The organism is Vreelandella sp. 2A-K22 (assembly GCF_054065485.1).
Map to the genome: position 1 here is coordinate 1 of NZ_JBSUGC010000016.1, position 115,343 is coordinate 115,343.

General features: G+C 54.9%; 98 protein-coding genes, 4 tRNA genes and 1 rRNA gene. 63 read left to right on the forward strand and 40 right to left on the reverse strand.

Features of this window, described 5'->3' with window-relative positions:
- Nucleotides 1-4 precede the first annotated feature (4 nt).
- A 5S ribosomal RNA gene (gene rrf, locus ACW17M_RS19750) occupies nt 5-120 on the forward strand.
- 61 nt (nt 121-181) lie between these two features.
- On the opposite strand, the gene ACW17M_RS19755 is transcribed toward rrf, so the two are convergent.
- The 4 genes from ACW17M_RS19755 to flgA all read right to left on the reverse strand — a co-directional run bounded on the left by ACW17M_RS19755 (nt 182) and on the right by flgA (nt 2,538).
- A complete protein-coding gene (locus ACW17M_RS19755) occupies nt 182-922 on the reverse strand; it encodes an SDR family NAD(P)-dependent oxidoreductase (RefSeq protein ID WP_159175882.1) in 741 nt (246 codons plus the stop codon).
- A 73-nt stretch (nt 923-995) separates the two neighbouring features.
- Complete coding sequence (locus ACW17M_RS19760) at nt 996-1,445, reverse strand: flagella synthesis protein FlgN (RefSeq protein WP_141440185.1); 450 nt, start codon at nt 1,443-1,445, stop codon at nt 996-998.
- Nucleotides 1,446-1,458: 13 nt separating this feature from the next.
- Nucleotides 1,459-1,725 (reverse strand): flagellar biosynthesis anti-sigma factor FlgM, encoded by a 267-nt coding sequence (gene flgM / locus ACW17M_RS19765; protein WP_039860564.1) that lies wholly within the window; start codon nt 1,723-1,725, stop codon nt 1,459-1,461.
- A gap of 96 nt (nt 1,726-1,821) precedes the next feature.
- Nucleotides 1,822-2,538: a flagellar basal body P-ring formation chaperone FlgA gene (flgA, locus tag ACW17M_RS19770; RefSeq protein ID WP_009288414.1), complete on the reverse strand. Its 717-nt coding sequence runs from the start codon at nt 2,536-2,538 to the stop codon at nt 1,822-1,824.
- A gap of 203 nt (nt 2,539-2,741) precedes the next feature.
- On the opposite strand from flgA, the gene flgB reads away from it, so the two are divergent.
- From flgB to flgL, 11 genes are all read left to right on the forward strand, one after another.
- The gene (flgB, locus tag ACW17M_RS19775; protein WP_027958738.1) at nt 2,742-3,176 is read left to right on the forward strand and encodes a flagellar basal body rod protein FlgB; all 435 of its coding nucleotides are present in this window, start codon (nt 2,742-2,744) and stop codon (nt 3,174-3,176) included.
- 32 nt (nt 3,177-3,208) lie between these two features.
- Entirely contained in the window at nt 3,209-3,619 is a 411-nt protein-coding gene (gene flgC / locus ACW17M_RS19780; RefSeq protein WP_009288416.1) for a flagellar basal body rod protein FlgC, read from the forward strand.
- 3 nt (nt 3,620-3,622) lie between these two features.
- Nucleotides 3,623-4,312 (forward strand): flagellar hook assembly protein FlgD, encoded by a 690-nt coding sequence (locus ACW17M_RS19785; protein ID WP_233975303.1) that lies wholly within the window; start codon nt 3,623-3,625, stop codon nt 4,310-4,312.
- A gap of 65 nt (nt 4,313-4,377) precedes the next feature.
- Nucleotides 4,378-5,595 (forward strand): flagellar hook protein FlgE, encoded by a 1,218-nt coding sequence (flgE, locus tag ACW17M_RS19790; RefSeq protein WP_233975304.1) that lies wholly within the window; start codon nt 4,378-4,380, stop codon nt 5,593-5,595.
- Nucleotides 5,596-5,626: 31 nt separating this feature from the next.
- Nucleotides 5,627-6,385 carry a flagellar basal-body rod protein FlgF gene (gene flgF / locus ACW17M_RS19795; protein WP_233975305.1) on the forward strand — a complete coding sequence of 253 codons (759 nt, stop codon included), beginning with the start codon at nt 5,627-5,629 and terminating at the stop codon, nt 6,383-6,385.
- 50 nt (nt 6,386-6,435) lie between these two features.
- Nucleotides 6,436-7,218 carry a flagellar basal-body rod protein FlgG gene (flgG, locus tag ACW17M_RS19800; protein WP_233975306.1) on the forward strand — a complete coding sequence of 261 codons (783 nt, stop codon included), beginning with the start codon at nt 6,436-6,438 and terminating at the stop codon, nt 7,216-7,218.
- 37 nt (nt 7,219-7,255) lie between these two features.
- Nucleotides 7,256-7,945, forward strand: coding sequence for a flagellar basal body L-ring protein FlgH (locus ACW17M_RS19805; RefSeq protein WP_159175889.1), 690 nt, complete (start codon nt 7,256-7,258; stop codon nt 7,943-7,945).
- A gap of 168 nt (nt 7,946-8,113) precedes the next feature.
- A complete protein-coding gene (locus ACW17M_RS19810) occupies nt 8,114-9,181 on the forward strand; it encodes a flagellar basal body P-ring protein FlgI (protein WP_233975323.1) in 1,068 nt (355 codons plus the stop codon).
- Nucleotides 9,181-10,212, forward strand: coding sequence for a flagellar assembly peptidoglycan hydrolase FlgJ (gene flgJ / locus ACW17M_RS19815; RefSeq protein WP_427770499.1), 1,032 nt, complete (start codon nt 9,181-9,183; stop codon nt 10,210-10,212). The genes ACW17M_RS19810 and flgJ overlap by 1 nt, the downstream gene beginning before the upstream one ends.
- A 73-nt stretch (nt 10,213-10,285) precedes the next feature.
- Entirely contained in the window at nt 10,286-12,235 is a 1,950-nt protein-coding gene (flgK, locus tag ACW17M_RS19820; RefSeq protein ID WP_427770501.1) for a flagellar hook-associated protein FlgK, read from the forward strand.
- Between the two features lie 16 nt (nt 12,236-12,251).
- Nucleotides 12,252-13,535 carry a flagellar hook-associated protein FlgL gene (flgL, locus tag ACW17M_RS19825; RefSeq protein ID WP_427770503.1) on the forward strand — a complete coding sequence of 428 codons (1,284 nt, stop codon included), beginning with the start codon at nt 12,252-12,254 and terminating at the stop codon, nt 13,533-13,535.
- A 98-nt stretch (nt 13,536-13,633) separates the two neighbouring features.
- Here flgL and fliR read toward each other — a convergent pair whose 3' ends face one another.
- The 13 genes from fliR to fliF all read right to left on the reverse strand — a co-directional run bounded on the left by fliR (nt 13,634) and on the right by fliF (nt 25,218).
- Nucleotides 13,634-14,425 carry a flagellar biosynthetic protein FliR gene (gene fliR / locus ACW17M_RS19830; RefSeq protein ID WP_159175893.1) on the reverse strand — a complete coding sequence of 264 codons (792 nt, stop codon included), beginning with the start codon at nt 14,423-14,425 and terminating at the stop codon, nt 13,634-13,636.
- Nucleotides 14,426-14,429: 4 nt separating this feature from the next.
- Complete coding sequence (fliQ, locus tag ACW17M_RS19835) at nt 14,430-14,699, reverse strand: flagellar biosynthesis protein FliQ (protein WP_027958744.1); 270 nt, start codon at nt 14,697-14,699, stop codon at nt 14,430-14,432.
- A gap of 45 nt (nt 14,700-14,744) precedes the next feature.
- Entirely contained in the window at nt 14,745-15,479 is a 735-nt protein-coding gene (fliP, locus tag ACW17M_RS19840) for a flagellar type III secretion system pore protein FliP (protein WP_051052194.1), read from the reverse strand.
- 89 nt (nt 15,480-15,568) lie between these two features.
- Nucleotides 15,569-16,009: a flagellar biosynthetic protein FliO gene (fliO, locus tag ACW17M_RS19845; RefSeq protein ID WP_027958746.1), complete on the reverse strand. Its 441-nt coding sequence runs from the start codon at nt 16,007-16,009 to the stop codon at nt 15,569-15,571.
- Complete coding sequence (gene fliN, locus ACW17M_RS19850) at nt 16,006-16,533, reverse strand: flagellar motor switch protein FliN (RefSeq protein ID WP_027958747.1); 528 nt, start codon at nt 16,531-16,533, stop codon at nt 16,006-16,008. Before fliN ends, fliO begins: the two co-directional genes overlap by 4 nt.
- Entirely contained in the window at nt 16,530-17,585 is a 1,056-nt protein-coding gene (gene fliM, locus ACW17M_RS19855) for a flagellar motor switch protein FliM (RefSeq protein ID WP_009288427.1), read from the reverse strand. Before fliM ends, fliN begins: the two co-directional genes overlap by 4 nt.
- 21 nt (nt 17,586-17,606) lie before the next feature.
- Entirely contained in the window at nt 17,607-18,083 is a 477-nt protein-coding gene (gene fliL / locus ACW17M_RS19860) for a flagellar basal body-associated protein FliL (protein ID WP_138801290.1), read from the reverse strand.
- 180 nt (nt 18,084-18,263) lie between these two features.
- Nucleotides 18,264-19,787: a flagellar hook-length control protein FliK gene (locus tag ACW17M_RS19865; RefSeq protein ID WP_457547996.1), complete on the reverse strand. Its 1,524-nt coding sequence runs from the start codon at nt 19,785-19,787 to the stop codon at nt 18,264-18,266.
- Nucleotides 19,788-19,806: 19 nt separating this feature from the next.
- Nucleotides 19,807-20,259 (reverse strand): flagellar export protein FliJ, encoded by a 453-nt coding sequence (gene fliJ, locus ACW17M_RS19870; RefSeq protein ID WP_233975312.1) that lies wholly within the window; start codon nt 20,257-20,259, stop codon nt 19,807-19,809.
- Nucleotides 20,256-21,650 (reverse strand): flagellar protein export ATPase FliI, encoded by a 1,395-nt coding sequence (gene fliI, locus ACW17M_RS19875; RefSeq protein ID WP_233975313.1) that lies wholly within the window; start codon nt 21,648-21,650, stop codon nt 20,256-20,258. The genes fliJ and fliI overlap by 4 nt, the downstream gene beginning before the upstream one ends.
- An 11-nt stretch (nt 21,651-21,661) precedes the next feature.
- Nucleotides 21,662-22,435: a flagellar assembly protein FliH gene (locus ACW17M_RS19880; RefSeq protein ID WP_457547997.1), complete on the reverse strand. Its 774-nt coding sequence runs from the start codon at nt 22,433-22,435 to the stop codon at nt 21,662-21,664.
- A complete protein-coding gene (gene fliG, locus ACW17M_RS19885) occupies nt 22,428-23,435 on the reverse strand; it encodes a flagellar motor switch protein FliG (RefSeq protein WP_027958752.1) in 1,008 nt (335 codons plus the stop codon). Before fliG ends, ACW17M_RS19880 begins: the two co-directional genes overlap by 8 nt.
- Entirely contained in the window at nt 23,428-25,218 is a 1,791-nt protein-coding gene (gene fliF / locus ACW17M_RS19890; protein WP_027958753.1) for a flagellar basal-body MS-ring/collar protein FliF, read from the reverse strand. The genes fliG and fliF overlap by 8 nt, the downstream gene beginning before the upstream one ends.
- Before the next feature lie 255 nt (nt 25,219-25,473).
- Between fliF and fliE the strand changes: the two genes are divergently transcribed.
- The gene (gene fliE, locus ACW17M_RS19895) at nt 25,474-25,806 is read left to right on the forward strand and encodes a flagellar hook-basal body complex protein FliE (protein WP_039860567.1); all 333 of its coding nucleotides are present in this window, start codon (nt 25,474-25,476) and stop codon (nt 25,804-25,806) included.
- An 18-nt stretch (nt 25,807-25,824) separates the two neighbouring features.
- Here the strand turns inward: fliE and ACW17M_RS19900 are convergent, their stop codons facing one another.
- Nucleotides 25,825-26,208, reverse strand: coding sequence for a flagellar protein FlaG (locus tag ACW17M_RS19900; RefSeq protein ID WP_233975314.1), 384 nt, complete (start codon nt 26,206-26,208; stop codon nt 25,825-25,827).
- 331 nt (nt 26,209-26,539) lie between these two features.
- On the opposite strand from ACW17M_RS19900, the gene ACW17M_RS19905 reads away from it, so the two are divergent.
- From ACW17M_RS19905 to ACW17M_RS20035, 27 genes are all read left to right on the forward strand, one after another.
- Nucleotides 26,540-28,228, forward strand: a complete 1,689-nt coding sequence (locus ACW17M_RS19905; RefSeq protein WP_457547998.1) for an HD domain-containing phosphohydrolase — start codon at nt 26,540-26,542, stop codon at nt 28,226-28,228.
- Between the two features lie 192 nt (nt 28,229-28,420).
- Complete coding sequence (fliS, locus tag ACW17M_RS19910) at nt 28,421-28,837, forward strand: flagellar export chaperone FliS (RefSeq protein ID WP_022520935.1); 417 nt, start codon at nt 28,421-28,423, stop codon at nt 28,835-28,837.
- 7 nt (nt 28,838-28,844) lie between these two features.
- The gene (gene fliT, locus ACW17M_RS19915; protein WP_022520934.1) at nt 28,845-29,255 is read left to right on the forward strand and encodes a flagellar protein FliT; all 411 of its coding nucleotides are present in this window, start codon (nt 28,845-28,847) and stop codon (nt 29,253-29,255) included.
- Nucleotides 29,252-30,667 (forward strand): flagellar hook-length control protein FliK, encoded by a 1,416-nt coding sequence (locus ACW17M_RS19920; RefSeq protein WP_457547999.1) that lies wholly within the window; start codon nt 29,252-29,254, stop codon nt 30,665-30,667. Before fliT ends, ACW17M_RS19920 begins: the two co-directional genes overlap by 4 nt.
- Nucleotides 30,651-30,944, forward strand: a complete 294-nt coding sequence (locus tag ACW17M_RS19925) for an EscU/YscU/HrcU family type III secretion system export apparatus switch protein (RefSeq protein ID WP_022520932.1) — start codon at nt 30,651-30,653, stop codon at nt 30,942-30,944. Before ACW17M_RS19920 ends, ACW17M_RS19925 begins: the two co-directional genes overlap by 17 nt.
- A 106-nt stretch (nt 30,945-31,050) precedes the next feature.
- Entirely contained in the window at nt 31,051-31,383 is a 333-nt protein-coding gene (gene flhD / locus ACW17M_RS19930) for a flagellar transcriptional regulator FlhD (RefSeq protein ID WP_022520931.1), read from the forward strand.
- Nucleotides 31,380-31,922, forward strand: coding sequence for a flagellar transcriptional regulator FlhC (flhC, locus tag ACW17M_RS19935; RefSeq protein WP_009288432.1), 543 nt, complete (start codon nt 31,380-31,382; stop codon nt 31,920-31,922). The genes flhD and flhC overlap by 4 nt, the downstream gene beginning before the upstream one ends.
- A gap of 246 nt (nt 31,923-32,168) precedes the next feature.
- Complete coding sequence (motA, locus tag ACW17M_RS19940; RefSeq protein ID WP_027958761.1) at nt 32,169-33,038, forward strand: flagellar motor stator protein MotA; 870 nt, start codon at nt 32,169-32,171, stop codon at nt 33,036-33,038.
- Nucleotides 33,035-33,982: a flagellar motor protein MotB gene (gene motB, locus ACW17M_RS19945; protein ID WP_022520929.1), complete on the forward strand. Its 948-nt coding sequence runs from the start codon at nt 33,035-33,037 to the stop codon at nt 33,980-33,982. Before motA ends, motB begins: the two co-directional genes overlap by 4 nt.
- 42 nt (nt 33,983-34,024) lie before the next feature.
- Nucleotides 34,025-36,121 carry a chemotaxis protein CheA gene (cheA, locus tag ACW17M_RS19950; protein WP_022520928.1) on the forward strand — a complete coding sequence of 699 codons (2,097 nt, stop codon included), beginning with the start codon at nt 34,025-34,027 and terminating at the stop codon, nt 36,119-36,121.
- Nucleotides 36,118-36,615, forward strand: coding sequence for a chemotaxis protein CheW (cheW, locus tag ACW17M_RS19955; RefSeq protein WP_009288435.1), 498 nt, complete (start codon nt 36,118-36,120; stop codon nt 36,613-36,615). Before cheA ends, cheW begins: the two co-directional genes overlap by 4 nt.
- 132 nt (nt 36,616-36,747) lie before the next feature.
- A complete protein-coding gene (locus tag ACW17M_RS19960; RefSeq protein WP_035538269.1) occupies nt 36,748-38,010 on the forward strand; it encodes a methyl-accepting chemotaxis protein in 1,263 nt (420 codons plus the stop codon).
- Nucleotides 38,011-38,070: 60 nt separating this feature from the next.
- Nucleotides 38,071-40,218, forward strand: coding sequence for a methyl-accepting chemotaxis protein (locus ACW17M_RS19965; RefSeq protein WP_176316402.1), 2,148 nt, complete (start codon nt 38,071-38,073; stop codon nt 40,216-40,218).
- Nucleotides 40,215-41,087: a CheR family methyltransferase gene (locus ACW17M_RS19970; protein WP_022520925.1), complete on the forward strand. Its 873-nt coding sequence runs from the start codon at nt 40,215-40,217 to the stop codon at nt 41,085-41,087. Before ACW17M_RS19965 ends, ACW17M_RS19970 begins: the two co-directional genes overlap by 4 nt.
- 91 nt (nt 41,088-41,178) lie before the next feature.
- On the forward strand, nt 41,179-42,240 hold the full coding sequence (locus ACW17M_RS19975) for a protein-glutamate methylesterase/protein-glutamine glutaminase (protein ID WP_009288439.1): 1,062 nt from the start codon (nt 41,179-41,181) through the stop codon (nt 42,238-42,240).
- Between the two features lie 59 nt (nt 42,241-42,299).
- The gene (locus ACW17M_RS19980; protein ID WP_457548000.1) at nt 42,300-44,003 is read left to right on the forward strand and encodes a methyl-accepting chemotaxis protein; all 1,704 of its coding nucleotides are present in this window, start codon (nt 42,300-42,302) and stop codon (nt 44,001-44,003) included.
- Between the two features lie 102 nt (nt 44,004-44,105).
- Complete coding sequence (gene cheY / locus ACW17M_RS19985; protein ID WP_022520923.1) at nt 44,106-44,495, forward strand: chemotaxis response regulator CheY; 390 nt, start codon at nt 44,106-44,108, stop codon at nt 44,493-44,495.
- 41 nt (nt 44,496-44,536) lie between these two features.
- A complete protein-coding gene (cheZ, locus tag ACW17M_RS19990; RefSeq protein ID WP_009288441.1) occupies nt 44,537-45,232 on the forward strand; it encodes a protein phosphatase CheZ in 696 nt (231 codons plus the stop codon).
- Nucleotides 45,233-45,336: 104 nt separating this feature from the next.
- Complete coding sequence (gene flhB, locus ACW17M_RS19995) at nt 45,337-46,503, forward strand: flagellar biosynthesis protein FlhB (RefSeq protein ID WP_190374167.1); 1,167 nt, start codon at nt 45,337-45,339, stop codon at nt 46,501-46,503.
- Nucleotides 46,500-48,587 carry a flagellar biosynthesis protein FlhA gene (flhA, locus tag ACW17M_RS20000; protein WP_233975319.1) on the forward strand — a complete coding sequence of 696 codons (2,088 nt, stop codon included), beginning with the start codon at nt 46,500-46,502 and terminating at the stop codon, nt 48,585-48,587. Before flhB ends, flhA begins: the two co-directional genes overlap by 4 nt.
- Before the next feature lie 58 nt (nt 48,588-48,645).
- Complete coding sequence (gene flhF / locus ACW17M_RS20005; RefSeq protein ID WP_443603612.1) at nt 48,646-50,829, forward strand: flagellar biosynthesis protein FlhF; 2,184 nt, start codon at nt 48,646-48,648, stop codon at nt 50,827-50,829.
- Nucleotides 50,826-51,398 (forward strand): C15 family peptidase, encoded by a 573-nt coding sequence (locus ACW17M_RS20010; RefSeq protein ID WP_233975321.1) that lies wholly within the window; start codon nt 50,826-50,828, stop codon nt 51,396-51,398. Before flhF ends, ACW17M_RS20010 begins: the two co-directional genes overlap by 4 nt.
- A 25-nt stretch (nt 51,399-51,423) precedes the next feature.
- Nucleotides 51,424-51,855, forward strand: coding sequence for a flagellar protein FlhE (locus ACW17M_RS20015; protein WP_039860577.1), 432 nt, complete (start codon nt 51,424-51,426; stop codon nt 51,853-51,855).
- A gap of 26 nt (nt 51,856-51,881) precedes the next feature.
- Nucleotides 51,882-52,583, forward strand: coding sequence for an RNA polymerase sigma factor FliA (locus ACW17M_RS20020; protein ID WP_009288446.1), 702 nt, complete (start codon nt 51,882-51,884; stop codon nt 52,581-52,583).
- A 40-nt stretch (nt 52,584-52,623) separates the two neighbouring features.
- Nucleotides 52,624-53,445, forward strand: a complete 822-nt coding sequence (locus tag ACW17M_RS20025) for a motility protein A (RefSeq protein ID WP_022520917.1) — start codon at nt 52,624-52,626, stop codon at nt 53,443-53,445.
- A 5-nt stretch (nt 53,446-53,450) separates the two neighbouring features.
- Nucleotides 53,451-54,125 carry an OmpA/MotB family protein gene (locus ACW17M_RS20030; RefSeq protein ID WP_457548001.1) on the forward strand — a complete coding sequence of 225 codons (675 nt, stop codon included), beginning with the start codon at nt 53,451-53,453 and terminating at the stop codon, nt 54,123-54,125.
- Nucleotides 54,126-54,148: 23 nt separating this feature from the next.
- On the forward strand, nt 54,149-56,155 hold the full coding sequence (locus tag ACW17M_RS20035; protein ID WP_202606386.1) for a sensor domain-containing diguanylate cyclase: 2,007 nt from the start codon (nt 54,149-54,151) through the stop codon (nt 56,153-56,155).
- Between the two features lie 8 nt (nt 56,156-56,163).
- On the opposite strand, the gene ACW17M_RS20040 is transcribed toward ACW17M_RS20035, so the two are convergent.
- Nucleotides 56,164-56,766: a hypothetical protein gene (locus tag ACW17M_RS20040; RefSeq protein WP_457548002.1), complete on the reverse strand. Its 603-nt coding sequence runs from the start codon at nt 56,764-56,766 to the stop codon at nt 56,164-56,166.
- Nucleotides 56,767-56,963: 197 nt separating this feature from the next.
- Between ACW17M_RS20040 and ACW17M_RS20045 the strand changes: the two genes are divergently transcribed.
- On the forward strand, nt 56,964-59,075 hold the full coding sequence (locus tag ACW17M_RS20045; protein ID WP_457548003.1) for an adenosylcobalamin-dependent ribonucleoside-diphosphate reductase: 2,112 nt from the start codon (nt 56,964-56,966) through the stop codon (nt 59,073-59,075).
- Between the two features lie 57 nt (nt 59,076-59,132).
- Nucleotides 59,133-59,927, forward strand: a complete 795-nt coding sequence (locus ACW17M_RS20050; RefSeq protein WP_022520913.1) for a hypothetical protein — start codon at nt 59,133-59,135, stop codon at nt 59,925-59,927.
- A gap of 5 nt (nt 59,928-59,932) precedes the next feature.
- Here ACW17M_RS20050 and ACW17M_RS20055 read toward each other — a convergent pair whose 3' ends face one another.
- Entirely contained in the window at nt 59,933-60,676 is a 744-nt protein-coding gene (locus ACW17M_RS20055) for a Crp/Fnr family transcriptional regulator (protein ID WP_022520912.1), read from the reverse strand.
- A gap of 154 nt (nt 60,677-60,830) precedes the next feature.
- The gene (gene uvrA, locus ACW17M_RS20060; RefSeq protein ID WP_457548004.1) at nt 60,831-63,677 is read right to left on the reverse strand and encodes an excinuclease ABC subunit UvrA; all 2,847 of its coding nucleotides are present in this window, start codon (nt 63,675-63,677) and stop codon (nt 60,831-60,833) included.
- Nucleotides 63,678-63,870: 193 nt separating this feature from the next.
- Here uvrA and ACW17M_RS20065 point away from each other — a divergent pair, with 193 nt between their 5' ends.
- The gene (locus tag ACW17M_RS20065) at nt 63,871-65,250 is read left to right on the forward strand and encodes an MFS transporter (protein WP_457548005.1); all 1,380 of its coding nucleotides are present in this window, start codon (nt 63,871-63,873) and stop codon (nt 65,248-65,250) included.
- A gap of 72 nt (nt 65,251-65,322) precedes the next feature.
- Entirely contained in the window at nt 65,323-65,970 is a 648-nt protein-coding gene (locus ACW17M_RS20070; protein WP_022520910.1) for a single-stranded DNA-binding protein, read from the forward strand.
- An 89-nt stretch (nt 65,971-66,059) separates the two neighbouring features.
- On the opposite strand, the gene ACW17M_RS20075 is transcribed toward ACW17M_RS20070, so the two are convergent.
- On the reverse strand, nt 66,060-79,163 hold the full coding sequence (locus ACW17M_RS20075) for a carbohydrate-binding protein (protein WP_457548006.1): 13,104 nt from the start codon (nt 79,161-79,163) through the stop codon (nt 66,060-66,062).
- Between the two features lie 696 nt (nt 79,164-79,859).
- Between ACW17M_RS20075 and ACW17M_RS20080 the strand changes: the two genes are divergently transcribed.
- Nucleotides 79,860-80,750 carry a sugar nucleotide-binding protein gene (locus tag ACW17M_RS20080; RefSeq protein ID WP_022520898.1) on the forward strand — a complete coding sequence of 297 codons (891 nt, stop codon included), beginning with the start codon at nt 79,860-79,862 and terminating at the stop codon, nt 80,748-80,750.
- Entirely contained in the window at nt 80,747-81,481 is a 735-nt protein-coding gene (locus tag ACW17M_RS20085; RefSeq protein WP_022520897.1) for a lysophospholipid acyltransferase family protein, read from the forward strand. The genes ACW17M_RS20080 and ACW17M_RS20085 overlap by 4 nt, the downstream gene beginning before the upstream one ends.
- Nucleotides 81,482-81,586: 105 nt before the next feature.
- Here the strand turns inward: ACW17M_RS20085 and fabB are convergent, their stop codons facing one another.
- Both fabB and fabA read right to left on the reverse strand, forming a co-directional pair.
- Complete coding sequence (gene fabB / locus ACW17M_RS20090; RefSeq protein ID WP_022520896.1) at nt 81,587-82,804, reverse strand: beta-ketoacyl-ACP synthase I; 1,218 nt, start codon at nt 82,802-82,804, stop codon at nt 81,587-81,589.
- 13 nt (nt 82,805-82,817) lie between these two features.
- On the reverse strand, nt 82,818-83,333 hold the full coding sequence (gene fabA / locus ACW17M_RS20095) for a 3-hydroxyacyl-[acyl-carrier-protein] dehydratase FabA (RefSeq protein ID WP_022520895.1): 516 nt from the start codon (nt 83,331-83,333) through the stop codon (nt 82,818-82,820).
- Between the two features lie 281 nt (nt 83,334-83,614).
- Between fabA and ACW17M_RS20100 the strand changes: the two genes are divergently transcribed.
- Nucleotides 83,615-85,456 (forward strand): putative bifunctional diguanylate cyclase/phosphodiesterase, encoded by a 1,842-nt coding sequence (locus tag ACW17M_RS20100; RefSeq protein WP_022520894.1) that lies wholly within the window; start codon nt 83,615-83,617, stop codon nt 85,454-85,456.
- Here the strand turns inward: ACW17M_RS20100 and ACW17M_RS20105 are convergent.
- The 8 genes from ACW17M_RS20105 to ACW17M_RS20140 form a co-directional block, all read right to left on the reverse strand.
- Entirely contained in the window at nt 85,434-85,943 is a 510-nt protein-coding gene (locus tag ACW17M_RS20105; protein WP_022520893.1) for a DUF2878 domain-containing protein, read from the reverse strand. The genes ACW17M_RS20100 and ACW17M_RS20105 overlap by 23 nt on opposite strands.
- Entirely contained in the window at nt 85,944-87,212 is a 1,269-nt protein-coding gene (locus tag ACW17M_RS20110; protein WP_233974755.1) for an SAM-dependent methyltransferase, read from the reverse strand. It lies immediately after the preceding gene.
- On the reverse strand, nt 87,209-88,006 hold the full coding sequence (locus ACW17M_RS20115) for a DUF1365 domain-containing protein (RefSeq protein WP_457548007.1): 798 nt from the start codon (nt 88,004-88,006) through the stop codon (nt 87,209-87,211). Before ACW17M_RS20115 ends, ACW17M_RS20110 begins: the two co-directional genes overlap by 4 nt.
- On the reverse strand, nt 88,006-89,373 hold the full coding sequence (locus ACW17M_RS20120) for an NAD(P)/FAD-dependent oxidoreductase (protein ID WP_009288161.1): 1,368 nt from the start codon (nt 89,371-89,373) through the stop codon (nt 88,006-88,008). The genes ACW17M_RS20115 and ACW17M_RS20120 overlap by 1 nt, the downstream gene beginning before the upstream one ends.
- Complete coding sequence (locus ACW17M_RS20125) at nt 89,370-90,155, reverse strand: SDR family NAD(P)-dependent oxidoreductase (protein ID WP_022520890.1); 786 nt, start codon at nt 90,153-90,155, stop codon at nt 89,370-89,372. The genes ACW17M_RS20120 and ACW17M_RS20125 overlap by 4 nt, the downstream gene beginning before the upstream one ends.
- Nucleotides 90,156-90,191: 36 nt before the next feature.
- Complete coding sequence (locus tag ACW17M_RS20130; protein ID WP_022520889.1) at nt 90,192-90,623, reverse strand: nuclear transport factor 2 family protein; 432 nt, start codon at nt 90,621-90,623, stop codon at nt 90,192-90,194.
- 31 nt (nt 90,624-90,654) lie between these two features.
- Complete coding sequence (phrB, locus tag ACW17M_RS20135) at nt 90,655-92,067, reverse strand: deoxyribodipyrimidine photo-lyase (protein WP_101148326.1); 1,413 nt, start codon at nt 92,065-92,067, stop codon at nt 90,655-90,657.
- An 86-nt stretch (nt 92,068-92,153) separates the two neighbouring features.
- A complete protein-coding gene (locus tag ACW17M_RS20140; protein WP_027958781.1) occupies nt 92,154-93,074 on the reverse strand; it encodes a MerR family transcriptional regulator in 921 nt (306 codons plus the stop codon).
- 492 nt (nt 93,075-93,566) lie between these two features.
- On the opposite strand from ACW17M_RS20140, the gene ACW17M_RS20145 reads away from it, so the two are divergent.
- Entirely contained in the window at nt 93,567-94,469 is a 903-nt protein-coding gene (locus ACW17M_RS20145) for a TIGR01777 family oxidoreductase (RefSeq protein WP_457548008.1), read from the forward strand.
- Here ACW17M_RS20145 and rapA read toward each other — a convergent pair.
- Nucleotides 94,466-97,411, reverse strand: coding sequence for an RNA polymerase-associated protein RapA (gene rapA, locus ACW17M_RS20150; protein WP_027958784.1), 2,946 nt, complete (start codon nt 97,409-97,411; stop codon nt 94,466-94,468). The two genes, ACW17M_RS20145 and rapA, sit on opposite strands and share 4 nt — an antisense overlap.
- A 113-nt stretch (nt 97,412-97,524) precedes the next feature.
- Nucleotides 97,525-98,328, reverse strand: coding sequence for a TlpA disulfide reductase family protein (locus ACW17M_RS20155; protein ID WP_039860236.1), 804 nt, complete (start codon nt 98,326-98,328; stop codon nt 97,525-97,527).
- Nucleotides 98,329-98,444: 116 nt separating this feature from the next.
- Between ACW17M_RS20155 and ACW17M_RS20160 the strand changes: the two genes are divergently transcribed.
- From ACW17M_RS20160 to ACW17M_RS20170, 3 genes are all read left to right on the forward strand, one after another.
- Nucleotides 98,445-98,690 (forward strand): hypothetical protein, encoded by a 246-nt coding sequence (locus ACW17M_RS20160; protein ID WP_041158911.1) that lies wholly within the window; start codon nt 98,445-98,447, stop codon nt 98,688-98,690.
- A 119-nt stretch (nt 98,691-98,809) separates the two neighbouring features.
- The gene (locus ACW17M_RS20165; protein ID WP_022520883.1) at nt 98,810-100,018 is read left to right on the forward strand and encodes an ABC transporter substrate-binding protein; all 1,209 of its coding nucleotides are present in this window, start codon (nt 98,810-98,812) and stop codon (nt 100,016-100,018) included.
- Nucleotides 100,019-100,169: 151 nt separating this feature from the next.
- Nucleotides 100,170-101,150, forward strand: a complete 981-nt coding sequence (locus tag ACW17M_RS20170) for a Fic family protein (RefSeq protein ID WP_457548009.1) — start codon at nt 100,170-100,172, stop codon at nt 101,148-101,150.
- Between the two features lie 144 nt (nt 101,151-101,294).
- On the opposite strand, the gene ACW17M_RS20175 is transcribed toward ACW17M_RS20170, so the two are convergent.
- From ACW17M_RS20175 to typA, 6 genes are all read right to left on the reverse strand, one after another.
- The gene (locus ACW17M_RS20175) at nt 101,295-102,620 is read right to left on the reverse strand and encodes a branched-chain amino acid ABC transporter permease (RefSeq protein ID WP_457548010.1); all 1,326 of its coding nucleotides are present in this window, start codon (nt 102,618-102,620) and stop codon (nt 101,295-101,297) included.
- On the reverse strand, nt 102,620-103,624 hold the full coding sequence (locus tag ACW17M_RS20180; protein WP_027958790.1) for a branched-chain amino acid ABC transporter permease: 1,005 nt from the start codon (nt 103,622-103,624) through the stop codon (nt 102,620-102,622). The genes ACW17M_RS20175 and ACW17M_RS20180 overlap by 1 nt, the downstream gene beginning before the upstream one ends.
- Nucleotides 103,625-103,640: 16 nt before the next feature.
- Nucleotides 103,641-104,360, reverse strand: a complete 720-nt coding sequence (locus ACW17M_RS20185) for an ABC transporter ATP-binding protein (RefSeq protein WP_022520879.1) — start codon at nt 104,358-104,360, stop codon at nt 103,641-103,643.
- Nucleotides 104,361-104,435: 75 nt separating this feature from the next.
- Nucleotides 104,436-105,206, reverse strand: a complete 771-nt coding sequence (locus tag ACW17M_RS20190) for an ABC transporter ATP-binding protein (protein ID WP_022520878.1) — start codon at nt 105,204-105,206, stop codon at nt 104,436-104,438.
- Nucleotides 105,207-105,256: 50 nt separating this feature from the next.
- The gene (locus ACW17M_RS20195) at nt 105,257-106,702 is read right to left on the reverse strand and encodes a sodium-dependent transporter (protein ID WP_039860221.1); all 1,446 of its coding nucleotides are present in this window, start codon (nt 106,700-106,702) and stop codon (nt 105,257-105,259) included.
- 260 nt (nt 106,703-106,962) lie between these two features.
- Nucleotides 106,963-108,813: a translational GTPase TypA gene (gene typA / locus ACW17M_RS20200; RefSeq protein ID WP_027958794.1), complete on the reverse strand. Its 1,851-nt coding sequence runs from the start codon at nt 108,811-108,813 to the stop codon at nt 106,963-106,965.
- Between the two features lie 230 nt (nt 108,814-109,043).
- Between typA and ACW17M_RS20205 the strand changes: the two genes are divergently transcribed.
- From ACW17M_RS20205 to rplL, 12 genes are all read left to right on the forward strand, one after another.
- Nucleotides 109,044-110,039 carry a biotin--[acetyl-CoA-carboxylase] ligase gene (locus ACW17M_RS20205; protein WP_457548011.1) on the forward strand — a complete coding sequence of 332 codons (996 nt, stop codon included), beginning with the start codon at nt 109,044-109,046 and terminating at the stop codon, nt 110,037-110,039.
- The gene (locus ACW17M_RS20210) at nt 110,036-110,875 is read left to right on the forward strand and encodes a type III pantothenate kinase (protein WP_009288152.1); all 840 of its coding nucleotides are present in this window, start codon (nt 110,036-110,038) and stop codon (nt 110,873-110,875) included. The genes ACW17M_RS20205 and ACW17M_RS20210 overlap by 4 nt, the downstream gene beginning before the upstream one ends.
- 119 nt (nt 110,876-110,994) lie before the next feature.
- Nucleotides 110,995-111,078 (forward strand) — tRNA-Tyr (locus ACW17M_RS20215).
- A 106-nt stretch (nt 111,079-111,184) separates the two neighbouring features.
- A tRNA-Gly gene (locus ACW17M_RS20220) sits at nt 111,185-111,258 on the forward strand.
- 13 nt (nt 111,259-111,271) lie between these two features.
- Nucleotides 111,272-111,346 (forward strand) — tRNA-Thr (locus tag ACW17M_RS20225).
- A 232-nt stretch (nt 111,347-111,578) separates the two neighbouring features.
- A tRNA-Trp gene (locus ACW17M_RS20230) sits at nt 111,579-111,654 on the forward strand.
- Between the two features lie 73 nt (nt 111,655-111,727).
- Entirely contained in the window at nt 111,728-112,111 is a 384-nt protein-coding gene (secE, locus tag ACW17M_RS20235) for a preprotein translocase subunit SecE (protein WP_008959179.1), read from the forward strand.
- 8 nt (nt 112,112-112,119) lie between these two features.
- Nucleotides 112,120-112,653 carry a transcription termination/antitermination protein NusG gene (nusG, locus tag ACW17M_RS20240; protein ID WP_008959178.1) on the forward strand — a complete coding sequence of 178 codons (534 nt, stop codon included), beginning with the start codon at nt 112,120-112,122 and terminating at the stop codon, nt 112,651-112,653.
- Between the two features lie 119 nt (nt 112,654-112,772).
- The gene (gene rplK, locus ACW17M_RS20245) at nt 112,773-113,204 is read left to right on the forward strand and encodes a 50S ribosomal protein L11 (protein WP_027958795.1); all 432 of its coding nucleotides are present in this window, start codon (nt 112,773-112,775) and stop codon (nt 113,202-113,204) included.
- Nucleotides 113,205-113,206: 2 nt separating this feature from the next.
- The gene (gene rplA, locus ACW17M_RS20250) at nt 113,207-113,899 is read left to right on the forward strand and encodes a 50S ribosomal protein L1 (RefSeq protein ID WP_457548012.1); all 693 of its coding nucleotides are present in this window, start codon (nt 113,207-113,209) and stop codon (nt 113,897-113,899) included.
- Between the two features lie 319 nt (nt 113,900-114,218).
- The gene (rplJ, locus tag ACW17M_RS20255; protein ID WP_022520871.1) at nt 114,219-114,719 is read left to right on the forward strand and encodes a 50S ribosomal protein L10; all 501 of its coding nucleotides are present in this window, start codon (nt 114,219-114,221) and stop codon (nt 114,717-114,719) included.
- Nucleotides 114,720-114,831: 112 nt separating this feature from the next.
- A complete protein-coding gene (rplL, locus tag ACW17M_RS20260) occupies nt 114,832-115,200 on the forward strand; it encodes a 50S ribosomal protein L7/L12 (protein ID WP_022520870.1) in 369 nt (122 codons plus the stop codon).
- Nucleotides 115,201-115,343 lie beyond the last annotated feature (143 nt).

The window sequence follows — 115,343 nt, forward strand, 5'->3', positions numbered from 1 at the left end:
TACGCCTGACGACCATAGCACGCGTGAACCACCTGATCCCTTGCCGAACTCAGAAGTGAAACCGCTTAGCGCCGATGGTAGTGTGGGGTCTCCCCATGCGAGAGTAGGTCATCGTCAGGCACTTATTATGAAAAATCCCTCAGGGCTGATGCCTTGGGGGATTTTTTTTTTGCGTAACACCTCACCAGTCGATAGATTTGCCATCCCAGGCCCAGAAGGTTCCACTATCTTCGGGCGTTCGCTGAGAGATGACTGCCAGCAGCTTCTCTGCTACAAATGCGGGTGCAAATAGCTTTTCGCTAGGTACTCGGTTTTGAAAAGGTTTAGAGAGGGCTGTGTCGGTGGTGCCAGGATGAAGACAAAGCACTAGCGATTGCTTATTCAGCCGCTTGAGCTCAATGGATGCTGTCTTAAGCAGCATGTTATGCGCTGCTTTGCTGGCACGATAGCTGTACCAGCCTCCTAACTGATTATCTTCGATTGAGCCAACGCGAGCCGAAAGGCTGGCAATCACTGCAGGGTGTGACCCTTTGAAAGAGTCTTTCAGTGCCGCTAGCAATAAAATTGGCACATAGGCATTGATGTTCATTGTTTGTGCAAGGCTTTCGACATTAAGCTGGTCGAGGCACTTCTCGGGCAAGAGTCGTTGCGCGTCATCATGAAGGGTGCCGATGGCATTGAAAAAGAAGTGGATTGGCTGCGAGGCTAGTTCTGTTTTAAGCGCCTGCCGGCCCTGCTCTTGAGAAACATCGAGCATTAGGTGTGTAAGATGGGGGTTGTCAATTCGTGGTGGCTGCCGGCTTACCGCAATAACATGGCCGACCTGAGAGGAAGAGAGTAGCTGATTAATAATAGCAGCACCTATTCCCCCCGAGGCGCCTACAACCACCGCTGTATAATGATGAGGCAATAAATTGAACATGATCGTCTTTTGATTTGCCGCTGAGAGTGGGTTTTCATTGAAACGTCATGCTGATGGCTTGTCGAGGGAGGTATCAGGCGGAAGCGTTGATTCTGCCGGGTTGGGCGCTGTTGCGTCCATCAGGCTTATAGAGTGTTTTTTCAGCGATTTGACGAATATAATCAAGCATTGCCTGATTATGCTTCATTCGTACGGACAACATCTGGCCCGTTAGCTCATTCATACGCGCGGCTCGCTCGCTTTTTTCAAGCAAGCTTTCCCAAGCTGCCAGGCAGCCGGCATCATGAGCTGCCGCTCTGGCGCCGTTTGCGCCTTCGGCATAACCAAGACGTTTTTGCACATTGCGCCGCACAGTCTCAATGCGCTCGAGTTCGGCCAATAAAGACTGTTTGTCTAGTGCAACTTGCGATAATGCATCACCGTCAATATCACCTTGCGTCAATAAATTTTGCTCGCTGGACAACAACGAAATTAACGCCTCAAGGCGCTGTTGCTGGTCGGTAAGCAAGGATGCAAGGCTCATTTACAGCGTCCCTTTATAGATCTTTAAGATTGGCAATTAAGCCCTCGGCGATACGGTCGGCGCGCATTTCAAGGCGACCTTCACGTATAGCATCGCGAATTTCTTCAACTTTAGCAGTATCGACGTCCTGAGATTCATCGATACTTGATTGGCTCAGTTGAGTCGATTCGCGAGCTGCGCCGCCCGGTGCGACGGGTGATACGCTATCAGCCTTTTGCGTTTCATCACGCTGCTGGGCTTGGCTTGAGCGTAATAGCGAATTAATGTTATCAATTTTCACGTTGTCTGCCTCATCGTCAACGTCGATGCGCTTGGCGCTTAGTGTAGCTTGTATAACAGTATATCGGCAGCATTGGGCCTAACTTTAGGCTGCGAATTAAAAATCCACGACCAAAATACCACGCTCGGCGACACGAGCAGTCATGATTTCTCGTGGGCCAAAACGAACTCTAATTTGCTCACCAAGAGCACCATCTTCCAATGCTTCGCCTTCGCGTGAAACTCGGAAGGCAGAACCTTGAGCTATGACAGTAACGCGCTGTCCGCGTTCAACTAAATGAGGCGCTTGTAAGTAATGCGCTAAAAAGACACTACCACTACGAATAGGACGCTGAGCTATTTTACCCACGATATCCTCTTCAGCTGTCAAAGCCTGAGCTGAGAGATCGCCGAGATTGCCCCCGCGTTCGCTAAGCATGCTTGATGTAATCAGTGTACCTCGCTCAATATCCCTGGCTGCCACCACATAATCACCAATGACATCAATCTGCGCCTGCAAATAGCGAACTTGCCGGCCATCTTCACCGCAACGCACCCCAACGGAAACGCGGCCCAAGGGTGCTTGATTGGCGTTGGCCAAAAAAGGTTCTGGCTGAACGCACTCTGGCAAATGCGGAGAGGGTGGTCGTAGGTCAATGACCACTTCCTCGCCTAATGCCTGTGTCTCTTCGTACAAAAATTGATGCACTTGTTGGAGAAGATTGTCGTCATCAGCTTGAATCCTGGTGAAGGCAGTAACGCTTAGGATTGCCCAGAAGAAGGCTAATTGCCAAAAGCGAAGCGTGCTTGGCTTAGTAAAGCGCAGTCGGAGCATGGGGAGGCCGCTTACTTGGGAGCTGAAGAAGAAGGAACGTAACGAGGAGAATCCATCGTTCAGTGTAGCGAAAAGGTAGTAGCCGTATCACGCGAAATGCTGGTGGAAACGCCAGCTGTTCCATGCTTTAGGCTGACAGCTCCAGACGTATTCTTCATCATCAACAAAATCCATTTTATTTTTTGCCTCACGCGAGGGTCGGCATGATTGATCAACTGGAATCTGCCTTTAATTTTCATCAGCAAGCAGTAGGGTTACGTCAAGCGCGTCACGAGGTGTTAGCGGCTAATATCGCCAATGCCGATACGCCTAACTATAAGGCGCGTGACATTGACTTTGCTAGTGAGCTGAAAAAAGCAGTCGAAGGTACTCAGAGTGCTTCTAGCCATACCGGAGGTGGTCTGACTTTAGCGCGTACTTCTGGTAGCCATATTGCTGGAGAAGGCCCTGCATGGCGTGGAGCGGGCAACCCCGATTTGCTTTACCGCATTCCCGACCAGCCCAGTTTGGATGGAAATACGGTTGATATGGATCGTGAGCGCACGCAGTTTGCAGATAACGCTGTTCGTTATCAAGTCGGCCTCACGATGCTCAACAGCCGTATTCAGGGGCTGAAGAATGCCATGCAGCCCGAGTGATTCTGTCTAAATTAGTGAGGAGTTAATCCACGATGTCGATGTTCTCTGCGTTTGATATTGCCGGGTCGGCAATGAGTGCCCAATCCCAGCGCATGAATGTTACCGCTAGCAATATGGCCAATGCCGACAGCGTTGCCGGGCCCGATGGTGAAACCTACCGAGCCAAGCAGGTGATGTTTGAGACCCAGTCACAAGGTAACCGCTATGGCGTTGGCGGCGTGCGCGTCACCGAGGTAGTGGAAGATGACTCACCCCTGCGGATGGAGTACATGCCCAACCACCCGGCTGCAGATGAAGAGGGTTATGTGGCAAAGCCCAACGTTGAGCCGGTGCATGAAATGGTCAATATGATTTCTGCCTCGCGCTCCTATCAAGCCAACGTTGAAGTCTTTAATACCAGTAAGCAGATGCTGATGCAGACGCTGTCACTGGGTGAGGGGTAAACCATGAATGTCGATACGAGTGTATTGAATAACATAAATGGCGGTGGTGCTAATGGCCTCTCTGCCCGCCAGTCTGATGAGCTGCGCGAAAGCTTTATGACGCTGCTGATTACGCAATTGCAGAATCAGGATCCGCTTAAGCCGATGGAAAATTCGGAGATGACCTCGCAGTTAGCACAAATTAACACGGTTAGTGGTATTGAAGAGCTGAATAGCACGCTAGAAGGTATTACCAGCCAAATGGATGCCAATCAGGCTCTGCAGGCAAGCGGTCTAATTGGCAAAGGCGTCATGGTGCCCGGTAAGGATGTGTTGCTGGAGCAAGATAGCGACGGGAACACGTATACAACGCCCTTTGGAATAGAGTTGGCCGAACCGGCAGCGAACGTTAAAGCGACGATTGTGGGGGACGATGGCCAAGTCATTAGACATCTTGATCTAGAGTCGTTGGATGCTGGTGTCCACTCTTTCGATTGGAACGGTATAAATGATCAGAAAGAAGCGGCTGCCAGCGGCCGGTATACGGTGCAGCTAGAGGTAACTGACGCTGAAGGTGAAAAAATTGAATCTACTGCCTTACAGTACGCGGTAGTCAACCGGGTGACGCCGAATGACGGCAGTGGCAGCGTTCGACTGGATTTGGGCGCTATTTACGGTCAAGTCGATCTGAACGATGTTAAACAAATTCTTTAATTGCTGACTAAACACAGTCATAAACCACAGCATTTGATTAAACACAGCTTTATTAGGGGAACAGCATGAGTTTTTCACAAGCACTCAGTGGTCTAAGCGCACAGCAACAAAAATTAGGTGCGGTGGGTAATAATATTGCCAACTCGCAGACGGTTGGTTTTAAAAGTTCTAACGTCCAGTTCGCTGATGTGTATGCTGAGTCGCGTATTGGGCTTGGTGTTCGTACTTCTAGGGTACAACAGGATTTTAGTCAAAGTAACATTGAATCCACGAACCGAAATATGGATTTAGCGATTTCGGGGGAAGGTTTCTTCCGTTTTCAGCAGCCTAATGGGGAAGTGGGTTACTCGCGTAATGGTCAACTAACGATGACGGCCGATGGGCGCTTAGTGAATGCTCAGGGTGCTCAGATCATGGGGTACGCAGCCGATGCCGAAGGCAATGTCCAGGCAGGTGGCAATGTGCAGCCGATGCAGGTGCAGCCTGGTGATCTTCAGGCTAACGCCACAACTGAGCTAGATATATCTTTGAACCTGGATTCAGGGCAGCCTGTTATAACCGAAGCTTTTGATGCTACTGATGCCAATACATATAACTACTCCAGTCCTGCTACTGTATTTGACTCTCAGGGTAATGCGCGGAACCTCACGCTGTATTTCACCAAAACGGCAGCTAATGAGTGGGATGTTAATGGGCGTATGACGGGCGGTCCTGCTGGCGCTGACATCTATGATGTCGATTTAGGAAGCTTAACATTTAACCAAAACGGTACCTTGGCAACTGATAACTCGACTGATGCTGTGTTTAATAACTCAGAATTTGGTGCCGGTAACACGTTCGAAGAATTGAATATTGCAATGAGCTTTGAGGGGTCTAGTCAATTTGCCGATGACTCAGTGGTTAAAACTACTGAGCAAGATGGTTATTCCTCTGGTGCTTTAGTGGGCATTACTATCGAAAATGACGGCACTATCATGCGCAACTACTCTAACGAGCAGTCTCGTGCGGCAGGCCAAATAGCGCTGGCCAGTTTCCGTAATCCTGAGGGCTTAAAGCCAGAAGGTAATAACCTATGGACTACCACAGGTGCTTCCGGTGAGGAGTTGGTGGGCGCGCCGGGTGCTGGCTTGCTTGGCTTGATTGAGCCAAGTGCTGTTGAAACATCCAATGTTGATATGGCTCGCGAGCTAGTCGATATGATCGTTGCCCAACGGGCCTACCAGGCCAACTCACAAACTATCAGTACCCAGGACGAGCTCCTGCAGACCATTATTAACCTTTAATGATCGGTCATTTAGGTAAGGAGTCAGTACCGTGGATCGAATGATCTATACCGCCATGAGCGGTGCTAAGCACACCATGGATCAGCAGTCAGTGGTGAGTAATAACCTGTCGAATGTAACTACCACCGGTTTTCGCGGACAGCTACAGGCTGCTCGCTCGGTGCCTGTGCAAGGCGAGGCCTTACTGGCAACGCGTACCTCGGCGGTAACCACCACGCCGGGCAGTGACTTTTCTCAGGGGCCAGTTGAGTATACTGGCCGCACCCTTGATGTCGCGATGCAGGACGACGCGTGGATGGCGGTGCAAGCAGATGACGGTACTGAAACCTATACCCGCCGTGGCGATCTGCAGATAGACAGTGACGGTGTGCTGCTCAGCGTTGGGCGACCGGTAATGGGCGAAGGTGGCCCCATTGCTATCCCGCAAGGGGCGCAAGTATCGATTGGTGCCGATGGGACGATTAGCGCCATTCCCGAAGGTGTTGGGCCGGAAGCGCTGGTCGAGGTAGGCCGAATTAAGCTGGTGACGCCTGAAGAGGGAGCGTTAACGCGTGGTGAGGACGGGCTCTTCCGTGCACCTCCTAATGAAGAAGGTGAGCCAGGGGCCTTGCCTGCCGACGAAAATGCCAAGTTGGTGAGTGGTGCACTGGAAGGCAGTAATGTCAGCGCTGTCGATGCTATGGTCTCAATGATCGATGTGGCACGCCGCTATGATATGCAGATGAAAGTGCTGAGCACCGCTGACGAAAACGCTCAGCGCGCCAACGGGATTCTATCCATTCAAGGTTGATGTTGGCCACTCAGTGCTGATGTGAGTCAGTCGGTCAAGGGAGCATAATTATGATTAAGTCCTTATGGACAGCTAAAACGGGTTTGGAGTCTCAGCAAACCAAGTTAGACGTGATTTCGAACAACCTAGCTAACGTAAGCACCAATGGTTTCAAACGCTCACGTCCGGTGTTTGAAGATCTGCTATACCAAAATATGCGTCAACCCGGCGCTCAAAATAATATCCAAGATCGGCTGCCGTCCGGTATGCAGGTGGGCACCGGCGTACGTGCCGTGGCCACTGAGCGTTTGCATACCCAAGGTGGGCTAGAGCAGACTGAAAATTCGCGCGACCTCGCGATCAATGGCGAAGGTTTCTTTCAGGTGTTGATGTCAGATGGTACGACTGCCTATACACGTGACGGCAGTTTTCAGCTTAATGAGAATGGCCAAATGGTCACTGCCAATGGCTACCCTGTTGAGCCTGCCATTTTCTTACCGGCCAATGCGTTGTCGGTAAATGTTGGTGAAGATGGCACGGTGAGCGTACGCCAGCCAGGCGTTGCAGTTGATAATGAGGTGGGGCAAATCAGCGTCAGTACCTTTATTAATCCAGCCGGTCTACAAAGTATTGGTGGCAACCTCTATCTAGAGACGGGAGCCTCTGGAGCACCCAATGAGAATATACCGGGTATGAATGGTGCGGGGCGGCTGTTCCAAGGCTATGTGGAAACGTCTAATGTCAATGTCGTTGAAGAGATGGTCAATATGATTCAGACCCAGCGAGCCTATGAAATTAATAGCAAAGCGGTGTCCACTAGCGATGAAATGTTGGCACGCTTAAGCCAGCTGTAACGGTTGTTACTCACCGGGCTTACTTATAGGTTGCGTTATGCTGGAGTTGCACCACATGTCACGTCGTATTGCGCTAGCAGGACTGGTGCTTTTTTTATTGGTTGTAGCCGGCTGCGCTCAAGTTCCAAGAGCTTCAGTGGTGGGTGAGCAAGAGCAGATCAGCATTGTTGATCGCCCGCCACCCATCCCCAATGGCTCTATTTACCAGGCTAGGCAAGGTTATCAGCCACTTTTTGAAGATCGTCGGCCGCGCGCCATGGGCGACATCTTGACCATTGTGTTGGATGAGGAGGTCAGTGCGAGCAAAAATTCGCAATCCAATGCAGGGCGTAGCGGTAGCGCTAGCCTGGAGTTAACACAGTTGCCTGATGTCCTTGATACGCTTGCAGAGTATGGTTTTGATATTTCAGGTGAAAACGACTTTACCGGTAGTGGTGGGTCACAGGCCAATAACTCCTTTACCGGTACTATCACGGTTTCGGTGTTAGAAGTAATGAATAACGGCAATTTACGTGTGCGTGGCGAGAAGCAAATTGCCATTAATCAGGGAACTGAGTTTATTCGTTTTTCCGGCGTGGTTAACCCACGTACGATTACCGCTCAAAACACCGTTCCTTCCACTCAGGTAGCGGATGCGCGAATTGAGTATGTCGGTGACGGCTATATTAATGAAGCGCAGCACATGGGTTGGCTACAACGTTTCTTCTTAAACGTCTCGCCGTTCTAGCTCTATGGGGAGCCATCAATGACAGAGCTACGCCAGGCAGGCCCTTCAATGGCAGGTCGACCAATGAACGCGGGACAGCGGGTTATCGTGATGCGGTTAAGAAATGTGTGGATTAATTGTCGGCAAGCCATCAGCGCTTGGCTTATTCAACTGACCACCTTAGTGCTAATGTGCGCGCTGGCTTTGCCTGCTCAGGCGGAAAGCGTTCGTGAACTGGCGAGCTTTGCCGGCGTTCGAGATAACCAACTGGTCGGCTATGGCTTGGTCGTCGGCCTCGACAGTACCGGCGACCAAACGACCCAGGCGCCCTTTACCAGCCAAAGCCTGACTAATATGTTGTCCCAGCTTGGGGTGACCGTGCCTGCAGGCACGAACTTGCAACTGCGCAACGTAGCTGCAGTGATGGTGACCGCTGATCTTCCTCCGTTCTCAATGCCGGGCCAGCGTCTAGATATAGTCGTTTCGTCGATAGCCAACGCACGCAGCTTGCGCGGCGGCACGCTGTTGATGACACCTTTAAAGGGGGCCGATGGTGATACCTATGCCATTGCCCAGGGCAACATGCTCGTGGGCGGCGCTGGCGCCCAAGCGGGTGGCAGTAGTGTGCAAATCAATCAGCAGGCATCGGGGCGTATTCCCAATGGCGCACTGGTTGAGAAGGAAGTGCCGCTTAACCTAGGTGGCAATGGTGGCATGCTTGAATTACAGCTTAACGACTCTGATTTTGGCACCGTTCAGCGCATGGTAACGGCGATCAATAACGAGTTTGGCCAGTCGGTGGCATATGCACGTAATGGCCGAGTAATCGCCCTGGACGGTCCTACTGATGATAATGCGCGGGTCAACTTTATGGCGCGCATTGAAAACGTTCAGGTCACACCAACGGAGGCTCCGGCACGCGTTGTGCTGAACTCACGTACCGGTTCGGTAGTGATGAACAGTGCCGTCACACTGCGGGAAGCAGCCGTAGCTCACGGCAGTCTGTCGATCATGATTGATACTCAGTTTGGCGTTAGCCAGCCGAATCCGTTTGGCGAGGGTGAGACAGTTGTGGTGCCCGACGCAGATATTGATATTGAGCAGCAAGAGGCTTATCTGCAAATCGTAGAGGGTGCCCAGCTCAACGAAGTGGTCAATGCATTGAATGCGTTAGGCGCTACCCCTCAAGACTTGATGTCGATTCTGGAGGCGTTAAAAGCATCGGGATCGCTACGTGCAGAACTGGAGGTCATTTAATGAGCGCGAGTGATATGACCAGTCAGTTTGCCCTGGACATGAACGGCTTTCAGCGGCTTCAACACACTGCACGCGTCGACCCTGAGGCTGGCGTGGGTGGCGCAGCCCAGCAGTTTGAAGCGCTATTTATTCAGATGATGATGAAGAGTATGCGTGACGCGACACCCAGTTCAGGACTGATGAATAGTAGTGCGACGGATACCTATCAATCGATGCTGGATCAACAGTGGTCACAGGTGATGGCTTCGCGTGGAATGGGCCTTGCGGATGTGCTTGTTGAGCAACTGGAGCGCCAAGGAGCCATCTCGAAAGCGCGGCCAGATGCGGATCAAGAGTTGCAAGCATTGATAGCAGGCATTCCCCGTGGCACCCCGCGTGTGCTTGACGATTCATTTGCGGCTAATCCTGACACGATTGAAACCCAGCATGAGCAGAGCAGCGGTCGATTTTTAGCCGAGCTAGAAGCCATTCGCCAAGGCGTGGAGAAGGGTAATGCGGTAGATGAATCTGCGCTAAACCCGCGAGCGCAAACGACGGCCTCTGCTCACATAGACCAATTTATTCAAACGTTAGCGGCACCTGCCCAAGCGGCCAGTGCGTCCACCGGCGTTCCTGCTGAACTCATTTTGGCCCAGGCGGCGTTAGAAACAGGCTGGGGACGGCACGAAATCGCGACTCGCACGGGCAGCAATAGTCATAACCTGTTTGGTATCAAAGCCGGTAGCCATTGGCAGGGCGAAACCACCGATATTGTGACTCATGAATATATTAATGGGCGGCGAACACAGGTGGTTGACACCTTCCGTGTCTATGACTCGTTTGAACACGCTTTTACTGATTATGCCAGCCTAATCGGCAATAACCCTCGCTATGCTGGGGTTGTTCAAGCACCCAACGCTGAGCAGGCCGCGCGTGAGCTTCAGGCAGGCGGGTATGCTACTGATCCGCTCTACGCTGAAAAGTTAGTCGCAGTGATGAATACCATGGGGCCGCTTAACGCTGAGGGAAATTTCCTGGCTGACGCTCGCTAGCCCTTTCCTCAAGTTTTTCTGTGCAGCGCCGATAATTAAAGTAGTGATAGGTATCGGCCTAAGGAATTGAACCATGAGCATGTTTTCGATCGGCTTAAGCGGCCTCAATGCCGCGCAGAATGCCCTGAATACAAGCAGTAATAATATTAGTAATGTCTATACGCCCGGCTATAACCGAGAGTTGGCCCAGTTGGGTGAGGGGCGTGTAGGTGGCGGGGTTCGTGTCAATGATATCGAGCGCCAGTTCAATACGTACGTAGCTGACCAGTTAAATAGTGCAAAAACTCAGTCAAGTGCCTTAAACACTTACTATAGTCAGGTAACGCAAATCGATAACCTGCTGGCTGATCGCGCGGCAGGCTTAGCTCCTCTAATGCAGAATTTTTTCTCATCGCTAGAAGACCTGGCGGCCTCACCCTCTGACCCAGCGGCTCGCCAGGGCGTGCTTGGCCAAGCTAATACGCTGAGTTCTCAGTTCCGCTCCTTTGATGGCTACCTGCAAGATATGCAGGGTAATATTAATGGCCAGATCAAGGATGAAGTTACCCAGATTAATAACACCACCGAGCAGATCGCTGGTTTAAATAAAGAGATTGCTTTGGCTCGCGCTCGGAGTGGGGAGGCCCCCAATAGCCTGCTCAACCAGCGCGACCAATTGGTATCAGAGCTTAATGAGCGTATGGATTTGCGCCTGAATATTCAGGATGGCAAAACCTACAATATTAGCCTGCCCAATGGTCAGCCGCTGGTGACAGGAACCAATTCGTTCCAACTAGAAGCAGTTCAAGCGGATTATGACCCTCAGCGCACGGTGGTGGGGTATCGGGATGGTGGTGGTAACGTTGTTCAGTTAGATGAGTCGACGATAACAGGCGGGGCATTGGGAGGCTTGATGTCCTTCCGTTCAGAAACCTTAGATAAGACGCAGAACCAAATTGGTCAACTGGCTGTGTCGTTGGCGACTGCTTTCAATGAGCAGCATAAGCAAGGTGTAGATCTTAACGGTGACCAGGGCGAAGACTTCTTTGCAGTGCGCGCCCCGCAAACGTATGCCGATAAGAATAATAGCTTACCCGCCGTCAATATCACTAGCGCTGAATTTGACCCCGATCAAGTTGATGCCCTTAGGGCAACTGACTATACCGTCAGTTTTGAGGCTGGTGAGCCCGTGGTTACCCGTAAAGACAATGGGCAGGTTGTAGATTTCGATCAAGACGCCTGGGATGACGATGGCGAATTAAATTTTGGTGGTGTCAGCATTGAATTCAGCGGTGTGCCGCAAGATGGTGATCGTTTTGAAATCCAGCCGGTACGGCGCGCCGCCAATGGTATGGATACTAATATTGCTGACGTAGACAAGATTGCTGCAGGTGACGCAGGTTTTATTAATGTAGGAAATAACACGGGTAACTCGTTTGAACGTGAGGGCGATTTAAACGTTAGCGATTTAGGTATCACGTCTGACGCTTTTGCCGATAACAGAAAATATCAATTTGAAGTGGAGTCGGACGGTACTGGTACGGAGGGCACGCTAACGGTGAAGCCGTCGGCAACGATAACGGTTAACGGTAATCCCTTTGATGCGTCTAGTGACACGCTGTCTGTTGGAGATGAGATTGAAGTTGATGGTATCAGCTTCACGGTTGACGGCCTTCCTGATGCAGGTGAAACGTCTTCCTTAACGGTTAGCCAGACTATTTTTGCCAGTGGTGATAACCGTAACGCTCTGGCGCTGCAAAACCTGCAAGCCGAATCGATTGTTGGTGCTAACGCAACGGTCTCCGGTGCTTATGCATCCATTGTCAGCGATGTCGGTAACCGTACCAATATCACAGAAGTGAATTTGGATGCTCGTCAAGGCCTTACCGATCAATTGCGTGCCGTACAGCAATCAGAGTCTGGAGTTAATCTAGACGAAGAAGCTGCTAACTTGATCCGTTACCAACAGTACTATCAGGCCAATGCGCGTGTGATTGACACCGCAGGTACGCTGATGGACACCATCTTGAACCTGCGCGGTTAATTCGGGAGCTTAAGTGATGCGTATTAGTACCGTTACCATGTTTGAGCAAAGCACGGCGTCCATGAACCGCCAACAAAGTGACCTGATGAGGGTCAGTCAGCAGATTGCCACCGGCCGACGTGTGGTTAACCCATCCGACGATCCACAGGCCGCCTCGCGGGCGATTGGCGTTGATCAGGCAAAGGCGGTTACTGAACAATTTTCAGATTCTCGCGTATCTGCCCGTAATTCGCTGTCGCAGACTGAAAGCATTATCAATAGCGTTAGTGATGCAATAACAAGTGCCAAAGGATTGTTGATTCAGGCGTCTAGCGACACGCTAACTAGCGAAAACCGCGAGTCCATCGCCAGCGAGCTTAAAGGCGTTTATGAGACACTGATAGGCCAAGCGAATTCTACCGATGGTAACGGTCGTTATTTGTTTGGTGGTTATAAAGATAATACTCCACCCTTTGTGAAGTCTGCTGACGGTAGTGTGGAATATAGAGGCGATACGAATACACGCGAACAGCGTGTAGATTCTACGCGCTTGATACCGGTAGCTGATAATGGCGTGACTATCTTCCAAAGTGTACCCAGCGGTGCTGGATATGTAGCAGAAGCAAAGAAAGAAGATGGCACTCTGAATCAAGGTAATGTGACATTTCGCGGGCCCCAAACTCTTGACGTCAATGACGCTGATTACGGTAGTGATTACCGTGTCAGTTTTGATGGAACTGCTGCTGATCCAACATATCAGGTTCAACGATTTGATAATGAAACGGATACTTGGGTGGACAACGATACGGATGGGGCAGCATTAAGCTCTGGCAACTGGACAGATGATATTAGCGAAGAGGGTTCTCTCTCATTAGAATTCGGTGGCTTATCGATTAGCCTTGAAGGTACACCTGCGCCGGATGATGAAATACTGGTTGCTAAATCAGGGGGTGATGTTCGTGGTGCCGACCTGTTTCGCACTATGGAAGAAGCCATTCGCGTATTAGAAAACCCTGCTGATAATGCCACCAAAAAAGCCGATCAGCGTAATACTTTGAATACTGCTATGCGCGATCTGGACAATAGTTTGGATAATGTTCTAACCGTGCGCGCTTCCGCTGGGGCGCGTTTGAATGAGCTTGATGTTATCGATTCGGTAAGCAGTAATCGAATGCTGAACTACGATCAAACGCTATCGGATTTAGTCGATCTGGATTACACAGAGGCAATTTCTGAGTATAGTTTGCGACAAGTCGGTATGCAGGCAGCACAAAAAGCGTTTGTAGATATTAAAGGCTTATCGTTGTTTAACTATATGTAGTGTAGCTCAATTATTACGGCACCTTATCGCTTGCGTGTCGCGGAGTTCTGCTTATCCCCTTGTTTTTATGGCTAAAACGTCATGAAAACAGGGGGATTTTAGTTTAAGGGCGCCATCGTTTCGATTAACGTCTGCATAAACCCTAGGCCTTGCGTAAACAACCGCTGTAGAAAGCGGTTAATGTCGGTCATGAGCACCATCATTAATATTAGCCCCACGATAAGAGAGGTAGGAAAGCCGATATTGAAGACGGTGAGCTGGGGGGCAGAACGGTTCAGTATGCCCAGTGCCAGGTTGATGGTCAGCAGGGAGCCCACCAGCGGTAGCGCCAATAACATTCCCGACGCAAAAATCGTGCCCGCATAACGAGATAACAAAATAAACGCGTCTGGGTTGAATGTCCCAATGCCAATGGGCAACGTTTGGAAGCTCATAATCAAGGTTTCAAGCACCATTAGATGACCATTCATGGCCAAAAACATGAGCAGAGTGATCATGTAGAGAATGCGCGAGAGCACCATAATATTGGTACCACTCGATGCATCAAAAAAGCTCGCAAACGCTAGGCCCATCTGCAGACCGATAAAATCCCCTGCGGCTTGAACGACAGCGAACATGATATGCATGACGAGGCCCATCGCTAAGCCAATTAGGATCTGTTCGATCATGACCCCGATCCCCGCCCATGACATGATGGCAATATCTGGCATGGCCGGTAAAATCGGCGCAATAACAATGGCAATTAGGGCGGCCAGGCCCACTTTGGCTTGGTTGGGAACGCTGGAGTGTCCCCATAGAGGCGACGCTGCCATGAAAGCTGTAATGCGCGCAAACGGCCATAAAAAAGCCACTAACCACCCTTGCAGCTGTGCGAAAGTGACTTCCACCATAGCGCTACATCACCATACTGGGGATATTAGTAAATAGGCGGTGAGTAAAGTCGGTAATTAATCCAATCAGCCATGGACCTGCTAATACCAGCACCGCGAACACAGCCAGAATTTTAGGAATAAAGGTTAGTGTCATTTCATTTATCTGAGTCGCGGCTTGGAACAAGCTGATGATAAGGCCGGTGAATAGCGCCGCCAAAAGCATGGGGCCAGCAAGCAGAAGCGTTACTCGCATTCCTTGATAAGCAATGCTCATCACCATCTCGGGTGTCATAGCTGGGTTCCTGTGGGCTGTATAAACAATGTGCGGTATAAAGCGTTATATCATGTAAAAGCTTTCTGCCATTGAGCCAATAATAAGCTGCCAACCATCCACTAAAATGAACAGCATCAGTTTAAAAGGTAATGAGATAGTGATGGGCGGAACCATCATCATCCCCAATGCCATCAATGTGCTGGCCACCACGAGGTCAATGATCAAAAACGGAATGAAAATGGTAAAGCCGATTTGAAAGGCCGTTTTTAGTTCACTGGTGACAAAGGCGGGCAGCAAGACACGCATTGGCAGTTCTTCCGGGCCTTGCATGGGGCCCACATCGGCTAGGCGAACAAACAGTGCCAGATCCGGCTCTCGGGTTTGAGCGAGCATAAATTCCCGAAATGGATCCTGAGCCAGCAGTAAAAACTCTTCAAAATTTATCGTCTCATTAGTCAGCGGCACCCAGGCGTTGTCATATACCTGGGCCAATACGGGTGACATGATAAAAAAAGTTAAAAACAGCGCTATCCCTAACAGCACTTGGTTGGGCGGCGTTGCCTGGGTGCCCATCGCTGTCCGCAACAGGCTAAGCACAATGATGATACGAGTGAAGCTCGTCATCATCAGCAGCATGGAGGGCAAAAACGCTAGAGAACTTAGGAAAAGCAGGGTTTGCAGCGACAATGACCACTGCTGGCCCCCGTCATCAAGCGGCTGAGAAATAATGCCGGGAATCTGTTGTGCATGCACAGGGCTGGCTATAAAACACGCGACAGCAAACACAAGCCACATCATGAACGGTTTAGCCGTTTTGCTATTCAAAACATGGCTCTTCAAAAAAAGGTTCTTCAAAACACAGGGCCAAAAAAGGTGCATCCGGTACCTCATGGCGTCTGATGTGGATCGGTGGGCGCAGACGAGTCGCGACGGCCTGCGGCTAGCGCTTTGGATAAACGACGCGCAAAGCGTGAGGAAGGCGGAGCTGATGCGGTTGGCGGGCGCTCTTCAGGGGCCGGGCGCTCGTGGAGTTTAGTAATTCGGCCACCTCCCACTCCAACAACCAACCAGGTATCTTCTACTTCAACAATCACGATACGCTCACGATTTCCCACAGCCGTACTGCCCACAATGCGCAGGTGGGCGCCATGGCGAGTGGTATGGTTGCTCCAGCGCTTTAAAAGCGCTGTACAGATTAAAATGATCGCAATAACGAGAGCTAAAGCCGCGGCAGTCTTGCCCAAAACGGCCATCCCTACCAATGCCTCGCCACCGTTACCTAGTGCATCGAGCGAACCATTCTGCGCCGAAGAGGTTGCAACGCTCATCGGTTCAATTTATGAATACGTTCAGAAGGCGTGATGATTTCAGTAATCCGAATGCCGTACTTATCTTCGATCACAACAACTTCGCCTTGAGCAATCAAGTAGCCGTTAATCAAGATATCCATCGGCTCTCCGGCGAGTCCTTCAAGCTCAATAACAGACCCTTGTGCCAACTCCAGTAACTGCTTAATAGTTAGCTTTGTACGGCCGAGTTCCACGGTGAGCTTCACCGGGATATCCATGATCATCTCAAGCTCACGCGCCTGGGAAGAGCCGCTGTCTGGGCTCAACGGACGGAAGATATCCTCACTTGCCGCTTTCGCTGCAGGTGCTTTGGGCTCTTCTGGGGCAGCAGCTGTCTCTTCTTCGCTCTCTTCAGCAGCTTCTTGTTCCGCCATTGCGGCTGCCCAAGGATCTTCCTCTTCGCTGGCAGCATCGGCGCTGGAGGTGGGTTCTTCTTGCTCGGACATGGCATCCGCCCAATCGTCGTCAGAGACGTTCTGATCAGGCTTATTGGGATCAGTCATGCTTTGGATTCCTTGGCTTTCTGTCGCGTAGACCCTTTAATGAAGTCCTTGGACGATGCATTATTCATAGCGGCATGGTCAATCATATGTAACACACGCAGTGCATGCTGTTGACGTTGACTTCCGTACTCGCACTCCATGACGGGCACCCCGTCAACGCTTGCGGTGATTGAACTTGGAATGTCTAACGGCAGCACGTCGCCTTTTTTCAATCCCATCACATGGGCGATACGGCTGGGTATCTGAGCAAATTCAGCGACTAGCTCCACTTCCGACTGACGCAGCTCACTTGCCATTCGGCGTGACCAACTGCCGTCTTGGTCGTGATTGCTGTCATTAATTGGGTTAGCTAGTAAGTCGCGTAGCGGCTCAATCATGGCGTACGGCATGCATATCTGAAAATTGCTAGATAGGTTGCCCACTTCAATGTTGAACTTGGTGTTCACCACAATTTCATTGGGTGAGTTGGTAATGTTGGCAAACTTTGATTGCACTTCTGAGCGTAAAAAACTGACATCCAGCGGATAAACGACTTTCCAGGCCTCTTGGTATGCCTCAATAGCGAGATTGAGCAGGCGCTGGATAATACGCTGTTCAGTATTAGTGAACTCCCGGCCGTCCGATTTAGTGACAAAACGACCGTCACCACCGAAAAGGTTATCCACCACCATAAAAACGAGATTGGGGGGGAATACGACGAGCGCTGAACCCCGCAGTGGCTTCATCGACACAATGTTCAGGTTGGTAGGCACGGGAACATTACGTGAGAACTCGCTAAAGCTTTGATAGCGAACTGACTCGACGGTAATGTCCGCGCTACGCCGCAGTAGGTTAAACAGGCCAGTACGAAAGTAGCGAGCAAAGCGCTCGTTGATAAAATCAAGCGCATGCAAACGCTCACGAATAACGCGATGCTGGGTCGACGGATCGTAAGGGCGAACCCGGGCTTCATCTGACGCATGGGAAGATGAAGCCGATGGCTCATCGTCTCCACTAACGCCCTTTAGCAGGGCATCTATTTCTTCCTGGGACAGTAGATCGTCCTGTGACATGAACGGCTCCAGTTCCCGAGGTTATTGCACAATAAATTCGGTGAATAAAACTTCACGCAAATCAAGTGGCGGCTGATTCTCCGTCAGCGGGACGTTGAGTCGATCAACAATCGCTTGTGCAAGCTGCTGCTTACCTTCCGAGGAAGTAAGTTCATCAGCCTGCTTGCCGGATAGCAGCATCAGCAAACGGCTGCGTACTTGAGGCATATGCTCTTCTAGAATGGTTTTACTCTCTTCATTACCCACACGAAGAGTCACGCCTGTATAGAGCAAGCGTGAACCATAACTGTCATCGGCAAGATTGACGGTAAAGGGTTCAATACGCATAAAAATAGGCGGCTCGCGCTCCATCGCTTGCTGCATCTCAGCGTCTTCTGAACCGTCATCACGCTGATCCATTACCATATAAATAGCTGCCGCTGCGCCTGCTGACGACAGCAAGACCAGGATGATCATTATCCAGAGCAGTTTTTTTGACCCGCCGCTTTTTTCTGCCATTTGCGATTCCTGTGAACTCCATGCGTATCACTAGCAATGTATTATGCCTAAAGCGCATGCTGGTGATGAAATGAACAGGCTTATTTGGCAAGCCTATCTTTTGGTTTAGCTATTTCACGTACGTATTTATGAGCGTATTAATCGACGTAGTTCTAGAATGGTCATGCACTTTGTCAATGCTTAGGCGTATAGATCGACCCGCCCATCCAGTCTTAGCGGGCTGCGCTCGGTGCTTTGGGTAAGTGATTCATCCAAGCCTATATCGCCGTTGCCGCTCCCAGCCTCGGCACCCTGTTTGCCGCCTGATTGAGCAAAAGCCTGCTCGTTGGGGTCACGCTGTTCGCCAACCGATGTCTCGCCTAGCGAAATGCCTTGCTCAGCCAGCGCTTCCCTCAGCTGGGGAATCGCTTGTTCGAGCACTTGGCGTACCTGGGCATGGGCGGACAAAAAGTGCGCTTGCGCCCCCTGTTCACCAAACTTCAGGGAGATAGACAGCGGCCCTAATTCTGCAGGGTTTAATTGCATCTGAACGTGCTGTTCGCCACCACGCTGTGAAATCTGTACTAACTGCTGGCTCAACTGTTGTGGCCAGGCGGGGCTGTTGACAGGTGTCGCTAAAGTGGCCGCTGTCGGTGTGACATTGGGCGAAAAGCCTTGGGTAGGTTGCGATGTAGCTAACGGACTGCTGCCGGTATTTAACGATAATCCAGTAAGTAAGTGCTCACTGCTTGGGCTTGCTTTCGAAGCCCCGTCTCCTGTCAATAGAGCGGACATTAGGGCTTCGCTGCTGATCTGGGTGGCTGCAGTGGGGGAGTTACCTGTGTTGATTTGAGTAAAGAACGTATCAGACTGTGGCCTTAGGGCTGCCTGTAGCTCGGCGACAGGCGAGCGGGCATTGGTTAACTGAGCCGACTCTGCTGATTGGGGGGAGGCACTTTGTAGCTGACCAGCCAGCGCATTTAGCGCGGAGGCAAGCTGTGCTGCTTCCGTTTGACTAATATTTAACTGCTCAGCGACGACCTTCAGCTCTGCTGGGACGATAGGCTGTGCAGCATCCGTTTGATTAATATTTAACTGATCAGCAATGGCTTCCAGCGTGGCTGGGTCGATAGACTGCCCAGGTCCACTTTTATCCATACTTAGATACTGGGCAATTGTCTTGAGTCCCTTGGAATCGACCAGCTGTGCCGCTTCCGATTGACTAATATTTAACTGTTCAGCGATTGCTTCCAGCGTGGCTGGGGCAACGGGTGAAGCCAACTCAGGCCTGTTTTCCGTAAAAGATGCCATTAGCGCGAGACGGCCGGCAATTTCGTCAAGGGGAGTCGATGCTTCTCCAGCATCTAGACCTAGCGTTTCTAGGCTGACCTCTGAGCTTGGCTGTTGCAACTGGGCCAATAATTCAGACAAATTGCGCTCACTGACATCCAGACCCAGGGTTTGCAGGGCTTCACTCAAATTTTCTACATCGTCAGCTGATGCATCCGACAAAAGAGAGCTGAGTTCATTTAACTGAGCTTGCGATCGCGGCGTATGAGAAGCAGCAGCTTCACTGAAAGCAGACGCTGATAATCGCTGAGCGCCAGACGCTTGCAACAGCGTTTGATGAAATACGCCCTTAGCTGTGTCTTGTTGGCCGAAAGTGCCTTGAGACTGCGTCTGAGGCGAATTTTGGCTGACCGAAAGCAACTGGTGAATGTTCATGTTCAGTTCCCTGGCCCCGCTAATGCGGAGTGTCGTTATGCTGACGAGCCGCGCGGCTTGTCACCAAGTCATCGTTAGTTTTTTGTTCATGACGTTCACTGCGGCGGTGCTCTTCAAGTAGTCGACGCGACGCCAGTGTATCGTAGGAAGAGAGCTTTCGCTGCTCTTGTTGCCAGTTCTTTTTACTCTGTTCAACGCTTGCCTGTTGAGACGCTAACGCTTGTCGAGCGCGGCTTAGGGCCGCGTCCAAAGAGGCTAAGAACTGCTGATAGTTGTACATAGTGGCAGGGTCAATGCCGTCACGCATCGCTTTCTGCAAGCGATCAGCGTACTCCGCCCGATAGCTCAGTAGCGACTGTAACTGAGCGGTCGTTTGTTGCTCCGTTTGTCGCTCTTGTGCCAGTACTTTACCCGCTTGGTCGCGGGCACCTCTGGCTAAGTCGGTTAACATTTCGAGCTGGGAAGTACTCATGTGCGTCCTCCTACCAGTGCGTGCAGCGCTTGGCGAGCATCGGCAAGCGTTGCACACTCATCAATATTCTGTTGAAGGAAGTTTTCCAACGATGGAAAGCGTTTCACTGCTTCGTCGAGCTGGGGATCATGGCCAGGGCTGTAGGCCCCCACGCTGATAAGATCCCGGTTACGCTGGTAGCGCGAGAAGAGCTGTTTGAACACTCGTGCTTCCTGAAGCTGATCGGCTGAGGCGATGGAGGTCATTGCGCGGCTAATTGAAGCTTCAATATCGATGGCCGGATAATGACCTGCTTCCGCTAGCGTTCTCGACAGCACGATATGCCCGTCGAGAATGGCGCGAGCAGAATCGGCAATAGGATCTTGTTGATCATCGCCCTCGGTTAGCACGGTATAAAACGCCGTAATGGAACCACCACCACGCTCAGCATTACCTGCGCGCTCCACTAAGCCGGGCAGCTTTGCAAAAACCGACGGCGGATAACCTTTAGTAGCGGGTGGCTCACCAATGGCCAGGGCAATTTCCCGCTGTGCCATGGCGTACCGGGTTAACGAGTCCATGATCAGCAGGACATCGCGACCTTCGTCACGAAAACCTTCTGCCAGGCGAGTCGCATACGCGGCACCCTGTAAGCGCTGTAGCGGTGAGGTATCAGCGGGGGCGGCGACGACGACAGCACGCCGTCGACCCTCAGGGCCCAAAATGTTATCGATAAAGTCTTGTACTTCACGGCCCCGCTCACCAATCAAGCCCACCACAATGACGTCGGCCTTGGTGTAGCGTGCCATCATGCCTAGCAATACTGACTTGCCCACACCGGAGCCGGCAAATAGCCCCATACGCTGACCGCGACCTACGCAAAGCAGCGCATTAATAGCGCGAATGCCGACGTCAATTTGCGCATCAATTGGCGCGCGAGAAAGCGGATTAAGCGGCGGCGAGCTGAGTGTTGCTCGAGGTATCTCATCGATGCCCTCCCGATCATCAAGCGGATTGCCATTGCCATCCAGTACCCGGCCCAGCAGACTATCGCCCATCGGGAAGCGGCGGGCACTGTTGTTGCCGCTTTCATCAAGAGGCGCGACGCGAGCGCCAGGCATTAGCCCTATGACCTCTTCCAAGGGCATCAGGAATAGCTTATCACCAGAAAAGCCGACGACTTCCGCTTCGGCATGCCTATCGCTGTCGGACAAGCGGCCGTCGCTGCCCGGCAATTCAATCCGACAGGCGCTACCCACCGCCACACGTAGCCCAACCACTTCAATCACCATTCCCGTCGCACGAATGACGCGGCCGTTATTGCGGTAGCGAGGCAGATGGCTAACACGCTGCTGCGTGCGTCGCAATGCCTTATTCCAGCGATGTTGATGGGGACAGGTGGTATCTGCCATAGCGTATCCGCCTAGGATGAAGGAACGTTAGAGGAGGGTGGAGAATTGAGACCGCGTTTGCGCGATTGGGCTTGAATAGCGTGCCAACGGCTTTCAAAGGTTGCGTCAATTTCACCCTGGGCACTGGTGACCCGGCACCCGCCACGGGCCAGTTGGTCATCAGGCTGCAGCTTCCAATTGGCGGCCCTGAGCTCATTACCCAAGTGCTCTTCTACTAAAGCGTGATCATCGGGGTTGAGCCAAAGACGTTGCTGGCCTACCAAGGGAGGCTCGGTGTGCAGGAGTTCGCGGACAATGGCCAAAACTTGTTCAGGTGTGTCCTGTAGGGCATCGCTAGCAAGCTGTTTGCCGGTGGCCAGTGCTAACTCAACTAAGTCGTAGGCGATGGTGTCATCAAGGCGTTCAAGCGCATTCGAAAACTGTTTGCCCAGTGTTTCCAGCGGCGCAATGGTCTTGTGGATTTGTGCTTCTAGCTCTTTTTTGGCCTGTTCGGCAGCGTCTGCTAACCCCTTTTCCAATCCCTCTTTGCGCCCCTGCTCAAAGCCTGCGTCATAGCCCTCTTTTTCGGCTTGCTGACGAATACGCTCGTGCAGTGCCTGGCGCTCATCCTCTTCACGTTGGCGTGCCAGTTCAGCAGCTTTTTGTGCCGCCTGTACTTTGCGTTGATGGGCCGTGGGTACCTCGCCCTCTGAGGCATGGCTATTCTTCGTGGACGCCAGCTCTTCCATTTGCCAGCGGCGCCAATCGCCATGGCGATCAAATTTCGGCGAGTGAGTATTAGACATACTCGTCGTCTCCACCTGCCAAAACGATTTCACCAGAATCAGCTAAGCGCCTAACGACCTGCAAGATAGCCTTCTGCTCGGTTTCCACCTGAGAGACGCGGATCGGGCCGCGGGCTTCCATATCTTCACGAACTAAATCGGCAGCGCGCTGTGACATATTGCGCAGGAATTTGTCCACCAAGGCGTCCTGAGCCCCTTTAAGGGCCACCACCAGCGAGTTGGTATCGACTTCTTGGAGCACCATTTGAATAGCGCGGTTGTCGAGGTCGAGCAGATTCTCGAACAAGAACATTTCGTCGATAATTTTCTGAGCCAAATCCTCGCTGTGCGCACGCACGGTCTCGATGGCGGTCTCCTCTTGGGAGGAGTTCATCAAGTTGAGGATCTCGGCCGCGGTTCTTACGCCGCCCATTTTGCTGCGCTTGAGGTTCTGACCGTCCAGCATACTAGTGAGTACTTCGGTCAGCTCTTGCAGTGCAGCGGGCTGAACGCCGCTGAAAGTAGCGATACGAAGAACCACGTCATTGCGCAGTTTTTCCTCGAATAGCTCGAGGATGTCGGAGGCTTGATGACGATCCAGGTGAACTAGAATGGTTGCGATAATTTGCGGGTGCTCGTCGCGAATGAGTTCGGCCACCATGGAGGCTTCCATGAGGTTAAGCGCGTCAATGCCCGAATTATTGCCAGTGGTCTCTAGAATATCTTCAATCAGACTCGTCGCGCGTTCGCTGCCCAGTGCTTTGGTCAGCACTGAGCGAATGTGATCGCTGGAGTTAAGATTAAGCGCTACAAACTCTTCGGTCTCTTTATGGAATGCTTCGAGCACCGCCTTCATGTCGTCATGGGAGACCTGGTTCAGCCGGGCCATCTCCATACTGATTTCTTGCACTTCCGCAGCGCCGAGGTATTTAAAGACCTCAGCGGCACTGTCTTCATCGAGTGCAAGCAATAAGATGGCGCTCTTGCGAGCCCCGTTCATTTCAGCAATTGAACTACTCATTGGCATTCATCCAGCTACGAATGATCATCGCGACCATGCGGGGGTCTTCTTGAGCCATTTCACGCAGGTCATTGAGGTTATGCTCATAGAGTGAGGTTTTACGCCGACGCTTCGGCTTGGCGTAGGTCTCATCGCTCTCGCCTGATGGCTCTTCGCCTTCTTCGTCATCATCTTCACCGCCTACGCTGGCGGCCAGCGTGCCGCCGGGCGTTGCTGCCGCCATAACCGGTGTTTGGGTATAGCGTTTAATTAAGGGGCGCAAAATCAGCAGGTAGAGCAATAGAATCGCCAGGGCAACCAATAGGTAGCGACCTACCTTGCCAGCCAGTGACAGAACGCTGGGATCTTTCCACCATTCGACCTCCGCGGTTTCCTCGACACTGCGCGCGAAGGGAGAGTTGACGACCTCCACTTCATCGCCTCGCAGTTGCGAGAACCCCATTGCTTGACGAACTAGACGCTCAATCTGGGCAATTTCTTCATCGGTTAGCGCAACGTCGACCCACTCGCCTTCATCGTTCATTTCCGAACGGTAGTTTACGACCACCGCGGCGGATAGCCGCTCTATCTGACCAAGGCGATGCTGGACATGCTCAATGCTGCGATCAACTTCGTAGTTAATGACGTCATCCTGACGCAAGTTGCGCAACGCTTCGGGGGGCACATCCTCTTGCTGATTAGCATCCTCTTCCTCGCCCTCCGGTTGGTTGATGGGGGAGGGCAGTGTGCCTGGCGGCGTGTTGCTCAGCGCGCCTGGAATGCCGGTGGCCAATGGGTCTTCACCGTCAAATGTAAGGCTCAACTGGCGGCTACGTACGGCTGCTTCGTTGGGGGGCTGATTGGGCCCGTAGCGTTCAGAGGTCTGCTCGCGTCGAGAGAAGTCGATTTGCGCTGCAACCTGGGCGCGCACATTATCACGACCCAAGATGGGCGTTAGAATATGCTCAATACGCTGCTGGTAAGAGCGCTCAACCTCGACAATATATTCAAGCTGTGAACCATCCAGGTCATTACCGTTGCTTGTCTCGGCAGACAGCAGTCGGCCATCCTGATTAACCACCGTGACATCTTCAGCGGCTAGGTCAGGCACGCTGCCCGAAACCATATGAACGATCGCGCTGACCTGGCCTTCACCTAAAACCCGGCCCGGTAAAAGAGTCATCACAACGGATGCTTTAGCTGGCTCACGGTCGCGAATAAAGACTGATGGCTTGGCCATGGAGAGGTGCACTCTCACGCTTTCCACCGGCCCCAGCGATTCGATTGAGCGCGCAAGCTCACCTTCAAGACCTCGCTGGTAATTAATTTGCTCGGCAAACTGGCTAATCCCAAATGCCTGGCTGTCCATTAGTTCAAGACCAAGGTTGCCCCCGCGGGGTAGCCCCTGCTCAGCAAGCTGCAGGCGCAGTGTGTGGACTTGATCACTAGGCACCATTAATGCCTGGCCGCCTTCGCTGAACTGGTAAGGAATGCCGCGGGTATCGAGCTCATTGATGATGCTGCCACCATCAGCTTCGCTTAGGTTGCTATACAGCACGCGGTACTCGGGACTGCTGGCCCACATAAATAGAGCCGCCACAATAGCAATTGAGGCGGCGCCTGCGATAAGCAGTGCGACTAGCGGATTGCCACGCAGCTGTTTCAGCGTACGCTCAAAAGCTGAGCCGCTGGTGTCGCGTTCGGTGTTTCCACTACCGGTGCTTCCACTATTGATATTTCCACTGCGGGGAGCGGCTTGATTCGTACTGTTTTGACGGCCTGCCGTTGCACCGGTTTCGCTCATGCGACCCTCCAGAGGGGCAGGCAAAACTGGTGTCGGCCCAGGCGCATCACCAAAGAAGGCATAGGCTATATCCGTCGATCGCGGTTATCCGCCAAAAAGATGAGGCGGAATTGTGATGACAGTCATTATCCGGTGACTAGTCGAGCATAAAGGAACGATAAGCTTCGCTTTTTATGCGCATTTGTCCGTATGAGGAGGGGCGCTTTGGTGTTAGGCTTTTTGCATTAGATATTTTTTGCGAATTGAGGTGAGCGTATGAGTACTCCCGCAATACAGGCTGCGCTACAGCAGATGCAAGGCATGGCGACTCAAGCGGCATCCACGCAGCCCCTTAGTGGTGCGCAGGCGTCAGCGGCTGTCGGGCAGGGCGGTTTTGGCGGTGAGCTGCAGGCCTCGATTCAGCGCATTAACCGACTTCAGCAGACGGCTAACAGTCAGGCGATGGCTTTTCAGGCGGGTGATCCTGATTTGCAGCTCAATGACGTGATGGTTGACATGCAGAAGGCCAGCGTTGCGTTTCAAATGGGGCTTCAGGTCCGCAATCGTTTGGTATCTGCATATCGTGATGTTATGAACATGCAAGTGTAGGGTTGTCTACGTCACACATTAGGCTTCAATTGAGATTATTCGTCCCTGCATTTCTTCAAGTCGCTCGGCAATTTTGAGTACCTCTTCTGCTGGAATCTGGCGTATGACGTCGCCAGACTCCCTGTCTATGACTCGCGTGATCACGCGTGATGTTTCTTCGCTTAATTCGAATTCTAAGCCATGTGGGCGCATTATCTCGTTGATGCGTTGAATGGGCGCGACGAGTTCGTTGGCAGAAGTTTTCTGTTTGGCAGAAGTTTCCTGTTCGGTGGTATCTGCGCTTATAAGCTGAGTGTTGGTTGTCGCTAGCTGAGCCAGTGTGTTTTCTAGCCGCTGGCGGGGATTTAAGTGAGTTAGGGGCGATGACAGTGGTGTTATTGCTTCGGTGGGTAGTGAGCTCATGGGGCACGTTCCTTTTTAATGTCAGCTTTGGCAGCCAGTTAGTGGTGCGATAGCGTGAAACGGCAGCCATAGCTCGGTTTTTTGCTAGTTAGTAAGCGTTTCTACATTGGTATCGGCAGGATGCTGAAAAACTTTACGCTTACTGGCATGGCGTTGTGTTTGCTTGTTAGTAGCGCCGACACTACACGCCCTGTCTCTGCTTGCTTTTCTATAGCCCGCCTAATAAGCATGAGAAAGATGGCTTTTTGTGCATACGCCATGCTGTGGGCATCTGATATGCTCCTTGGGTTTGCGGTGAGCTAATTAACGCATAAGAGTAAGCGAGGCGAGAATGGTGGCGCAGCAGGATGAGTTTGAAACAATAGTAAGTACAACAGTGATCGAGTCTCTGCTGAATACCTTGATCGAAACCGGTGGCGTCTCACTCTGTCTTGCTGCGACGGGGGCTCGCCCAGAGCCCATTGTCTTGATGGAGCAGCACCAGGGCCAAGCACTGGTGATGGATCTTTCTTCTGTTGACTATTTACTTCACCATTTGCAGGGCGGTGCTGCGTTTTACTTGCGCGGGCAGGCGCAGGGGAAAGTGCTGCAAACGCCGCTGCTGCAACTGGCGGAGACTCGTCAGGCTGGGGGGCGCTTTTTGTGTTGCAGTGATTATCCTGCATCGTTGGAAGTGTTGCAGCGTCGTGAGTCCTTCCGTGCTGAGCTGCGCATGGGGATGGTGGTGTCGACAGGTTTGTGTGGTGGTGATGCCGAGATAGAGGGTGAGTTGCGGGATTTGTCCCGGGATGGCTGCCAGCTTGAATTGCCATTGGCCGCTAGCGGGCTGCTGGCGGGAGCCGCTAGCCCGCTAAAGTTGGCGTTTACCTTCCCCGACGGCACCTACTTTGAAGTGCTTGGAGAGGCTCGTCATCAAAAAACCGACGCTGAGCGTCATCTGCTGCGCGTCGGTTTTAACTTCGTTGAGTGTAGTGCGGAGCAAGAGCGGCAAATTTGGTATTTCGTGTGCGAAATAGAGCGCGAAGCGGCACGCTATAAAAAAGAAGAACAAAACGAGCGTCAGCCCTCTCCGCTGTTCGCGCTGCCAAGCAAGCGACCGGGTGCAGGAGAGTTGCTTGGGCGGCGTGATGTCAAGCGCTACGCGACACCTATGGCGCGTCGGCTTGTCAAGGTCGCTGCCTATCTGGATACACAGTTGCTGTCGTTACAACAAGGTAGCGATATCGATGGGCGTCAGCTCTCCCGCTATGCTGATCGCATATTGGGTCTTCATGAAGAGGATCGTGAGGCGCTGCTGTTCGCTTCACGTTGCTTATCTCCCGAGCCTTTAATAGTGCGCCACGGTATTGCTGTGGCTGTGCATTTGCTCGATTTTGTGGGTGCCAGCATGCCTCGCGAGTTGCGCAAGGCGATAGTGGCCAGCGGTCTTATTCACGATCTTGGCAAGGCGCTTGTGCCTCAGGTGCTGTTCAAGGCGCCGCACTTTGAAGCTAAGCATCGAGAGGCGATCAGTGAGCATGTCCAGCTGTTGCTAGACCGTTTACATAACTGCCAATGGCTGTCGGCGGGTATTGTCCAGGCGGTGATTGGGGGGGTTAACGAGCGTATGGATGGTAGTGGGTATCCAAGTGGATTGAGTGGGGCTGACCTCAGTGAGCTGGCTAAGGCGAGTGCCGTTGTCGACGTAGTAGAGGCTATGCGGCGTGATCGTGCAGATCGTCCGGCTAAAACAGCACAGCAAATTTACCGGCATTTATTGCAGCACCCACACCATTTTGATATGCGCTGGATTAAACGCTATATCGATCATTTCAAGGGATTGCCAATAGGTTCGCTGGCGCACTTCTCTAGCCAGCAGAAGGGGTGGATCTTACGTCTTGATGCTAAAGGCAACCCCACGGAGGTATTGCTTGCGCCACAGGTCGAGCCGCCAATGCGTGACAATGTGGGAGTGGTCGTGCGGAGCAATATCGCTGAGCGACTTGGGCGAACCGTCGGTGAGATCGCAGTGTCTACTTGAGTGGCAATGAAGTGAATGCGTGATGGCAGTTGGTCGATGTCATGGGCTGCGCTGAAAAAAGCGTTGTAAGCCGTTAAAGTCCCCCAGACTCACGCCGATAGTTACTAGTAGTGCCGTTTATTTTTACCTTTTAATAATCGTGGTCTCACCCAATCGAGGGTGAGCATAAAATCACGCACAGGAGTTCCGCTTATGACTTACTCTCGCGGTGGCGCCGCCTATGGGCGGGGAGCTAACGCTTATGCGCGTGTTGGCGTAGAAAGCGGAGTGATGTCGGCAGATCCTCATCAGCTTATTGTGATGTTGTTTGACGGCGCCCAGGCCGCTATTCGTGCTGCACGCATCCATATCCAGGCGGGTAATACAGCCGAAAAAGGCAAGTCGATAACGAAGGCGTTGGATATTGTGAATAATGGCCTCGCAGCGGCTCTTGATCAAGAGCAGGGCGGCGAGATTGCTGAGCGCTTAGCGTCGCTTTATGACTATATTTCGCGCCTACTGTTGGCGGCGAATCTGCGTAACGATGAAGAGAGCTTAAATCAGGCCGAACGCCTGCTCGAAGATATCGCCTCAGCCTGGCGTGATATTGGTCAACAGCAGAGCGCGTGAGGCAATAATGTCAGCTCCTATATCCGCTCGTGATAAAAATGCTCAACAGACGCTGCTCACTAGCTATGAAACGCTATTGAGCCGCGTTGAGCACATGCACGAACTGGCTAATGGCGAACAGTGGGCAGAGCTAATTGATCAGCGTACCAACTATGTAATGCTGGTGGATCAGTTGCGTGAGCTGGATACCACCGTTGTGCTTGATGCCGCTGCCCAGCAGCGTAAGGCAGAACTGCTGGAGCGCATCCTTGAGCACGATGTGGAAATACGGCGTCGTTTGGTGGCGCGCCGTGATGAGCTGGGTAAGCTCATAGGGGTATCTCAGCGTCAGCGGAATTTACATAGGGCCTACGCACCACAGCAAGGGGCTCCGGTAGCTTATGACGCCGATGATGCTGATTCCACGAGGTCATCGTGAGTGGTATTACCCCTCTGATTGATACGCTCTTGCACCAAGTGCTTGGGCGCCAAGGCGAGTTGTCGCTGCAGCGAGCATTGAGTCAGCCTGTGAAGCCCGTTTCACCCGGCGAGGGGCCGCGTGCCGTAATGGGTGATGCCAATCTGGATGGCCGTGCGTCGACATCACCGCTAGGCGACCTAAAGCGTTTACCGCACCCTCTTGATGGGGGGCGAACGTTACCCCGAGGTGAGGCGCAGCCTTCGACGACAGGTTCAACACAGACCCATTTTAGTCCTGCAGCGCGAACAATCGCCGACGTGCTGCTGCGCTTTCCAGCCCCTCCCTCGGTAATGCGGCCCGAAGCACCTCTTATCACCAGTCAGGAAGCGCCAGCAGCGAGTACAGTAGCAACACGCTTAGAGGCAAGTATTCGCGATAGTGGTTTGTTTTATGAGTCGCATCTAAAGCGCTGGTTTCAAGGTGAGGGAACCCGCCAGCAGCTAATGAACCAACCGCAAATGCAATCCGGCCCTCGCCCGCTTACTCCTCTTTTATCGACAGGCCCGAATGTGTCGCTCCCAGCTGCAGCGCCTTCGACGGCGTCTGCCTTGTCTACAGCTGTCTCAGTTGGGGTGCCACTGACCCCACAAATGCCTACGCAGTCAGCTGGAGTGCCCCTGACAGCACAGGCGCTTACGCAGGTGGGGGCGGGAGCGCCTTTGGCAGCTCCCCCGGTAGGGCAGGGAGGCATGGCTATTTTACCCAACGTGCCGCTAGTGCCTGTTACTCATGAGCAAGGCTTAGCGGTTCGGTTGGCGAGCGCGTCCCATTTTTTAGCAACTGGCTCGACGGCTGCTGCCCCCACTACCCCCGCTCAAGGGGCTGCTTCGCAGGTGTCGACTAATCCTGCCCAGCCGGCCCCTATGCCTGGCGAGGCGCGCGACAGCCATCAAGCAAGGGCGGAGTATAGCCAGGCTAGGGAGATGAGCGATCTGATGGCCAATCGACCGGCTCGCGAGGTCGTTCACGAAAGCCTGCAGAGCCTGGTGCGCCACCAGCTTGAAATGTTGGTGATGCCATCTATTCGCTGGGAAGGTGATGTCTGGGCAGGCATTTTTATGGCTTTAGTAATCAATTTGCCTACTCGTGAAGAGGGCCAGGAAGGAAAACAGCAGGGGGGAGAGCCAGACGGTGGATGGCGTTCTGATATGCAGCTCGATGTTCCCAGTTTAGGGGCATTCAGCGCGTCGCTATGGCTCTATCGAAACGTGTTAAGCATCGATTTCACCACCGAAAGTACGCACGTTTATCAGCGTATTGACGCTGGACTGCCCGCGTTAGAGAAGCGCCTTAGCGCCTTGGACTTACAAAAAGTGCAGCTTCGCGCGCGCCATATCGAAGCGGAGGCACCCCATGGCTACGCCGGGTGAGCGACGCCGTCAAGCTGTTGCTCTGGCTTACCAGGATAATGACCGTGCTCCACGGGTAGTGGCGAAAGGCTATGGTGATCTGGCCGAACGTATTATGGCTGAAGCTCAGCGTCAGGGTATTTATGTGCACGATGCGCCTGAGTTGGTAGCGCTTTTAATGCAGCTAGATCTGGATGCTGAAATTCCGGCAAGTCTCTATCAAATTGTCGCAGAACTGCTGGTGTGGGTGTTCGAACTATCAGAGGAAGGGCTAACTCATCGTGAAACGCCTGAGTAGCCATTTACAGACATTGTATGCAACCATGAGGGTAGGTAATAAAAAGTCATTAATGGCGCCAGTATAATGGTCACAACACCGCGCCTGAGTCGTTTAATGGGACATTATGAGTCAAACCAACTTTCTCGATGAAATTCAGGAAATTAATTTAGCTTATTTGCTTCTGGCGCAGCGCTTGCTTGATGAAGATCGTGAGGCTGCTATGTTTCGCTTAAAAATAGACAGCGATGTTGCCGAGCTGATTGTCTCGCTTAATGCTCGCCAGCTTACCAAGTTGGCGCGAACCAGCCAATTATTGTGCCGGTTTAGCCAAACGAGTGCCGAGCGGCTTCGACAGCTTACAGATAATCCCCGCGATCAGGGGTTGGCAGGGCTTCATGCATCACTGCTGTTGGCAAGCGATGCATTTGAGCCAATGCCATCGGGAGGCGAGAAGTGAGCCAGAAAAGCTTGGTCGATGAAATGCACCAAGTGCAGCTGGCAATCGAATTGATTGAGCTGGGTGCGCGCCTTCAGGTGCTGGAAACAGAAACGGAATTAAGCCGCACGCGTTTGATCAAGCTGTATAAGGAAGTGCGTGGCATGTCACCGCCTAAGGGCATGCTGCCTTTTTCCACCGACTGGTTTATTACTTGGCTTCCCAATGTGCATTCGTCGCTGTTTTACAACATTTATTTAAGCCTGAAGGAGGCGGCAGGCTGTGATCGCATCGATGCCTTTGTCAAAGCATATCGGCTCTATGACGAGCAAATGTCGCTGGAAAAGGTGGAGCCGGTTCTCGGGTTAACCCGTGCGTGGACGCTGATACGCTTTTTCGAGAGTGATTTGCTCCAGCTTAATCAGTGTACGCGTTGCACTGGGCAGTTTGTGGCGCACGCTCATAGTCCCGCTCAACACTATGTGTGCGGTATTTGTCAGCCCCCCTCAAGAGCGGGTAAAACGCGCAAAGCACAGCGGGAGAATAGTGAAAAAATGTAACAATCTCTGCGATTACATCACTGATGGTGTGAAGTAGGGTATAAGACAGTAATGAGTACTAACAAGAAATAAGTGTATTGGCTTAGATAGGCCTAAAAGCCAGTGGTGCTTTTTCATTAAACAGACGTCTGACCCTAGTATAATAGGGCTAAGACATGCTTGGAATGGAACATTGCTTAAACATCAGATCAGGTGGCTAAGTTTTGGTTCCCTAATTTAATACTGAATACCGCAAGGATCCTGCTTGTGCTGATACCTCTAGGTTATGTAATCGTATTGCTATCTGTGTTTGGTGGCTATGTGCTGGCAGGTGGCAGCTTAGGCCCCTTGTATCAACCTCTTGAGCTGCTGATTATTGGCGGAGCCGGGGTTGGTGCATTTATCGCAGCGAACAATGGCAAAGCGATTAAAGCGACCTTTAAAATTTTGCCCCGGCTCAAGCGCGCCAAAAAATATAACAAAGAACTTTATATGGAGCTGATGGCGCTGCAGTATAAATTACTCTCCAAAATTCGCCGTGAAGGCATGTTAGGCATTGAACGGGATATTGATAATCCCGAGGAGAGCCCGCTGTTTCAAGAGCATCCTACGGTATTGGCTGATCCTCATATCATGAATTTTCTAACGGACTATCTGCGCTTAATGGTAAGCGGTGGTATGGAACCCATGGAAATTGATGAGCTGATGCTGCACGAGATTGAGGTCTTTGAGCAGGAAGCTCATATTCCTGTCGATGCCATTGCCAAAGTCGGCGATGCCATGCCTGCCTTCGGCATCGTGGCGGCAGTAATGGGGGTCGTTAAAACACTCACCTACGCCGATGCTACGCCGACTCAGATGGGTGTGATGATCGGCCAAGCGCTAGTGGGCACCTTCTTGGGTATTTTGCTGGGCTATGGTTTTGTTAGTCCGCTGGCAAGTTACATCGAACGGCAGGCGAAAGAAGCCGAAAAAATGCTCCAGTGTATTCGCATTACGCTGCTCGCTAGCTTGCACGGTTATGCGCCGCAGTTGGCTGTTGAATTTGGTCGCAAGGCACTGTTTGCCGCCGAGCGCCCTAGTTTTACGGAGCTTGAAGAGTATGTAAGGGATGCAAAAAAGGCCGGTAACGCATGAGTAAGGGTGGTGACAAGCGTCCGATTGTCATTCGACGCAAAAAAGTCGTCCATGCCCATCACGGTGGTGCCTGGAAAATTGCCCTAGCGGATTTTATGACTGCTCTGATGGCCTTTTTTTTGGTGCTATGGCTTTTGAGCGTTTCCAGTGAAGAGACGCGCAAGGGGGTGGCAGAGTACTTTAGCACCCCCCTGGTGACGGCGATAACCGGTGGCGATCGTTCGGGCAGCACCAGCGCGATTCCCGGCGGCGGGCCCGATCCCACTCATAGCGATGGGGAGCGGGCGCGCATTGATAGCCTTCAGCGCACTCGTCCAAGCATGCAGGAACGAAACTTTTTCCGGGATTTACAAGAGCGTATTGAACGGGCCATTGAGCGAGATCCCGAGCTGCGCCAGTTGCGCAATCAAATGCGGTTTGACTTGACCCGCGAAGGGCTGCGCATACAGCTACTCGATACCGACCAGCGCCCCATGTTTGAGCTGGGTAGCGACCAAGTGGCGCCTTATATGCGCAGCTTGTTACGTACCATCGCACCGCTGCTAAATGAGCTTCCCAATGAGCTAAGTATCAGCGGGCATACCGATAGCGTTCCCTATGCGGGAGGCTATCGTGGTTACAGTAACTGGGAACTTTCCAATGATCGCGCTAATGCGTCGCGCCGCGAGCTTATTGCGGGTGGCTTTGATCCAGGTCAGTTACTTCGCGTGTCGGGCTTTGCAGATCGTGTGTTATTGCCCGAGACTGAGCCAACCGATCCTATCAATCGACGCATAGAGCTGGTGGTGTTGTTTCCGGAAATTGCTGATGCGATTCGCAATCCTACTGTAATGGAGTCGGGAGATGCATCGCCAGAAGCTTCAATCGAAGCACTAGAAGCTTCAGCCGAAGCGCAAATTGAATCAACACAACAAGACGAGCCTCAGGTTCAAGCGCAAGAGTGATCTGAGCCTGTCATAAAAGACGACGTTAAGGTGGAGCGGTGTATGGATATAGCGGATTTTTTTGACACCTTTTTTGAAGAGGCTGAAGAGCTGCTGTCGGATATGGAACAGCATTTACTGGAGCTGGATGTTGATGATCCAGACAGTGAGCAGCTCAATGCTATTTTCCGTGCCGCCCACTCGATCAAGGGGGGGGCGGGAACCTTTGGTTTTACCGTGCTACAGAAAACCACGCACATTTTGGAAAACCTCCTCGATTACGCACGTAAAGGCGAACTGACGCTGCGAGCCGACCTCGTGGATACCTTTTTAGAGGCTAAAGACATCATGCATGAGCAACTCGATGCCTACCGCAGCGAAGAGGAGCCTAATCAAGAGGCATTTGAACGCATTTGCCAAACGCTGCAGCAAATTGCCTTGGACGAAATTGGCCAACAGCTTGATGGGCCGACTATTCCTGCTGCTGAGCCCAAGGCTGCGCCGACGCCTGTGCCAAGTGAAAACGACGCGGAAGCAAACAGTAATAATGCAGAGGCGTCCTCGAACGGCCATCTGCTAGTGGCACTGCTCAACGTTGAAGATAAAGACCGCATTTTGCTGGTTGAAGAGTTAGAGCAGCTCGGTGAAGTGCAGTCCCAGTCAGGCGACGCAAAGCGTTACGAGGTAGTGCTCAAAAGCAGCGACAGTGCTGACGATATTGAAGCGGTCATGTGCTTTATTATCGAACCTGATCAGATTGAGATTACGGCTGTTGAGGGCGTCGCTACTGAGCCAGCCCCAGCCGAGCCAGAAGCCTCGACGCCTGCAGCCCCAGCGCCGCAAGCGCCGGCAGAAAGCACGGCCTCTAAGGCAAGCGCGCCAAAGCCTGCTGCCAAAGAGAAGCCCAAAAAAGCTGCCGCCGAGTCTTCGTCAATCCGCGTATCGGTAGATAAAGTCGACCAAATTATCAACTTGGTGGGAGAGCTGATTATCACCCAGTCGATGCTCGATCAAACGGTTAGCGATTTAGAAGATCAGTCGGTGGGCAATGCTTCACTGCAAAATGGCATGAGCCTACTGCAGCGCAACGCCCGTGATCTCCAAGAAGCGGTCATGTCTATTCGCATGATTCCCATGGAGTTTGTATTCAGTCGCTTCCCCCGCGTGGTGCGCGACACCGCCGGTAAGCTGGGTAAAGAGATCGAATTAATTACCGAAGGCAAGTCGACCGAGCTGGATAAGAGTTTGGTCGAACGGATCACTGATCCGTTAACGCACCTGGTGCGCAATAGCCTCGATCATGGCGTGGAAATGCCCGATGTGCGCGAAGCCATTGGCAAGCCGCGTGTTGGCAAATTAACCCTCTCCGCACGTCACCAGGGTGGCAATATCTTGATTGAAGTGCGCGATGATGGTGCCGGCATGGATCGTGAACGCCTGCTAGCCAAGGCGCGCGAAAACGGCCTCAATGTGTCGGACACCATGTCGGACGAAGAGGTCTTCCAGCTCATTTTTGCTCCCGGCTTCTCAACGGCGAATGAAGTGACCGACGTATCTGGGCGTGGCGTGGGCATGGATGTAGTGAAGCGCAACATTCAGAGCATGGGCGGTCGGGTTGAAATCCAGTCGAAGCTAGGTGAAGGCACCAACACCCGTATCGTGTTGCCGCTTACGTTGGCCATTCTGGACGGTATGTCGATCAAGGTCGGCGGCGAGACATTTATTCTTCCGCTCTCTACCGTACTTGAATCACTGCAGCCCGCCAAAGACGATATGTACGCCATGGCCGGTGACGACGTGGTGATCAAAGTCCGCGACGAATATCTGCCCGTGATTGCCATTCACGAAGTGCTTAACGTCGAGAATGCGATTACCGACCCGACCAAAAGCATCGCTGTCATTGTGCAGGGCGAAGGCCGTCGTTACGCCATGTTGGTTGATGAGTTGATCGGACAGCAGCAGGTCGTGGTCAAAAATCTGGAAGACAATTACCGCAAAGTACCAGGGATCTCGGCCGCGACCATCTTAGGTGACGGTAGTGTAGCGTTGATTCTGGATATTACTGGTTTACACCGCCTGAGCCGATATAAAAAAGAGGCAGGCAAAAAAGTAGTAAACAATCAAAACCTTTCATCTTTTAAGGAGGCTGAGCCGTCATGAGTCAAGCCAACAATGGTGCGGTACTAGCCGCAGAAGCCGAAAACCGCGAATTCCTAGTGTTCTCATTAGGCGATGAAGAGTACGCCATTGATATTTTGAAAGTGCAGGAAATTCGTGGCTACGAAAACGTAACCCGGATTGCCAATGCACCTGAATTTATCAAAGGGGTCACTAATCTGCGCGGCGTCATTGTGCCAATCGTAGATCTCCGCATTAAGTTTCACTTTGATAAAGTCGAATACGGTGGCCAAACAGTGGTGATCGTGGTCAATGTTGCAGACCGGGTGGTCGGCATCGTAGTGGACGGCGTTTCCGACGTGATGACACTGACCCCTGATCAGATTAAACCGGCGCCAGAATTTGGTGTCACGCTCTCGTCTGACTTCCTGAGCGGTTTGGGTAGTCTGGATGACCGCATGCTGGTACTCGTGGATATCGATAAGTTGCTCACCAGCGACGAGATGGCACTGGTGGAAAGCACCAGCAACCAGTAAGACTAAAAAACATGGCACAGGGAGCGTGCCAAATCAGTTCTACTCAATGATGCATTCTCGCGCTACGGAAAGTGCCAGCGAGTGCCGGTTGTGCGTGGAGAAAAGGGCGTGACACAGCGAATGCGGCAATTAATGAATAATATGACGGTGCGCTTGAGTTGGGGCTTAGTGCTAGCGACACTTTCGGTGCTTGTTTTAATTGCCAGTGGTATTGGTCTTTATGCCCTGCACCATGGTGCAGCAATCGTGCAGGCCTCTGACGATGTGCAGGCACAACAGGCCGCTTTCAGTGCTTTTGCCGCGACAATTCGCTGGGCACTACTCGGGATAGTCGTAATGACTATCGCCACGGTAATCGTGGTTATCTGGGGGGTGACGGCCAATGTGTTGCGCCCGCTAGATCGCTTGGTGGGCTATTTTGAGCGTATGGCCCAGGGGGATCTAAGCCAGGCCATTACCTCTCCGGGTAATAACGAAATAGGGCGGCTTTATAGCGCCATGGCCCATATGCAGAGCTCACTCTCGCAAACGGTAGGTACCGTGCGCACCAGCGGTACATCGATTTATGAGCGCTCTCAGCAAATAGCCAGCGGCAATAACGACCTTTCTTCGCGCACCGAGCAGCAGGCCACCTCGTTAGAGGAGACGGCTTCCAGCATGGAGCAGTTAGCCTCAACGGTGGGTCATAATGCTGAAAATGCCCGCCAAGCCAGCCAATTGGCCGGGAGCGCGACCCTGACAGCCCGCCGTAGTGGAGAAGAGGTTGGTGAGATCGTCAGCACCATGCAAGACATAAGCGCAAGTTCTCATCAAGTCGCTGATATTATTACCGTTATCGATAATATTGCGTTTCAGACCAATATTCTGGCGCTGAATGCTTCGGTGGAAGCGGCGCGTGCTGGCGAGCATGGCAGAGGGTTCGCCGTGGTGGCACAGGAAGTACGTAGCTTAGCCAGTCGCAGCGCCGCTGCCGCCAAAGAGATTCGCACGCTGATTGATGCATCGCTCAGCAAGGTAGATACCGGCACTCAGCGGGTCAATCAAGCTGGACAAACCATGCAAGATCTAGTGGGCGCTGTTCAGCGCGTCAGCGATATCATGGATGAAATCGCCGCCGCTTCTGAGCAGCAGAGTAGCGGCATTGGCCAAGTGAATCAGGCCGTGGCGCAAATGGATCAGGTTGTGCAACAAAATGCTCAACTGGTGCAGCAAGCCGCGCGCAGCGCCAATGAACTTGAAAGCGAAGCCGCACGCTTACGCGAGGCGGTTGAGCGCTTTCGTGTCACTGAATTATCAGCCCCGCGCGCTCCGGCTGTATTGCCAGCGGCAGTGTCAAAACCCGCAACAAGGCGTCCACAGCCAGTAGCAGAAACAGAAGAGTGGTCATCGTTTTAATTTGCTTGGTAGGGCAGGCGCACTCTTTTTGAAAAATAAAACATTAAAAAAAGGCACACCATGCGTAATAACCAACCAGTCTCTCAGCGTGAAATCGAACTAAAAGAAGACGACTTCCTAGTCTCGCGTACCGATACGAAGGGACGCATCACCTATGCCAACCCTGCGTTTATCGATATTAGCGGCTTTGAACACGCAGAGCTGATAGGTGCGCCGCATAACCTGATACGCCACCCGGATATGCCGCCGGCAGCCTTTGAAAACCTCTGGAAAACCGTCAAAACGGGGGAAACGTGGCGAGGGCTGGTCAAAAACCGCTGCAAAAATGGCGACCACTACTGGGTAAATGCCAGCGTCACGCCGATTATCGAAGATGGACAAGTCGTGGGCTACACCTCGGTGCGTGTACAGGCAAGCCGCGCAGCCATTGAGCAGGCCGAGCGGGCCTACGCTGAAATACGCGAAGGCCGCAACAAGCGGCTTTACTTAGATAAAGGCCGGTTACGCCAGAAAGGTGTGATTAAGCGTTTGGCCCGGGTACGCCTCGACACCATTCGTGCCAAATTGGTAGGCATGATTGTCGTTGCAGGGCTGCTGTTATTAATCAGCGGTGGGCTTGGTCTGTATGGTTTGAATGTCTCTGGCGAGCGCTTGGGGCAACTGAATAATGACGGTCTGCGTGATGTTATTCGCCTGCAGAAAATCGATCAAACCATTGCCCAAACGCGCCAAGCGATGATTGAGCCAGAGCGTATGGAACTGATCAATCAACGCTTCGAGATGGGTGAAAGCATTGAGGAGAGCGCCGCAGAGGTTGCTGAGGTGTGGCAGGAGTATTATTCCCGTGAGGTCAATGCGACTGAGCTTGCCACCGAGTTTGACCAGCAGCTACAGACCTTCCTGCAGAACGGCATGGGCCAGGCGGCCAGCGTGCTTCAGGCAGAAGAGACCTACCAAGCCTTTACTGGTCTCGATGCTGTGATTAGCGTCATGACCAGCGAGGGCCGCATCCTGTCAGGCATGGTTAATCAACTGATTTCCCAGAAACAGCAGGCAGCTGAGGCCATGGCCGTTGATGCTCAGCAAGGTCAAACCACGATGCTGGGCGCTCAAGCCATAGTACTTGGAATTGGTTTACTGCTACTTATTTTGATCGGCATGGTTACCCTGCGGGCGATTACCAGGCCGCTAAAAAGTGCTGCAGGTTTTACGCTGCAAATTGCTGGCGGTAATTTGGCCGCTAAAGTCCCCGCCCAGAGACGCGATGAAGTGGGCCAATTGATGGACTCGCTGAATACTATGCGCAAAAGCCTCAGCAGCATCATCGCCGATGTAAAAAGCGGTATTGATGTGGTCACTCCGGCTGCTCAGGACATTGCCAGCGGCAACGAAGAGCTGTCGTCGCGTACTGAACAGCAGGCGGCCTCTTTGCAACAAACCGCCTCCAGCATGGAAGAAATGACTGCCACTGTGCGGCAAAACAGTGAGAACGCTCAAGAAGCCCGCCGTCTAGCCGATAACAATGCTATCCAGGTAACGAATACTGGCGAGTTGATGACACAGTTAGTCGACAACATGCAGCGGATTACCCAAAGCTCCCAGCAGATGGCCGATATTATCAATGTTATCGATTCGATCGCGTTTCAGACCAATATTCTGGCGCTGAATGCATCGGTAGAAGCGGCTCGGGCCGGCGAGCATGGGCGTGGTTTTGCGGTGGTGGCCGAAGAAGTGCGTAACCTGGCTGGCCGTAGCGCTGGTGCCGCCCAAGAAATTCGCGGTTTGATTGATGGCTCTAACCGTGAGGTAAGTGCGGGTGCCAGTATGGTCACCAAAGCCGAAGCTGCGATTAGCGAAGTGGCGGAAGCCGCGCGCAGTGTGACGCAGATCATGCACGAAATTTCAGCCGCCTCCGAAGAGCAGAGCCATGGTATTGCCCAGGTTAACCAAGCAGTAGCAGAGATGGATCAAGGTACCCAGCGTAATGCGGTGCGGGTTCAGGAAACCGCACGCGCGGCGGTCTCGCTTGAGAAGCAGGCGGGGCTATTAGCGCTATCGGTGGAAGCGTTTCGATTAAACAGTCAGGGGGCGCTACGTCCGCCAGCAGTGACAGCGACTAAGCACACTGCTCAGTTGCCTAGCACATCGTCGCCGAATTCGCCCGTTAAACGGCAGGCAGCCTCAGCAGAGGAGTGGGAAGCGTTTTGACCGAACAACGTGAACGGGTGGTAGACGCAGGTCAGTGGACATCGAGCAGTCAGATTGAGCGCGATCTAGTACTGACGGATGCGGATTTTACACGGATTCGCGAGCTGATTTATCAGCGCGCCGGCATTGTGCTGGCTGAGCATAAACGTGAAATGGTCTATAGCCGCCTAGCAAAGCGGCTACGCCACCATGGCATGACGCGCTTTACTGACTACTTGGTGCGCTTGGAGCGTCAGCCAGAAGCCAAGGAGTGGGAGGCGTTTACCAATGCACTGACCACTAACCTCACGGCCTTTTTTCGTGAGGCGCACCATTTTCCGCTGTTGGCTGAGCATATAAAGAACAAACAAGACCCGGTCACTATTTGGTGTTCGGCCGCCTCCACCGGGGAGGAGCCTTACTCGCTGGCAATGACATTGTTAGAAACGTTGGGCGCTAAAGCGTCGCAGGCCAAAGTGATCGCCACCGATATCGATACGGATGCGTTGGCCAGGGCTCGCGCTGGCGTTTATCCCCTGGAACAGGTGCGCAAGATCGATGAGGCACGGGTAAAGCGGTTTTTTCAGAAAGGAACGGGTAACCATGCGGGCTTTGCAAGGATTCGCCCAGAAGTATCCGCACTGGTGGAGTTTTTGCCACTGAACCTGCTAGCGCCGCAATGGCCAATTAAAGGCCCTTTTGATGCCGTGTTCTGCCGAAACATCATGATTTATTTTGATAAAGATACTCAATCAAAAATTCTTAAACGCTTTGCACCACTGATGAAGCCCGATGGCTTGCTGTTTGCAGGCCACTCGGAAAACTTCTCGTATATCAGCGACGCATTCAAGCTGCGTGGTCAAACCGTTTATAACCTGGCCAAAAAATGAATAACTATCGTGTCTTTATAATCGCTTTAGGCGCTGTGGCTCCGGCGGTTGCAATAACACATCAGGCGTCTACAGCAAGAGGAGGCGTGCTTTGAGCGCAGCCAAGATCAAAGTGTTGTGTGTCGATGATTCGGCGCTAATTCGCGATTTGTTAACGGAAATTATTAATTCCCAGCCCGATATGGAAGTCGTTGCGGTAGCGCCTGACCCCATTGCCGCCAGGGATTTGATCAAGCAGCACAATCCTGATGTGCTCACCCTTGATGTGGAAATGCCACGCATGGATGGCTTGGATTTTCTTGAGCGTTTGATGCGCCTGCGTCCTATGCCGGTATTGATGGTGTCGTCGCTCACCCAAAGCGGTTCGGAGATTACCCTGCGTGCGCTAGAGCTTGGCGCGCTGGATTTTGTCGCCAAGCCGAGTCTGGGCATCCGCAATGGGATGATGGAGTACGCTGACGAGATTGCCGAAAAACTGCGCGCCGCTGCGCGCTCGCGGCCTCGTCAGGCGCGGCATAAAAACACTCCGCCACCGGAAGCCCTGAAAGCCCCGTTAGTGTCGAGTGAAAAGCTGATCATTATTGGCGCGTCTACGGGGGGCACCGAAGCGATTCGTGCGGTACTTGAGCCGCTGCCCGCCAACGCCCCGGCGATTTTGATTACCCAGCATATGCCTGGCGGTTTTACCCGTTCGTTTGCGGAGCGCTTAGACCGGCTGTGCCGGATTACGGTGAAAGAGGCCGCCGACGGCGAGCGGATTCTACCTGGGCACGCTTATATCGCCCCAGGGGATCAACACCTTAAGTTAGCGCGTAGCGGTGCCAACTACGTAGCGCGGTTAGATAGCGGCCCACCGGTCAATCGCCACCGCCCCTCGGTAGACGTGCTGTTCCATTCAGCGGCTCAGCATGCGGGCAAGAACTCCATCGGTGTCATTTTGACCGGTATGGGTAAGGACGGTGCGGCAGGGCTGCTAGAGATGCGTCAAGCGGGCGCACCCACCATTGCCCAGAATGAGCAGACCTGTGTGGTCTTCGGTATGCCCCGTGAAGCTATTGCTGTCGGGGGGGCTGTGGAAGTGGTGGCGTTAGATGACATTCCCTCGCGAATGATGGCGCTGATCGCCGCCTCCGGCCGCGCCCAGCGTGTGTAGTGCAATTCATAAAAAGTTAGTAATCATAAAAACTAAATAAGCTCGCAAGGGAAATCACAATGAACCGTTTACTGCGCAACTTGAGTATTCACGCCGCCGTGGTCACATCGCTTTGCTGCTTTGTCGTGCTGATTTTAATGGTTTCGGGCTTGAGTGTGGTGGCCGATCGCAATTCACAAAATAACTTAGCCACGCTAAGCGGTATCAGCGATGCGCAGTTAAATGAGATGAATCGCGCCGATTCGCTGCTTAACCAAGCCATGTTGGCTATGGAAACTGCCTCCAACTACCTGATGGTAGGGCAGACCCAGCAATCCAATGAGCAGGTTGCCGTTGCCGCTGATCGCATCGAGCGTTCTGAAAAGCGTTTCGAGCGCTTTGCGGCAAACTCATTTTCACCGCAAGGCGAGGCATTGGCGAACACCCTAATTGAAGATTTTAATACCGTAATGGGGCTAGTTAAACAACAGCACGATACCTTTGAATATATGGACTTAACCAGCTACAACAACCTGCGCGATGAGCTGGTAGAGCCGATAAATATCTTATCTGAAAGTATGACGGCGTTTGTGGCCTACGGCTTCCAGCGGGTAGATACCATTCGCGCTGACGCGGATGCCCAAGGCAATCTGTTTGCCATGATCAATGCTGGAGCGGTGATTTTTGCCTTACTGATGACCTTGATAATCTACCTAGGTTTACGCCGTACAGTGATTGCGCCGCTAAGAGGCGCAATCCAACGGCTTGATGCGATTGCTGAGGCTGATTTGACCAACCCGCTGCCGGAAGCAGGTAAAAATGAAATTGGCCGTTTGTTTGGTGCTATGGGCACCATGCAGCAAAACCTCACCAATATCGTTGGCCGGGTGCGTGAAGGCAGTAACGAAATTCACCACGGCACCCGTGAGATTGCCAGCGGCAACGCTGACCTCTCCTCACGCACGGAGCAGCAGGCGGCATCGATTCAACAAACCGCGGCCAGCATGGAAGAGATGACCGCGACGGTAAAACAGAACGCCGACAATGCTCGTCAAGCCAGCACCCTGGCAGCAGACGCCTCCACCACGGCTGAGCGCGGTGGACAAGTGGTGGAGCAAGTGGTGCAAACTATGCACGGTATCTCCACCAGCTCGAAAAAAGTCGCCGATATCACCAGCGTTATTGACTCAATTGCTTTTCAAACCAATATTCTGGCTCTCAACGCCTCGGTAGAGGCCGCCCGCGCCGGCGAGCAAGGTCGCGGATTTGCGGTGGTGGCGGGGGAAGTGCGTAATTTGGCCAGCCGCAGTGCGGATGCGGCCAAAGAGATTAAAACTCTGATTGATGCTTCGGTAACACAAATTCAGCAAGGCTCCACTCTGGTCGAGCAGGCCGGTACCACGATGTCGGATGTGGTTACTGCAGTGCGCCGTGTTACCGATATCATGGATGAAATCTCCGCTGCCTCCCAAGAGCAGAGTGACGGTATTGAGCAAGTCAGCCAAGCCGTGGGCCAGATGGATCAAGTCACCCAACAAAATGCCGCGCTGGTACAGCAAGCCTCTGCGGCGGCGGCCTCCCTTGAGGAACAGGCCAACCGGTTGGAGCAAGCCGTAGCCGTGTTTAAGCTGTTAGGTATGCAGGGGGCGTCCCATCAGGCGCTGCCTTCCTCATCGCCAGCAACGGACGTTATGCCTGCGCCTAGGGCCGACCAGCAAGCTCGTCGCCCAGCTCCAGCTCCAGCCTCGCAGCGCAGCGACCACGAAGAGTGGGAGGAATTCTGAAGAACCGTTTTGAAAGAGCCGTTTCAAAGTAGCCGTTTTAAACCCCTGACTGTACTTTTCAGTCGCCCTTGTGCCATATACTGATTGATTAGAGGATGACCCATGGCAGATAAGAATATGAGTTTCCTGGTTGTAGACGACTTTCCCACCATGCGTCGGATCGTACGTAGTCTGCTTAAGGAGTTGGGCTTCACCAACGTGGATGAAGCCGAAGATGGACAAGATGCGCTCAATAAGCTGCGTGCCGGCAAGTTTGAGTTCGTCGTTTCCGATTGGAACATGCCGAACCTTGATGGCCTGGAGATGCTCAAGGAGATCCGTCAGGATGACGCCTTGAAAGACCTTCCTGTGTTGATGGTGACCGCAGAAGCGAAGAAAGAGAACATTATAGCGGCTGCTCAGGCGGGCGCTAACGGCTATGTCGTCAAGCCGTTCACTGCCGCTACCCTCGAAGAAAAGCTCAATAAGATCTTCGACAAACTGGGTATGTGAGCAACTGGGCCTATGTGCTTGGTTAACGAGGAGACAACGTTATGAGCCAGAATGAGCAGTCCGATTCTGCCCAATCGTCCGAACAAGCCGCCGAAGACTTAATTCATCGCATCGGTAAGTTGACGCGCATGCTGCGCGAAAACATGCGTGAACTGGGGCTTGATAAAGAGATTGAGAAGGCGGCCGAAGCCATCCCCGATGCACGCGACCGCTTGCATTATGTCGCCACCATGACGGAGCAGGCAGCAGATCGAGCGCTCAATGCCGTTGACCGTGCGCAGCCGCTGCAGGATCAGTTGTCAGACCGGGCGGAAGCGTTGGATAAACGCTGGGCCGAGTGGTTTGAAGCACCGAAAGAGCTGGATGAGGCGAAAGCGCTCGTTGTCGAGACACGCACTTATCTTAGCGAAGTGCCCGATGTGGTTTCAGCGACTAACAAAGAACTGATGGAAATCATGATGGCTCAGGACTTTCAGGACCTGACCGGCCAAGTGATTAAGAAGATGATGGACGTGATCCATGAGATCGAACATCAGTTGGTGCAAGTGTTGATCGATAACGCGCCGGGCGCCCATGCACGAGAAACGCTGCAGCGCAAGGCCGAGGATCAGTGGAAAAGCGACAGTGCACGGCGTAACGAAGAGCTTTTGAATGGGCCGCAAGTGAAGGATAATGTCCCTGATACCGTCTCTGGGCAAGATCAAGTAGACGACTTATTGGACGAATTAGGCTTCTAAGATGCGTTATTAAACGCCCTCTGGGCACGCAAGTACGCCATTCAGCCGTCCCTATGGACGGCTGAATACGTGATAAGCTTTGCTTCACCTGGCCGGATACCCGTATGGCAGATAACGATAGCGACCAGGAAAAGACCGAAGAGGCCACGCCCAGGCGGAAAGAGAAAGCCCGTGAAGAGGGCCAAGTTGCCCGTTCCCGCGAGTTAAATACGTTTTTACTTTTGCTGGGTGGTGTGATTGGCCTCTATAGCATGGGCAACATGCTCTACGACCAGTTGGGTGCGGTGATGGAACAAGCTTTCTTGTTTGAGCGCCGCCAGGCAATGGAAAGTACGCCGATGCTGGTCAATGCGCTGGATCTTGGTCAGCGCACGCTATTTGCCATGATGCCGCTGTTTTTACTGTTAGCCATCATTGCGTTAGTAGCCCCTGGGCTGATGGGGGGCTGGCTGATATCGGGTAAATCGATGCAGCCCAAGTTTTCCAAGTTAGACCCTATTAAGGGCGTAAAGCGTATCTTCTCCACCCAGGCACTGATCGAATTGGCAAAAGCGATTGCCAAATCGTTTCTGGTGGGGGGCGTGGCTGCGACGTTTTTGTATTTCAACATCGGCAAATTTATGGCGCTAATGGATCAGCCTATCCAGCAAGCGCTGACCAATGCCCTAAGCATGGCGGCTCAGGCAGCTGGGCTAATGGTGTTGGTGTTGATCGTGGTCATTTTGATCGATGTCCCTTTCCAGCTCTGGGACAATGCTAAGAAGCTGCGCATGAGTCAGGAAGAGATTAAGCGTGAGCACAAAGAGTCCGAAGGCGACCCGCAAGTGAAAGCACGCATTCGCCAGCAGCAGCAGGCCATGGCGCGGGGCAGGATGATGAGCAAAGTACCCGAAGCGGATGTCATCATTACCAACCCTACGCACTACGCGATAGCACTGACTTATCAGGAAGGCAGTATGGGCGCCCCGCGGCTGGTGGCAAAAGGCGCCGACGCAGTGGCTGCGCGCATTCGCGAAATCGCTGAAGAGGCAGGCGTGCCTCGCTTGCAGGCAGCACCATTGGCGCGGGCCCTGTATCATCACGTCGATCTAGATGCAGAAGTACCTGCCGAACTGTATACCGCGGTGGCGGAAGTAATGGCCTGGGCCTACCGCCTCAAGCAAGTATCACAACAAGGAGGCGAGGTGCCCCCAACCCCCGATAACCTGCCGGTTCCGCCGGAGATGGAAAGCCCCGGGCATGGCGCCGGTGGTAATGAGGCGCAACCATGAAAGGCTTGAGTCAGCTAGTAGGTCGGCGCGACTGGATGGGTGATGTGCGCATGAAGCTGCTGGTCGGGCCGCTGCTCATCCTCATGATTTTGGGCATGATGATCGTGCCCTTGCCCCCCTTTGCCCTGGATTTACTCTTCACCTTCAATATCGCTCTGGCCATTATGGTGTTAATGGTCAGCATGTTTACGCAGAAGCCGCTGGACTTTGCGGCGTTTCCTGCCGTGTTGCTATTTACTACGCTGCTGCGCCTGTCGCTCAATGTGGCTTCTACCCGTGTGGTGCTGATGGAGGGCCACCAAGGCGGTGCCTCTGCGGGTAAGGTCATTGAAGCGTTCGGGGCGTTTCTGGTCGGCGGTAATTTCGCTGTTGGCCTAGTGGTCTTCCTGATTCTTGTCATCATCAACTTTATGGTTATCACCAAAGGTGCTGGCCGTATTGCCGAAGTGGGTGCGCGCTTTACCCTGGATGCAATGCCTGGTAAGCAGATGGCCATCGATGCCGATCTGAACGCCGGCTTGATCGGCGAAGAAGACGCCAAAAAGCGCCGCGCGGAGGTTTCTCAAGAGGCGGATTTCTTTGGTTCCATGGACGGCGCAAGTAAGTTTGTCCGTGGCGATGCCATTGCCGGTTTGGTGATTATGGTGGTCAATATCATCGGCGGGCTGATGATTGGCATGCTGCAGCACGATATGAGCTTTGGCGCTGCTGGTCAGACCTATATGTTGTTGGCGATTGGTGATGGCCTGGTGGCGCAAATCCCTGCTTTGGTGATCTCCACCGCCGCGGGTGTCACAGTATCCCGGGTCAGCATGGATACGAACGAAGATATTGGCCAGCAAATGCTTAGCCAATTGTTCGTTAATCCTCAGGTACTGATTTTGGCTGCCGTGGTGATGGGCATGCTGGGTATGGTACCTGGCATGCCCAATTTCGTATTTCTATTCTTTACCGCGTTGTTGGCTGGCCTGGCATGGCTGTTAACGCGCCAAAAAGAGAAGGCGTTGGTCAAGGAGGAGATTGCCGCGGCACCGGTGCCTTTACAGGAGACTCCCGAAGCGAGTTGGGAAGATGTGCAACTGGTCGATACGCTTGGCCTGGAAGTGGGCCATCGCTTAATCCCGCTGGTGGACTCGCGTCAAAAAGGCGAGCTGCTCGGGCGCATTAAGAGCGTACGTAAGAAGTTTGCCCAAGAAGTGGGTTTCCTGCCGCCGGTGGTGCATATCCGCGATAATTTGGAGCTGCCGCCGAACGCCTATGTACTCTCCATGAAAGGCGCCGAGATTGGCCGCGCCGAGGCACAGCCGGGCAAATGGCTAGCGATTAATCCGGGGCAGGTATCGGGCGAGCTGCAGGGCACCCATACTCAGGATCCCGCCTTTGGCTTGCCCGCTGTCTGGATTGATAGCAGCCAGCGTGAGCATGCCCAAGTGTATGGCTACACCGTTGTGGATGCCAGTACCGTCATAGCGACCCACTTGAACCACCTGTTACACCGTCATTCACCCGAAATGCTGGGCCGTCAGGAAGTACAGAAGTTGCTGGATAAAATGGGCGATGATCAAAAAGCGTTGGTCGAAGAGGTGATCCCCAAAGCTATTTCATTGACGGTACTGCAGCGTATCTTGCAAAACCTGCTCGACGAAGATGTCTCTATCCGCGACATGCGCACTATTCTCGATACCCTGGCCGAGTACGCCACACAGCAAAAAGATCCTAATGAGCTGACGGCGCTGGTGCGAGTCTCGCTGGGGCGCGCCATTGTCCAGCAGTGGTTTGCGGGGCAGGAGACACTCAATGTCATGGGGCTGGATGCTCAACTGGAACAAGTGCTGGTACAGGCCATGAATGGCAACGGCGCCATGGAGCCCGGGTTGGCAGAAACGCTGATGACCCAGGCCCAGCAGGCGCTGGAGCGTCACGAAAGTTCCGGCGAGCCGCCGGTGCTGGTCGTGCAACATTCGCTAAGGGCGGTGCTATCGCGCTTCTTACGCCGCCGGTTACGCCATATGTCGGTACTGTCCCAGGCTGAAATTCCCGACGATCGCACATTAAGAGTGACCACAGTGGTCGGCGGACGTTAAAGATGGCACGCCGTGATAGGCTAGCGTCGTCCATTTTCAGAACAGGCAAGGGTAAATCATGAGCGTTAGACGTTTCGTGGGAGCCAATAGTCGTGATGTGATGCGCCAAGTGCGTGAAACGCTCGGTGAAGACGCCTTGATTGTCGCAAATCGGCGTACCGAAGGGGGCGTTGAAATTTTAGCGATGGCGGATGAAGCCATTGACCACTTTGAACCCTCACCAGAACCTGCACCACCCGAAACGCCGACAGCACCTTCAGCGCAAGACCCCATGCAGGCGATGAGCGAGCGCTTACTGCGCGAAATGCAGGATATGCGAGCGCTGCTGGCAAACAGCCAGTCAACCCATGCGGCTTCACCATCGCCAGCAGAGCCCTCCGGAACGGCTGCGCGGCTGCGCCAACTGCTATGGAATGTGGGTTTTAGCAGCGAAATTGCCGATGAGCTGCTGGCAGGGTTGCCTGCATCGCTAACCAGGTTAGACGGCGATAGCGAAGCCCCACTGCAGTGGCTGCGACAGCAGTTAATGGATCGCCTTTGCGTACTCAACGATGAAGCAAGCTTTTTCGACCAAACCGGCATTGTTGCCCTGGTAGGGCCAACGGGGGTAGGCAAAACCACCACCACCGCCAAGCTGGCCGCTCGTTTTGTGATGCGCCACGGCACGCGCCCGGTAGCGCTGGTTACCACCGACAGCTTCCGGATCGGTGCCCATGAGCAGTTGCGCATTTATGCGCGCCTGCTGGATACCCCGATGTACGCCTTGGATGCCGAACAGCCCATCGACGATTTGCTGGGCCGCCTGCAGGGCAAGCAGTGGGTAATTATCGACACCGTAGGCATGAGTCAGCGTGACCAGCGGGTGATAGAGCAGATTGCCCACCTGCAAGGCGGACGCTCGCGAGTACGTTTGGTGCTGCTACTCAATGCTGCCAGCCAACCGGAAACCCTCGAAGAAGTGGTGCTGCGCTACCGTCAGGCCGCGCGGGCGGCGGGCGCAGAGTTAGATGACTGTATTATCACCAAACAGGATGAGGCGGGACGTCTGGCTCCAGTGTTAGATATTATTATGCGTCACGGGATGCGCGTCCTGTTTGGTTCTAATGGTCAGCAGGTGCCCGAAGATATGGCCCTTGCCGCCCCCGATGCGCTAGTGGATCAAGCGCTGAGTACCGCGACTCCTCAGCGTGAACGGGTGCAAAGTGCCGATGCGCCGATGGGAATGCCGCGCTGGTCGCGGGATGTCCTGGGCCAAGGGCGTCGTTTGTCGTCGCTATTGGCGAGGTTGCGCCAACGTGTCACGGGATTTGCGGAATTAGAAGAGATCTGGAACCTAGCTTCGCTGCCTAGTCGTTTGCAGGAAACGCATTTGGATGCATTACTTGCCGGTTATCCATCGGCAAAGACCACCTTAGGGATGGCGTGGTTTCCGCGGCGCAATGAGCGCGGCTGCGACTGGGCAATGCCGGACATTGGCCTGGACACGGATGGTGCCTGGCTGGCGCTACCCTGGCTGCAGCATCGCCACGCCGCAGGATGGCAGCCACGCTTAGCCGCGCTGTCGGCATCGAGCGGTGTAGCGGTGCACTTACTGCCGCGCTTCCCTGAACCGGATGCACTAGCGTGGCTGGAAGCCGAGCACTTGACCTGGGTCAGCCAAGTGGCCCCCAGTCATCGGTTACGCTTTCACCACGAACGTCAATCTATCCGCCAGCTATTTAGTGACAGTGTGCTAACGCACCATGTGGGCGTGCGTTTTCGTGGCCAATCGGTGCAACTGTGGACTGCCTACGCCGAAGTCGAGGACGCCAGCGGCACGGCTCTACTCGCCTGGTTCGGTGAAGTTCGCGATCCGGAAAGCGCCAAAGTAGTGGCGCGCCGCTACTGGCTTACCCCCGCTCGGCTAGGAGCAGAGGTGCTCTCACTGCTGTTAACCCAGCTGCAAAGCGAAGGCTTGGCCGCCTTGACGCGTCGCGCGTGGCAGCAGTTAAAAGAGGCCGATAGCGGGGATCTAAATGCTGAAGTTCGCCTATTGATGGCCAGCGGTGTGGCATCGGTCGCCGGGCATCTCGATGTTGCTGATGATGAGGAGGCGCAGACGCTGCGTGGCGATCTGCTCAACCTATTAGGCAACAGCCGTCGCCGCCGCGATACCGGCATGCTTGATGCACTGGTCTACGCCTTTATGGCACGAGATGCGATTCGTCAAATGGGCAGTGTTAGTCGAGAGGGCGTGGCGTGAGCGAACAGGATCAAGCATCGGGTCTACGCAAGTGGGCAAACCTGCAGCGCCAACAGCAGCAAGCTGAGGGTACAGTTGATGTTGCGGCGGCAGAACACGTGCCGGAATCTGAACAGCCTACCTCTTTGTTAACGCCGACAGCTGCAGCGGTGGAAGAGCCAGCAACGGTGGTAGCGCACCAGCCCAAAATTCCGCTTATTGTGGTCGGGCTACCGGGTAGTGGTGCAGCCCAGGTGAACAAGGTTAAAGCAAGATTAGGGCAGTGGTCGACGTTAGGTCGAAGCTGGGCCGGTGATCCTGAGGATTGGGATATTCATATCGTCATGGCCGAAACGGCCGACCTAGCCCAACTTTGCGATCAATACAGCCGTTGGGCACTGTGGATCAGTAGCGATGCCGATACCTTTGCTTCCATGTTCCGTACCTTGCGTCAATTACATGAGCGTGGCGGGCCGCGCCGTTTGCTGGCGCTCCACGAGCCGCATTTGCCGCGTCAAGGGTTGCTCAATAACTTGCGTGAGGCAGCTGATTACTACTTAAATATGGAGCTGTTGGTACTTGCACGATGAGCGCACTCTGCTGAGGAGACCAAGCATGCTAAGCTGGCTATTAAGAGGGAGACTGCTACTGAGCCCAGTACTGCTGACAGGGTGTCTACTAGCAGGGTTAACGGGAAACGCTCAGGCGACACCCGGTAGCTGGAGCAGCCAGATACCAGGTCTGATGGTAGCGATGAGTGATAGGGCAAGTGCTAGTCAAAACGCTACCCCACCCGCTGCTGCTAACAATGTGGAGTCAGCACAGCTCGGGCGTATTCATTGGCAGTTTCAATATCCCCCTGGTGCGTTATTAAACGCTTGGCTGTGCCATCCTGAGCAGTGCGTTGCGTTAGCTGGCATGCGGGGGACTACCACTGCCCTGGCGGGGTTTGCCGCGGATGCGCCGTTGCATTTTCGCTTCGCTTTACGTCCGGGGCAGCGGCCTGTTCGTGTCCAGGGGCTGCAAATGATTGTGAACTATCAGTGAAGGCTGGATAGCCGCGAGGCGAGAGGATGTACACAGCACAAGGCAGGATCAAACAGAGTGAGCTGTTGACGCAATACATGCCACTGGTACGACGTCAGGCCTTGACGCTTCAGGTCCGTTTGCCAGCCAGCATTGAGCTCGACGACCTTATTCAAGCCGGGATGGTAGGGCTGCTGGAAGCACTGGGGCGCTTCGATGCCACCCAGGGAGCAACGTTCGCGACGTTTGCCAGTCAGCGTATTCGCGGTGCAATGATGGATGAATTACGTACCCGCGACTGGTTGCCCCGCAGCGTGCGCCGCTCAGCGCGAGCGGTTGACAGTGCCGTTCGTCAATTAGAGCAACAGCTCGGACGGGCACCAGAAGAGAACGAAATCGCCCAACACCTTGAAATGCCGTTGAGTGAGTATCAGCAGCTCCTCAACGACACTAACAGTGGTCAACTGTTGCCGTTTGAAGAGCTGGTGGCCGACGGTGGCGAGCCTAGCAATAATGAATTGGCTAATTCACCGTTCGAGCAGTTGCTAGACGGCCAGCAACGACAAACGTTGATTGAGGCAATTGAAGCGCTGCCAGAGCGTGAAAAGCTGCTAATGGCGCTGTACTACCAAGAAGAACTCAACCTTAAGGAAGTAGGGGCTGTGTTGGGCGTCACGGAGTCACGCGTTTCACAACTGCACAGCCAAGCCGTCAGCCGCTTACGCGCGCGTTTACACGACTCGGCATAACACCTCTTTTTACTCACTTGTGACCGGCAAGGAGCCGTGGATGAACCCTTCGACGCTGATAGGCATATTTGCCAGCATACTACTGTTGGTGAGCGTGCTGTTTTTCACCGCAGAGTCCCCTGAAAGTTTTATCAATTTGCCGGGTTTGGCCATTGTGGTGACCGGTACCCTAGCGGCAACCTTTATCAGCTATCCGCTGAAAGAGGTGCTCCGCGTCGTACGGTTGGTGGGCTTGGTATTCCGGCGCGAAAATACCTATATGCGTGACGATATCCGCGAATTGGTGGATATGTCGCGACTCTGGTTTAAGGGCGATGTACGTGCTGTCGAGCGCGAGTTGGAGCATACCCGAAACCCGTTTTTGCGTACCGGGATCCAACTGGTCATTGCCAACACCAAAGAGGATGAAATTTTTGACATGCTGCGTTGGCGCATTGCCCGTCTTAAAGCGCGTGAGCATGCCGAGGCACAAATATTCCGTACCATGGCCACCTACGCACCCGCATTTGGCATGATCGGCACCCTGGTGGGGCTGGTCAATATGCTGGAAGTCATGGACGCAGGCGACCTGCAGGTGATCGGCCCGCGCATGGCGGTGGCCCTGCTCACCACCTTCTACGGCATTTTACTCGCCAACTTGGTGTTTAAGCCGATTGCGGTGAAACTCGAGCGCCGCACCGAAGAGCGGCTGATTACCATGAACATGGTGCTGGAAGGTATTTCGCTGATTACCAAGCGCCGCCTGCCGTCGTTTATTGAAGAGACCCTCAACTCGTTTGTAGCTAACTATCACGATGAGATCCGTGATAACAGCGTCAAACCAAGGCCTGATTCGTCGGTTAGTGCGGCGGCGAAGGGGTAGGCCAGATGCTTGACCGTGATACGCGCCACGCACTGGAAATGACGCCGTCGCCAGGCGATGGTGACGAGGGTTGGCTAACCAGCTATTTGGATGTGCTGACGCTGCTAATCACGCTCTTTGTGCTGCTGCTTTCACTGACACCGCCGGGAGGCGGTGAGGCGGCTGATACTGCTTTCATGCGCTCGGCTAGCGCTGTATCATCATTGCCGCTGGCGTCTCTAGCCACTGGTATTCAGCCCCGTCATTCAGGGGTTCAGCCGCAGTTTGATGGGCTCGCCATCCCCGGTGTCAGTGTTTCGCAAGGGAGTGAAGGGGTCACGTTACGTATTGATACCAGCCTTTTATTTCCCAGCGGTCAAGCTGTACTGACTTCCCGTGGGCAAGAGGTGGTAGAAAGCCTTATCGATGTGCTGACCCGTTTTGACGGTCAGATTTCGGTAGAAGGCCACACCGACAGCGTGCCTATTTCAACGGCCCGCTTCCCCTCTAATTGGGAGCTTTCATCAGCGCGGGCTATCGCTGTGGTGAGGCATTTAGAGCGCCAAGGATTCAATATCTCTCGTATGCGGGCCGTCGGTTATGCCGACACCCAACCCATGGAACCGAACGCAACGGCGGAGGGCCGAGCTGCCAACCGTCGCGTAGAGTTGTTGCTAAGGCAGCAGGTCGAGGGTGAATAGATTGCGAGGCCACGTTTGTGTCCATGTACCACCCGCGGTTGCAGTCGTTTGGAGCTCTGCTGGTTTTAGATGCCGATTGTCGCCGCATTCAAGCCAGTAGCACCAACTTAACCCGCTTGACCGGTATTGAGCGCCCTGAAAATGGGCCGCACACTCTTGCCTATGTGTTAGGAAAACGGCTAAGCCAGCGGGTGCGCCGCGAGTTGCAGGGGCAGCAGAAACTCTCCGGCCCGCTGGTGTTTATTCGTTCCAAGCATAGCTACATGCGTTTTCAGCTCTATGCTTACCGAGCAGGTGGGAAGGTCATCGTCGAGATTGAGCCACTCAACCCCCAAGGTAAGCGCCGCCTGCTTGGCACAGTCAATGAGCGGCTGATGCATTTAGCCGACGCAACCCACCAGGAAGAGCTGCTCGACTGCTTGGTTAACGCTATTCAACAGCTCACCGGCCATGATCGCGTCACCGTGTGCCATTTCGACAGTGATTGGCATGGTTTAATGGTTGCCGAAGCGCTGGGCAACCAGCTGCCTTCGCTGTTGGGTCAGCGCTTCCCCTCAAGCGACTTCCCTGTCGCCTTACGCAAAAGTTACCAACATTACCCCGTTCGGTTAATTGAAGACGTCGATGCGCCGCCTGAAACGCTGACTCCCGCCTACTCGGGAGTGAGCCTTAGCGGCAGCTTTTTACGCGCCCCTGCCCCTGAGCGGCAGCGGTATTTAAATCGCCTGGGGGTGCGTGGGTCATTCAGTTTGGCCATGCAGGGGGATACTGGCTTATGGGGTCTAGTGTTTTGCCATTCGCCAGCACCGCACTCGGTTGAACCCCCCGTGCGTGATGCCGTTCGCACCCTCGTGCAAATGGCCACCCAGCGCATGCTGTTGCTACGGGCGCGTCAAGAAGCCCGCTACCTACAACGGGTTCAGGATAGCCTCGTGCTCAGTGCGCGAACGCGCAGCGAGCCGCAAAGTCCCCAACAGTTACTTCATGAGCAGGCGGCTATCTGGATGAAGCTGTTTCGCGCCCATGGCGTGGTGCTGTGGGTGAATGGTGGCGCTTATCAAGCGGGTGTGACGCCGACTCCAGAAGCGATAAGCCAGTTTGTGCTGCGCCTGGAAAGAACTCATGTACATAGCGGCCCTTGGTGCACGCGCGAAATCGGCAAAGAGACGTTAACCGCTTCGCTAGCCATGCCCGAGCAGTGTGGGGCTCTAGCAGTGCCGCTGCCAATGAGTTCGACCCAGCGCGCCTGGCTGATTTTTTTTCGCCCCGAGCAGGTGGAAACGCTGTATTGGGCGATGCAGCCTACAACCAACCCTAAACCGGCCGTGATATTGGCTCCATCGGTTGCTTGGTCTGAAGAGGTAGTCGGCAGAAGTGAAGCGTGGCTGCGGGTAGAGCGCTTAGCGGCGGTAGACTTGGGGGAAGACCTGACGCTGGCGATTTCTGCCTATGAAATTAGCTCACTGAATATGCACCTGGAGCACGAACGCAAAGCCCTTGCCGAAGCCAACCAGCGTCTTGAGCAATTAGCCCATTTCGATCCTCTAACCAAGGTGTGGAACCGTTACCGCATCGAAGAAGCGATCAATGCAGAGCTGGTGGCTGCCAAGCGCTATGCGGCCGCTTTTGCCTTGCTACTGTTCGATGTGGATAACTTTAAGCAGATCAACGATGCTCACGGCCATAGCGTGGGTGACGATGTGCTGGTGGCCCTGGCGCGCTTAGTGGAAAGCTCGCTGCGTGGCTGCGACCACCTGGGCCGTTGGGGAGGCGAAGAGTTTATTGTGCTGGCGACTCATTCCGATGTTGATGCCGCCACTGGCCTGGCTGAGCGGCTGCGCTCGCTGGTAGAAGAGCTGCGTATAGAGGGCGTTGAGCAAACGGTTACAGTGAGTATCGGTGTCGCCGTTTGGCAGCCGGGTGACAGCTGTAAAACCCTTATCTCCCGGGCTGATGACGCCATGTACCGCGCTAAGCATGGCGGACGCAACCGCGTTGAAATGGCGCTTGAGCCTGTGGTGCTGATTTAAGCAAACCTTTAGGTGCCACTACCTTCACACTGGGTGAGCATCCGGTTGATCGCCGCATCGGCGCCTTTTAGGCTAAAGGTCATATACCACGGCTCGCGCTCGTCCTGGTCGAAGCCGAGAAATAGCTGCTCCCCCTGGCGCATGTCGGCCATCAGTGATGCCAAGTCACTTAAATAAAAGTGAGCATAAAACCCGTCATCGCCGCGCTCAGTGATAAATTCCGCCATGGTGTCGATAACGGGCCGCTCATCGATGCGCAGCCGAGTGGGCACCAGGTTTACTGTACGGCTCTCTCCCTGCTGCTGCTCAAGGGTGACGCGCATCTCCAGCCAGGGTAAATCGCAAACGCCCGAGGTGGCATTCAAGCTCAGCGTCGCATCCGAGTAGCTGTGGGTTTCTACCGCCCGATAGTGGCGTTCGCCCCCCAGTGAGAGCGCCATTGACTGCCAATGGTCGTGGGTGGCCACATCGTCGGTATTGAAGGTGGTCGCGTTAGCGACGGGCGTAGCGACCATCCACATGGTCGCTATCGCCACAACGGTAAACGTGAGCGTGCAAAGATACTGGGATGGAGAGCGCAGGAAGTGAGTTGCGGACATGATTAAAGCCATTTAACCCAAAACCCCAGTCTATATCGTGTTTGGGATTGGCAAAATAGTAACGCGCTGATTTTCCTATATATGGTAGAAAAAATTAAAAAAAGTGCCTCATATGGTGGGAGGTCACGTCTATACTTCACTTTGATGCTACGTATAATCGCCCTATTTGAGCGCTATAATTCACCCTCGCTGTGAAGGAGTTTTGCGACATGAGCACCGCTGCCAAGGCTATGAAGACCTCTAACGATGTCCCTATGCAGGCCCCCTCGCGGGAAATATGGGACGCCAAATACCGTCTCAAGGATCGTCATAGCCAACCCGTTGATCAGGACGTTGGTGCTACGTTTGAACGGGTTGCTCGTGCCCTGGCAGCGGTGGAGGGAGATAAAGCGGAAGAGTGGTTGCCCAAATTTCGCTGGGCGTTGGAAAACGGCGCCATTCCTGCCGGTCGTATTCTCTCCAACGCGGGGGCTGAGGCCTACAAGCCTGCGGTGAGCCTGATTAACTGCACTGTCTCCCGCACCATTCGTGACTCCATGCGCGATATCCTCGACTCAGTGGTCGATGCGGGTATGACGCTGAAATCCGGGGCGGGTATCGGCTACGACTTCTCGACGCTGCGTCATAAGGGCGCGTTCGTATTCGGCGCTGGCGCGGGCACCAACGGCCCACTGGCGTTTATGGATATCTACGACAAGATGTGCTTCACCGTCGCCTCTGCTGGTGGTCGGCGTGGTGCTCAGATGGGCACCTTTGACGTGGGGCATCCGGACGTACGTGAGTTTATTCAGGCCAAGCGCGAGGCGGGGCGCCTACGACAGTTTAACCTCAGTTTGCTGATCACCGATGAGTTTATGGAGGCAGTCAAGAACAATGCCGATTGGCCGCTGGCCTTTCCGCTGCACCCCGGTGAGAAAGAGGACGTTAAAGCGGAAGACTTGATCTACCGCGACTGGCCGGTGGTTGAAGAGGGCTACACGGTAGATGCCGAAGGCCGCGTCGCCTGCCGCATTGTTGAAGTGATTAAAGCGCGGGAGTTGTGGGACACCATCATGTCTTCCACCTACGACTACGCCGAGCCCGGCTTTATCCTGATCGACCAAGTTAATCGGATGAATAACAACTGGTTCTGCGAAGATATCCGTGCGACGAATCCCTGTGGCGAACAACCCTTGCCGCCAGAAGGCGCCTGCCTGCTGGGTTCTGTCAACCTAACCAAGTTTGTGATCGACCCCTTTGGCGCCGAGCCTCGCTTTGACTGGGAACGCTACCGCAAAGTGGTCGCGATCTTCACGCGTATGCTCGATAACGTGGTCGAGATTGCCGGTTTGCCGTTGCCCCAACAGCAGCGTGAAATAGAAGCCAAGCGCCGTCACGGCATGGGCTTTTTGGGCTTAGGCTCAACGCTCACCATGCTCAAAATCCCTTACGGTTCTAAGCAGTCGTTGGTGTTCACTGATGAGGTGAGCCGCCACTTAGCGATAGAGGGTTGGAAGCAGGCGCTGGAGCTTTCTCAAGAGAAGGGCATGGCGCCGGTGCTCGAACAGGAGCACACCATTACCCCCAAAATGCTGCGTGAGCGGCCACAGTTGGCTAAAGATGGCTACGAAGTGGGTGATCAAGTGCCAGGGCGTATCCTGCACGCCCGTTATAGTCAGTACATGGCCCAAGTGGCCGAACTTGAGCCGGAGCTTGTGTCACAGCTAGCCGAGCACGGCGCGCGCTTCACCCACCACAGCTCAATCGCGCCGACCGGCACGATTAGCCTGTCGATGGGTAACAACGCCTCCAATGGTATCGAACCCTCTTTCTCGCACCGCTATTTCCGCAATATTATTCAGTCGGGCAAGAAGACCAAAGAACAGGTCGAAGTCGTCTCCTTTGAGCTGGCCGCCTACCGTCACTTTATCGCATCTGATGCGGTGGACAGCGACCTGCCTGACTACTTCGTTACCGCCGATGCGATATCTCCCGAACAGCACGTTGCCGTTCAAGCCTCCGCCCAGCACTGGGTGGATTCAGCGATCTCGAAAACGGTCAATGTGCCTACCGAGTTCCCCTTTGAACAGTTCCAAAGCCTCTATTTGCAGGCTTATGAAAGCCGCTTAAAAGGCTGCACTACTTTCCGCTTTAATCCCGAAGCTTTCCAGGGCGTGCTCGTGCGGGAAGATGATCTTAAAAACACGACCTACGTATTCGAACTGGAAAACGGTGAAACCCTCGAACTAGCCGGGGATGAGAAGGTGATTTACGACGGTGAAGAGCATAACGCTGCCAACCTCTTTGATGGCTTAAAAGAAGGCACCTACGGCAAATGGTGATGCCGCGTTAAGCGCCATCTATTTAAAAACGCACACCTTTGCTAAGTGGAGAACACCATGGCTGTAGAAATTACCTCAAAAATTGTTGGTTACCGTATCAAGCAGCAGGAGCAGGCCGTTCCCGTTCCTGAGCTACAAGATGAAGATCCGCTAACGGTACGTATACCTTCCCGTCCGGAAGGCACTTTGGAAGCCGTGTCTGAAAAGATTTCATACGTAGGCGCGGAAGGGCGTAAAAAAGTCTATTTGCTGGTGTCGTTTATGCCAGTGGAAGGCGTGATTGGCAGTAAGCGCGTGGTGATTGAGCGCCCGGTGGAGTTCTTTTTTCCGTCAGGGCAGCTCTCCAGCGAGCACCAGTGGATCACCGCGACCATGCGCAGCCTTTCGCTGGCGGCCCGCGGTGGTTACGTCACCCAAGCGGTGGCGGATCTACGCAAAGTGGCCTGGGACAAAGGCTTGGTACGCTGTGGTATGAACCGTTGGAATAAGCCAATGTTCCACGATTCGGAAGTGGCGGCGATTGCCTGGTCGATTCAGCAGATTCTTTATCGCCGCGGTTTTCTAGATCGGGATGGCAACCAGGTGCCGGTTGAAAAGCTGGTAGAGCGTTATGCTCATCGTATGGCTCACGGCCACGCTTGGCAGCCCGGTGCTGAAGACGAAGCTAATGATGCACCCATTGAAACAGGCGCGGTGGAGTCGATTGGCGGTGATAAGGCAACGAAGGGAAAAAAGCCTGAAGGCAGTGGCCCAGCCATAGTGGGTAACTGCCCCGAGTGCCGCGGTGAGCTGATCATGATGGATGGCTGCCCGACCTGCTATGCTGGCTGCGGCTGGTCAAAGTGTGGTTAGTTTTCTCAGGCGGAATCGCCTAACAGTGGCCGGACATTGTCGGTGAGGTAGCAATCGTCAAATTCACCTTCGGTGCATAGCGCGGATAAGTCTGGAATGGTGACATGGTGGCGGTCGCGAAATACTAGGCCGTCTTCACTAAGCGCCGTAAAGGTGCGGCTAACGTGTACCGGGCTTAGCCCGAGCACATCGGCTAACTGCTCCTGTGAGAGCGGCAGGCGGAACTGGTTGCTAATATCCGGGTTGGTTTGGCGCAGCCTTAAATACATTTCATACAGAAAATGCGCCATTTTCTTACGTGCACTGCGTCTGGCCAGAGTGACGAGGCGCTCAGTGAGCAGCGCCTGCTGACGGCTGCCAATGGCAAACATCACCGAGGTGAGAGGCAGCGACTGGCGAAATATTTCCAGCATACGTTTATGCGGGAAATGACAAATCACGCCATCATCAATCATGCGCACATTTTCAAGCCGCTGCGAGAAGGCAAACTCGCGCAACCCGATGATATCGCCCGGCAAAAACACTTCGAGAATCTGTCGGTCACCATTCTCTAAGTGACGGTAGGAGTAGGCCCAACCACTTTTTAGCGTGCAAAACTCATTGGCCGCATCGCCCATCTCCCAGAGTAGCGTGCCCGACTTAATATTGGTTGGGCTCTCCTCTAGCGCCATGAGCAATCCCTTCTCATCATCGCTTAATGAGCAGTAGTGATTGAAGTGCTTAATAATACAGCTGTTTTCCTGACCCACGACGTATCCCTCCAGCACAGGATTGGATAATACTGCTAACGATTATCTGCCCGCCACTATAAACGATGTGGCCATCTACTGCGTCGCCCAAATAGGCTAACTAGCGTACCTATTTAGCCTGGGGTGAGCAGCGCTCACCCCTCGAAAACCAGCGTCAACGCTTCGTTGCACGCTTGCCTCGCGCGAGCAGCGGCGCTAAGAAGCGGCCGGTATGCGAAACGTCCTGCTTGGCGAGCTGTTCCGGCGTGCCCTCGGCGATGATCTGTCCGCCACCTGAACCCCCTTCGGGGCCAAGATCGACAATCCAGTCGGCGGTTTTGATCACATCCAGGTTGTGCTCAATCACCACGATGGTATTGCCGTGATCGCGCAGACGGTGAAGTACCGTCAGCAGTTGGCGAATATCCTCAAAGTGCAGGCCGGTGGTGGGCTCATCCAAGATATACAGCGTTTTGCCGGTATCACGCTTGGCCAATTCACGGGCGAGTTTAACCCGCTGCGCTTCGCCACCGGAAAGGGTGGTGGCGCTTTGCCCTAAGCGAATGTAGGAAAGGCCTACATCTAGCAAGGTTTGCAGGCGACGTGCAATGGCGGGCACTGGGCTAAAGAACTCCAGGGCGTCTTCCACCGTCATGGCCAGCACTTCGTGGATGGTTTTACCCTTGTAATGAATGTCCAGGGTTTCGCGGTTGTAGCGTTTGCCCTTACAGACATCGCAGGGCACGTAGATATCCGGCAGAAAGTGCATCTCTACCTTGATCATGCCTTCGCCCTGGCACGCCTCGCAGCGCCCACCCTTGACGTTAAAACTAAAACGACCGGGCTTATAGCCCCGGGAACGCGCTTCTTGGGTGCCCGCAAACAGCTCGCGAATCGGCGTAAAAATACCCGTATAGGTGGCCGGGTTGGAGCGTGGCGTGCGACCAATCGGGCTCTGGTCGATATCGATGACTTTATCAAGCTGGTCGAGCCCCTCGATCTTCTCATAGGGCGCGGCGGTCAATGTTGTCGCGCGATTTAATTCGCGCGCCGCAATCGGCATCAAGGTGCCGTTGATCAACGTCGATTTACCTGAGCCGGAAACGCCGGTGATGGCGATAAACAGCCCCAGCGGCAGGCTAAGGGTGACGTTCTGCAGGTTATTGCCGGTAGCGCCGCGCACAATCAGCTGCTTTTCTGGATTGCCGGGTATGCGGTAGGGCGGCACGGCAATTTCCCGGGAGCCAGATAAGTATTGGCCGGTCAGCGAGTTGGGGTTGTCCATCACGTCTTGCGGGGTGCCCTGGGCAACGATTTCACCGCCGTGCACACCCGCACCTGGGCCGATATCCAGCACGTGGTCGGCGGCGCGAATAGCGTCTTCATCGTGCTCTACCACAATCACGGTATTGCCTAAGTCACGCAGTCGCTCAAGGGTTTTCAGCAGTCGGTCGTTGTCGCGCTGATGCAAGCCAATCGACGGCTCATCGAGAATATACATGACCCCGACCAGGCCTGCGCCGATTTGGCTGGCTAAACGGATACGCTGGGCTTCACCGCCGGAAAGGGTATCGGCACTGCGCTCCAGGTTGAGATAGTCCAGCCCCACGTTGACCAGAAACTCTAGCCGGGCGTGAATCTCATGGACGATTTTATCGGCGATCTCACCTTTGCGTCCTGGCAGGCTTAGGTCGGCAAAGTAGCGCCACGCCTCACCAATCGGAAAGCGCACAATCTCGGCGATATTGTGATCATCCACGTAAACATGGCGTGACTCTTTACGCAGGCGCGAGCCATTACAGGTGGCGCAGGGCTGTACGGCGATGTATTTGACCAGGTCATCGCGCACCATATTGGATTCGGTTTCCCGATAGCGGCGCTGCATATTGGGCAGTACGCCTTCGAAAGCGTGTTCGCGGGTCACTTTACGGCCGCGATCACCCACGTACACAAACGGTATCTGTTCGTCGCCGCTGCCGTTTAAGATAACCTCCCGCTCGTGGCGGGCGAGCTCTTGCCAGGGCGTTTCCAGCTCAAAGCCGTAGTGCTTGGCCAGTGCCTGGAGCTGAGTGAAGTAGTAAATATTGCGCCGATCCCAGCCTTTGATCACGCCTTCGGCAAGTGATAGCTCCGGGTGGCTGATGAGCTTGTCCGGATCGAAGTACTGCTGTACGCCTAGCCCGTCACAGGTGGGGCAGGCGCCCGCCGGATTGTTGAACGAGAACATGCGCGGCTCAAGCTCCGCCAGCGAGTAGCCACACACCGGGCAGGCAAAGCGCGACGAGAAGGCAATATCGTCGCGCTCACCGTCCATAAAGTGAATCATGGCGGTGCCGTCGGCGAGGTTCAGTGCGGTTTCAAAGGACTCCGCCAAACGCTGGGCAAGGTTGTCGCGTACTTTGAAGCGGTCAACGACGACGCTGATATCGTGCTTTTTGCGCTTATCCAGTGGTGCGATGTCGTCCAGTTCCAGCACTTGGCCATCGACCAGGGCGCGTACGAAGCCCTGGGCGCGCAGCTCGGCTAATAACTGTAAATGTTCGCCTTTGCGGCCTTTGACTACCGGCGCCAGCAGCATCAGCTTGGTGCCTTCGGCGAGGTTCATGACTTGGTCGACCATCTGCGAGATGGTCTGGGCTTCCAAGTCTTCGCCATGTTCTGGACAGCGGGGCGTCCCGGCACGCGCAAACAGCAGACGCAGGTAGTCGTAAATTTCGGTGATGGTGCCCACGGTCGAGCGCGGGTTGTGGGAAGTGGACTTCTGCTCAATGGAGATCGCAGGTGACAGCCCTTCGATGTGATCCACATCGGGCTTTTCCATCATCGACAGGAACTGGCGCGCATAAGTGGAGAGCGATTCCACGTAGCGGCGCTGCCCCTCGGCGTAAAGGGTGTCGAATGCTAACGACGATTTACCCGAGCCGGAGAGGCCGGTAATCACAATCAGCTTGTTACGGGGCAGCTCCACATCGATCTGCTTGAGGTTGTGGGTGCGGGCACCCCTGACCAGAATGCTGTCCATCAACACCTCGAATCGCGCGGCAAAAGCGTGATTATACGTTTGTCGGCACCCTCCCGGCAAAACCGCTTTCATAACCCAAGATAACCTGCGGCAACTCGCGACGTTTCCAGCGCCAGCCCAAACCGCTAGAATAGAGGATTGTCACAATCCACTCTGACTCACCACATGCTTAACCACCATATAAAAGGGCATTATGCGCAAGGTTTCCGCACTATTGCTGGCCTCTGAACGACGTGCGATCAGTGGTTTGGCCGGGCTTTATGCATCGCGCATGCTGGGTCTGTTTATGGTGCTGCCGGTGTTGGCGCTGTATGCCGACATCCTTGAGGGTTCGACCCCGCTACTCGTGGGCGTGGCGCTGGGGATTTATGGTTTAACCCAGGCAACGCTGCAAATCCCGTTTGGCTTACTCTCTGACCGCATTGGTCGTAAGCGGGTGATTGCCATGGGGCTATTGATATTTGCACTCGGCAGCGTGGTCGCCGCTCTATCCGATACCATTATTGGTGTGATTGCCGGGCGAGCGCTGCAGGGTGGCGGTGCCGTTGCCGCGGCGATTATGGCGCTGCTGGCGGATCAAACCCGTGAAGAAGTGCGCACCGCCGCTATGGCCACCATTGGGCTTTCTATTGGCGTTTCGTTTGCGATTGCGATGGTGCTGGGGCCATGGCTTGCCGCCTGGGCTGGGCTGGCTGGGGTCTTCTGGTTTACCTCGCTACTAACGCTGGTGGGGCTGCTGGTGCTATGGCGCTGGGTGCCTGCCGCGCCGCGGCGGCGACGTCACCGCGATGTGGGCATGGATCGCCAGCAGTTTAAAAGTGTCATCACCCGCCCCGATTTATGGCGGCTGGATATGTCGATTTTTGCCCTGCATTTAGTGCTGATGGCGATATTTGTCGCGGTACCTTTTCGCCTGCTAGACGCCGGTGTAGCGATTGAGTATCACGGGCTGGCATATCTTGGCATTATGGCGCTATCGTTTGTGGCCATGGTGCCGCTGATAATTGTGGCCGAGAAGCAGCAGCGCATGCGTTTGATGTGCTTGGTTGCGATCGGCGCTATTGTGATTAGTTTGGCCGGGCTGGGGTTGCCACTCTCGCCAAGTTACTGGCTGTTTGTATGGCTGTTTGTGTTCTTCACCGGCTTTAACTTGCTGGAAGCGACGCTACCTTCCATGCTCAGTAAGTTAGCCCCGGCGGGCGCCAAAGGTACCGCGATGGGGGTCTACTCCACCAGCCAATTTTTAGGCGCTTTTTTAGGCGGTACGCTAGGCGGTTTACTGGCGCATTACGGTGGCCTCAACGCGGTTTTTATTGGCTGTGCTGGGCTTGCGCTATGCTGGTGGATCGCCATGTGGCGGATGCCCGCACCGCCCCCGCTCTCCAGCGAAGTGGTGGCGCTACACGAGACCCAGGCAGATGCGCTCGACCTGTTGATGGAACACTTAGCCGATGTGGTCGGCGTCGAAGACGTAATGGTGGTGCCAGAAGAGCGTTTGGTCTATTTAAAGGTGAACCGCCAGCAGCTCGATCAGGCGGCGTTGAACAAGCTCATGGCACCCCCCAAATCTTAATCCAGCCGTGCCGATGAAGTGTGGCGGCGGTTGGCAATAAACTCTACATGACAGCTATTAAAGGAGCGCCTTATGGCTCGCGGCATTAACAAAGTCATTCTGATTGGCAACCTCGGGCAGGATCCAGAGGTGCGTTTCACTCCCAGCGGCACCGCTGTGGCCAACCTAAACCTGGCCACCACTGATACCTGGATGGATCGCCAAAGCGGTCAACGCCAAGAGCGCACCGAATGGCACCGCGTGGTGATGTTCAATAAAACCGCTGAGATCGCCCAGCAGTACCTGAAAAAAGGCTCCAAAGTCTATATTGAAGGGCGCCTGCAAACCCGTAAGTGGCAGGATCAGAATGGGCAAGATCGCTACTCGACGGAAATCGTTGCCAACGATATGCAGATGCTTGATGGCCGTAGCGGTGATTACCAGGGCGGTGGCGCTCCGCAAAATAACTATTCCCAGAACGCTCCTCAGAACGCCCCCCAGAATGCGCCGGCTCAAAATAATCCTGCTGCTAATCACCAAGGCGGCTATCCCCCTCAGGGTGGTGCGCCTCAAGGCGGAAATAACTACCCTGGCGGGCAGAGCCCACAGCAGCCACCACGGCCCGCTCAGCCAGCACCGCACCAGGGCAACCAAGCTCCACCGCCCAACCAGCAGAACAGCAGCTACGGCGCTCCGGATCCGGGTAACTTCGACGACTTCGACGATGAGATCCCGTTCTAAAGACGTAAAACGCCTAAAACGATTAACGAGATCACAATATAGCCCGCTAAAAAGCGGGCTATATTGCGTACCAGGCTTGGTAACCGCGGTTAGAACAACAGCTCACTCGTTGATGGCTCTTGAACTCCCGTCACCCCCAGGGCATCTTCACCGCTATTAAGGCTTAGTGCTGAGGGCTGGTTCTCGCTTTGCTCAATGATGAGTGATTGAAGATCCATTGAGCCACCATTGAAGGTTAACCGTACTACTTGTTCCCCCTCCTGCAAGTTGAGCGTCACCTCCGGCCCTTGGACATAGTTTCCCCAGTCGCCGCTATTGGGAACGCTAAGCGGGGAGGCTTGTGCGTAGAACACGCCATCTTTCTCAGCGGCGACCGTTATGCTGCGGCCAGACCAAGGTGTCGCGGTAATAAACGAGAAGGTGTGTTCGCCAGCTTCAACGACATCGACGGTGTACTCTACCCATTCATTATTGGCGATCCAACCTATGGCCTCACCGTCGCCAACAATATCCACACCTTCGCCGCGAATGCTGGCGTTACCCAGTTGGGTTTCGCTGCTATCGTTGTAGGCTATGCCCGCGCCACCCTGGTCGTAGTTGATAGCGTCGAGAAACAGGCCGTCGTCGTCAATCAACCAGGGGGTGCCCTCCTCGTTAAAGGCTTGCTGTACGTTCTCACGTTCAAGGGTGAATGATTGGAAGTCCATCAAGTCGCTGCCCGCTGACCCGTTGAAGGTTAACCGCAGGGTCTGCTCCCCGGCCTGTAAATCGAGCAACATACCGTCACTGGCAACAGGGTTGCTCCAGGAGCCAGTGTTGGGCAGCGGCGGTGAGCTGGCTTCCAGATAGAACGCCCCATTTTTTTCGACGGCGGCAGTGATGGTGACATCGCTTGAGGGAGTCGAAGCGAGGAACGATAGGCTGTAAGTGCCGGATTGGGCCACGTCGATGGTGTACTCAACCCATTCTCCAACATCAACCCAGCCGATCGCTGTGCCATTACCGACGATATCAACGCCGCCTTCACGGAAATTGCTACCTTCTTGCTGAGGATCGCTATCGCTGTAAGAGATGCCTTCACCGCCGACATCAAATAGTGCGGCATCCAGCGTGAAGCTGTCGCCCACCTCCCAGGGGGTTCCACTGTCATTGAAGGGTATTTGGCTGCCGATAGTAGTGATCGGGGCGAGTGAGAACGAGGCCAGGTCTTGGGAGCCGCCGTTAAAGGTTAAGCGCAGCACCTGTTCACCGGCTTCCAGTTCTACCTGTACGCTGTCGGTGGGTACAAAGGTCGTCCAACTGCCGCTGTAGTTCACGCTGACCGGCGAGGCGGTGGTGTAAGGGCTATCTCCTTGGGCGAAGGACGCAGTAATGGAGCGTGCGGCACCACCGGTCGACCCCAGCGCCGAGAGGAAGGAGAGCTCGTAAGTGCCTGCCTGAGCCACATTGAGCGTGTACTCGACCCACTCATTGTTTTCGATCCAGCCGATGGCCGAACCGTCACCGACGATGTCCACGCCATCGCCCCGGAAGTTGCTACCTTCCTGATTCTCGCTGCTGTCGTTGTAGGCGACATCCTGACCGCCGCTATCGTAGTTGACGGCATCCAGCACGAGGCCTTCATCCTCTACCAGCCATGGCGTTTGGTTGGTGTTGAAGGGCTGTTGCTCCTCCTCTCCCAGGTCGATCGCCTCGAAGCTGAACGACTGCAGGTCAAGCTGGCCGCCGTTGAACGTCAGTCGCAACACTTGCTCGCCAGCATCAAGATCGAACTCCAGTGGGCCAACCGTCTGGAAGCTGGTGAAGCTGCCGGTATTGGGCAGGTTGATCGAGGCACTGCTCTGGAAGTTGCCATCCTGCTCAAAAGCGGCGGTGATGGATTTTCCATTTGATGTTGCCGAGGTGAGGAAGCTCAGTGCATAGGTGCCTGCCGTTTCAACATTGAGCGTGTACTCGACCCACTCGCCATCGGCGATATAGCCCAAGGCTTCGGTGCCGTTGGAGATATCCACCGCTTCGTCGGAGCGGAACGCTGCACCCTGATGGGCGGTGGTGGTGTCGTTGTAGGCCACGCCCTGGCCACCGTTATCGAACAGCTTGGCTTCCAGCGTCAATCCACCCGCCCCGAGTGTCCACGGCGTTTCGCCTGTGTTGTAAGCAGTTTGCTCTACAGGTGCCTGGTCATCCAGGAAGTTCGGAATGCCATCGCCGTCACTGTCGTCATAGAGATCGATGCGGCCGTTGCCATCGGCATCCTCCACCCCGGTGGGGTCATAGGTCTGAACATTCTCGACCAGGAAGATATTGTCGTTGTAGTCGTAGTTCACCCCCGCATAGTCCTGAATCACGATATAGGTATTGGGAATGACGTTGCCTGCTGCGTCTTTCGCTACGTAGACGCGAATCAGGTGGCCGTCGTTTTCGTCCCAGTTCAGGTTGGTGCCGGGGCTGCCGATAGCATCGATGGTGTCTTCGTAGAGGTTGGCATCGGGGTCAGACCAGGAGATGTAGCCTTGGCGACCGGTAATGTCCGCAAAGAAGCCAAAGGGCGCGTCCCGATCCAGAGTGGTGGTGGTCAGCAAGTCGCCACTATTGAGTGCCCGCGGCAGCAGCGTTTGCCCATCCTGCTCGTCGTGGGCCAGTATCTCGTTACGATCCCGGCTATCCACATCGTGGATAAACAGTCGCGCCACATCGCCTTGGGTATGATATGCCGCCAACTGGGTGATCTTGATCGGCGATTGACCGTCGGCACGCTGGAAGTAGGGCGAGAGAATCTCATCCCCGTTCGCTTCCACCAACCCGCCCTGATTCATCTGCCCCTCGGCCACATTGGTCGAGAAGCCGAAGGCATCGATGATCTCCTGTACCAGCGGCTCCTGGCCATTCTCTGACTGGCCCTGGGCAATCCCCGCCAGTTGGATCGTTTTGGTTCCCTCATCACCGTCGTTTGAGTTAATGATCAGCGTGGACTCATACAGCGTACCGTCATCGAAATCCTCGGCGATAAAGCGAACGGTGACATCCAGTGTGCCGCCGGCGGGAATGAGCAGGTTTTCGGTGGCTCCCACGATCTCAAATAGGCTCGGATCGGAAATTGCCAGGCTGCTGATCTCCAGGTCGGCGAAGCCATCGTTGGTGATGGTAAAGGTCGATTCGTCGTGGAACACCTGGCTGGCGTTGGCCGGGTTTTCTATTCGGCTCATCACCAGGCGATCATCCGAGGGTACCCCATCCAGGTTGGTGATGGAGATCTCGCCGCCGGAAACCGGTGAGATCCCTTCAATGACAAACATGTTGTCGTTGTAGTCATAGTTGATGCCGGTGTAATCCATCACGCCCAGGTAGGTGTTAGGGATTACGTTGCCATTGGCATCCAGTGCCTGGAATACCCGCACGGTATAGCCACGCTCAATGTCTTCCGCCCCTGGCGGTACCGTGCCGCCTCCAGTGGGATTGAGCGACGGGTCGGTTGAGAGATTGGCAACCTCGATACCAAAGATATCGTTACCGATCCAGCCGTCGGGGATTTGGTCGCGAGTGAACGTTGCCGTCGCGAATTGTCCATTGGCCTTGATAGGCAGTAGCGACTGGTTATTGTCGCCTGCATGATCGGAAAGGATAATATCCTGGTTTTTATTGCCGGGATTATGAATCCCCAGCGTTGCTCCCCCGTTGCCGTGGTAGGCCGCCAACTGGGTAATCGTGGCCGACTCAAAGCCATCGGCTATCTTCCAGTAACGTGACATCACCTCGTCATCATTGACCGGCCGGTAAAGGTCGAAGTCGTTGAGAACCGAGTTCTCGCCACCACCTACGGTGGTTAGCCCCTGGATGACGTTGCCAAAACCGAACACTTCCCAGACCTCGTTGACGTTGGGCTCCCAGCCGCCTTCGTCACGCGCCTGCCAGAAGCCTGCTAGGTGCACCTCGGCGACGGGGGTGTCGGCGTCGTTGGTGACCAGGCGCAGCGTTCCCTCAAAGACGCCGTCGCCTGCATCGTTAGTGGGTGGCGTATAGGCCGCGCGGTCAAACAGCACTTGCACGTCAATCGATTCTCCTGCAGCCAGTGTCAGGCCAGCGAAGATATCGGGATCGACGAGAGTGAAGGGGCCATCAAGATCGGCGTCAATAAAAACCAGCTCGTTGGTGCCGGTATTGCTGATAGTGACCGTGGCATCCTCTTTATAGTCACGGTTAGGGTTGGAGGCGCTGTCGTTCTCCAGGTAGCTGAAGTGCAAGCGGTCTGAGTAGTAGGCCGCATCGTTGCTCTGGATACCGATACCTGCATCGGGGTCGCCGGGGGCGGGCGAGATATCAAGGTAGTCGATTTCATCGACGCCATCCGCCGTGGAAACAACCCGCAGGTTGTAGGTGAGTCCCGCCTGAAGCTCGATATAGGCGGACTGCTCGCCGGCCTCGCCAACGCCTGGGAAACTCATCTCATCCACCGGCTGCCCGTTGAGCAGCAGCGTCAACGCACCACCATCCGGTGCGCCCGCATTGGCGGCCAGGTCAAGTTTGTAGGCGCCGTCCTCATTCACCGTGAAGTAGAAGTCGGCGGTACGGTCATTGACAGCCCGAGCACTATCGCCGCTTTCCAGCTCGATACGGCCACTGCCATCAATGTCTGCGTAAACGGGCTCGAAGGTATCCAATGGGGTATCCGCGATGCGCAGCAGGTCGACATTGGGGCCATTGGCCCCCGGGGCTGTGACGGTAATAGTATTGCTGCCTGTGCCCAGGGTTAACTCGGTTGACTGGAAGAACCAGTTATCCTCAGCTTCGTTACTCTGACCTGGGAAATTGAGCGTGCCAATATCGATACCGTTGACGGTGACTACCATTGGACGGTCAGCCTTGGAGGCTGCCAGGGCATAGCGGAAGCCAACGTCGTAGGTGCCAGCCTCATCGACCTCTACTGTCCAGGTAATACTCTGGTCGCTGGTGCCATTGAAATCGACGAACCCTTCACCCGAGGCGTTGCGGTCATCCTCACTGTTGGTGATAATCACCGGCCCATCGAGCTGAGCGTTTTCAGCTTCGTAGTCGGTGTAGCCGGGCGATGTGTCTTCGGGGGCCTGTAGGATCTCCAACTGGTCGATATTGGGGCCCGTATTATTGACGGCCTGGAAGCGTACCGTATTAAGCCCTGATACCAGCGACGCTGGGATATCCAGCGTTAGCCACTCGTTCCAGGCATCATCGCCAGTGACGCCAGCGGGTGGGCTGAAGCCGAAGGTACCTACGCTAACGTTATTGACGAATACTTCCAGCGGGCGATTAACCGTGTCGCCGTTACCGTAGCGAACTCGCAGCACTGAATCACCCGCATCGGCCCCTGATAGCTCGAAACTGAAGGTGATAAAGTCGCTATTCGTACTGCCAAAATCGGCATAGCCGCCTAATACGCCATCGGTATCATCATTGTTACCGTCCAAACCGAAGGCGCCAGGGCGGACACCGGTTGGCTGGTTGGCTTCGGGGTTATTCACCGTGCGGATTTGAATCTCAGCACCACCACCTTGAGCAATTGATACGCTGGTACCATCGTTGGGCGTATTGTCTTCTGCCTGAATAGTGAGTAGCGACACCAGCTCATCATCAGGCTCTTCTGGGTCAACGATGACACCTCCAGGAGCGGGGTCGAGGCGAATGATCTGGCTCTGACCGTTGTTGCGGTTCAGCGTCAGCAGGTAGAGCTGGCCGGTGGCCGGGTTTTCGATAATATCCAGCGGGTCTATGTAGGTGATAACGTTACCATTCACATCGCGGAGCACTTCGTCCCCAGTGATGTTGCCTGCGGCGTCGAAAGTAATGGAGCGTATATCGTCACCACCAGAATATTCGGTGAACAGCACGCTGCCTTGCAGGTTGCCGCCAAACACGCCGCTGGTGTACTCGGTGACGCCGTTGGGAGAACGGTTCTCGCCTAACGAATAGACTCCCTCGATGTCGTAGTTGGGGTCAGGGTCTTGGCCGGCAGGGTAGTTACCTACCTGGTTGGCATCGTTGCCTGCGGTTGGGTTACCGCCATTGAGGATAAACTCATCGCGCAGGGGGTTGGGATGTCCGTAATAGCCTCCTTCCTTAACCGTAAACAGGTAGTCGTCCTGTTTTTCGACGTTACTTACGTACTCATTTTGCGGTGTTGAGGGGTCATCCGGTACGTTGCCGCCGGCCGCCGAGCCGTTGGTCGGGACGTAGAGATTGCCATTGGAGTGCCACACTAGGTCATAGGCATTGCGTACGCCGGTGGCAAAAATCTTGACCACAGCGTCATCGGCGAAAGGATCATAATAACTCTCGATTAAGTTACCATCGGAATCCTCTACTGTTGCGGTACCGTTGGCCGCGAAGACCAGAAAACGGTCATCACCCATGGCAATCGGGTCTGCCTTGAAATCAACGCCGTCATCGTCGGTGAAACGGCGGTTGAAGCCATCCTCAGGCAAGGGCTCGGTGGTTACATCAAAGCCACCTGCTGGCGCTTCACGGGTCGGATCTATTTCCATGACAGCCGCACTGAGCAGTCGCTCAGGGCGGTTACCCCAAGCGCTATCGGGTGCCCCCATTGCCGAGTTCGATCCCTGAAGTAGATACAGCAAGTGGCTTGGTACGTCTGGGTTGGTGTTGGCATCGAATTCGGGGTTGGCGCGGAATTCGAGGCTATTGGTAACGTGGTCGCCGTTGGAGCGCGGCAGCCCGGTGATATAGGCTTCAGCAGTGGCGTTGAAAGCGTCACCTTCTTCCAGGGTAATCTTGGAAATGCGTCCACTGAAATCGGGGACGCCATTATCACGCCCTTCAAGTGGAATTGGATAGTTATCGCTTACCCACAAGACATTGGGGTCAGTAGGGTCGAAGGTTAGGCCGATAATGCCCCGCGGCCCTGCAGAGTCCCCCGCAAAGTAGTCGAGTGCCAACACTTGCTCATTGGAGAGCGCACCGGTTTGCGGGTTAACGTCGTAACGCTTGATCTCGCCCAGCATATTCGAGATGTACATCTTGCTGCCATCAGGTGATAGCTCCAGCGAGGTGAACTGGTAAGCGTTGTCGGCAGCGCCGTTGAGCTCAATGACATCGTTGAATGCTACTTCTCTTGGCACAATTTCAGAGGCTTCACCGGTGATGAAGGTGTTGGTGAATTTCTGGAACTCCCGAGTTGGAGCGTCAGGGTTGTCATTGGCGCCACGATCCTGAAAGCCTTCGATGACCAGGGTGTAGCTGGTGAACTCTTTGAGCATGCTGTTGGGAGAAATCGTCAACGAATCGAAGCCGCCGGTAGTGTTGACGTTGAGAGCTACCTCTTCGCCGCTGACAGTTTCGAAGAGCCGTACGGAGCCGTCACCTAAGCTTTCCAGCAGGGCACCGCCACGGCCATCGACGACCGAGATGCCCACGAAAATATCCGAATCGGGATCGACGCCGGTGGGGGGCGTGCCGTCTTCGGCGTCTAACTCGACCCGAATCTCGTTCTCGCCCACTCCGGCGATAGCACGCGGGTCGGTGAAGAAGGCGTAATCTTCCGGTGCCTCACGGTCATCCTCCGGTGTCAGGTCGGGAATCGACTGGATCTCGATATACTGGACCTCGGTATTATCACCAAGGCCAATCGAATCCAGGGTCAAGCGGCCATCGGTAACCTGTACCACGCGGGTGACCAACTCGGAGCGGAAGCCTTCGGTGTCGTTGCTGGGGCTATTGTCGGCTGGAAAATCATCGGGCCGGAACGGCGTAAAGGGGGTGCTGAATTGCTCACCTTCGGCGTTGATCAGATTGACGCTGTCGTAAGGCCCTGAGGTATCGCCGATAGAAATCGTGACCTCATAATAGCCGTCGTCCAGTTCCATTTCCCATCCGGCGCGTACATAGCCTTCCGCAGGCTGGTCGAAGTGAGCGTAGGTGCCCTGGCGGGGGTCAAGACCGACGATGTCGTCGGTACGATCGTTAACGGCGACACTGGAGAGGGTATTGATCGCCATCGGTATAGTGCCATTTTCGGTGCCATCGGCGATGGAGGCCTCGGTAACCCAGCCGTACTGGTAAACTTGGCCATCGATCTCGACGGATTGATCGCCAAACGCTAAGCCGGTATCGGCGATATAGCCTTCCGGAGTGGCAAAGCCATCGGGCTCGAAATTAATCTTGACGGCAAAGCGCTCACCTGGCTCGACAACCGGTGGCTCTTGAGTACCCTCTCGGCTGACGCTCAGGCTATCAATATTGGGGCCGGCATTACCGACGTTCTCCAGCCGGATGGTGTTGTTGCCCGCCATCAGTTCCAGCTCAATGGTGGCGTCTTGCCAATTCACCCAGCCGTCGTTGCCTGCGCCAGTGGTGGGGAAGGCCAGTTGGCCCTGGGGGGCGCCACCTACCAGGAGAGTCATCGGTCGGCTAGCCCCGGCGCCATCACCGTTGGCATAGCGCACATTCAGGGTATAAGTGCCCGCTTCTTCGACGGCTACCTCAAAGAAGGCCGCATCACCGGCTTCGTTGCCCATATCGAGGTAGCCGCTGCCGGTAAAACCATCCCATAGGCCGTCCGGGCCAGCGGCTGCATTGGTTTCGGGATTGCTAGCGTCGCGAACCACTGTATCAGGGGTAGGCTCATCATCGTCGATGGTGAGCGCTTCACCCTGAATCTCAAACAGGAAGGGCTCGGTGGGTGTTTCACCGCCGTCGTCCTGCTGGTAGTTGAAGATAATCTGATCGATATTGGGGCCGTTATTGACACCGCCATCGGCCACTGCCGGTATGGCAAATGAGACGCTGTTGGGGCCAGCTTGAAGCTCCATCTCCACTTCAAGCTCTAGCCAGCTATCCCATGGGTCGTTGACGCCATCATTGACTGCCGGCGGGAAAGCCGCTTGGGGAACAGGCGTTCCATTGATCATTAGGTCAAGGGGGCGGGGCCCTGCGCTACCGTTGGCGTAACGAATTACCGCGGTGTAGGTGCCAGCTACCTCGGTTTCAACGTTGAAGATAACTTCGTCGCCGGGGTTTGTGCCAAAGTCCATATAGGCACCACCGACGGCTCCTTCACGGTAATTAGTGAAGGCATCGGGATTATTAGGATCTACCACTCGCGTGAAATCGGCATTGGAGGGTAGGCCACTATCATTGACGGTGACCAGAGCAGCATCCTCTGCCTGGATAACGATGGGCGCGACAGTGTCTGGAACGGCATCATCCTCGCTTACGCTACCGCTGGCCGTCGCGGCGGCGCTGTCGATGGCGAAGCTGTCACCGGTGGCGCCGATAAGCGCGACCGTGACGTTTTCGCTACCGTTATCTTCGTCGTCGTTGGCGACATCAACCGCTAGGGTGGCGGCACCGTCGATAAAGGTGACCGTGCGGGTATCGGCAACGCCATCAATTTCCAGGGCAAGCTCCACGTCACCGCTAAAAGCGTTTGAGGCGCTCAATGCAAAGCTCAGCGTAGTGACGCCCTCATCGCCACTCTCTACCACCGGATCGGCATCGGCGATGCCCAGCAGGATAGTCGGCTCCGGCTCGCCGCTGTCCGTGGGCACAAACTCGATATAGTCGATGCGTGCGTACTCCAGCGCCGTCGAGCTGGCGCTGAGCGATAGGGTAGCGTCATCGCCCACGGTCACGTCGGCAAAGGTGGCAGTGCGAAAGTTTTGCGGCTGAACACCGTTGCCGCTGTCAGCGTCGTCATCGAATGTCCAGCTGCCGCTGAAGCTCTCGCCGTCGGCGTTACCGATACTTAGTTGGGCAGTGCTTTCACCGTCGCTCTCGTCGACATAGCCGACGATGACGGTATAGGTACCGGCGGCCACCTTGCCCTCCAGGGCGTAGCTGGCGGTACCTTCGCTGTTTCCGGGCAGACGAATAGCTTGGCCGCCATCGGCGGCGGCGATGTTTTCGATGGTGAAGGTGGTGGCAGTGTCGAACGCTTCGGCCTGTAGGCGAATTGATTCTACGGGGGGCTCTACTTCGTCATCTTCGCTTACGCTACCGCTGGCCGTCGCGGCGGCGCTGTCGATGGCGAAGGTGTCACCGGTGGCGCCGATAAGGGCAACCGTGACGGTTTCGCTACCGTTATCTTCGTCGTCGTTGGCGACATCAACGGCTAGGGTGGCGGCACCGTCGATAAAGCTGACCGTGCGGGTGTCGGCAATACCATCAATTTCCAGGGCTAGCTCCACGTCGCCGCTAAAAGCGTTTGAGGCGCTCAACGCAAAGCTCAGCGTGGTGACGCCTTCATCGCCACTCTCCACCACCGGATCGGCATCGGCGATGCCCAGCAGGATAGTCGGCTCCGGGTCTACACTGCCCGTGGGCACAAACTCGATATAGTCGATGCGCGCGTACTCCAACGCCGTCGAGCTGGCGCTGAGCGATAGGGTAGCGTCATCGCCCACGGTCACGTCGGCAAAGGTGGCAGTGCGAAAGTTTTGCGGCTGAACACCGTTGCCGCTGTCAGCGTCGTCATCGAAGATCCAATTGCCGCTGAAGCTCTCGCCGGTGGCGTTACCGATACTCAGCTGGGCACTACTTTCACCGTCGCTCTCGTCGACATAGCCGACGATGACGGTATAGGTACCGGCGGCCACCTTGCCCTCCAGGGCGTAGCTGGCGGTGCCTTCGCTGTTTCCGGGCAGGCGAATGGCCTGGCCGCCATCGGCGGCGGCGATGTTCTCGATGGTAAAGGTCGTGGCAGTGTCGAACGCTTCCGCCTGGAGGCGGATGGGATCGGCAGGCACTACCGCTTCGTCATCTTCACTGACGCTACCGCTGGCCGTCGCGGCGGTACTGTCGATGGCGACGCTGTCATCGGTGGCGCCGATAAGGGCGACCGTGACGGTTTCGCTACCGTTATCTTCGTCGTCGTTGGCGACATCAACCGCTAGGGTGGCGACCCCGTCAGTGAAGGTGACCGTGCGGGTGTCGGCAACGCCATTAATTTCCAGGGTAAGCTCCACGTCACCGCTAAAAGCGTTTGAGGCGCTCAACGCAAAGCTCAGCGTGGTGACGCCTTCATCGCCACTCTCCACCACCTGGTTGGCATCGGCGATGCCCAGCAGGATAGTCGGCTCCGGGTCTACACTGCCCGTGGGCACAAACTCGATATAGTCGATGCGCGCGTACTCCAACGCCGTCGAGCTGGCGCTGAGCGATAGGGTAGCGTCATCGCCCACGGTCACGTCGGCAAAGGTGGCAGTGCGAAAGTTTTGCGGCTGAACACCGTTGCCGCTGTCAGCGTCGTCATCGAAGATCCAATTGCCGCTGAAGCTCTCGCCGGTGGCGTTACCGATACTCAGCTGGGCACTACTTTCACCGTCGCTCTCGTCGACATAGCCGACGATGACGGTATAGGTACCGGCGGCCACCTTGCCCTCCAGGGCGTAGCTGGCGGTGCCTTCGCTGTTTCCGGGCAGGCGAATGGCCTGGCCGCCATCGGCGGCGGCGATGTTCTCGATGGTAAAGGTCGTGGCAGTGTCGAACGCTTCCGCCTGGAGGCGGATGGGATCGGCGGGCTCGGGAGGAGGTGTAACGCTATCTTCAACATCACCAACGGCAATGACGAATGTTTCGCTAACACTCGCACCCGCCGGGTCAGTGGCGGTTATCTCGACGCTGACCGAGGTTGTCGTTTCAAAATCAAGGCTTGTGCCGCTTTTCAAGCGCAATACGCCGCTGACATCTACCTCGAAGCGCTCGTCGCTGACAGTAAAACTATGGGTGTCGTCATCCTGGTCTTCCACAATGAGCTGACCAATAACGGCGCCTTCCTGGTTTTCCAGCACGCTGTTGTTATCTAGCAGCAGGGCGGTGGGTGCGGAAGGCTCTGCCGCCACCAACGCCATCTCAATTTTATCGATATTGGGGCCGTTGGCGCGGCCGCCCAGCCGCAGTAAGTTTTCGCCAGCGGCTAGCGTGAATTCGAGTGTTTCTGTCGTCCAACCTTCCCATTGCGTGGCAGCGGGCGTACTGGTAGTTACGCCGCTGGGCAGATCACCGAGATCATCGGGCATATAAAGGGCGGGCGTTGTTTCTGCAAATGCAAAGGTGCCAATACTCGTTAAGCCGCTGCCTTCGACCAGCGACAAATCAAGCGGCCTGCCGCTGGAGCTGGCATAGGTTACGGTCATGGAATAGGTGCCCGCGACGGGGGCTTGATAAACAAATTCCCCATAAGCATCTACATTGCCAAATGCCCAATCCAGGTAGCTAGCCTCTTCGGCACCTACTCGAAAGGTGTCGTTGAGGCTTACGATATTGGCGGTAGTCACCGGGCGATTGGTATCGATGCCATCTGGGGTTAGGTCGGGTTCTGGTGACAAAAAAAGCTCTTCGCCTTGGATCACCTGACTGCCTAGCGCGGGTTTGCGGATCTCGAGATAATCCACATTGGGGCCGCTGAGGCCATTTGACGTAAAGCTGACGCTGTTTTGCCCCTCTTGAAGCTGCACAATAATGGTGCGTTCAGCGAAGGTAGTGAAGTCACTTGCATTATTGTTGCCTTCGGGGCTGGTACTGCGTAGGTCAAACATGCGATCAACCAACTGATCATTCACTTCTAGACGCAGAGGGCGGTTACGTTCGCTGGCGACAGCATCGTTGTTTCGACTCAAGGCGTAGCTTACCGCCAGTTCATATTCACCCGCCTCCGGGACATCGATATTGAAGGTAAGAGTTTCACCACTCGGGCCGACAAAATCGGCATAGGCATTGCCATCAGCATTAACGGCATTGGGTTCACCGACGGCGGACGTGGTCACGCCACCTGTCATAACAGCATAGTTGCTGTCGCCATCTGTATTGTCGGTATCTTCTGCCTGAATACGGATGGGGATGAAAACAGGGGGCACGGGAAGGCTTTCGGTGACTTCAAAGGTGACCGCCTCACTGCCAGCTTCAATTAAGTTGCCTCCACTGTCGAGTGCGCTAATCAGCAGTTGAACGTCACCATTGGTAAGGTTAGGGAGGTTATCGAAGATAAAAGGTGGAGATGTTTTCGTGAGCGTTAGTGACTCACCCTCGCTATTAATGATGGTTAATTCGATTGATTCCGTAAGAGATAACGAATCAAGGGGGGTATTAATGATAGGAATGATACGGATTGCACTATTTTCTATTTCATCTACTGCCACTGTCTGCGCGCTGTTTAAGCCACGCTGGACTTCACCACTCGCTGCATCGACCCAAGAAATAGAGAACATAAGACACCCCTGTGATGTAATTAGCTAATTGCAGGCAACACCTGGCATATTAGGGTTGTTGATATTGAGAAGGTGCTGAGCATCAGATCCCCATGAGCCGTGTAGTGGCCACCTCGGCTCCATGCTCGTTACAATTTTCTACCTTAGTTAACCTCTCATATCTCACAAGGGTTAAATTTCTAATGTCGTTGTATTGTCTGGTTGGTTTATTAAATATTATTTTTAGAAAGTAGAGGGTTATAGCTCATGTAATATGAGTGTTTGGTAAGTTGTTTAGAAATATGGCTAAAAAAATGATTATCTTATGATGAGGCTTTAGTTTTTTGGAGTTGATGATTGATTACTATTTGAACTCTTTTTACTGCCTATATAGTCAAGAATGCTATTAGAGAGTTATTAGTTTTTTAAGCAATAGACTGTGGTTGATTCCATCTCGTCACCAGTGTTTAAGGCGCTTTACTCTGATAATATCCATTATGCAGCTATTTAAGATTGGTTTTTCACGCGGTTTATTCTGACCGTAATAGCGGCCAAATTCGTCGGTCACGGCGGTGAGGAGGCTTCCTACGGGGGGCGAGAACCAGTAAAGTGTACCGCTCCTGTCGCCGAGCGGCAGCCATGAGCCTTATCTTGTACGACAGTGCCTAGATCTTGGGTGGTTGGCACTAATGTTTGTAAATTGTGCAGAGGATGGTTGTGAAACTTTTGATATTGGATGCCGGCCACTGCTTAAACTTGGCACTGGCTCGGGAAGCAAGCCGTCGCGCCGATACGGAGTTAGTCATTGAACAGGGTACAATCATTACCGCCTCTCGTCTTGAGGCGATAGCCCCCGACGCCGTGATTATTCCACCGTTGGCCCATCCACTGAATATGGCGCCAGCGGATGTGACGGCGCATGCCGATGCGGTAGATATTTGTCTGGATGCCTGCCAGGCGCAAGACGTAGCGTTGATATGGTGTGTCTCCGATCAGCTCTATGAAGATGGTTTGGATGTCCCCATTGATGAGCATGTGGTGCCCGCGCCACGGGATGATAGCTTGCGCCGTCTGGTGCAGACCGGTGATCGCATCCGTGCGGAGTTTCGGCGTCATTTGATTGTGCGCTTAGGCCCGCTGTTTGCGCTGGAAGGAAGCCATGCGTGGCTAAATGACATCATTGGTGATTTGGTACTCGGGAAGGCAGTGCGCGCTGCGGAGGATGTGATTTTTTGCCCGACCTCCGCGGATGCCGTTGCCATGGCGCTGATTGGCATGCTACAGCAGCAGGTCAGCGGTGCTGAGGCTTGGGGGGCTTACCATCTTGCTGGCACCGAGCCGGTCAGCGCCTTTACCTTTACCTCCATGGTGCGTACTCAGCTGTTAACGCACCTTGAGGGGCGCGGTGAGCAGATTACCCTCGGCGAGGTTCAGCCGCTTAAACATCATCATGATGCAAAGCTACGGCGCGTTTTGAACTGCCGGCGTGTGCTGGATGTGTTTGGCGTTCATCAAAAACCGTGGCGGTTAGAGGCTGGGCGTATGTTGGATACGTGGTGTTTAACCCGTGAAAGTAACCGTGTCAGCAATACAGGAGCGTCGGCTTGATAAATGTGGTTCGCAGCTTGGTCTTTTATGCTGGCTACTTTTTGGCCATGCTGATGATCGGCATCCTGTTTCTGCCCATTGCGCCGTTTCTTCCACTGTCTGGCCGCTACCGATTGCTTAATTTGTATAATTACTTTTTGATGGTGTGGTTTCGTATTGCCTGCGGGGTGCGCTACGACATCCAAGGGCGGGAAAACCTGCCCAGTGGCCCGTGTGTGATTCAAGCCAACCACCAGTGTGAGTGGGAAACCGTGTTTCTACAGGTGATGAAGCCACCGGTATGTACCGTGTTAAAGCGCGAATTACTGCGCCTGCCGATCTTTGGCTGGGGGTTGCGTCTGCTTCGCCCGATTAGTCTGGACCGCTCGAAACCAGCACGGGCGATGAAGCAAGTGCTTACTCAAGGCGTCGAGCGTTTGGGAACGGGGCTTTCAGTACTGATTTTTCCTGAAGGGACACGGGTAGATCCAGGCATCCGCAAACGCTATAACAAAAGTGGCAGCGTGGTGGCGTGTCGGGCAGGGGTGCCGGTATTGCCGGTGGCTCATAATGCGGGTGAACGCTGGCCAGGCCGCCACTGGGTTAAGCGGCCAGGCGTCCTGCGTGTGCGCATTGGTAAGCCGATTGAAACAGCCGGGCGTATGCCCGATGAAGTGCTCGCAGACGTCGAGGCGTGGATTGAAGCGCAGTTACAGGAAATTTCAGACGTGCCACGGCCTACCTCTCGGTAACCGTCTTTTGCGTATACGTTACGCCTGTACATAAAAGCCTGAGCATAAAAACGGCGCCCAATGGGCGCCGTTTTTATGCTTATCATGCGAGTAGCCGTACTAGCGTTAGTCGTTGAAACGCTGGAAGACTAAACACGCATTGGTACCGCCAAAGCCGAAGCTATTAGACAAGGCACGTTCTATCGTCACGTCATCGCGGCGTTCGGTGACAATATCAAAGCCGTCGGCCTGCTCATCCAAATCGGTGATATTCGCTGAGGCGGCAACAAAGTTGTGTTGCATCATCAGCAGTGAGTAGATCGCTTCCTGTACACCGGTAGCCCCCAGGGAGTGGCCGGTGAGCGATTTGGTCGAGCTCATGGCGGGTGTTGTATTCCCAAACACTTCGCGTATCGCCTTCAGTTCGGCAACATCGCCGACGGGTGTCGAAGTGCCATGGGTATTGATGTAGTCAATATCACCATCGACCGTTGCCATCGCCTGACGCATGCAACGCGTAGCACCTTCTCCCGAAGGGGCGACCATATCATGGCCGTCAGAAGTCGCGCCGTAACCCACCAGTTCGCCATAGATCTTGGCGCCGCGGGCTTTAGCGTGCTCGAGTTCTTCCAACACCAGCATGCCACCGCCGCCGGCGATAACAAAGCCGTCACGAGCTTTATCGTAAGGGCGTGAGGCCTTTTCAGGGGTATCGTTGTAGTGGGTAGAGAGCGCACCCATGGCATCAAACAAACAGGAGAGGGTCCAGTGCTCCTCTTCTCCGCCACCGGCAAATACCACATCCTGCTTGTTAAGCTGAATTTGTTCCATCGCGCTGCCAATACAGTGTGCGGAGGTCGCGCAGGCAGAAGAGATGGAGTAATTGACGCCTTTGATTTTAAACGGCGTTGCCAAGCACGCTGACACAGTGCTACCCATTGTCCGAGTGACGCGATAAGGACCAACGCGGCGCAGACCTTTTTCGCGCAGTATGTCGGCTGCTTCAACCTGATTAGCGCTTGAAGCACCGCCAGAGCCCGCAATAAGCCCCGTACGCTCGTTGGAGACCTGCGCTTCGCTTAGCCCAGCGTCTTCGATGGCTTGGGCCATAGAAACGTAAGCATAGGCCGCCGCGTCGCCCATAAAGCGGAGCAGTTTGCGGTCAATGAGTGCTTCAAGATCGATATCGACGCTGCCTGCCACATGGCTACGGAAGCCACGCTCGGCATACTCTTCCTTAAAACGAATACCGCTACGCCCAGTTTTGAGCGCGTCCAGGACCTGTCGTTGGTCGTTGCCAAGGCACGATACGATGCCAAGGCCGGTGACTACCACTCGTCGCATGGGAGCCTCCTGTTCAGAAATTCGCAGTGGAGGTAAATAGGCCAACGCGCAGATCATTAGCCTGATAAATGTCGCGTCCGTCGACGGTTACGGTGCCGTCGGCGATACCCAAGATAAGACGTCGGGTAATAATACGCTTAATATTAATGCTATAGGTCACTTTTTGTGCATCCGGCAGGATCTGTCCGCTGAATTTAACTTCGCCGCAGCCAAGCGCACGTCCGCGACCAGGGTGGCCTAGCCAGCCCAGGTAAAACCCGACTAGCTGCCACATGGCGTCTAACCCTAAACAGCCAGGCATAACGGGATCCCCAGGGAAGTGGCAGTCAAAGAACCACAAGTCAGGCGTGATATCCAGCTCGGCGATCAGCTCGCCCTTGCCATGCTCACCGCCCTCTTCGTGAATGTGCTTGATGCGATCAAGCATCAGCATGTTAGGAGCCGGGAGCTGTGCATTTCCGGGGCCGAATAGCTCGCCGCGGGAGCAGGCCAGCAGTTCTTCGCGATCAAAGGAATGTTGCTTGGTCACTGAATCGTTCCGAATATCAAATTGGTTGTGTGGCTAGTCTACTTCCCGAAACCGCTGAATGCACGTAACAGGCTATTTATCGTCCATCACTAGAGATTTTAGCGGGTTGGCCGATAGCACTAAAAGTGAGCGGCTTGGCTCATTAATAACCGATTATGCACAATAAGTGTTCCATTGCCGTAATATAGAGTATCCAAGTGACTTATTAGGCGGCATGATCAGCATGGCACCTAACGCTAATTTTTATCTGAGTTAATTTGTATAGGGTATAGCGAATCGCCATGTGGCTTCCTGTTTCACTCAATCGTCCGTTAGTTTGGGTCGCACTGACGGCGCTTCCCGCCTGTGTTTGGATACCTGATGCGATGCTACGTCTGGTGGCAGCATCGCTGGTCGCGCTTGGGCTGTGGGACGCCTGGAAACAAGTGCGTCAACAGCAGCTACGTCTGCGACTGTCGCAAGATACGTTAAGACTTGCCAGCGATGCCATGGTGATTAGCGATGCGCAAAATCGCGTGATGGTGGTTAACCCAGCATTTACCGAAATTACCGGCTATGCCAGCCAAGAGATTCAAGGGCTGAAGCTGGAGACACTGGCAGCCCCGCGCCATGACAAAGCCTTTTATCAAACGTTTTGGAGTACGCTAAAAAGCACCGGCCGCTGGGAAGGTGAAATGTGGAGCCGCCGTAAACACGGCGACGAGTACCCCGAGTGGCTAAAAGTCCGTGCCGTGACCGACAAACGCGGCAACATTACCCATTTTATTAATTTGTTTGCCGATATTTCGGCACAAAAAGCTCGTGAGCGCGATTTACGCCGTATCGGCTATGAGGACCCTCTCACTGGGCTGCCTAACCGTCGCCGTCTCCATGATCTGCTTGCCTCTCGGCTGCGCCATTTACGCGCAGGTGAGAGCCTGGATATGGCGCTGGTGGATATAGATGGTTTGAAATCAGTCAACGATAGCCTGGGGGTTGAGCAGGGTGATCGGCTGTTAGCACGTTTTGCCCAGCGGCTAACAGGCTATGTAGCAGGGAGCGTGGTAGGGCGCCTGGGCGGCGATGAGTTTATGGTAATCCGTACCACCACTTTTGACGATCACGACCAGTGGGTAGCCACCCTGCGTGAGCATATGAGTCGGCCCTTTGAAATTAACGACCACTCGCTGCGCTTAGGGCTCACGATTGGCAGCTGTCGCGTGCCTGAAGATGGTAACGACTCCGGCGTACTCTTCCAGCGCTTAGAGTCGGCGCTTTATAGCGCCAAACGGCTAGGACGTAACTTAAGTCAGCGCTTTCGCCCGGCGCTGGATAAGCAGGATAATCCTCAACTGGCGCTGGTCAGTGACCTGCGCGCCGCGCTTATTTCCGGTGACCAGTTGGAACTGCATTATCAAACCCAGCATGACCCTGCCAGCGGCGAGCTGGTGGGCATGGAGGCGTTACTGCGTTGGCGCCATCCCAAGGATGGCATGATTTCCCCAGGCGACTTTATTCCGTTGGCCGAGAGGCATGGTTTAATGAGTCAACTGGGCGCCTGGGTGATCGAAAAAGCCTGTGCCCAGCAGGCCCATTGGCGTAATAGTGCTATGCCCAAGCTAACAATTTGGGTCAATATTTCGGCACTGCAGCTGTTTCAAGGTGACCTGGAGAGCCAACTGACGACCTGCCTAAAGCGTTACCAACTGAAGTCTTCGCAAATTGGCTTAGAGCTGACGGAGTCGGTGCTACTCGACGAGCGTGCGGGGGATATGGGGCCACGCTTGCAGGCGCTACGGGATCAAGGCTTTGCGATTGCCATCGACGACTTTGGTACGGGCTATTCGTCGCTTGGCTATTTGAAGCGCTTGCCGGTGGACAAAATTAAACTCGATCGGGCCTTCATTAAAGAGCTGCCGCACGATCAGGCGGACGCCTCGATTGTTAAGGCGGTGCTAGCGATGGCGGAAGGCATGGGGCTAGGAGTGATTGCCGAAGGTGTTGAAACCAAAGAGCAGTGTCAGTTCTTGGTTAATGCCGGGTGCACGTCCGTACAGGGGTTCTACTTTGCTCGGCCGCTTGCCGCCGCTGAGTTGGAAAAACGTCTGGTGCCTGCACCAGTCACCGTCCCCTCTGCCTCATAGGCTTAAAATAGCTAATACCCACACAAAGCAACGCCCAAACGAGCGCCTGAGCGGGCAGTAACCAAGCCGACAGGGTCACCTCTGCCAGTAGTGCGCCGCCATAATAAGAGAGTGGGCCACTAATGGCACCACATAGCGCGGCTAGCAGCGGGTAGCGCCACAGCCAGGCCAGTGAGTGATAGACCAGGGTGGCAAACAGCGGCCAGAGCATCCATAGCCATAGCGGCAGAAGCCCTAGCACCAGCGTTTGATCGTTAAAATCGAAACCACCTAGTAATTGCAAGCCTCCATCAATCACTAGTCCCAGCAGCGCAAATCCGGCGATAAAGCGCCACTCTCCGGGCCACGCGCAGCGCCATAGATGCCAGGCCAACAGGCTGCCCCCTGCAAAGGCTGCTACCCATGAACCACCGAGTACGCATAGTAGCCAGCCAGCCTCAAAGCGCAGGGCATTCAACACCAGCGTCTGCCACTTGCACGATACCATTTAGAGCGCACCTGTGAGCGGAAGGGGTTTCGCCGCGGGTTTCGCCAGCAGTAGGTGGCAGGTGCCGATGGAGCGCTCGATAAAACCACCCTCGCAGTAGCACAGGTAGTAACGCCACATGCGAATAAAGCGCTCGTCGTAGCCCAGTGTTCTCACCTGCTCCAGGCTGGCTTCGAAGCGGTGGCGCCACTCGCGTAATGTGCGCGCGTAATGCGGGCCAATTTCATCCAGCGCGACGATGTTCAGCGACGTTTTACGCATAACGCTGGTTAACATGGCGTGGTGCGAGGGAAGAAAGCCGCCAGGAAAAATGTAGCGCTTGATAAAGTCCATATCGCGTTTAGCTTCTTCAAAGCGCTGATCGCGGATGGTGATGGCTTGCAGCATGGCCTGCCCATCGTCGGTCAGCAGGCTATCCAGCTTGTTGAGGTAGGTATCGAGGTACTGATGCCCCACCGCTTCAATCATCTCTACCGAAATGAGCCGGTCATAGCGGCCGGTCAATTCCCGGTAATCCTGCTTAAGCAGGGTGATTCTGTCCTCCAGCCCCTCTTCCATGATGCGTTTTGCTGTATGGGCGTGCTGCTCGTCCGAAATGGTGGTTGTGGTGACACGGCAGCCACGGGTTTTGGCTGCATGAATCGCCAGCCCTCCCCAGCCAGTGCCAATCTCTAGCAGGTGATGCTCGGGCTGCACATCGAGCTTTTCCAGCATCAAGTCGAGCTTGTAGGTAGAGGCCTCTTCCAAGCTGGCTTCGGGATAGGGAAACACGGCGCTTGAATACATCCAGTGGTGGCGATCTAAAAACGTCGAAAACAGATCGTTGCCAATATCGTAGTGGGCGGCAATATTGCGTTTCGAGCCAGTTAGGCTGTTGCGCTGAAAGCGGTAGGCGGCACCCAGCAGCCAGCGGGCAATGCGAGCGCTGCCGTTCTCCATTTTCCCATTCACATGCTCAAGGTTGGCAGCGAACAGCCGTACCAGGGTGACCAGATCGTCGGCGTCCCAATCGCCGTCCATGTACGATTCTGCAGCCCCCACTGTACCGCCAAAGGCAAGGCGCTTCCAGGCACGGGAGTGGCGAATCACCACGGTCACTTGCAACGGGCCTTGTTGACCTAAGTGATGACACTGATCGCCTTCAATCAGGGTGATACGACCGCCGCGAAAGGTGTCCAGTTGGGCCATTAGGCGTGGCTTTAGCCACTTGGTTAAGCGGCTTTCGGCAACCGGTTGAAGGTTAGGGGGCGTGGAACGCAGGGTCGTCACTTTGAAGTCTCCTTGCGCTTGGGGTGGTTATAAACGGGGACGCGCTTCAGCCACAGGCGAAGTGCTTCAAAATGAATACCCGCAATGGTTTTCAGGCTCATCCATGGCTGGCGAGCCAAGGCTTTTAGCAACGTGCCGCGGGTGGCGGGTGAGGCGTCAAGGGTCAACGTGGCATCAAAATGGCACTGCTGATCCTGCCAATTTTCCATATGCAGAAAGAGCTTTTCGCCGGGTGCATTAAACTTCCAACGGTAAGTCATCTCCATGGGGTTAAACGGCGAGACGTGGAGGTCTTTATCGAAATGCGCTTGGTGACTATGGCGTGAGGGATCCACCGCGCTGGCGTAGCGGGTGCGTTCCCGCCAGGGCATGTTGGTGACCTCACTCAATACGGCTGTCAGTCGCCCCAGATGGTCGTAGGCGTAGTAGACGGAAATAGGATTAAACATGCAGCCTAATGTACGCAGCTGGGTAAGCACGCAGATACGGCCATTAGGTGCACTTCCCAACTGCCGAATTAGCTCTTCGCGAACGGCGGTTTTTAGCGGGCGGTCAACCGGGCCCAGATAGTCTTCGCGGCGAAAGCGTGCCAGCGCAGGGCGACGGGTACTAAAGCCGGGCACTTTGTCGAACAGCTCGGGCAGCTCGTCCAGATCCAGCCAGGCCATCCATAGCTGGTAACTAAAGGCGTGGGATTTGGGCGTAAAGCGCCGGTGGCGTAGGGTGCCACGATAAATACGCGAGCGTGGCTGGGTGGTTATCCCAGCTGTCATTTCAGTCAGCATGCTAGCCATCAACTCAGCCCCTCGACACCTTGCGGCGTTAGCAGCTCATGGGCAGGCAGCGCGGAAGGTGGCGCAGGCGGCGGGGCGGCTTCATCACAGCCTAACGCTTGCGCCACCCGCAGTGCGCTCCACACGCCGTCTTCGTGGAAGCCGTTACGCCAGTAAGCACCGCAAAAGTGGGTGCGATGGGCCGTAGACGAAATGTCGGCGTGTCGTGCCTGAGCCGCCTGGCCAGCCAGGGTGAACTGGGGGTGTGCGTAAGTGTAGCGGCCCAGCACCTTGTTTGGATCAATGCTGGCGCTGTCGTTCAGGGTCACGCAAAAAGTGGTGTCGCTCTCTATCCGTTGAAGGATATTCATAGCGTAAGTGACCGATACCCGTGCTTCGCTATCGCGCTGATCCAGGCGGTAATTCCAGCTTGCCCAGGCGCGCTTGCGCCGCGGCAGCAGGGCGGTGTCGGTATGTAGCACCACTTCGTTATCCTGGTACGGCATGGCGCCGAGGATCGCTTTCTCGTCGCCGCTGGCGTCGCCCAGCATGGCCAGGGCCTGGTCGGCGTGGCAGGCGAGCACTACTTGGTCAAAGCGCTGGGTTCCGGAGGGCGTGGTGATACTAACGCCGGTACTGTTGCGGGTAATTCGGGTGACCGGTGTATTGAGGTGAATACGCGATGCATAGGGCGCCGTCAGACCGGGGATATAGCTTTTCGAACCGCCCACCAGGGTGTACCACTGGGGGCGATGGTTGACCGATAGCAGGCCGTGATTGCGAAAAAAACGCACAAAAAACGCCAGCGGGAAAGCGCGTAAATCACTGATGCTGGCCGACCAGATGGCAGCCCCCATGGGCAGTAAGTAGCGCTGCTGAAAATCGCGGTTGTAGTGGTTGCGATCCAGGTATTCACCCAGGGTTATATGTTCGGGAAGCTGTTGGCTCTCCAGCGCGTTGGTGGCCTGCTTGTTAAAGCGCAGAATGTCGCCCAGCAGGCGATAAAAAGAGGGATTAAACAAATTGCGTCGTTGGGCAAACAGCGAGCCCAAGGTATGACCGTTGTACTCAAAATCCCGCGCTGTTTCATGTACCGAGAAACTCATTTCGGTGGCTTGTGAGGCGACGCCCAGGGTGGCCATAAGGCGCTGAAAGTGCGGATAGGTCCAGTCGTTAAAGACAATAAAGCCGGTATCAATAGCGTAGGAGTCTTCCGCAACGTTCACGTCCATGGTGGCGGTGTGCCCTCCCAGGCGTGAATCTGCTTCAAACAGCGTGACGTCATGTTGGGCGGAGAGGTACCAGCCTGCTGCCATGCCGCTAATACCGCTGCCAACAATGGCAATACGTTGTGATGCCCCAGAACTTTGCGATGCCATGGCGCTCATGACGACTCCTTTTGGCTGCGGGTCATGCGCAGGCCAATCTGACGGCGCACAGTGGGGGGCAAAATGCCCAGCAATTTGACCAGATAGGTAAACCGGCGTGGAAAGTGGATATCCAGCCGCCCCTTCACCAGCCCCGCGATAATGGCATCAGCTGCTTGCTCTGCCGTTACCTGCATCGGCATAGGGAAGTCATTACGTTCGGTGAGCGGCGTTTTCACAAAGCCAGGGTGGATCAGGCTGACCTCAATGCCCTCCTGATCAAGGTCTAAGCGCAGCGACTCTAAAAAGTAACTTACCGCGGCTTTAGACGCCCCATAGGCTTCCGCACGAGGTAGCGGTAAATAGGCTGAAGCGCTGGAGGTGGCGGCTAACCGAGCCAGGAGACCCTCTTTGCGCGCCGCGCGCAACAGCGGCAGTGCGGCTTCGACGCCGTACAAAGTGCCGAATAGATTGGGCTTCAAAACCCGCTCGACTAAGTCCATATCGAACTGCTGAGCATTCAGATATTCGCAGGTGCCGGCATTAAAGAGCGCCAAATTTAACGCCCCGAGCTGCTCGCGGATGTCGTTACCCGCCTTGAGCACTGCTTGACGGTCGCTGATATCCAGCGGGAGAGGGTGGGCATTGGGGTGGCCCCGGCACAGAGCTTCGAGTGCTTCGTCACTGCGCGCGCTAAGCACTACCTGGTGGCCTTGGGCGATGAGCTTACGCGCAAGCGCTTCACCAATGCCGGAGGTGGCACCGGTTAACCAAATGCGTTGGGGCGTTTTCCATGTGCTCATTAAGCCTCCTCGGGTGCCCTGCGGTGATGTTATCGCTTAGGCAAGGCGTTTTTTTAACCAGCGAATGGCGCTTCCCATCAGCGGTAAATGTTCGTAAAGCATGGCGCCCGCATCAAAATAATCGCGATGACGCTCCACGCGCCCATCGGCGGCAAAGGTAAGTGCGCTACAGCCTTCCACATTGACAGGCTGGCCACCTGCCAATCGGGGATGAATAAACGTCATGCTCCAGGTGACAAATGCTTGCTGACCCTGTAACTGTCGAGTGTGGTAAGTGAAGTGGCACTGCTCGACATTTTCATACATGGTTGAAAAATAAAGCGCTAACGCGTCGCGACCTTCAATATGGTGCAGCGGGTCACTAAAAATTATATTTTCAGTATATACCTCGTATAGCTTTTCTGTACAGGTATTGTCTAGTTTATTAAAAAAGGCGCAGAAGGCCTCTAATACCGCAGGCTCAGCCATCACGGTCTCCCTAGTAGTTGCTACAACAGATTTATTTAGAGAGCGATTTAAATGCCTCTAAGGCGCGCTGACGTGCTGCCTTGTGATCGACAATAGGCGCTGGATAATCGACGTCGCTAAGCAGATCATGAGGTGGCGCGTGGCGCGCTTTGGCGGGTAGTTTGGCAAGCTCAGGCAGCCAGTGGGCAATAAACTCACCGTCCGCATCAAAACGGGTGGATTGGGTGGTGGGATTGAAAATACGGAAGTAGGGCGCAGCATCAGTACCCGTAGAGGCCGCCCATTGCCAGCCGCCGTTATTGGCGCAGAATTCACCGTCAATCAAGTGGCGCATAAAAAAGGCTTCACCGCGTCGCCAATCAATCAGTAGATGTTTGCTTAAAAACATCGCCGTGATCATGCGCAGTCGGTTATGCATCCAGCCGGTGTTCACTAATTGGCGCATGGCGGCATCAACAATGGGATATCCCGTACGCCCCTCGCACCAAGCCTGAAAGCCTTCGTCATCGTCACGCCAAGCTAGTTGCTTGGTATGCTCCTGAAAGGGCTGGTAGCGGCACACCTGTGGAAAACCCACCGCTACGTGCTGATAAAATTCTCGCCAGACCAGCTCGTTGACCCAGGTAGTAAGGCCGATATCGCCATCGGCTAAGTGACCGCCGTTTTCGCTCATCACCGCTTGTAAACATTGGCGATGGGAGATCATGCCTAGCGCTAGATAGGGCGACAGTTCACTGGTGCCGCGCACCTTCGGTAGGTCGCGCTGGGCATTATAGTGACGACCACGAAAGCGTAGGAAGCGCGCTAAGTTATCCGCCGCGGCATTTTCACCGGCTGGCCACAGCTGCCCATCGATAGGGGAGCTATCAAGCTTGGGAAGTTCAGGCAGCAGGTCGCTTTGAATATCCAGCGCCGCTTGTACCTGTGGCGTCGCGCGCAGCGCCAACTGATCAGCGCTGACCTGCTTGTGCCACGCCTTGGAGAACGGTGTAAATACCCCGTAGTAGTCGCCCTTCCCGGTTAGCAGGCTGCCGGGGGCAAACGCTATGGCATCGTGGTAGCCATGTGCGGTAATCCCGGCCTGTTTGAAGGCGTCTTGCACAGCCTGGTCGCGGTGGCGCTCATTGAGCGCGTACTCGTGATTGAAGTGCAACTGCTCAACATCATATTCGCGAGCGATCTCAAGCAGCACCTCGGGTGCCTGGTCATAACGTTCAATATCGCGATGCAGCAGCGGAATATTCAAACCGTTAAGCGCCGTTTTGACGCTAGCGACGCCGCGCGCCCAAAAATCCAGCTTATTAGCGCCGTGGCCATGCGCTTGCCACTGAGGAATGCTGCGCAAAAACACCGCTATCACAGGGCCCTTAACCGCGGCGGCGGCGAGGGCACTGTTGTCGTCAATACGCAGGTCGCTGCGCAGCCATATCAACTGATGCTTTATAGGCTTTCCGGTCATAGGGGCCTCCTGCGACACAAAAAAATGGCCGGTCGCCACGAAGGCGAACGGCCAGAATGAAGGCGCGCTGGTTAGAGTACGCCAGACTCGCGTAACAGTGGGCGCAACCGGGCAATCGCCTGAGGCAGGTCATCGCCCAGCATGTGTACTGGCCCATCGCGCAAATCGTTTTCGCGCAGACGAGCCACTTCGCCGCATACGCCGATGGGTACGTTAAGCGTCTCAGCCGCTTTAGGCAGCGCCTGGCTGATATAGCTATCGCTCTCCCGCTGACCGCTAGAGAGCAGCACCATGGACGAGTGCAGCCGCGCCACTGCCTGGGGAAGATCCTCAAGCGGCAGCGAGTGGTCAAGCATCTGCACCCGGTAGCCCTGCTCGCTGGCCATTAGCGCCGACATCAGTACCCACAGCGGGCCGGGGTCGTCGGGCATGGCGTTGAGTAGAATCAGCGGGCCACGGGTAGCCTGATTGGCATAGTGCAAGCGGATGCCCACCTGGCTGCGCAGAAAGGCTTCCAACGTGCGGCGAACAAGCTGGTCTGCCTGAATGGCCCACTTGGCTTCTAAGGTCAAAATAACTGGCTGCCAGAGTTCATTAATGGCCACGCTCAGTGGGTAGAGCGCCAAACTCTGATGATAAAACGCCTCCAGCTTGGCGAGATCCAACGCTTCGATAATAGCTTGCAACTGCTGGCGCTGGCTCGCCCAGTCTCCGGCATCAGGTGACGGGGCTTCAATTGTTTCTGGCTGGTCAAGCAAGTCGGCGACTTGACTGACCGGCACACCACGATTGAGCCACTGCAGGATGCGTTCGATGCGGGTGATGTCGTCCTGAGCGTAAAGACGATGACCTTTCGGAGTGCGCTGGGGGCGAATTAGCCCGTAACGTCGTTCCCAGGCGCGAAGCGTGACCGAATTCACCCCAGTTAAGCGAGAAACCTCGCGTATCGGATAGAGTGGCGTATCGGGGGGGTGGGTCGCCTTAAGACTCATGGGCGCCAGTACCTCTTCGTTGACTGCAGCGCGGCGCTGCAGGGGCTTGTTATTGTTCGCCGCGGCGAAGGTGATTCATGTTCCATTTAAAGGTTGCCTGATTTAAAAACTAAACATTAGCACGATACTGTATGCCCATTTGTACAACTTGTCGCTACCCGGTACAACCTTTATAAGAATCCTTCTTAATCATTTAAGCTCGCTCTTTATTGAACCGACCGGCCTATTAGCGCCTTTCCTAAACGGTGGCCGGATAGCCAAGCATCCTCAACGCGGCCGTCGCGGAAGCTGTCGCCGCACAGAGCCAGGCCACTTGCATTGTATAAGAAATCATGTGCGCAAGTAGTTGATGGCTGCGCATAGCGCCAGCGATAAGCAGCGCTTTTGATCATCATTGTGCGCCTGCCGGCCGCGTGAACTAGCCTGATAGGTAAGTGTCGGCTAGGCGGCTATGCAGGATTTCAACGATGCCACCAACAGGAGCAAAACCCCATGCGTGTATTAATCACCGGAGGCAGCGGCTTTGTCGGCCAGCGACTATGCCGGCAGTTAGTTGAACAGGGTCACGAGGTGCAGGTGGTCTCCCGCTCGCCTCACCAAGTGCGGGATCGTTTGCCGAACAATTGTGACATTCGCGATAGCGCCCAGGCGTTTATTGAATCGCCGCCGGACGCCTTGGTTAACCTGGCCGGTGAGCCGATTGCCGCCAAGCGCTGGAGCGATGAGCAGAAAGCCAAGCTGATTAACTCCCGGGTGGCGGCGACCGAGCAGTTGGTGGCGCTTTGCGAGCAGCTCAAAGCTAACGGCCAGCCGCTGCCCAAGGTGATGGTATCGGGTTCAGCGATGGGCTACTACGGCGATCAGGGCAAGCGCGTGGTGACTGAGAAGACCATGCCTAACGATGAGTTTGCCCATCGGCTGTGCAAACAGTGGGAGGCAGCCGCTAAGCCTATTGAGGCCATGGGCGTGCGGCTGGCGATTGTGCGCATTGGCCTAGTGCTAGAGGCGGGTGGAGGCAGCCTGGAGAAGATGCTGCCGCCGTTTAAGTGGGGGGTGGGTGGCCGCTTTGGCAGCGGCGAGCAGTTTATGCCGTGGATCCACCGCGACGATTTAGTCGCGGCGATCCTGTTTCTCATCAATCAAGAGGGCTTGAGCGGTGCCTTCAATGGCTGTGCCCCGCATCCAGTGACTAATGCCACCTTCACTAAAACCCTGGCCAGTCACCTCAATCGCCCGGCCATTTTCCCAGTACCCGCTTTTGTATTAAAAGCGGGCTTTGGAGAAATGTCGCGGTTACTGCTGACCGGAGCAGATATGCGCCCCGTGCGCCTGGAAGAGGCAGGGTTTAGCTTCCAATACCCCACCCTGGACAAGGCGCTTGAGGCGATCCTTTAGCGGTCGGCATCAACGGTGATAATCACCCGTACTGAGTCCAGCCGCAGGCGGGTGTTTTCAATGGCTTCGCTAAGTGCCTTGCGCTCATCTTTTAGCGCGTCGATTTCCGCACTGCGCACCGCCGGGTTGTGCTCAGCCAGGGCGGTTAAGCGGGCAATCTCGGCGTCCAACTGAGTGCGCATACGCGCTTCGGCGTTCTCGACGATGCTGGGCAACTGGCGCTCGGCTTCGCCTTCACCCTGCGTTAGCAGTTCACGCAGCTGGTCGTGACGGCTCTTGATCAAATCCCGCGCCAGCGACTTGTTGACCTTCTGCAGGTTTTTGCCCAAGCCGGTGAAGGAGATCTTGCTGGTCAGGTTGGCGCCCGATTCATCCAGCAGCAAACGCACCGCGGTGGGTGGCAGGAAGCGGTTAAGGTGCAGCTTCTTGGGTGCCGGGCAGTGAGTGCGAAACACCAGCTCGGCCATCAAGCGGCCGCTGGGAATGGCGTCGTGGCGCAGCAGAGCCAGCGCCGAGTTGCCCATGGTGCCATCCAGCACCCGACCCATCATTTCACGCAGCAGTGGGTGTTCCCAGGAGAGCCGCTGCACATCGTCACGGGCCAGCGCCTGGGAGCGGCTGTAGGTGGCGGTAAAGCCCTCTTCACCTTTAACCAGGCCCGGCAGGCCATCCAGCATATGTTGGCTGGGCTGCAGGTGCATTAAGCCCTTGCCGATCTCCTGGCTATCCACGCCGAAAATATCCAACGCTCGCTCAAGATAGCGCGGCAGGGCGGCGTCATCGTCAAGCTCGCGCACCGCGTCGATCACCTGCTGAGCGCGGGCGGGGCGGCAGGCGTTGAGCTCCAGCAGTCGGTTGCGGCCCGCATCGTGCTCCGCCAGCTTGGCGCTAAACATCGTGCGGGTTTCGGCGATGATCTCGTCAAGTGCCTCATCATCCAGCAAGGCATCAGCCAGGGCGTCACCAAAGGCATCAAACAGCTCGTTGCCGACCCCATGGGGGGCACTGAACGCATCCATACCTTCGTGGTACCAACGCAGCAGACGCTCGCCGGGGCTGCCCTCAAAAGTAGGAATATGCAGCTCAATAGCGTGGCGTTGACCGATGCGATCCAGGCGGCCAATGCGCTGTTCGAGCTGATCTGGGTGCTGGGGCATATCGAACATGACTAGGTGGCGGCAGAACTGGAAGTTGCGCCCCTCCGAGCCAATTTCCGAGCAGACCAGCACCTGTACGCCCTCATCCTCATCGGCAAACGCCGCCGCCGCGCGGTCACGCTCGATCAGGGAGAGGTCTTCGTGGAACACCGGAGCGTGGTAGCCGCCCAGCACCCGTAGCCCTTCAGCAAGGCCTTCAGCGGTTTCCCGGTGGTGGGCAATGACCAGGACTTTTTCGTTGGCGAAGCCGCTCTCACTGTCGTCGCTAAGCTTTTCCAGTAGCCAGTTAACCCGCGGGTCGATGTGCCACCAGTCTTCGCCATTGAGGGGATCATTGCTGAGCTCGCGGTAGGCCGCGTCGGGGTAGATCAGCACGTCGGGGTGATCCATGCCGGTCTCGATCAACAGCTCGTCGAGGTAGTCGTCGTCGCGCTCTAAGCGGCGCACCACGCGACGGTAGGCCGAAGGCAGCGCTAACGGTGCCAGGTTTAAGCGCCGCTCCGGGAAGCCTCCTACGTGACGGCGGCTGTTGCGGAACATCACTCGACCGGTACCGTGGCGATCCAGCAGCGCTTCGCTCAGCTGGTCGCGAGCGGTGTCCTGCTGCGCTTTGCTTGCCTCCGGGTTGCACAGGATGGCCAGCAGCGCCTGGCTGTCGCGGTCATCGGCTACCGCAGAGACGTCGGTACGGGCGCTAGGGTCGTCAGGCAGTGCCTCCAAGGCGTCGATGGCGCGGGCCACTTCGGTGTAGTGGCTCTCTTCGGCTTTGAAGCGCTCAAGATCGTGGTAGCGCTCGCTATCCAGCAACCGCAGGCGGGCAAAGTGGCTCTTGATACCCATCTGTTCGGGGGTCGCGGTGAGCAGCAGCAGGCCGGGAATCACCGCCGAAAGCTGTTCGACGCACCGATAGCCGGGGCCGCTGCCTTCTTCACTCCAGTCGAGGTGGTGCGCTTCGTCAACAATCAGCAGGTCGAACTGGCTGGCCAGTGCCTGCTCTTGACGCTGAGGGTTGGCAAATAGCCAGCCCTGGCTCGCTAGCACCAGCTGGGCGCTCTCAAAGGGGTTGGCGCTGCCGTGGGCCTGGCTCTGGGTTTCATCCAGTAGCGAGACGTTGAGCGAAAAGCGTCGCAGCAGCTCGACCAGCCACTGGTGAGTGAGGCTGTCGGGTACCAGAATCAGCGCCCGCTCAACGCGGCCATTGAGCAGTAGGCGGTGCAGAATCAGGCCAGCTTCAATGGTTTTACCCAGGCCCACTTCGTCCGCCAGCAGTACCCGAGGTGCATGGCGGTTGGCAACTTCATTGGCAATGTAGAGCTGATGGGGTATCAGGTCGATGCGCGGCCCAGAAAAGCCCAGCGCGCTGTGCTGCTCGATACGTTGATAGTGGTGCAGGGTACGAAAGCGCAAATCAAACCAGTCGTTGCGATCGACCTGGCCGGTCAGCAGGCGGTCGCGAGCCTGGTCGAACTGCATGGTATCGGCGAGTTTGGCCTCGGGCAGCTCGCGCAGATTGCCTTCCTTGTCTTCACCGATATAGGTGATCAGGCCGTTGGACTCTTTGCTGTCATCGACAACGATCTGCCAGCCGTCAGCAGAGAGTACGCGGTCGCCGCTGCCGAACATAACGCGGGTCAGCGGGGCTTGGCGGGTGTTGTAGGTACGGGTTTCCTGACTGGCACTGAACAAAATGGTAACGCTACGGGCGTCGCAGTTAAGCACGGTACCGAGCCCAAGCTCGGCTTCGCCGTCGCTAATCCAGCGTTGGCCGGGAGAAAAATCGCTCATGATGCCTCGGGAGAGTCTGCAAAACGGGTCGACTGCCGCCGGTAGTGAGCGCCGGCAGCAACAGGGCGGGGGATTCTAACGCAAAGCAGCGGGGGGATTAAGGTGTATCGGCATCAATCTTGTAACCAGCGATCCAGCTGGGCGCGAGTAAGCTCGCCAACGTGGATATCCAGGGTGTTCCCCTGGCCGTCGAACAGCACTGTGGTGGGCAATCCCGGTGCTTGAAAAAGCGCCATCAGCTGCTGGCTGGGGTCACGCAGGGCGTAGCGAAATTCAAGCTGCTGCTCATCCAGGTAGCGCACCATGGGCAGTAGGTCTTCGCCTTGGTTAGCAACCACCACGCTGACACCATCGCGTTTTGCGGCCTCCTCGAGCAGCGGCATTTCACGCAGGCAGGGAGGGCACCAGGTCGCCCACAGGTTGACGATAATCAGGTCAGCGTTGTCGGTCAGTGAGGGCAGATGCACGTCATTGCCTTCCACATCCTCAAGGGTGATCTCCGGTAGGGCGTCAACCGCAAAGTCATTGCCCAGGGGCGCCAGGGTGACCAGCACCAGCCATAGGCTGGAAGCGGCGATCAGCATGGCCATTGCTCCGCCCATGGCCAGTAACCGAGCCCGCAGCGTCCAGGCCGTCCATACCAAGCCAACCGTCATCCCCCACAGGCCATGGTAGCCGGGTTGCCAGACTTTGAGCGCTTCAAGCGGGGCGGCGCTATAGCTATCCAGGTTGAGCAGGATATGGCCCACTCGAGCGCCCACTAACCAAACAATAATAAGCCCGGTAAACCAGCGCTGCTGAGCCGGGCGAGGCAGCCCTAGCAAGAAGCGCGCGCAGAGCAGTAGCAGCAGCGCGCAGCCAACGGCGTACAGGCGTGGTAGCGAAATCAGTAGCGGGCCGAGAGCAATGGCGTTCATGGATTTCCCGTTCAGGTTTTCAACGTAGGTTTTTAATTTGGGTTCCCAGTTAAGCATGCTGCGAAGCAGGTACACTAGGAGACCATATCATTTGAGCTGAAAATTACGGAGACGTTATGCCCTCACCCGCTTTCGATAAGCTGCGCGCGCTAGCGATCGGATCCCAGGCGATTGGCTTGATCCTGATAATGACTCTGGAAACGGTGATGGGCAATGCGGCTCGCCCCTGGCAGGGTGTGGTGTTGGCCGCCATGCTGGTCACTGCGTTAACGATTGCGCTGGTGCGGCTTTACCGACGCAAACGCCTTCAAAAGCAGCTCGCTGAACGCAGGCGATACCTTGAGGAAGGCGAGGAGCGTTAGAAAGCGTTGCTTGTGTTTTTGCCGTTCCAGTTCCAGATTAATAGCAGCCTTAACGATTGTCCGCTGAGGCACACTAAAAAATTGCACAACTTTTTACGACACTGGGAGCGACAAATAATATGATCAATAAGCGCGCATTAGCCACCGCTGTGGCGGCCTCAACCCTGGCAATGACCGGGTTCGCACAGGCAGAGGTCAAAGTTGGCTTCTTGGGCGGCTTTACCGGGGGAATCGAAAGTTTAACGCCACCCATTTTTGAAGGTGCTCAGCTAGCTGTAGAGCAGATCAATGAGCAGGGCGGCATTCTAGATGGCCAAACGTTGGTGATGCCGTCTGGTGATACCACCTGTTCCGATGCATCGGCTGCCTCTAACGCCGCCGACCGCATGGTGAACTCTGAAAATGTCACCGCGATTGTCGGTGCGCTGTGTACTGGTGCGACCATTGCTGCGGCTAATAACGCCGCCATTCCCGGTGGTGTGTTGATGGTGTCGCCCGCTTCGACTGCCCCTGCGGTATCTGAGCTGGACGATAATGATCTCGTCTTCCGTACCGTGCCGTCGGATGCTTTCCAGGGCGAGATCCTTGCCAAGCTGTTGCTTGAAAAAGGTATCGACGCAGTGGCGGTCACTTATGTCAACAATGATTATGGTCAGGGGCTTTCTGACGCCTTTAGCGCTGCTTTTGAAGCCGGCGGAGGTGAGATTACTGAGAACCTTGCCCACGAAGATAACCGCGCGGATTATCGCTCTGAGCTAGGCTCACTGTCAGTCAGTGGCGTGGATACTCTCGTCGTGCTGGCCTACGCCGACACCTCGGGTCAGACCGTGCTGCGCCAAGCCTATGAAAGCGGTATGTTTACCCAGTACGTAGGTGCTGACGGCATGGTCGGCGATAGCCTTATTGAAGCCATCGGTGCAGACGTGCTGGATGGCATGATCGCCACGCGCCCCGGCAGCCCTGACCTGCCCGGTACCGATATCTTTATCGAAGCCGCCGAAGCTGCTGACTTCGATCCAAGCGCAGTATTTGCCGCCCAGGCCTACGATGCCGCTTTCCTGATCGCGTTGGCGATTGAGCAGAACGGCAGCGCGGAGCGTGAAGGCCTTTCCGAAGCGCTGCGTAGTGTTTCCAGCGCCCCCGGCGAGGTCATTCTGCCCGGCGAGTGGGAAAAAGCGGTTGAGTTGATTGCCGCAGGTACCGATATCAACTACGAAGGCGCCTCTGGCTCGCATGAGTTCGATGACAACGGCGACGTGCCTGGCGTGGTGGTCGAGATGGCTGTGGAAGACGGCACCTTTACCAGCAAAGGTCAGGTTGATCTTTAATTCTCAGCATTAGTGTTAAAAATGCCGGGCTTATTAAGTCGGGCATTTTTTATTTGGCATGGCCCACCTTGTTGTCCTTAATCTTCCCTGCAATTCCACGTGTGATAGGATCAGAATTAAATTCTGAATGTGTGGGGGGATGATTAAACCCATGAGTTATAAACCCCCGTTTACCATCACCGCCGATATTCTCAATCTGGTCGCAGAGATCAGCGAGCAAGTGGGCAGACTGAACGCTAATGCACTGGATGCTTCGCCTCAGTTGCGCAAGCAAAACCGCATTAAAACCATTACCGGAACGTTGGCGATTGAAGGCAATACCCTGACTGAAGAGCAGGTCACCGCGATTGTAGACGGCCAGCGCGTGATGGGGAGTGTGCGCGAGTTGGCTGAGGTCAAAGGGGCGATTCAGGCTTACGATGCCTTACCCAAGCTGCAACCTGATAGCATCAATGACTTACTCACCGCCCATGGCTTGATGATGTCGGATATTCTGGTAAATGCTGGCGAGTTTCGGCATAAAGCGGTGGGCATCCACAAAGGGAATGTAGTACATCATGTTGCGCCACCTGCTCATCAGGTATCGGGGCTAATGGCGGATTTAACCCATTGGCTAAAACAGGCTAAAGACCATCCTTTAATTACCAGCAGTGTATTTCATTACGAGTTTGAATTTATCCATCCTTTTAACGATGGCAATGGTCGCATGGGACGCTTGTGGCAAACGCTGATTTTGTCGCAATGGCATCCGCTGTTTTTATCGTTGCCGCTGGAAAGCGTTATTAAAGACAACCAGCAGCGCTATTACCAAGCGCTTGAACAAGCGGATCAGCAAGCCGAGAGCACGGCCTTTATTCATTTTATGTTATCGGTCATCGCTCAGACACTAGTACAAAACGCCCCTGTAAATGTCCCTGTAAACGCCCCTGTAAATGTCTCTGGGCTAAAAACACCTGAAGCGATCATGGCGTTAATTCAGCACAACCCGGCGATTACTCGCCAGCAAATAGCCGACACCACAGGGAAAGACATACGTACTATTGGCCGTGCGATGGCCAAGTTACAGCAAGCGGGCAGGTTGAAAAGAGTAGGGTCAGATAAGTCGGGCCATTGGGAAATTATCAGTGAGTGAGCCCCACCCCACGCTTTTCGTTATACGAGTATTGATTGTTACCAAAACTTGTCGTACTGAAGGCGCTTGGTGACCTGTTGCTGCCCGAAAGCGCGCCAGATCTGGCGCGCCGGGCTTAGCTCATAGGTCATATCAATTGTCCCATCAACTGTGACTTTTGATTTTCTCGGGTAGTAGCCCTTTGGGCGCGAAGCGCAGCACCATGGTGATCAATAAGCCAATCACCAGCACCCGTGCCTGCAGGGCGCGGCTATCCATATTGCCTGGTGTATCCCAGCCGAAAGCGCCTTCGCCAAAGGCCACCGCTAACTGCATTAAGAACAGCGCCAGGGGCTCGGACATAATCCAGATAATGTACACCGCCACGGCGCCAAAAATGGTGCCCAGGTTATTGCCCGGTCCGCCCAGGATCACCATCACCAACACCAGGAAGGTATGGTTGAGCGGCAGGTAGCCTTGAGGATCAAAGAGGCTGTTGAAGGTGCCCAGTATGCCGCCGCCCAAGCCCATCAGAATGCAGCCCAGCACGAAGATTTCCAGACGCCGTTTGTTGATATCCTTACCCATCGCCGCAGCGGAGACTTCATTGTCGCGAATCGCCCGTATCATACGGCCCCAAGGGGCGTTGTAGGCGCGATTGAGTAAAAAGAAGATTACCGCGATGATCACCGCCGTAAACGAAAGGTAGATCGCTCGTGAGAGCGTAAACCCCAGTTCGGCAGGCCCCGGTGTGGGCCAGGGAAGTGGGGAAACCGTAGCGGTGCCGCGGGTCAGCCAGTCGGAGTTCTTTAGAAACGCCTTGATGATCTCGGCAATGCCGAGGGTGGCTATCGCCAGATAGTCGCTGCGCAAGCCCAAACAGATATGGCCAATAAAGTAGCCGACGCCACCCGCCAGCGCGCCACCGACAATCCAGCCGATCCAGGGCGGTAAGCCCAGCCCACCGACGAAGCCTGCCTGGCTTTCAATCGCATCAGTGACTTCACGCAGCTGGCTAATCACCACGAGGTAAAGCACCACACCCAGCACCACCGCGATAAACGTACGCAGGGGCTTGGGTACGCCCAGTCGATCCAGCTTGCTGGCGCCAACAATCAATACAATAGCGGCTGCGCCATAAAGCAGCACGCGGCCAAATTCGCCGGGTAGCGCCGTGCCCCAGAAGGCATCGTTGACCGGTACACTGAAAAACATCGCACAGAAGCCACCCAGGGCGACAAAGCCCATTACCCCGGCGTTGAACTGACCGGCATAGCCCCACTGGATGGTTAATCCCAGCGCGAGGATGGCGTAGCAGGCAGCTTCTACCAGCATGCGCGTGCTGTAGGCGGCGCCCATGATGGCGTAGACCGCCAAAACCGCTACGAGCAGCACACCAAACAGAATCAGCTCGCGCAGCGGGAAGCGACGGGCAGACGTGGCGTCTTGGGGAGTGTAGGCAGGGTTGCGCGTTTTTTCTGAGTTGCTCATTAGATCACCTTGCCCTTAAAGAGTCCGGTGGGACGCCACACCAAAATGGCTACCAAAATGAAAAACGGCACCACAATTTTGTACTCGGTACCCACAAAGGCCAGATTCGACGGTAGCTCGAGCCAGGCGGGCAGGCTGTCGCGGAAGGGGCGCAGCAGCACGTTCCAGTTGAACACCGCCAGTGTCTCGGCAAAGCCGACCACAAAGCCACCGGCAATGGCGCCGTAAGGGTGACCAACGCCCCCCACAATAGCGGCGGCGAAAATGGGCAGCAGCAGAAAGAAGCTCAAATCGGGTTTGAAGGTAACGTCTAAGGAGAGCAACGTTCCGGCAATAGCCGCCAGCGCTCCGGCAATCATCCAGGTCACTGCCACGATGGTATTGGTATTAATACCCGATGCTTGGGCCAGCTCAGGGTTATCCGACATGGCGCGCATTGCCTTGCCTAACCGCGAACGGTTAAGGAAAAGGTGCAGTGCGACGACCGCAACGATGGTAATCACGAACAGGTAAATCTGCGGCTCGGTAACCACAATCGGAGCCCGGGCACCCTCGAAGGGCAGCGCAATACGGAAGATCTCTTTACGGTCGTCGACATATAAACTCTGCCCGCCGGTGCCCGAAAAGAGACGGATCAAGCCCTGCAGAATCAGCGTGACCCCCAGCGAGCCAATCACCAGCACAATCGGTTTGACACCATGGGCACGTAGCGGTTTATAGAAGGTTTTATCGATCCCCACGGCCAAAGCAGCGGTGAGCAGCATTGCCAGCGGCAGCATTAACACGGCGGTGGGTACACCTAGGCTGGCGCCAGCCGCCGGAAATAGCGTGGTGAGTAACAGCACCATAAAGGCGCCGAAGGTCATCATGTCGGCGTGGGCGAAGTGGGCAAAGCGCATAATGCTGAAAATCAGCGTTACCCCAATGGCCCCAATGGCATAAATAGAGCCGCTGACGCTGCCCGAAATCACCACATTATTGATGAAAAAAACCAGTTCGTTCACGTCTATCTCCCTGGGGCTAGCCGCCCAAAAAGCTTTTGGCGACATCGGGGTCGGCGAGCAGTGCCGCCCCAGTGTCGGTAAAGCGGTTTTGGCCAGCAGCCAGCACAAAGCCCTTATCGGCTATCGCGAGTGCCTGTTTGGCGTTCTGTTCCACCATCAAAATACCCACGCCAGCGGCGTTGATCTGTTTGACGCGGTCGAAAATCTCATTCATATACAGCGGCGACAGCCCTGCGGTGGGTTCGTCCAGCAACAGTAGGCTCGGCTCGGCCATCAGAGCGCGGCCCATGGCGACCATTTGGCGCTGTCCACCGGAAAGCTCACCGGCAGGCTGGCGGCGCTTTTCGTACAGCGGTGGGAAAAACTCATAGATCTGAGCGAGCATGCGCTTGACGTTTTGCGGCTTTAAAAAGGCGCCCATCTCCAGGTTTTCCTGCACCGAAAGGCTGGGGAAAACGTTCTTCTCCTGGGGCACGAAGCCCATGCCGCGCTGCACCAGCTGGTTAGGCGGCAGGTTTTGGATGGGCTGGCCGTTAAGCAGTATCTCGCCCTGATTAACATGCAGCAGGCCAAAGACCGCTTTCAGCATGGTGGATTTACCCGCCCCGTTAGGGCCGACGATAACACCGACCTCATCGGCTTCCAGCGTCATGTTTACCCCGTTAAGGATATTCATGCCGCCATAGCCGCCGTGCACATCCCGTGCGTCGATTAATGGCCTGGTTGTTGATGACATAAGCAAAGTATTCCAGCAAGGTCGCTTGGCAGCGACATCATTATATTAATTGGCTAATGGGAGAAAACGTCACGTTTAAGCGGCATCTGTACCGAAGTAGGCCTCGATGACCTCAGGATTATTCTGGATGTCGTTGATATGCCCCTCCACCATCACACTGCCCTGAGCCAGCACGATAACCGGGTCGCAAAGGCGGGCAATCATCTCCATGTCGTGCTCAATGACCAGAAAGGTGTAACCCATTTCGCGGTTGAGCCGCTCAATATTGCCGATCAAATCACCCAGCAGGGTGCGGTTTACCCCGGCGGCGATCTCATCAAGTAGCACTACCTTGGCGTTGGTCATCATGGTGCGGCCAAGCTCCAGCAGCTTCTTTTGCCCTCCGGACAAATTACCCGCCAGCTCGTTGCGCACATGGTGCAGGCCAACAAAGTCGATGACTTCCAGGGCGCGGCGGCGCACCTCCGCCTCTTCTCGCTGCACTTTGCCGGGCTTTAGCCAGGCACTGAAAAGGTCTTCACCGGCTTGCTTGGGCGGTACCATCATGAGGTTTTCCAGCGCGCTCATCTGGCTGAACTCGTGGGCGATCTGAAAGGTGCGCAATAAGCCGCGATGAAAGCGCTGGTCGGCGCTGAGCGAGGTAATGTCTTCTCCATCAAGCAGCACATGGCCGCTGTCAGGGGTCAGGGCGCCAGCAATGAGATTAAACAGGGTTGATTTACCTGCGCCGTTGGGGCCAATCATCCCGGTAATGGAGCCCTTCTCCACTTGAATGGAGCAGTCATTAATCACCTGTAGGCCGCCGAACGCTTTGTTGACTCGCTGTACTTCAATAAGAGGGGTCATGGTGTCTCCACGCGATACAGGCGGCTAATTAAGCCGCCTGCACACTGTTATTAAGTTATTTGTCGTGGTTTTTTCAGCCACCGCTGGCTGGCTGCAAAGGCACCAATAATGAGCAGCGCGCCGAGGGTGGGGATAAGATAGCCATCCACCTGAGGAATGGTGCGTAAAAACACAAAGGCTACGGCGGCGGGGGCCACAAAGCGCACCAGAAACCGCCAGAATTTAAACCAAGTGACGCTGCTGCCCAGTTCCTTCATCACTTCGCTCTGGGTTAGCGCCCAACCGGCGAATAGGGCTATCAGCAGGCCGCCCACCGGCATAAATATATTGGTGAGTAGCTCGATAAACTCAAACGCACTGCGCCCAAACAGGCTATGGAAAATCGTCCCCTCGGCCCACATATTGAAGCTAACCACCGTCAACAGACCCATTGCCCAGGCGGCAATCACCATAATGGTAACGGCCTGTGGGCGGGTCATGTCGAAACGCTCCACCAGGAACGCCGCGACGGGCTCGATCAACGAAATAGAGGAACTGATAGCTGCGCCGAGAACCAGAATAAAGAACACCCCGCCCACCAAAGCGCCAAACGGCATTTCGGCAAACGCCAGCGGAAGGGTAACAAACATTAGCCCAGGGCCTTGCCCGGTTTCCAGACCGGCGCCAAACACCAGAGCAAAAATGGCCAGGCCCGCCACCATCGCCACGGCGGTATCGACGATGGCAACAGCAAAGGCGGTGCGGGTTAGTGAGACCTCGCTGGGCATGTAGGCGCCGTAAGCCATAATTGCCCCCATCCCCAGGCTAAGGGTGAAGAATGATTGGCCCATGGCCTGCAGCCAGCCTTCAAGGCTGAGGTCGGCGATATTAAAGGTAAACAGGAAGCTGGCAGCGGCACCTATATCGCCATTCACTACGCCGTAGGCCAGCACTACCAATAGAATCACAAACAGCGCGGGCATCATAATGCGCAGGCCTGATTCGATGCCTTTATGAATCCCCATGCCGACAATCAGCGCGGACGCGGCAATGAAAAGGGTGTGATAGAGCGTCATTAGGCCAGGGGCGGCCAGTAGTGCGTCAAAGCCAGTGCTAATGGTCTGAGCGTCGGCACCGACCAGTGAGCCGGTCAGCATCAGCCAAGTGTAGTGAATCGCCCAGCCGGCAATCACCGAATAGAAGCTTAAAATCAAAAACGCCGAGGCAGCGCCCAGCCAGCCGATCGTTTCCCAGGCCCGAGAGGTGCCATGGGTTTTGGTCAGGTGCCGCATACCCATAATCGGGCTCTGGCGGCTGGTGCGACCCAGCATGATCTCGGCAATCAGAATCGGTATGCCAACGGCGAAGATCGTCAGTGCGTAAACCAATATAAAGGCACCGCCACCGTTTTCACCGGTGAGGTAGGGGAAGCGCCATAGATTGCCCAAACCGACGGCGGAACCAACGGCGGCGAGAAGAAAAGTGCCTTTATGCGTCCAGACGTTATGACCGCTCATGGGTAAGAGTGTCCGTGTTTGGGCGTCAGGATGGGGGTAAGTATCCAAACACCTGTATGAATGTAGCGATGTCAGCGTGCCTTGGACGCGCTGAATTTAGCGTCACTGTGCGATAGAACGCGGCACCTTTCCAGCGTATTAGCGTTTAGGCTGCGTTTAGGGAAGTATCTTGGCAGCTATTGAGCGGTCATGAAGTGTGGCAACAAGGCATAAAAAAACCCGCTTTCGCGGGTTTTTGGGTACTGACTGCTTGGAACGGATTACTTCTTGCTGTAACGCTTACGCTCGGTTTCTTTCAGCAGCTTTTTGCGCAGGCGAATGTGCGCCGGCGTGACTTCGACGAGCTCGTCAGAGTCGAGGAACTCGATGGCCTGCTCCAGGGAGAACTTAACCGGCGGGGTTAAGACGATGTTTTCATCGTTACCGGTGGAGCGCATGTTGTCGAGCTTCTTGCCTTTGGTGGGGTTAACCACCATGTCGTTAGCGCGGTTGTTGATACCGATCAGCATGCCTTCGTAAACTTCCGTGGCGTGATCGATAATCAGCTTGCCGCGCTCTTGCAGCGCATACAGCGCATAGGCAAGGGCTTTACCGTCGACCATCGAAACCAACACGCCGTTGCGACGCTCGATAGAGGCTTCAGGCTTCAGCGGGCCGTAGTGATCAAAGCGGCTGGTCAGGATGCCGGTGCCCGAAGTCAGGGTCAGAAACTGGCCACGGAAACCGATCAAGCCGCGGGCAGGAATGATGAAGTCCAGGCGAACCCGTCCTTTACCGTCCGGCAGCATGTTGGTCATCTCACCTTTACGGTAGCCCAGCTCTTCCATGATCGAGCCTTGGTGCTGCTCTTCACAGTCGATGATGACCTCTTCGTAGGGCTCCTGCTTCTCACCGTCGATCTCTTTGATGATGACTTCAGGGCGGCCTACGGCCAGCTCAAAGCCTTCACGGCGCATGGTTTCGATCAGCACCGAGAGGTGCAGCTCGCCACGGCCAGAAACCTTGAACTTCTCAGGGGTTTCGCCCTGCTCAACGCGCAGGGCCACGTTGTGAATCAGCTCTTGATCAAGGCGATCCTTGATGTTGCGGCTGGTCACAAACTTACCGTCTTTACCGGCGAACGGTGAATCGTTGACCTGGAAGGTCATTGAAACGGTCGGTTCGTCGACGGACAGTGGCGGCAGCGCTTCGACCTTGGCCGGATCGCATAGCGTATCCGAAATCGACAGATCGTCGATGCCAGTAACACAGACGATGTCGCCCGCGGTGGCTTCGTTGGTCTGCACGCGCTCAAGGCCCATATGGGTCATGACCTGACCGATTTTGCCCTTACGCACATTGCCGTCAACGCCGATGATCGACACCTGCTGGTTCGGTTTCACCGCGCCACGCTTGATGCGACCCAGGCCGATAACGCCTACATAGCTGTTGTAATCCAGCGCAGAGATCTGCATCTGGAAGGGGCCGTCAAGCTCAACCTTCGGCGGCTCGACGATATCGACGATGGCCTGGAACATGGGATCCATGTTGTCCGCCAGCTCTTCAGGATCCATACCGGCAATGCCGTTTAGGGCAGAGCAGTAGATGATTGGGAAATCGAGCTGTTCGTCAGACGCACCGAGGTTGTCGAACAGGTCAAAAATCTGGTCGATAACCCAGTCAGGGCGTGCGCCGGGACGGTCAATTTTGTTGACCACCACGATCGGCTTCAGGCCTTGGGCGAATGCTTTCTGGGTCACAAAGCGGGTTTGCGGCATCGGGCCATCAACGGCGTCTACTAGCAGTAGCACCGAATCGACCATTGACATGACGCGCTCAACCTCGCCGCCGAAATCGGCGTGCCCAGGCGTATCCACGATGTTGATGTGGTAGTCGTTACCTTGGCTGTCTTGCCATTGAATGGCCGTATTCTTGGCCAAAATGGTAATGCCACGCTCTTTTTCCTGATCGTTTGAGTCCATGATGCGCTCTTGACCTTCTGCTTTACGGTCAAGGGTGCCGGACTGGCTCAGGAGCTTGTCGACCAGTGTGGTTTTACCATGGTCAACGTGGGCTATGATCGCGACGTTGCGCAGGTTATTAACCGCGCTGGAGTTTTGCTGGTTTTGCATGCTGAGAGAGAACTCTTGTGAACACCCGTTCGTCCACGGGTCGGAAAATGCGGGTCGCAAGGGCTGGCAATTTGCCGACCATCTTGGCTCAGGGCTTGCGTCCAATAGCCATTCTACCATGTCGAAGGCTTCGCTGATATTACTGCCTCTCATATCAACCTTGGTCTAGGAATGTTTTCGCCATGAACCTCCATCCGCTAGACTAGCGCTTTTCCCACTGGGGCAGGAGCATGACCATCGGCAACCTGATGCGTTTGTTAAGCGATGGCGAGGTTCACTCTGGCGAGCAGCTGGGTGAAGCGCTGGGTATTTCTCGTGCGGCGGTGTGGAAACAGTTAAAAAAACTGGAAGCACTAGGGGTGGAGGTAGTGGCGGTGAAAGGCCGTGGCTACCAGCTATCCCAGCGCCTGGAGCCCTTGGAGGGCGCCAAAATCGTGGAGCGGCTGCCCGCACAGGCGCGCCACCACCTTGCGCGCCTGTTTGTTGAGGACCAGTTACCCTCCAGCAATGAGTATCTGCGCCAACGCTTTGAGCAGGGCGCCGGGCATGGCGAAGTGTGCCTGGTTGAGCTGCAAACGGCGGGACGTGGGCGCCGTGGTCGTGTCTGGTCGACGCCCTGGGGTCAGAGCTTAATGCTATCGCTGGGCTGGCGCTTTGAGTCGGGTATTGCGGTGCTGGAGGGCTTGAGCTTGGCGGTAGGCGTTGTCGTTGCCCAAGTGCTTGAGCAGCATGGTGTGGCGCCGAAGCTTAAGTGGCCTAACGATATCCTGCTCTCCGAGCAGGGTGATGGCCCAGGCGACGAGTTAGGCAAGCTGGCCGGTATTCTTATCGAAGTGACCGGGGATGCCGCAGGCCCCTGCGAAGTCGTCATTGGTATGGGCATGAATCTTTGGCTGCCCGCTGCCCAGCGGGCAGCCATCGACCAACCTGTTGCGGCGCTTTTCGAGCGACTGCCGGATATCTCGCGTAATCAGTTGGCCTCAGACGTAATGTCGGGCCTGCTGGCGATGCTGGCTAACTTTGAACAACATGGCTTTGCCGCCTGGCGGGATGCGTGGAATCAGCGTCACGCCTATGCGGGGCTGCCGATTAGAGTGATTCAAGGACAGCAGACCAGCGATGCGATTGCCGGAGAAGTGGATGAGAGTGGTAACCTCTGGGTTGCCGAAAATGGTCACTCGCGACGCCTAGCCGGCGGTGAGATCAGCGTGCGCAGGCGTTTATGATTCTGGATCTGGATATCGGCAACACGCTGTCTAAATGGCGGCTCAAGGATGCCGAGAGTAGCGAGATACGTTCCCGCGGGGCTGTGTGGACCCGGGAGGAGTGGCGCCCAGGGGCTGATATTCCCGACCTGGACGTGGTCGAGGCGGTGCGTATATCAAGCGTTGCCAGGGCAGCCGTGCTGGAAGAGACGGTCGCCTTGTTGCGCCGCCGGGTGCGTCATGTGCACGTGGCGCACTCAACCCATGAGGCACTAGGCGTGGTTAATGGCTACGAAGAGCCGGGGCGTTTAGGTGTCGATCGTTGGATGGGGGCGCTGGCGGGCTATCAGCTAGCAGGCGGTTGCTGTGCGGTGGATTGTGGCAGCGCGATTACTATCGACTTTGTGCTGCCAGGCGGCCAGCACCTGGGCGGCTTTATTATCCCCGGTCTTCGCCTGATGAAAGAGAGCCTGAAGCTGGGTACTCGCAATGTGGCCATCGACCCTGAAAGTGAGGCCGATGAGTTGCTGGAGCCAGGACGACGCACCGTTGATGCGGTTAATCATGGTATTTATATGGCCGCCGTCAGTGCCATTAACCGCATTTATAGCGAAGTGTGCGATCAAGAGGGTGTGGCGCTGCCAATGCTGTTGACGGGGGGCGATGCGCGCGTTGTCTCACGGGGAGTGCAGGTGCCTCATGCGGTGTGGCCGGATATGGTTTATGGCGGCTTAGAGGCGTGCTTTCCGATGACTTTCGCCGAGCGTGCGGGCAAAATGTCGGGTGCGCCGCGGGTGCCTGAGCCGGTAGCGCTAGAAAAGATTCGCGCGGCACTTGCATTCTCCATGCTGCTTTGACAGAATGCAGCGCGTTCCAAGGCAGGCAGAAGATGCACTGGCATCGCAAGCTACGATAAATTAAGTAAATATCTAGCTTGACACTGTTTTGGAGGCTGGCATAATGTGCCGCCACAGTTGGAGAGGTTCCCGAGTGGCCAAAGGGAGCAGACTGTAAATCTGCCGCGAAAGCTTCGAAGGTTCGAATCCTTCCCTCTCCACCAAGTTTATCAGGCGCTGAACTGTTCAGTGTTTGGGAATGAAAAGCCGGTAAGCGGGCGTTAGCTACTGTTTCTCGTGCAGCGGATTGTCATTCTATAGGCAAGTTCGGCGGGCGTAGTTCAATGGTAGAACCTCAGCCTTCCAAGCTGATGGTGCGGGTTCGATTCCCGCCGCCCGCTCCAGTTGATGTGTTTAGCTCATGTAGCTCAGGGGTAGAGCACACCCTTGGTAAGGGTGAGGTCGACGGTTCAATTCCGTCCATGAGCTCCATATTGCAGATCAAGCGAGCGAAGCTCGCTTTTTTTGTCTCTGCGTTTGGGTGGGTTTTTGTGACGCTTGAGCGTAAAGAAGGGGTTGTCAGGTGTGGGATTCTCCGCTACCATGGCGCCCGCTGTTGTATAGGCGGTCGAAAAGACGCTTATTAACAGAAGTAAGAAGCAAAAAGTAGATAGACGTTAGAAAGTCTAGAAAGTACGAAGATAGAAAGTCAGTACGACGATACAGGCCAGTAGCTCAATTGGCAGAGCAGCGGTCTCCAAAACCGCAGGTTGGGGGTTCGATTCCCTCCTGGCCTGCCAACCTTCCCCAGGTTGGTATGTCTTTTTCCAAAATTCTTTTATCGTTCGCCGCACCCTGAGGAGTCTCGTTTTTATGAAGCCTGGTTCTGTAAAACATGGCGCCGAGGTGCAACAGACGCGCCATGACGGGCTCAAGTGGGCGGCGGTCGTAGCGCTGCTTGTCGTTGCTGTTGTTGGTAATACCTATTTCGCCGATATTGGCCTGCTCTACCGCGTGCTTGGTGTGGTGGTGTTGTGTGTGATTGCGGGTTTGATCGCGCTAACCACTACCAAGGGTCGTGATTTAGTAGAGCTTGCCAGAAGCGCCAAGAAAGAGATTCAGCGCGTTGTATGGCCGACCCGAGCCGAAACCATTCAAACCACGGCCATTGTGCTAGTGGCCGTTTTGGTGGTGGGGCTAATGCTGTGGTTGATCGACACTCTTCTTGGCTGGGCGATGTCCGGCGTCATTGGTTAGGAGTATTCATGTCCAAACGTTGGTACGTCGTTCACGCTTATTCTGGCTTTGAAAAGCATGTCATGCGCTCATTGATTGAGCGTGTGAAGATGTATGGTATGGAAGATCGCTTTGGCGAAATTCTGGTGCCGACCGAAGAAGTTGTCGAAATGCGTGACGGCAAGCGGCGCAAGAGCGAGCGCAAATTTTATCCCGGCTACGTGCTAGTCGAGATGGAAATGGCCGACGAAACATGGCACCTCGTCAATGAGACGCCGCGTGTTATGGGCTTTATTGGCGGAACAAAAGAGAAGCCAGCGCCAATCACTTCTCGCGAAGCAGATGCCATTTTGCTGCGCGTTAAAGACGGCACTGATAAGCCGCGGCCTAAGACGATGTTTGAGCCGGGCCAATCAGTGCGTGTTGTCGACGGGCCGTTTGCCGATTTCAACGGTGTTGTCGAAGAAGTTAATTATGAAAAGAGTCGTCTGCATGTCAGCGTGCTGATCTTCGGGCGCTCTACACCTGTTGAGTTAGAGTTCTCTCAAGTTGAGAAAGAGTAACGGGTGAGTAGTAAATAGTCAGTAAGCGGTAAGTTTTAATTCGTGTGAAATGGCTGGTTCAGCTGTTTCACTGGTACCGGGGAGCCTTCGGGCGCTATTACCCAACTGGAGTGTTAAAGATGGCCAAGAAAGTACAGGCTTATATCAAACTGCAGGTTGCTGCAGGTAAAGCCAATCCAAGTCCGCCGGTAGGCCCTGCGCTGGGTCAGCACGGCGTGAACATCATGGAATTCTGTAAGGCGTTCAACGCTGCGACTCAAGAAATTGAGCCGGGCCTGCCGACGCCAGTCGTGATCACCGTCTACTCTGACCGTAGCTTCACGTTCGTCACCAAGACGCCGCCTGCTGCCGTGCTGCTGAAAAAAGCCGCTGGCATCAAGTCTGGTTCTGGTGAGCCGAACAAGAAGAAGGTCGGCACCGTAACGCGTGAACAGCTTGAAGAGATCGCCAAGGCTAAAGAGCCTGATTTGACGGCTGCGAATCTCGATGCCGCTGTACGCACCATTGCTGGCAGCGCTCGCAGCATGGGCCTAAACGTGGAGGGTCTCTGATCATGGCTAAACTGTCTAAGCGTGCGAAAATCATTCGCGAAAAAGTAGACACTACTAAAGCCTACTCTATTGAAGAAGCGGTAGCGCTGCTCTCTGAGCTGTCTACAGTTAAATTCAAAGAGTCTGTTGATGTTGCCATCAACCTGGGCGTTGATCCACGCAAATCCGACCAGGTTGTGCGTGGCGCTACCGTCATGCCTAACGGTACCGGTAAAGACGTACGCGTTGCAGTCTTCACCCAGGGTGCCAATGTCGATGCCGCTAAAGAAGCCGGCGCCGACATCGTGGGTATGGACGACTTGGCTGAGCAAGTGAAAAAAGGCGTGATGGATTTTGACGTCGTTATCGCTTCGCCAGACGCCATGCGCGTTGTGGGTCAGTTGGGTCAGATTCTAGGTCCGCGTGGCCTGATGCCTAACCCGAAAGTTGGCACCGTAACGCCCGATGTGGCGACAGCGGTCAAGAATGCCAAAGCGGGTCAGGTGCGTTTCCGTACCGACAAAAACGGCATCATCCACACTACCCTGGGTAAAGTGGATTTTGACGCCGCAGCAATTAACGGCAATCTGGAAGCACTGGTTGCTGACCTGAAGCGCCTCAAACCGAGCGCCTCTAAAGGTATTTACTTCAAAAAAATGACCCTGTCTACTACTATGGGCCCGGGTTTAACAATCGATCACTCTGCTTTCGCGTAAGCGAGTAATCGTTGGTTTTTTTGTAAGAACCGAGCAAGAACTTTGCGGTCCCCCGTTTGGTGGCTATCACTGGCCGGGGCATCGTCAAAGACCGCAGGTGCCGCGCTTGATAAGTACGCAAGTACTTACAAGGGCGGCTTAATTGCCCTATAAGCGCCTGCGCAGATGGTGTGGCCGCCAGTTGGTTAAGCTTAAGACGGCTTTCTGGTGAGCACCATCCCCAAGGCTTCCCGCTTTGCAGCGCTTTTAGCACAGCAGAGTGGGGAGAGATGGTAACCACCGGAACCTTCCTGGGTTCCGGCACGAAGGAGTGATCACTGTGCCACTAGCACTTGAAGGCAAGAAAGCGATTGTTGCCGAGGTCAGTGAAGCGGCCAAGGGCGCACTCTCCGTCGTAGTTGCTGATTCTCGCGGCGTTACGGTTGGTAAAATGACCGATCTGCGCAAGCAGGCGCGTGAGAATGGTGTAGAGCTGCGTGTTGTACGTAATACGCTGGCTCGCCGCGCTCTCGAGGGCACTCAGTGGGAGTGCTTGAACGATAGCTTCGTTGGTCCTACGTTGTTGGCCTTCTCTACTGATCATCCGGGCGCTGCCGCTCGTCTGTTCAAAGAGTTTGCTAAAGCGGACAAGAACTTCGAAGTAAAAGCGTTGGCCTACGAAGGTGAGCTGATTCCGGCTGCTGACATCGACCGTCTGGCAACCCTACCGACTCACGACGAAGCAATTGCCAAGTTGATGTCGGTAATGAAAGAAGCCTCCGCTGGTAAGCTGGTTCGTACTCTGGCCGCTCTGCGCGACCAGAAGCAAGAAGCTGCATAAGCAGTTCTTCTTGCAGGTGGCGTAAACGGTTTAACCAGGGCGCTGCCTGAACCGAGCAATGAATCCTGAGTCCTCGGCTGACCGAGACTCCCGCAAAGTTAGGAATGAAACAATGGCACTGTCTAAAGACGATATCATCAATGCTGTAGCCGACATGACCGTAATGGAAGTTGTCGAGCTGATCGAAGCAATGGAAGAGAAATTCGGCGTTTCTGCTGCCGCTGCCGTAATGGCTGGTCCGGCTGCTGGCGGCGAAGTAGCTGAAGAACAGACTGAGTTTGACGTAGTTCTGACCGCTGCTGGCGACAAGAAAGTTAACGTGATCAAAGCAGTACGTGAGATCACTGGCCTTGGCTTGAAAGAAGCTAAAGGTGCTGTTGACGGCGCTCCGGCGACCATCAAAGAAGGTCTGTCTAAAGACGACGCTGAAGCAGCTAAAGCCAAGCTGGAAGAAGCGGGCGCAACCGTCGAGCTCAAGTAAGCCTTGTGCGGACGGCTTTACGCGCTGCGTGAGCTTCCACGGCTGGCGGCGGGATTTCCCGCTGCCGGCCTTTTTCTGTTGTAGCTGATGTTGGACAGTCGATGATATTGAACAACAGCAGTGCTGCTCATTGAGAGCAGCCA

Bases quoted from the DNA above. Each gene is read 5' to 3' on its own strand.
- ACW17M_RS19755 (WP_159175882.1), bottom strand. From the start codon at position 922: ATGTTCAATTTATTGCCTCATCATTATACAGCGGTGGTTGTAGGCGCC.
- ACW17M_RS19760 (WP_141440185.1), bottom strand. From the start codon at position 1,445: ATGAGCCTTGCATCCTTGCTTACCGACCAGCAACAGCGCCTTGAGGCG.
- flgA (WP_009288414.1), bottom strand. From the start codon at position 2,538: ATGCTCCGACTGCGCTTTACTAAGCCAAGCACGCTTCGCTTTTGGCAA.
- flgB (WP_027958738.1), top strand. From the start codon at position 2,742: ATGATTGATCAACTGGAATCTGCCTTTAATTTTCATCAGCAAGCAGTA.
- flgC (WP_009288416.1), top strand. From the start codon at position 3,209: ATGTCGATGTTCTCTGCGTTTGATATTGCCGGGTCGGCAATGAGTGCC.
- ACW17M_RS19785 (WP_233975303.1), top strand. From the start codon at position 3,623: ATGAATGTCGATACGAGTGTATTGAATAACATAAATGGCGGTGGTGCT.
- flgE (WP_233975304.1), top strand. From the start codon at position 4,378: ATGAGTTTTTCACAAGCACTCAGTGGTCTAAGCGCACAGCAACAAAAA.
- flgG (WP_233975306.1), top strand. From the start codon at position 6,436: ATGATTAAGTCCTTATGGACAGCTAAAACGGGTTTGGAGTCTCAGCAA.
- ACW17M_RS19805 (WP_159175889.1), top strand. From the start codon at position 7,256: ATGCTGGAGTTGCACCACATGTCACGTCGTATTGCGCTAGCAGGACTG.
- ACW17M_RS19810 (WP_233975323.1), top strand. From the start codon at position 8,114: ATGTGCGCGCTGGCTTTGCCTGCTCAGGCGGAAAGCGTTCGTGAACTG.
- flgJ (WP_427770499.1), top strand. From the start codon at position 9,181: ATGAGCGCGAGTGATATGACCAGTCAGTTTGCCCTGGACATGAACGGC.
- flgK (WP_427770501.1), top strand. From the start codon at position 10,286: ATGAGCATGTTTTCGATCGGCTTAAGCGGCCTCAATGCCGCGCAGAAT.
- flgL (WP_427770503.1), top strand. From the start codon at position 12,252: ATGCGTATTAGTACCGTTACCATGTTTGAGCAAAGCACGGCGTCCATG.
- fliR (WP_159175893.1), bottom strand. From the start codon at position 14,425: ATGGTGGAAGTCACTTTCGCACAGCTGCAAGGGTGGTTAGTGGCTTTT.
- fliQ (WP_027958744.1), bottom strand. From the start codon at position 14,699: ATGACACCCGAGATGGTGATGAGCATTGCTTATCAAGGAATGCGAGTA.
- fliP (WP_051052194.1), bottom strand. From the start codon at position 15,479: ATGATGTGGCTTGTGTTTGCTGTCGCGTGTTTTATAGCCAGCCCTGTG.
- fliO (WP_027958746.1), bottom strand. From the start codon at position 16,009: ATGAGCGTTGCAACCTCTTCGGCGCAGAATGGTTCGCTCGATGCACTA.
- fliN (WP_027958747.1), bottom strand. From the start codon at position 16,533: ATGACTGATCCCAATAAGCCTGATCAGAACGTCTCTGACGACGATTGG.
- fliM (WP_009288427.1), bottom strand. From the start codon at position 17,585: ATGTCACAGGACGATCTACTGTCCCAGGAAGAAATAGATGCCCTGCTA.
- fliL (WP_138801290.1), bottom strand. From the start codon at position 18,083: ATGGCAGAAAAAAGCGGCGGGTCAAAAAAACTGCTCTGGATAATGATC.
- ACW17M_RS19865 (WP_457547996.1), bottom strand. From the start codon at position 19,787: ATGAACATTCACCAGTTGCTTTCGGTCAGCCAAAATTCGCCTCAGACG.
- fliJ (WP_233975312.1), bottom strand. From the start codon at position 20,259: ATGAGTACTTCCCAGCTCGAAATGTTAACCGACTTAGCCAGAGGTGCC.
- fliI (WP_233975313.1), bottom strand. From the start codon at position 21,650: ATGGCAGATACCACCTGTCCCCATCAACATCGCTGGAATAAGGCATTG.
- ACW17M_RS19880 (WP_457547997.1), bottom strand. From the start codon at position 22,435: ATGTCTAATACTCACTCGCCGAAATTTGATCGCCATGGCGATTGGCGC.
- fliG (WP_027958752.1), bottom strand. From the start codon at position 23,435: ATGAGTAGTTCAATTGCTGAAATGAACGGGGCTCGCAAGAGCGCCATC.
- fliF (WP_027958753.1), bottom strand. From the start codon at position 25,218: ATGAGCGAAACCGGTGCAACGGCAGGCCGTCAAAACAGTACGAATCAA.
- fliE (WP_039860567.1), top strand. From the start codon at position 25,474: ATGAGTACTCCCGCAATACAGGCTGCGCTACAGCAGATGCAAGGCATG.
- ACW17M_RS19900 (WP_233975314.1), bottom strand. From the start codon at position 26,208: ATGAGCTCACTACCCACCGAAGCAATAACACCACTGTCATCGCCCCTA.
- ACW17M_RS19905 (WP_457547998.1), top strand. From the start codon at position 26,540: ATGGTGGCGCAGCAGGATGAGTTTGAAACAATAGTAAGTACAACAGTG.
- fliS (WP_022520935.1), top strand. From the start codon at position 28,421: ATGACTTACTCTCGCGGTGGCGCCGCCTATGGGCGGGGAGCTAACGCT.
- fliT (WP_022520934.1), top strand. From the start codon at position 28,845: ATGTCAGCTCCTATATCCGCTCGTGATAAAAATGCTCAACAGACGCTG.
- ACW17M_RS19925 (WP_022520932.1), top strand. From the start codon at position 30,651: ATGGCTACGCCGGGTGAGCGACGCCGTCAAGCTGTTGCTCTGGCTTAC.
- flhD (WP_022520931.1), top strand. From the start codon at position 31,051: ATGAGTCAAACCAACTTTCTCGATGAAATTCAGGAAATTAATTTAGCT.
- motB (WP_022520929.1), top strand. From the start codon at position 33,035: ATGAGTAAGGGTGGTGACAAGCGTCCGATTGTCATTCGACGCAAAAAA.
- cheA (WP_022520928.1), top strand. From the start codon at position 34,025: ATGGATATAGCGGATTTTTTTGACACCTTTTTTGAAGAGGCTGAAGAG.
- cheW (WP_009288435.1), top strand. From the start codon at position 36,118: ATGAGTCAAGCCAACAATGGTGCGGTACTAGCCGCAGAAGCCGAAAAC.
- ACW17M_RS19960 (WP_035538269.1), top strand. From the start codon at position 36,748: ATGAATAATATGACGGTGCGCTTGAGTTGGGGCTTAGTGCTAGCGACA.
- ACW17M_RS19965 (WP_176316402.1), top strand. From the start codon at position 38,071: ATGCGTAATAACCAACCAGTCTCTCAGCGTGAAATCGAACTAAAAGAA.
- ACW17M_RS19980 (WP_457548000.1), top strand. From the start codon at position 42,300: ATGAACCGTTTACTGCGCAACTTGAGTATTCACGCCGCCGTGGTCACA.
- cheY (WP_022520923.1), top strand. From the start codon at position 44,106: ATGGCAGATAAGAATATGAGTTTCCTGGTTGTAGACGACTTTCCCACC.
- cheZ (WP_009288441.1), top strand. From the start codon at position 44,537: ATGAGCCAGAATGAGCAGTCCGATTCTGCCCAATCGTCCGAACAAGCC.
- flhB (WP_190374167.1), top strand. From the start codon at position 45,337: ATGGCAGATAACGATAGCGACCAGGAAAAGACCGAAGAGGCCACGCCC.
- flhA (WP_233975319.1), top strand. From the start codon at position 46,500: ATGAAAGGCTTGAGTCAGCTAGTAGGTCGGCGCGACTGGATGGGTGAT.
- flhF (WP_443603612.1), top strand. From the start codon at position 48,646: ATGAGCGTTAGACGTTTCGTGGGAGCCAATAGTCGTGATGTGATGCGC.
- ACW17M_RS20015 (WP_039860577.1), top strand. From the start codon at position 51,424: ATGCTAAGCTGGCTATTAAGAGGGAGACTGCTACTGAGCCCAGTACTG.
- ACW17M_RS20020 (WP_009288446.1), top strand. From the start codon at position 51,882: ATGTACACAGCACAAGGCAGGATCAAACAGAGTGAGCTGTTGACGCAA.
- ACW17M_RS20025 (WP_022520917.1), top strand. From the start codon at position 52,624: ATGAACCCTTCGACGCTGATAGGCATATTTGCCAGCATACTACTGTTG.
- ACW17M_RS20030 (WP_457548001.1), top strand. From the start codon at position 53,451: ATGCTTGACCGTGATACGCGCCACGCACTGGAAATGACGCCGTCGCCA.
- ACW17M_RS20035 (WP_202606386.1), top strand. From the start codon at position 54,149: ATGTACCACCCGCGGTTGCAGTCGTTTGGAGCTCTGCTGGTTTTAGAT.
- ACW17M_RS20040 (WP_457548002.1), bottom strand. From the start codon at position 56,766: ATGGCTTTAATCATGTCCGCAACTCACTTCCTGCGCTCTCCATCCCAG.
- ACW17M_RS20045 (WP_457548003.1), top strand. From the start codon at position 56,964: ATGAGCACCGCTGCCAAGGCTATGAAGACCTCTAACGATGTCCCTATG.
- ACW17M_RS20050 (WP_022520913.1), top strand. From the start codon at position 59,133: ATGGCTGTAGAAATTACCTCAAAAATTGTTGGTTACCGTATCAAGCAG.
- uvrA (WP_457548004.1), bottom strand. From the start codon at position 63,677: ATGGACAGCATTCTGGTCAGGGGTGCCCGCACCCACAACCTCAAGCAG.
- ACW17M_RS20065 (WP_457548005.1), top strand. From the start codon at position 63,871: ATGCGCAAGGTTTCCGCACTATTGCTGGCCTCTGAACGACGTGCGATC.
- ACW17M_RS20070 (WP_022520910.1), top strand. From the start codon at position 65,323: ATGGCTCGCGGCATTAACAAAGTCATTCTGATTGGCAACCTCGGGCAG.
- ACW17M_RS20075 (WP_457548006.1), bottom strand. From the start codon at position 79,163: ATGTTCTCTATTTCTTGGGTCGATGCAGCGAGTGGTGAAGTCCAGCGT.
- fabB (WP_022520896.1), bottom strand. From the start codon at position 82,804: ATGCGACGAGTGGTAGTCACCGGCCTTGGCATCGTATCGTGCCTTGGC.
- ACW17M_RS20100 (WP_022520894.1), top strand. From the start codon at position 83,615: ATGTGGCTTCCTGTTTCACTCAATCGTCCGTTAGTTTGGGTCGCACTG.
- ACW17M_RS20105 (WP_022520893.1), bottom strand. From the start codon at position 85,943: ATGGTATCGTGCAAGTGGCAGACGCTGGTGTTGAATGCCCTGCGCTTT.
- ACW17M_RS20115 (WP_457548007.1), bottom strand. From the start codon at position 88,006: ATGGCTAGCATGCTGACTGAAATGACAGCTGGGATAACCACCCAGCCA.
- ACW17M_RS20120 (WP_009288161.1), bottom strand. From the start codon at position 89,373: ATGAGCGCCATGGCATCGCAAAGTTCTGGGGCATCACAACGTATTGCC.
- ACW17M_RS20125 (WP_022520890.1), bottom strand. From the start codon at position 90,155: ATGAGCACATGGAAAACGCCCCAACGCATTTGGTTAACCGGTGCCACC.
- ACW17M_RS20130 (WP_022520889.1), bottom strand. From the start codon at position 90,623: ATGGCTGAGCCTGCGGTATTAGAGGCCTTCTGCGCCTTTTTTAATAAA.
- ACW17M_RS20140 (WP_027958781.1), bottom strand. From the start codon at position 93,074: ATGAGTCTTAAGGCGACCCACCCCCCCGATACGCCACTCTATCCGATA.
- ACW17M_RS20145 (WP_457548008.1), top strand. From the start codon at position 93,567: ATGCGTGTATTAATCACCGGAGGCAGCGGCTTTGTCGGCCAGCGACTA.
- rapA (WP_027958784.1), bottom strand. From the start codon at position 97,411: ATGAGCGATTTTTCTCCCGGCCAACGCTGGATTAGCGACGGCGAAGCC.
- ACW17M_RS20155 (WP_039860236.1), bottom strand. From the start codon at position 98,328: ATGAACGCCATTGCTCTCGGCCCGCTACTGATTTCGCTACCACGCCTG.
- ACW17M_RS20160 (WP_041158911.1), top strand. From the start codon at position 98,445: ATGCCCTCACCCGCTTTCGATAAGCTGCGCGCGCTAGCGATCGGATCC.
- ACW17M_RS20165 (WP_022520883.1), top strand. From the start codon at position 98,810: ATGATCAATAAGCGCGCATTAGCCACCGCTGTGGCGGCCTCAACCCTG.
- ACW17M_RS20170 (WP_457548009.1), top strand. From the start codon at position 100,170: ATGAGTTATAAACCCCCGTTTACCATCACCGCCGATATTCTCAATCTG.
- ACW17M_RS20175 (WP_457548010.1), bottom strand. From the start codon at position 102,620: ATGAGCAACTCAGAAAAAACGCGCAACCCTGCCTACACTCCCCAAGAC.
- ACW17M_RS20185 (WP_022520879.1), bottom strand. From the start codon at position 104,360: ATGTCATCAACAACCAGGCCATTAATCGACGCACGGGATGTGCACGGC.
- ACW17M_RS20190 (WP_022520878.1), bottom strand. From the start codon at position 105,206: ATGACCCCTCTTATTGAAGTACAGCGAGTCAACAAAGCGTTCGGCGGC.
- ACW17M_RS20195 (WP_039860221.1), bottom strand. From the start codon at position 106,702: ATGAGCGGTCATAACGTCTGGACGCATAAAGGCACTTTTCTTCTCGCC.
- typA (WP_027958794.1), bottom strand. From the start codon at position 108,813: ATGCAAAACCAGCAAAACTCCAGCGCGGTTAATAACCTGCGCAACGTC.
- ACW17M_RS20205 (WP_457548011.1), top strand. From the start codon at position 109,044: ATGACCATCGGCAACCTGATGCGTTTGTTAAGCGATGGCGAGGTTCAC.
- ACW17M_RS20210 (WP_009288152.1), top strand. From the start codon at position 110,036: ATGATTCTGGATCTGGATATCGGCAACACGCTGTCTAAATGGCGGCTC.
- secE (WP_008959179.1), top strand. From the start codon at position 111,728: ATGAAGCCTGGTTCTGTAAAACATGGCGCCGAGGTGCAACAGACGCGC.
- nusG (WP_008959178.1), top strand. From the start codon at position 112,120: ATGTCCAAACGTTGGTACGTCGTTCACGCTTATTCTGGCTTTGAAAAG.
- rplK (WP_027958795.1), top strand. From the start codon at position 112,773: ATGGCCAAGAAAGTACAGGCTTATATCAAACTGCAGGTTGCTGCAGGT.
- rplA (WP_457548012.1), top strand. From the start codon at position 113,207: ATGGCTAAACTGTCTAAGCGTGCGAAAATCATTCGCGAAAAAGTAGAC.
- rplL (WP_022520870.1), top strand. From the start codon at position 114,832: ATGGCACTGTCTAAAGACGATATCATCAATGCTGTAGCCGACATGACC.